General features: G+C 68.6%; 110 protein-coding genes and 6 pseudogenes (2 of these 116 running past the window's edge). 58 read left to right on the top strand and 58 right to left on the bottom strand.

Annotation, left to right across the window (positions count from 1 at the left end; genetic code table 11):
* The 3 genes and pseudogenes from ACQP0P_RS34305 to ACQP0P_RS34295 all read right to left on the bottom strand — a co-directional run.
* Window positions 1-16, bottom strand: a pseudogene (locus tag ACQP0P_RS34305) (hypothetical protein) (its annotated part extends 74 nt beyond the left edge of the window); the annotation flags it as partial.
* 353 nt (window positions 17-369) lie between these two features.
* Complete coding sequence (locus ACQP0P_RS34300; protein ID WP_433363048.1) at window positions 370-924, bottom strand: DUF1349 domain-containing protein; 555 nt, start codon at window positions 922-924, stop codon at window positions 370-372.
* 314 nt (window positions 925-1,238) lie between these two features.
* Window positions 1,239-1,394: pseudogene (locus tag ACQP0P_RS34295) on the bottom strand (IS701 family transposase); the annotation flags it as partial.
* A 183-nt stretch (window positions 1,395-1,577) separates the two neighbouring features.
* Between ACQP0P_RS34295 and tnpA the strand changes: the two are divergent.
* The 4 genes from tnpA to ACQP0P_RS34275 all read left to right on the top strand — a co-directional run bounded on the left by tnpA (window position 1,578) and on the right by ACQP0P_RS34275 (window position 4,744).
* The gene (gene tnpA, locus ACQP0P_RS34290; RefSeq protein WP_433362464.1) at window positions 1,578-2,003 is read left to right on the top strand and encodes an IS200/IS605 family transposase; all 426 of its coding nucleotides are present in this window, start codon (window positions 1,578-1,580) and stop codon (window positions 2,001-2,003) included.
* Window positions 1,996-3,180 carry an RNA-guided endonuclease InsQ/TnpB family protein gene (locus tag ACQP0P_RS34285; protein ID WP_433363045.1) on the top strand — a complete coding sequence of 395 codons (1,185 nt, stop codon included), beginning with the start codon at window positions 1,996-1,998 and terminating at the stop codon, window positions 3,178-3,180. Before tnpA ends, ACQP0P_RS34285 begins: the two co-directional genes overlap by 8 nt.
* A gap of 338 nt (window positions 3,181-3,518) precedes the next feature.
* On the top strand, window positions 3,519-4,145 hold the full coding sequence (locus ACQP0P_RS34280; protein ID WP_355564267.1) for a ClpP family protease: 627 nt from the start codon (window positions 3,519-3,521) through the stop codon (window positions 4,143-4,145).
* The gene (locus tag ACQP0P_RS34275; protein WP_433363041.1) at window positions 4,142-4,744 is read left to right on the top strand and encodes a ClpP family protease; all 603 of its coding nucleotides are present in this window, start codon (window positions 4,142-4,144) and stop codon (window positions 4,742-4,744) included. Before ACQP0P_RS34280 ends, ACQP0P_RS34275 begins: the two co-directional genes overlap by 4 nt.
* A 15-nt stretch (window positions 4,745-4,759) precedes the next feature.
* On the opposite strand, the gene ACQP0P_RS34270 is transcribed toward ACQP0P_RS34275, so the two are convergent.
* Window positions 4,760-4,981 carry a helix-turn-helix domain-containing protein gene (locus tag ACQP0P_RS34270; protein WP_433363038.1) on the bottom strand — a complete coding sequence of 74 codons (222 nt, stop codon included), beginning with the start codon at window positions 4,979-4,981 and terminating at the stop codon, window positions 4,760-4,762.
* Window positions 4,982-5,556: 575 nt separating this feature from the next.
* On the opposite strand from ACQP0P_RS34270, the gene ACQP0P_RS34265 reads away from it, so the two are divergent.
* From ACQP0P_RS34265 to ACQP0P_RS34255, 3 genes are all read left to right on the top strand, one after another.
* Window positions 5,557-6,699 (top strand): hypothetical protein, encoded by a 1,143-nt coding sequence (locus tag ACQP0P_RS34265; RefSeq protein WP_433363035.1) that lies wholly within the window; start codon window positions 5,557-5,559, stop codon window positions 6,697-6,699.
* A 263-nt stretch (window positions 6,700-6,962) separates the two neighbouring features.
* Window positions 6,963-7,247, top strand: coding sequence for a hypothetical protein (locus ACQP0P_RS34260; protein ID WP_355614145.1), 285 nt, complete (start codon window positions 6,963-6,965; stop codon window positions 7,245-7,247).
* A 3-nt stretch (window positions 7,248-7,250) separates the two neighbouring features.
* Window positions 7,251-8,270: a hypothetical protein gene (locus ACQP0P_RS34255; protein WP_433363031.1), complete on the top strand. Its 1,020-nt coding sequence runs from the start codon at window positions 7,251-7,253 to the stop codon at window positions 8,268-8,270.
* A 26-nt stretch (window positions 8,271-8,296) separates the two neighbouring features.
* On the opposite strand, the pseudogene ACQP0P_RS34250 reads toward ACQP0P_RS34255, so the two are convergent.
* Window positions 8,297-8,757 (bottom strand): annotated as a pseudogene (locus ACQP0P_RS34250) (DinB family protein).
* Between the two features lie 42 nt (window positions 8,758-8,799).
* On the opposite strand from ACQP0P_RS34250, the gene ACQP0P_RS34245 reads away from it, so the two are divergent.
* The gene (locus ACQP0P_RS34245; protein ID WP_433382256.1) at window positions 8,800-9,135 is read left to right on the top strand and encodes a methyltransferase domain-containing protein; all 336 of its coding nucleotides are present in this window, start codon (window positions 8,800-8,802) and stop codon (window positions 9,133-9,135) included.
* 53 nt (window positions 9,136-9,188) lie between these two features.
* Here ACQP0P_RS34245 and ACQP0P_RS34240 read toward each other — a convergent pair whose 3' ends face one another.
* Window positions 9,189-9,818 (bottom strand): response regulator, encoded by a 630-nt coding sequence (locus tag ACQP0P_RS34240; RefSeq protein WP_433363028.1) that lies wholly within the window; start codon window positions 9,816-9,818, stop codon window positions 9,189-9,191.
* Complete coding sequence (locus ACQP0P_RS34235) at window positions 9,758-10,867, bottom strand: sensor histidine kinase (protein ID WP_433382253.1); 1,110 nt, start codon at window positions 10,865-10,867, stop codon at window positions 9,758-9,760. Before ACQP0P_RS34235 ends, ACQP0P_RS34240 begins: the two co-directional genes overlap by 61 nt.
* Before the next feature lie 742 nt (window positions 10,868-11,609).
* Between ACQP0P_RS34235 and ACQP0P_RS34230 the strand changes: the two genes are divergently transcribed.
* Window positions 11,610-12,350, top strand: coding sequence for an NPP1 family protein (locus ACQP0P_RS34230; protein WP_433363025.1), 741 nt, complete (start codon window positions 11,610-11,612; stop codon window positions 12,348-12,350).
* 164 nt (window positions 12,351-12,514) lie between these two features.
* Here ACQP0P_RS34230 and ACQP0P_RS34225 read toward each other — a convergent pair whose 3' ends face one another.
* Complete coding sequence (locus tag ACQP0P_RS34225) at window positions 12,515-13,489, bottom strand: quinone oxidoreductase family protein (protein WP_433363022.1); 975 nt, start codon at window positions 13,487-13,489, stop codon at window positions 12,515-12,517.
* Between the two features lie 97 nt (window positions 13,490-13,586).
* Here ACQP0P_RS34225 and ACQP0P_RS34220 point away from each other — a divergent pair, with 97 nt between their 5' ends.
* Window positions 13,587-14,213 (top strand): TetR/AcrR family transcriptional regulator, encoded by a 627-nt coding sequence (locus ACQP0P_RS34220; RefSeq protein WP_433363019.1) that lies wholly within the window; start codon window positions 13,587-13,589, stop codon window positions 14,211-14,213.
* Between the two features lie 330 nt (window positions 14,214-14,543).
* Window positions 14,544-15,149 carry a hypothetical protein gene (locus ACQP0P_RS34215; RefSeq protein ID WP_433363016.1) on the top strand — a complete coding sequence of 202 codons (606 nt, stop codon included), beginning with the start codon at window positions 14,544-14,546 and terminating at the stop codon, window positions 15,147-15,149.
* Between the two features lie 73 nt (window positions 15,150-15,222).
* Here the strand turns inward: ACQP0P_RS34215 and ACQP0P_RS34210 are convergent, their stop codons facing one another.
* Together ACQP0P_RS34210 and ACQP0P_RS34205 are read right to left on the bottom strand one after the other, a co-directional pair.
* Window positions 15,223-15,921, bottom strand: coding sequence for a pyridoxal-phosphate dependent enzyme (locus tag ACQP0P_RS34210; RefSeq protein ID WP_433363013.1), 699 nt, complete (start codon window positions 15,919-15,921; stop codon window positions 15,223-15,225).
* A gap of 67 nt (window positions 15,922-15,988) precedes the next feature.
* Entirely contained in the window at window positions 15,989-16,321 is a 333-nt protein-coding gene (locus ACQP0P_RS34205) for a hypothetical protein (RefSeq protein WP_433363011.1), read from the bottom strand.
* 673 nt (window positions 16,322-16,994) lie between these two features.
* Between ACQP0P_RS34205 and ACQP0P_RS34200 the strand changes: the two genes are divergently transcribed.
* The gene (locus tag ACQP0P_RS34200; RefSeq protein WP_433382248.1) at window positions 16,995-17,531 is read left to right on the top strand and encodes a histidine phosphatase family protein; all 537 of its coding nucleotides are present in this window, start codon (window positions 16,995-16,997) and stop codon (window positions 17,529-17,531) included.
* A gap of 74 nt (window positions 17,532-17,605) precedes the next feature.
* On the opposite strand, the gene ACQP0P_RS34195 is transcribed toward ACQP0P_RS34200, so the two are convergent.
* Window positions 17,606-18,097, bottom strand: a complete 492-nt coding sequence (locus ACQP0P_RS34195) for a MarR family winged helix-turn-helix transcriptional regulator (protein ID WP_433363008.1) — start codon at window positions 18,095-18,097, stop codon at window positions 17,606-17,608.
* Between the two features lie 603 nt (window positions 18,098-18,700).
* Here ACQP0P_RS34195 and ACQP0P_RS34190 point away from each other — a divergent pair.
* Window positions 18,701-19,594 carry a slipin family protein gene (locus ACQP0P_RS34190; protein ID WP_433363005.1) on the top strand — a complete coding sequence of 298 codons (894 nt, stop codon included), beginning with the start codon at window positions 18,701-18,703 and terminating at the stop codon, window positions 19,592-19,594.
* 165 nt (window positions 19,595-19,759) lie between these two features.
* Here the strand turns inward: ACQP0P_RS34190 and ACQP0P_RS34185 are convergent, their stop codons facing one another.
* Complete coding sequence (locus ACQP0P_RS34185; RefSeq protein WP_433363002.1) at window positions 19,760-20,704, bottom strand: RNA ligase family protein; 945 nt, start codon at window positions 20,702-20,704, stop codon at window positions 19,760-19,762.
* Between the two features lie 615 nt (window positions 20,705-21,319).
* On the opposite strand from ACQP0P_RS34185, the gene fusA reads away from it, so the two are divergent.
* Window positions 21,320-23,404 (top strand): elongation factor G, encoded by a 2,085-nt coding sequence (gene fusA, locus ACQP0P_RS34180; protein ID WP_433362999.1) that lies wholly within the window; start codon window positions 21,320-21,322, stop codon window positions 23,402-23,404.
* A gap of 197 nt (window positions 23,405-23,601) precedes the next feature.
* Here the strand turns inward: fusA and ACQP0P_RS34175 are convergent, their stop codons facing one another.
* Complete coding sequence (locus ACQP0P_RS34175; RefSeq protein WP_433362996.1) at window positions 23,602-24,060, bottom strand: hypothetical protein; 459 nt, start codon at window positions 24,058-24,060, stop codon at window positions 23,602-23,604.
* A 120-nt stretch (window positions 24,061-24,180) separates the two neighbouring features.
* On the opposite strand from ACQP0P_RS34175, the pseudogene ACQP0P_RS34170 reads away from it, so the two are divergent.
* A pseudogene (locus ACQP0P_RS34170) lies at window positions 24,181-24,414 on the top strand (SRPBCC domain-containing protein); the annotation flags it as partial.
* 94 nt (window positions 24,415-24,508) lie between these two features.
* On the opposite strand, the gene ACQP0P_RS34165 reads toward ACQP0P_RS34170, so the two are convergent.
* Window positions 24,509-25,081 carry a peroxiredoxin-like family protein gene (locus ACQP0P_RS34165; protein WP_433362993.1) on the bottom strand — a complete coding sequence of 191 codons (573 nt, stop codon included), beginning with the start codon at window positions 25,079-25,081 and terminating at the stop codon, window positions 24,509-24,511.
* 69 nt (window positions 25,082-25,150) lie between these two features.
* Between ACQP0P_RS34165 and ACQP0P_RS34160 the strand changes: the two genes are divergently transcribed.
* A complete protein-coding gene (locus ACQP0P_RS34160; RefSeq protein ID WP_433362990.1) occupies window positions 25,151-25,765 on the top strand; it encodes a TetR/AcrR family transcriptional regulator C-terminal domain-containing protein in 615 nt (204 codons plus the stop codon).
* A gap of 121 nt (window positions 25,766-25,886) precedes the next feature.
* Window positions 25,887-26,231, top strand: coding sequence for an MmcQ/YjbR family DNA-binding protein (locus tag ACQP0P_RS34155; protein ID WP_433362987.1), 345 nt, complete (start codon window positions 25,887-25,889; stop codon window positions 26,229-26,231).
* A gap of 174 nt (window positions 26,232-26,405) precedes the next feature.
* On the opposite strand, the gene ACQP0P_RS34150 is transcribed toward ACQP0P_RS34155, so the two are convergent.
* The gene (locus tag ACQP0P_RS34150; RefSeq protein ID WP_433362984.1) at window positions 26,406-26,750 is read right to left on the bottom strand and encodes a hypothetical protein; all 345 of its coding nucleotides are present in this window, start codon (window positions 26,748-26,750) and stop codon (window positions 26,406-26,408) included.
* 435 nt (window positions 26,751-27,185) lie between these two features.
* Here ACQP0P_RS34150 and ACQP0P_RS34145 point away from each other — a divergent pair, with 435 nt between their 5' ends.
* The gene (locus tag ACQP0P_RS34145; RefSeq protein WP_433362981.1) at window positions 27,186-27,857 is read left to right on the top strand and encodes an enoyl-CoA hydratase-related protein; all 672 of its coding nucleotides are present in this window, start codon (window positions 27,186-27,188) and stop codon (window positions 27,855-27,857) included.
* 173 nt (window positions 27,858-28,030) lie between these two features.
* Here ACQP0P_RS34145 and ACQP0P_RS34140 read toward each other — a convergent pair whose 3' ends face one another.
* From ACQP0P_RS34140 to ACQP0P_RS34130, 3 genes are all read right to left on the bottom strand, one after another.
* The gene (locus ACQP0P_RS34140; RefSeq protein WP_433362978.1) at window positions 28,031-28,273 is read right to left on the bottom strand and encodes a hypothetical protein; all 243 of its coding nucleotides are present in this window, start codon (window positions 28,271-28,273) and stop codon (window positions 28,031-28,033) included.
* On the bottom strand, window positions 28,273-29,523 hold the full coding sequence (locus ACQP0P_RS34135; RefSeq protein WP_433362975.1) for an amidohydrolase family protein: 1,251 nt from the start codon (window positions 29,521-29,523) through the stop codon (window positions 28,273-28,275). Before ACQP0P_RS34135 ends, ACQP0P_RS34140 begins: the two co-directional genes overlap by 1 nt.
* Window positions 29,524-29,708: 185 nt before the next feature.
* The gene (locus tag ACQP0P_RS34130) at window positions 29,709-30,008 is read right to left on the bottom strand and encodes an NIPSNAP family protein (protein WP_433362972.1); all 300 of its coding nucleotides are present in this window, start codon (window positions 30,006-30,008) and stop codon (window positions 29,709-29,711) included.
* Between the two features lie 619 nt (window positions 30,009-30,627).
* Between ACQP0P_RS34130 and ACQP0P_RS34125 the strand changes: the two genes are divergently transcribed.
* Window positions 30,628-31,086: a hypothetical protein gene (locus ACQP0P_RS34125; protein ID WP_433362969.1), complete on the top strand. Its 459-nt coding sequence runs from the start codon at window positions 30,628-30,630 to the stop codon at window positions 31,084-31,086.
* On the opposite strand, the gene ACQP0P_RS34120 is transcribed toward ACQP0P_RS34125, so the two are convergent.
* From ACQP0P_RS34120 to ACQP0P_RS34100, 5 genes are all read right to left on the bottom strand, one after another.
* Complete coding sequence (locus ACQP0P_RS34120; RefSeq protein WP_433362966.1) at window positions 31,025-31,597, bottom strand: dihydrofolate reductase family protein; 573 nt, start codon at window positions 31,595-31,597, stop codon at window positions 31,025-31,027. The two genes, ACQP0P_RS34125 and ACQP0P_RS34120, sit on opposite strands and share 62 nt — an antisense overlap.
* A 92-nt stretch (window positions 31,598-31,689) precedes the next feature.
* On the bottom strand, window positions 31,690-31,914 hold the full coding sequence (locus ACQP0P_RS34115; RefSeq protein ID WP_433362964.1) for a hypothetical protein: 225 nt from the start codon (window positions 31,912-31,914) through the stop codon (window positions 31,690-31,692).
* 142 nt (window positions 31,915-32,056) lie between these two features.
* Complete coding sequence (locus ACQP0P_RS34110; RefSeq protein WP_433362961.1) at window positions 32,057-32,638, bottom strand: DUF6069 family protein; 582 nt, start codon at window positions 32,636-32,638, stop codon at window positions 32,057-32,059.
* Window positions 32,565-33,026 (bottom strand): hypothetical protein, encoded by a 462-nt coding sequence (locus ACQP0P_RS34105; RefSeq protein ID WP_433362959.1) that lies wholly within the window; start codon window positions 33,024-33,026, stop codon window positions 32,565-32,567. Before ACQP0P_RS34105 ends, ACQP0P_RS34110 begins: the two co-directional genes overlap by 74 nt.
* A 168-nt stretch (window positions 33,027-33,194) precedes the next feature.
* Window positions 33,195-33,386 (bottom strand): hypothetical protein, encoded by a 192-nt coding sequence (locus ACQP0P_RS34100; RefSeq protein ID WP_433362956.1) that lies wholly within the window; start codon window positions 33,384-33,386, stop codon window positions 33,195-33,197.
* A gap of 110 nt (window positions 33,387-33,496) precedes the next feature.
* Between ACQP0P_RS34100 and ACQP0P_RS34095 the strand changes: the two genes are divergently transcribed.
* Window positions 33,497-33,907, top strand: a complete 411-nt coding sequence (locus ACQP0P_RS34095; RefSeq protein ID WP_433362953.1) for a RidA family protein — start codon at window positions 33,497-33,499, stop codon at window positions 33,905-33,907.
* Window positions 33,908-34,058: 151 nt separating this feature from the next.
* Here ACQP0P_RS34095 and ACQP0P_RS34090 read toward each other — a convergent pair whose 3' ends face one another.
* Entirely contained in the window at window positions 34,059-34,451 is a 393-nt protein-coding gene (locus ACQP0P_RS34090; RefSeq protein WP_433362951.1) for a hypothetical protein, read from the bottom strand.
* A gap of 27 nt (window positions 34,452-34,478) precedes the next feature.
* Here ACQP0P_RS34090 and ACQP0P_RS34085 point away from each other — a divergent pair, with 27 nt between their 5' ends.
* Complete coding sequence (locus ACQP0P_RS34085) at window positions 34,479-34,955, top strand: anthrone oxygenase family protein (RefSeq protein WP_433362948.1); 477 nt, start codon at window positions 34,479-34,481, stop codon at window positions 34,953-34,955.
* Between the two features lie 132 nt (window positions 34,956-35,087).
* Here ACQP0P_RS34085 and ACQP0P_RS34080 read toward each other — a convergent pair whose 3' ends face one another.
* Window positions 35,088-37,592 carry an ATP-binding protein gene (locus tag ACQP0P_RS34080; protein ID WP_433362945.1) on the bottom strand — a complete coding sequence of 835 codons (2,505 nt, stop codon included), beginning with the start codon at window positions 37,590-37,592 and terminating at the stop codon, window positions 35,088-35,090.
* Between the two features lie 435 nt (window positions 37,593-38,027).
* Between ACQP0P_RS34080 and ACQP0P_RS34075 the strand changes: the two genes are divergently transcribed.
* Window positions 38,028-38,195 carry a hypothetical protein gene (locus ACQP0P_RS34075; protein WP_433362942.1) on the top strand — a complete coding sequence of 56 codons (168 nt, stop codon included), beginning with the start codon at window positions 38,028-38,030 and terminating at the stop codon, window positions 38,193-38,195.
* Window positions 38,196-38,371: 176 nt separating this feature from the next.
* On the opposite strand, the gene ACQP0P_RS34070 is transcribed toward ACQP0P_RS34075, so the two are convergent.
* From ACQP0P_RS34070 to ACQP0P_RS34050, 5 genes are all read right to left on the bottom strand, one after another.
* On the bottom strand, window positions 38,372-38,617 hold the full coding sequence (locus ACQP0P_RS34070) for a hypothetical protein (RefSeq protein ID WP_433362939.1): 246 nt from the start codon (window positions 38,615-38,617) through the stop codon (window positions 38,372-38,374).
* A 178-nt stretch (window positions 38,618-38,795) separates the two neighbouring features.
* Window positions 38,796-38,957 (bottom strand): hypothetical protein, encoded by a 162-nt coding sequence (locus ACQP0P_RS34065; RefSeq protein ID WP_433362936.1) that lies wholly within the window; start codon window positions 38,955-38,957, stop codon window positions 38,796-38,798.
* On the bottom strand, window positions 38,954-40,168 hold the full coding sequence (locus tag ACQP0P_RS34060; RefSeq protein ID WP_433362933.1) for an AAA family ATPase: 1,215 nt from the start codon (window positions 40,166-40,168) through the stop codon (window positions 38,954-38,956). Before ACQP0P_RS34060 ends, ACQP0P_RS34065 begins: the two co-directional genes overlap by 4 nt.
* Window positions 40,169-40,428: 260 nt before the next feature.
* The gene (locus ACQP0P_RS34055; protein WP_433362930.1) at window positions 40,429-40,626 is read right to left on the bottom strand and encodes a DUF397 domain-containing protein; all 198 of its coding nucleotides are present in this window, start codon (window positions 40,624-40,626) and stop codon (window positions 40,429-40,431) included.
* A 90-nt stretch (window positions 40,627-40,716) separates the two neighbouring features.
* Window positions 40,717-41,121 (bottom strand): hypothetical protein, encoded by a 405-nt coding sequence (locus ACQP0P_RS34050; RefSeq protein WP_433362927.1) that lies wholly within the window; start codon window positions 41,119-41,121, stop codon window positions 40,717-40,719.
* Between the two features lie 252 nt (window positions 41,122-41,373).
* Here ACQP0P_RS34050 and ACQP0P_RS34045 point away from each other — a divergent pair, with 252 nt between their 5' ends.
* On the top strand, window positions 41,374-42,546 hold the full coding sequence (locus ACQP0P_RS34045) for a hypothetical protein (RefSeq protein WP_433362924.1): 1,173 nt from the start codon (window positions 41,374-41,376) through the stop codon (window positions 42,544-42,546).
* 67 nt (window positions 42,547-42,613) lie between these two features.
* Here ACQP0P_RS34045 and ACQP0P_RS34040 read toward each other — a convergent pair whose 3' ends face one another.
* The 4 genes from ACQP0P_RS34040 to ACQP0P_RS34025 are packed head-to-tail and all read right to left on the bottom strand — an operon-like array spanning window position 42,614 to window position 46,771.
* Window positions 42,614-43,615: a LacI family DNA-binding transcriptional regulator gene (locus ACQP0P_RS34040; protein ID WP_433362921.1), complete on the bottom strand. Its 1,002-nt coding sequence runs from the start codon at window positions 43,613-43,615 to the stop codon at window positions 42,614-42,616.
* Window positions 43,616-43,662: 47 nt separating this feature from the next.
* On the bottom strand, window positions 43,663-44,544 hold the full coding sequence (locus ACQP0P_RS34035; RefSeq protein WP_433362918.1) for a carbohydrate ABC transporter permease: 882 nt from the start codon (window positions 44,542-44,544) through the stop codon (window positions 43,663-43,665).
* The gene (locus ACQP0P_RS34030) at window positions 44,544-45,455 is read right to left on the bottom strand and encodes a carbohydrate ABC transporter permease (protein ID WP_433362915.1); all 912 of its coding nucleotides are present in this window, start codon (window positions 45,453-45,455) and stop codon (window positions 44,544-44,546) included. Before ACQP0P_RS34030 ends, ACQP0P_RS34035 begins: the two co-directional genes overlap by 1 nt.
* A gap of 5 nt (window positions 45,456-45,460) precedes the next feature.
* On the bottom strand, window positions 45,461-46,771 hold the full coding sequence (locus tag ACQP0P_RS34025) for an ABC transporter substrate-binding protein (protein WP_433362913.1): 1,311 nt from the start codon (window positions 46,769-46,771) through the stop codon (window positions 45,461-45,463).
* 273 nt (window positions 46,772-47,044) lie between these two features.
* Here ACQP0P_RS34025 and ACQP0P_RS34020 point away from each other — a divergent pair, with 273 nt between their 5' ends.
* On the top strand, window positions 47,045-49,057 hold the full coding sequence (locus ACQP0P_RS34020) for a beta-galactosidase (protein WP_433362910.1): 2,013 nt from the start codon (window positions 47,045-47,047) through the stop codon (window positions 49,055-49,057).
* A 93-nt stretch (window positions 49,058-49,150) separates the two neighbouring features.
* A complete protein-coding gene (locus ACQP0P_RS34015; RefSeq protein WP_433362907.1) occupies window positions 49,151-50,686 on the top strand; it encodes a glycoside hydrolase family 53 protein in 1,536 nt (511 codons plus the stop codon).
* Window positions 50,687-50,775: 89 nt separating this feature from the next.
* On the opposite strand, the gene ACQP0P_RS34010 is transcribed toward ACQP0P_RS34015, so the two are convergent.
* Together ACQP0P_RS34010 and ACQP0P_RS34005 are read right to left on the bottom strand one after the other, a co-directional pair.
* A complete protein-coding gene (locus ACQP0P_RS34010) occupies window positions 50,776-52,212 on the bottom strand; it encodes an RICIN domain-containing protein (RefSeq protein WP_433362904.1) in 1,437 nt (478 codons plus the stop codon).
* Between the two features lie 316 nt (window positions 52,213-52,528).
* Entirely contained in the window at window positions 52,529-53,392 is an 864-nt protein-coding gene (locus ACQP0P_RS34005) for an NAD(+)/NADH kinase (protein WP_433362901.1), read from the bottom strand.
* Between the two features lie 148 nt (window positions 53,393-53,540).
* Here ACQP0P_RS34005 and ACQP0P_RS34000 point away from each other — a divergent pair, with 148 nt between their 5' ends.
* From ACQP0P_RS34000 to ACQP0P_RS33985, 4 genes are all read left to right on the top strand, one after another.
* Entirely contained in the window at window positions 53,541-54,422 is an 882-nt protein-coding gene (locus ACQP0P_RS34000; protein WP_433362898.1) for a sulfotransferase family protein, read from the top strand.
* Complete coding sequence (locus ACQP0P_RS33995) at window positions 54,419-55,600, top strand: glycosyltransferase family 4 protein (RefSeq protein WP_433362895.1); 1,182 nt, start codon at window positions 54,419-54,421, stop codon at window positions 55,598-55,600. Before ACQP0P_RS34000 ends, ACQP0P_RS33995 begins: the two co-directional genes overlap by 4 nt.
* Window positions 55,601-56,121: 521 nt before the next feature.
* The gene (locus tag ACQP0P_RS33990) at window positions 56,122-57,507 is read left to right on the top strand and encodes a family 2B encapsulin nanocompartment shell protein (protein WP_433362892.1); all 1,386 of its coding nucleotides are present in this window, start codon (window positions 56,122-56,124) and stop codon (window positions 57,505-57,507) included.
* Window positions 57,508-57,621: 114 nt separating this feature from the next.
* A complete protein-coding gene (locus ACQP0P_RS33985; protein WP_433362889.1) occupies window positions 57,622-58,662 on the top strand; it encodes a family 2 encapsulin nanocompartment cargo protein polyprenyl transferase in 1,041 nt (346 codons plus the stop codon).
* Between the two features lie 168 nt (window positions 58,663-58,830).
* Here the strand turns inward: ACQP0P_RS33985 and ACQP0P_RS33980 are convergent, their stop codons facing one another.
* Entirely contained in the window at window positions 58,831-59,565 is a 735-nt protein-coding gene (locus ACQP0P_RS33980; protein ID WP_433362886.1) for a hypothetical protein, read from the bottom strand.
* Between the two features lie 326 nt (window positions 59,566-59,891).
* On the opposite strand from ACQP0P_RS33980, the gene ACQP0P_RS33975 reads away from it, so the two are divergent.
* From ACQP0P_RS33975 to ACQP0P_RS33960, 4 genes are all read left to right on the top strand, one after another.
* Window positions 59,892-61,529, top strand: a complete 1,638-nt coding sequence (locus ACQP0P_RS33975; protein WP_433362884.1) for an ABC-F family ATP-binding cassette domain-containing protein — start codon at window positions 59,892-59,894, stop codon at window positions 61,527-61,529.
* A gap of 86 nt (window positions 61,530-61,615) precedes the next feature.
* Window positions 61,616-62,596 (top strand): LacI family DNA-binding transcriptional regulator, encoded by a 981-nt coding sequence (locus ACQP0P_RS33970; RefSeq protein WP_433362882.1) that lies wholly within the window; start codon window positions 61,616-61,618, stop codon window positions 62,594-62,596.
* A 348-nt stretch (window positions 62,597-62,944) separates the two neighbouring features.
* On the top strand, window positions 62,945-63,496 hold the full coding sequence (locus ACQP0P_RS33965; protein ID WP_433362879.1) for a hypothetical protein: 552 nt from the start codon (window positions 62,945-62,947) through the stop codon (window positions 63,494-63,496).
* A gap of 265 nt (window positions 63,497-63,761) precedes the next feature.
* A complete protein-coding gene (locus ACQP0P_RS33960; protein ID WP_433362876.1) occupies window positions 63,762-64,487 on the top strand; it encodes a hypothetical protein in 726 nt (241 codons plus the stop codon).
* 32 nt (window positions 64,488-64,519) lie between these two features.
* Here ACQP0P_RS33960 and ACQP0P_RS33955 read toward each other — a convergent pair whose 3' ends face one another.
* Window positions 64,520-65,029, bottom strand: coding sequence for a hypothetical protein (locus tag ACQP0P_RS33955; protein WP_433362874.1), 510 nt, complete (start codon window positions 65,027-65,029; stop codon window positions 64,520-64,522).
* A gap of 129 nt (window positions 65,030-65,158) precedes the next feature.
* Between ACQP0P_RS33955 and ppgK the strand changes: the two genes are divergently transcribed.
* On the top strand, window positions 65,159-65,911 hold the full coding sequence (ppgK, locus tag ACQP0P_RS33950; protein ID WP_433362871.1) for a polyphosphate--glucose phosphotransferase: 753 nt from the start codon (window positions 65,159-65,161) through the stop codon (window positions 65,909-65,911).
* A 93-nt stretch (window positions 65,912-66,004) separates the two neighbouring features.
* On the opposite strand, the gene ACQP0P_RS33945 is transcribed toward ppgK, so the two are convergent.
* Entirely contained in the window at window positions 66,005-66,994 is a 990-nt protein-coding gene (locus ACQP0P_RS33945; protein WP_433362868.1) for an LLM class flavin-dependent oxidoreductase, read from the bottom strand.
* Between the two features lie 266 nt (window positions 66,995-67,260).
* On the opposite strand from ACQP0P_RS33945, the gene ACQP0P_RS33940 reads away from it, so the two are divergent.
* The 12 genes from ACQP0P_RS33940 (at window position 67,261) to hrpA (ending at window position 82,956) form a co-directional block, all read left to right on the top strand.
* Window positions 67,261-67,992 carry a PIG-L deacetylase family protein gene (locus tag ACQP0P_RS33940; protein ID WP_433362865.1) on the top strand — a complete coding sequence of 244 codons (732 nt, stop codon included), beginning with the start codon at window positions 67,261-67,263 and terminating at the stop codon, window positions 67,990-67,992.
* Window positions 67,993-68,002: 10 nt separating this feature from the next.
* Window positions 68,003-68,704: a 4-carboxy-4-hydroxy-2-oxoadipate aldolase/oxaloacetate decarboxylase gene (locus ACQP0P_RS33935; RefSeq protein WP_433362862.1), complete on the top strand. Its 702-nt coding sequence runs from the start codon at window positions 68,003-68,005 to the stop codon at window positions 68,702-68,704.
* Window positions 68,701-69,495, top strand: coding sequence for a DUF1932 domain-containing protein (locus ACQP0P_RS33930; RefSeq protein WP_433362859.1), 795 nt, complete (start codon window positions 68,701-68,703; stop codon window positions 69,493-69,495). The genes ACQP0P_RS33935 and ACQP0P_RS33930 overlap by 4 nt, the downstream gene beginning before the upstream one ends.
* Window positions 69,492-70,583, top strand: coding sequence for a 4-oxalomesaconate tautomerase (locus ACQP0P_RS33925; protein ID WP_433362856.1), 1,092 nt, complete (start codon window positions 69,492-69,494; stop codon window positions 70,581-70,583). Before ACQP0P_RS33930 ends, ACQP0P_RS33925 begins: the two co-directional genes overlap by 4 nt.
* A 60-nt stretch (window positions 70,584-70,643) precedes the next feature.
* Window positions 70,644-71,597, top strand: a complete 954-nt coding sequence (locus ACQP0P_RS33920; RefSeq protein ID WP_433362853.1) for a VOC family protein — start codon at window positions 70,644-70,646, stop codon at window positions 71,595-71,597.
* 115 nt (window positions 71,598-71,712) lie between these two features.
* Window positions 71,713-72,381, top strand: coding sequence for a GntR family transcriptional regulator (locus ACQP0P_RS33915; protein ID WP_386315244.1), 669 nt, complete (start codon window positions 71,713-71,715; stop codon window positions 72,379-72,381).
* Window positions 72,382-72,771: 390 nt separating this feature from the next.
* Complete coding sequence (locus ACQP0P_RS33910; RefSeq protein ID WP_433362849.1) at window positions 72,772-73,722, top strand: ABC transporter substrate-binding protein; 951 nt, start codon at window positions 72,772-72,774, stop codon at window positions 73,720-73,722.
* 11 nt (window positions 73,723-73,733) lie between these two features.
* Window positions 73,734-74,543 (top strand): ABC transporter permease, encoded by an 810-nt coding sequence (locus ACQP0P_RS33905; protein ID WP_433362846.1) that lies wholly within the window; start codon window positions 73,734-73,736, stop codon window positions 74,541-74,543.
* A complete protein-coding gene (locus ACQP0P_RS33900; protein WP_433362843.1) occupies window positions 74,540-75,325 on the top strand; it encodes an ABC transporter permease in 786 nt (261 codons plus the stop codon). The genes ACQP0P_RS33905 and ACQP0P_RS33900 overlap by 4 nt, the downstream gene beginning before the upstream one ends.
* 1 nt (window position 75,326) lies before the next feature.
* Window positions 75,327-76,160: an ABC transporter ATP-binding protein gene (locus ACQP0P_RS33895; RefSeq protein WP_433362840.1), complete on the top strand. Its 834-nt coding sequence runs from the start codon at window positions 75,327-75,329 to the stop codon at window positions 76,158-76,160.
* Between the two features lie 382 nt (window positions 76,161-76,542).
* On the top strand, window positions 76,543-78,843 hold the full coding sequence (locus ACQP0P_RS33890; protein ID WP_433362838.1) for a glycoside hydrolase family 6 protein: 2,301 nt from the start codon (window positions 76,543-76,545) through the stop codon (window positions 78,841-78,843).
* 219 nt (window positions 78,844-79,062) lie between these two features.
* Window positions 79,063-82,956, top strand: a complete 3,894-nt coding sequence (gene hrpA / locus ACQP0P_RS33885; RefSeq protein WP_433362835.1) for an ATP-dependent RNA helicase HrpA — start codon at window positions 79,063-79,065, stop codon at window positions 82,954-82,956.
* A gap of 204 nt (window positions 82,957-83,160) precedes the next feature.
* Here hrpA and ACQP0P_RS33880 read toward each other — a convergent pair whose 3' ends face one another.
* From ACQP0P_RS33880 to ACQP0P_RS33870, 3 genes are read right to left on the bottom strand one after another with little or no spacing between them, the layout of a single operon-like run.
* Window positions 83,161-83,790 (bottom strand): ABC transporter permease, encoded by a 630-nt coding sequence (locus ACQP0P_RS33880; protein WP_433362832.1) that lies wholly within the window; start codon window positions 83,788-83,790, stop codon window positions 83,161-83,163.
* A gap of 5 nt (window positions 83,791-83,795) precedes the next feature.
* Window positions 83,796-84,659 carry an ABC transporter permease gene (locus ACQP0P_RS33875; protein ID WP_433362829.1) on the bottom strand — a complete coding sequence of 288 codons (864 nt, stop codon included), beginning with the start codon at window positions 84,657-84,659 and terminating at the stop codon, window positions 83,796-83,798.
* Window positions 84,659-85,201, bottom strand: a complete 543-nt coding sequence (locus tag ACQP0P_RS33870; protein WP_433362826.1) for an ABC transporter ATP-binding protein — start codon at window positions 85,199-85,201, stop codon at window positions 84,659-84,661. The genes ACQP0P_RS33875 and ACQP0P_RS33870 overlap by 1 nt, the downstream gene beginning before the upstream one ends.
* A 661-nt stretch (window positions 85,202-85,862) precedes the next feature.
* Between ACQP0P_RS33870 and ACQP0P_RS33865 the strand changes: the two genes are divergently transcribed.
* Window positions 85,863-86,996, top strand: a complete 1,134-nt coding sequence (locus ACQP0P_RS33865; protein ID WP_433362823.1) for a leucine-rich repeat domain-containing protein — start codon at window positions 85,863-85,865, stop codon at window positions 86,994-86,996.
* Window positions 86,997-87,916: 920 nt separating this feature from the next.
* Here ACQP0P_RS33865 and ACQP0P_RS33860 read toward each other — a convergent pair.
* Both ACQP0P_RS33860 and ACQP0P_RS33855 read right to left on the bottom strand, forming a co-directional pair.
* Entirely contained in the window at window positions 87,917-88,375 is a 459-nt protein-coding gene (locus ACQP0P_RS33860; protein WP_433362820.1) for an ATP-binding protein, read from the bottom strand.
* Entirely contained in the window at window positions 88,372-88,632 is a 261-nt protein-coding gene (locus tag ACQP0P_RS33855) for a hypothetical protein (RefSeq protein ID WP_433362817.1), read from the bottom strand. Before ACQP0P_RS33855 ends, ACQP0P_RS33860 begins: the two co-directional genes overlap by 4 nt.
* A 382-nt stretch (window positions 88,633-89,014) precedes the next feature.
* On the opposite strand from ACQP0P_RS33855, the pseudogene ACQP0P_RS33850 reads away from it, so the two are divergent.
* From ACQP0P_RS33850 to ACQP0P_RS33840, 3 genes and pseudogenes are all read left to right on the top strand, one after another.
* Window positions 89,015-89,206 (top strand): annotated as a pseudogene (locus ACQP0P_RS33850) (helix-turn-helix domain-containing protein); the annotation flags it as partial.
* Between the two features lie 159 nt (window positions 89,207-89,365).
* Entirely contained in the window at window positions 89,366-90,259 is an 894-nt protein-coding gene (locus ACQP0P_RS33845; RefSeq protein ID WP_433382491.1) for a helix-turn-helix domain-containing protein, read from the top strand.
* A gap of 10 nt (window positions 90,260-90,269) precedes the next feature.
* Entirely contained in the window at window positions 90,270-90,743 is a 474-nt protein-coding gene (locus ACQP0P_RS33840) for a hypothetical protein (RefSeq protein ID WP_433362814.1), read from the top strand.
* Window positions 90,744-91,099: 356 nt separating this feature from the next.
* Here the strand turns inward: ACQP0P_RS33840 and ACQP0P_RS33835 are convergent, their stop codons facing one another.
* The gene (locus tag ACQP0P_RS33835; protein WP_433362807.1) at window positions 91,100-91,306 is read right to left on the bottom strand and encodes a hypothetical protein; all 207 of its coding nucleotides are present in this window, start codon (window positions 91,304-91,306) and stop codon (window positions 91,100-91,102) included.
* Between the two features lie 86 nt (window positions 91,307-91,392).
* Here ACQP0P_RS33835 and ACQP0P_RS33830 point away from each other — a divergent pair.
* Both ACQP0P_RS33830 and ACQP0P_RS33825 read left to right on the top strand, forming a co-directional pair.
* Window positions 91,393-92,031 (top strand): annotated as a pseudogene (locus tag ACQP0P_RS33830) (response regulator transcription factor); the annotation flags it as partial.
* Window positions 92,032-92,077: 46 nt separating this feature from the next.
* Window positions 92,078-92,926, top strand: coding sequence for a sensor histidine kinase (locus ACQP0P_RS33825; protein WP_433362804.1), 849 nt, complete (start codon window positions 92,078-92,080; stop codon window positions 92,924-92,926).
* Between the two features lie 128 nt (window positions 92,927-93,054).
* On the opposite strand, the gene ACQP0P_RS33820 is transcribed toward ACQP0P_RS33825, so the two are convergent.
* The 9 genes from ACQP0P_RS33820 to ACQP0P_RS33780 form a co-directional block, all read right to left on the bottom strand.
* Window positions 93,055-94,761 (bottom strand): nickel/cobalt transporter, encoded by a 1,707-nt coding sequence (locus ACQP0P_RS33820; RefSeq protein ID WP_433362801.1) that lies wholly within the window; start codon window positions 94,759-94,761, stop codon window positions 93,055-93,057.
* Window positions 94,761-96,053 carry a tetratricopeptide repeat protein gene (locus ACQP0P_RS33815; protein WP_433362798.1) on the bottom strand — a complete coding sequence of 431 codons (1,293 nt, stop codon included), beginning with the start codon at window positions 96,051-96,053 and terminating at the stop codon, window positions 94,761-94,763. Before ACQP0P_RS33815 ends, ACQP0P_RS33820 begins: the two co-directional genes overlap by 1 nt.
* A gap of 60 nt (window positions 96,054-96,113) precedes the next feature.
* Window positions 96,114-97,496, bottom strand: a complete 1,383-nt coding sequence (locus ACQP0P_RS33810) for a DUF4331 domain-containing protein (protein WP_433362795.1) — start codon at window positions 97,494-97,496, stop codon at window positions 96,114-96,116.
* Window positions 97,497-97,855: 359 nt separating this feature from the next.
* On the bottom strand, window positions 97,856-99,055 hold the full coding sequence (locus tag ACQP0P_RS33805) for a hypothetical protein (protein WP_433362792.1): 1,200 nt from the start codon (window positions 99,053-99,055) through the stop codon (window positions 97,856-97,858).
* Window positions 99,052-99,567, bottom strand: coding sequence for a SigE family RNA polymerase sigma factor (locus tag ACQP0P_RS33800; RefSeq protein WP_433362789.1), 516 nt, complete (start codon window positions 99,565-99,567; stop codon window positions 99,052-99,054). The genes ACQP0P_RS33805 and ACQP0P_RS33800 overlap by 4 nt, the downstream gene beginning before the upstream one ends.
* 313 nt (window positions 99,568-99,880) lie before the next feature.
* A complete protein-coding gene (locus ACQP0P_RS33795) occupies window positions 99,881-100,636 on the bottom strand; it encodes an anti-sigma factor (RefSeq protein WP_433362786.1) in 756 nt (251 codons plus the stop codon).
* Window positions 100,633-101,226 carry an ECF RNA polymerase sigma factor SigK gene (sigK, locus tag ACQP0P_RS33790; RefSeq protein ID WP_433362783.1) on the bottom strand — a complete coding sequence of 198 codons (594 nt, stop codon included), beginning with the start codon at window positions 101,224-101,226 and terminating at the stop codon, window positions 100,633-100,635. Before sigK ends, ACQP0P_RS33795 begins: the two co-directional genes overlap by 4 nt.
* Before the next feature lie 172 nt (window positions 101,227-101,398).
* Window positions 101,399-102,022, bottom strand: coding sequence for a Uma2 family endonuclease (locus ACQP0P_RS33785; RefSeq protein WP_433362780.1), 624 nt, complete (start codon window positions 102,020-102,022; stop codon window positions 101,399-101,401).
* Between the two features lie 189 nt (window positions 102,023-102,211).
* On the bottom strand, window positions 102,212-102,673 hold the full coding sequence (locus ACQP0P_RS33780) for a Uma2 family endonuclease (RefSeq protein ID WP_433362777.1): 462 nt from the start codon (window positions 102,671-102,673) through the stop codon (window positions 102,212-102,214).
* 363 nt (window positions 102,674-103,036) lie between these two features.
* Between ACQP0P_RS33780 and ACQP0P_RS33775 the strand changes: the two genes are divergently transcribed.
* Window positions 103,037-103,684 (top strand): HAD family hydrolase, encoded by a 648-nt coding sequence (locus ACQP0P_RS33775; protein WP_433362774.1) that lies wholly within the window; start codon window positions 103,037-103,039, stop codon window positions 103,682-103,684.
* A 365-nt stretch (window positions 103,685-104,049) separates the two neighbouring features.
* The gene (locus tag ACQP0P_RS33770; RefSeq protein WP_433362771.1) at window positions 104,050-106,134 is read left to right on the top strand and encodes a DUF4132 domain-containing protein; all 2,085 of its coding nucleotides are present in this window, start codon (window positions 104,050-104,052) and stop codon (window positions 106,132-106,134) included.
* Between the two features lie 46 nt (window positions 106,135-106,180).
* Here ACQP0P_RS33770 and ACQP0P_RS33765 read toward each other — a convergent pair whose 3' ends face one another.
* Complete coding sequence (locus ACQP0P_RS33765; protein ID WP_433362768.1) at window positions 106,181-106,486, bottom strand: DUF5709 domain-containing protein; 306 nt, start codon at window positions 106,484-106,486, stop codon at window positions 106,181-106,183.
* Window positions 106,487-106,597: 111 nt separating this feature from the next.
* Complete coding sequence (locus ACQP0P_RS33760; RefSeq protein ID WP_433362765.1) at window positions 106,598-106,951, bottom strand: hypothetical protein; 354 nt, start codon at window positions 106,949-106,951, stop codon at window positions 106,598-106,600.
* Window positions 106,952-107,217: 266 nt separating this feature from the next.
* Between ACQP0P_RS33760 and ACQP0P_RS33755 the strand changes: the two genes are divergently transcribed.
* Both ACQP0P_RS33755 and ACQP0P_RS33750 read left to right on the top strand, forming a co-directional pair.
* Window positions 107,218-108,075, top strand: a complete 858-nt coding sequence (locus tag ACQP0P_RS33755; protein ID WP_433362762.1) for a helix-turn-helix domain-containing protein — start codon at window positions 107,218-107,220, stop codon at window positions 108,073-108,075.
* Between the two features lie 2 nt (window positions 108,076-108,077).
* Window positions 108,078-108,323, top strand: coding sequence for a DUF397 domain-containing protein (locus ACQP0P_RS33750; RefSeq protein WP_433362759.1), 246 nt, complete (start codon window positions 108,078-108,080; stop codon window positions 108,321-108,323).
* A 74-nt stretch (window positions 108,324-108,397) separates the two neighbouring features.
* On the opposite strand, the gene ACQP0P_RS33745 is transcribed toward ACQP0P_RS33750, so the two are convergent.
* Window positions 108,398-109,624, bottom strand: a complete 1,227-nt coding sequence (locus tag ACQP0P_RS33745) for an FAD-dependent monooxygenase (protein WP_433362756.1) — start codon at window positions 109,622-109,624, stop codon at window positions 108,398-108,400.
* Between the two features lie 117 nt (window positions 109,625-109,741).
* On the opposite strand from ACQP0P_RS33745, the gene ACQP0P_RS33740 reads away from it, so the two are divergent.
* Together ACQP0P_RS33740 and ACQP0P_RS33735 are read left to right on the top strand one after the other, a co-directional pair.
* A complete protein-coding gene (locus ACQP0P_RS33740; RefSeq protein ID WP_433362753.1) occupies window positions 109,742-110,542 on the top strand; it encodes a TetR/AcrR family transcriptional regulator in 801 nt (266 codons plus the stop codon).
* A gap of 175 nt (window positions 110,543-110,717) precedes the next feature.
* Window positions 110,718-111,755, top strand: a complete 1,038-nt coding sequence (locus ACQP0P_RS33735) for a hypothetical protein (RefSeq protein ID WP_433362750.1) — start codon at window positions 110,718-110,720, stop codon at window positions 111,753-111,755.
* A gap of 263 nt (window positions 111,756-112,018) precedes the next feature.
* Here ACQP0P_RS33735 and ACQP0P_RS33730 read toward each other — a convergent pair whose 3' ends face one another.
* Window positions 112,019-112,235: the final stretch of an NUDIX domain-containing protein gene (locus ACQP0P_RS33730; protein WP_433362747.1), read on the bottom strand. It continues 260 nt past the right edge of the window; only the last 217 of its 477 coding nucleotides appear in the window; its start codon lies off the right edge, out of view; its stop codon occupies window positions 112,019-112,021.

Genomic DNA, 112,235 nt, shown 5'->3' with positions numbered 1-112,235 from the left:
CCCGATCCGGTGACATGCCCCGCTCCAGCAACCGGAGGGCGAAGACCTTCTCCTCGAACGTCGCTCTGCGACCTTTCCTGGCCATACTCCCAGCATGCGCCCGCCGGAACTTGATCTCCCACCGCCACCCGATAAGTACCAAAACTTATGATCGGCTCAGTAGCCCCACTTGGTTTGGCCAGTCAAAAGGCCGCTGTCCGGTCTTCGGAGAGCGACCTTCTTGTTGTTTGCGTGTCTGAGCCTTGTATGCCACTGGCAAATTGGCTATAAGCGGACAAGGCGCATGTGGTGGTTCTCGCATGACCTGGGAGGTTCGCGGACGGCCCTTTCCCCCGCCGCGCAACGGCGTCCAGGTCCGCCGCCGTGGTGTCAGGAGACCGTCACCGAAGTGAAGCGGGTCTCGAAACCCTCGCCCCTGGGGGCCGCGCACATGACGCCCGCGAGTGCCGGGACCCCCGGAGGGAAGTAGGCGAAGCGGAGCATGGTGACCGGCGCCGCGCCGTTGAGCCCGTACCTCACGGTCACGGCGTCACCCTTGCGCTCCAGCTCCAATGTCACCGACTCCACCGGCTCGGACACCGTGAGCATCGACCAGTCGGAAAAGTCCCTGGTCACCACGGCGCTTAGGTTGATCTTCCTGTCGACGTACTCGACGCCCGCCTTGATCCAGTTCCTCTCGTCGATCCGGAGCATGGCACCGGCCTGGTCGTACCGGTCGGCGTAGGAGGCCTGGAATGTCGTGGTCACCCGCAGGTCGCCCGGCAGCGTCCTGCCGAAGATGTGGGCGGTGTCGTATATGTACCCGTAGTGGGTGACCCGCCACAGATCGGTGCGCGCCTCGGCGGTGATCCGGAGATCCTCATCCGCCGCCCACTTCGCGGGCTCGTTGATCCACTGCCACTCACTGAAATCCTGGACCGTCACGCGGTCATTTTACCGCTCGCCTCTGAGAGATCCACTGCCACTCACCGAGGTGATTTCAGCGACTTTCACGTCAGGTAGCCATGTTCGAACTGGATCACGGACTTCTACAACACCATCCGGCGGCACAGCGCCAACGATGGCCTGCCGCCCATCACATTCGAACGTCACATGATCGACAAGAGACACGTCTCATCGGCCCTGCTGAGGACCGCTGTGGCATAGAACCGTCTCCACGTTTCCAGGGGATTGACACTTGTCCGCCAGTCGTTGCATGCCATCGGGGTGGCCTCGCCGGCGTATTCGGCCAGCGATCAGCCGGTTTTGCGTTCCATGCCGGATAGCAGTCTCTGGATGCAGGTGCGGGCGCGCAAGCGTACCTCTCGCCGTCTGAACCGGCCCACCACGTGGGCGAACGCGTCATCCGGGCCGGCTTGTAGGCGCGCCGCGCTGAGGTGTTCTAATCTGGCCAATGCGGCCACCACATGATCTTCAGTTCCATCAGATCCTCCCGAGGGGACCGTCGCCTTTAGGCGACGGGGGAATCGGGAGCGGGAGGGCCGCCAAGGCCCGAGCGTGCCCTGACCTGTCTGGTCTGCGCATCAGAGATCTCCGTTCGTCGTGCATTAGATGAGCGGCGCTGTTATAAACATCATGTGACTCGTCGGATACGCACTTCTCCCGGTGCGGCGTATGACCTCGGGTACCACGTGGTGTGGTGCCCGAAGTACCGCCGCCCGGTCCTTGGCGGGCGGGTGAAGGACCGCCTGGAGGAGCTGATCCGCACCAAGGCCGACGAGCACGGGTGGGAGATCGTGGCGCTTGAGGTGATGCCCGACCACGTGCATCTGTTCGTCAAGCCCAACCCGAAGAACTCGCCGTCGTACGTGGCCAACCAGTTCAAGGGCTTCACCTCCCACCACCTGCGCGCCGAGTTCCCGCACCTGCGCTCCCAGCTGCCCACGCTGTGGTCGCGGTCGTACTTCGTGGCCACGGTCGGCGCGGTGTCGGCCGAGACGGTGCGGCGCTACATCAACACTCAGTACGAGCGCACCTCCAAAAGTGGTGGTGCTCGTGCGTAGGTCGTTCAAGTTCCTGCTCCGCCCCACCAGCAGGCAGGCCGCCGCGCTGACCGCCTGCCTGGACGACCACCGCGCCCTCTACAACGCCGCGCTGGAGCACCGCCGCACCGCCTACGCCAAAGCGGGCGTGAGCATCCGCTACGGCGAGCAGTCCGCCGACCTGAAACACATCCGCGCCGATGACACCGGCGGTCAGGGCCGGTGGTCGTTCTCCTCCCAGCAGGCCACCCTGCGCCGCCTGGACAAGGCGTTCGCCGCGTTCTTCGCCCGCGTCAAGGCCGGGCGCACCCCGGGGTTTCCCCGCTTCAAGGGCAAGGGGTGCTTCGACACGGTGACCTGGCCCAAAGACGGCGACGGCTGCCGGTGGGACTCCCAGCCCGAACACCCTACCGCCACCTACGTGCGTCTCCAGGGTGTCGGGCATATCCGCGCCCACCGGCACCGGCCGGTGCGCGGCACCGTCAAGACGATCAGTGTCAAGCGGGAAGGCTCCCGCTGGTACGTCGTGCTGTCGTGCGACGACGTACCTGCCGAACCCTTGCCCGCCACCGGCGCGGTCGTCGGGATCGACCTGGGCGTGGCCTGGCTGGTCACCACCAGCGACGGCGAGCACCTGGACAACCCGCGCCACCTGGCCGCCTCCGCCGAGCGCCTCGCCGTCGCCCAGCGGAACCTCGCCCGCAGGAAACGCGGCTCCACGCGGCGCCGTAAAGCGGTGGCGCGGGTCGCGGCCCTGCACGGCAAGGTCCGCCGTCAACGCCTCGACGGCGCACACAAGGCCGCACTCGCGCTGGTCCGCGACTACGACGTCATCGCCTGCGAGGACCTGCGGATCGCGAACATGACCCGCTCGGCGTCCGGCACCGTCGAGGTGCCCGGCCGCAATGTTGCCCAGAAGTCCGGCCTCAACCGTTCGATTCTCGACGCGGGTTGGGGGGTGTTCTTGACGATCCTGTCGCACAAGGCTGAAAGCGCCGGTCGAGAGCTGATCGCGGTGAACCCCGCCAACACCTCCCGCACGTGCGCCCGCTGCGGGCATGTCGCGAAGGAGAACCGCCTCGCCCAGGCCACGTTCGTCTGTCAGCGGTGCGCTCATGCGGCGCACGCCGACGTCAACGCGGCGATCAACATCCTGCGGGCAGGGCTTGCCCTTCGCGACGTCGCGCAAGCGGCTTAGCGAGAAGCCGCTCCCTTCAGGGAGCGGAGGAGTCACTACACCTGAATGATCACAGCGGTGGCCGTCCGTCGTAGTTGTGGCCCTAGCCCTACGGCTTCACATGCGCACAAGCTTGCCCAATCTCACGATCTGCGACTGGAGTATTAAGCGACGGCTGGCGTCAAACTAAGCAAATCCGCAGGGAAAGGCGTGGGCGGCAGGAGGGCGCGCCCGCCCCAGTAGATTCCCGACCGCAATGCTACGAACCGGGCCGGAAACCGAGTTCTCTCTGCTCAGAGCAGATCTGCCTCAGGCAGATCGTGTCGACGCCGATCCGGATCGCCCCACATGATGGACGCATGGGTGAAGAATCGAAACTTCCACTGTTCAACGCGCGGGTAAGGCATCAGCTTTACGAGCGGCGTGTTCTCGTTCTCGACGGCCCTCTCGATGATGACAATGGGACGTTGCTCGCCACGCAATTGATAGCACTCGCCACGCAGGATGCGTCGACCGATATCGCATTGTGGATTCACTCCCCGGGCGGCTCGGTTCCATCGATGCTTGCGATCCGTGACATCATTCGACTCATTCCCTGTGACGTATCGACCCTCGTTCTGGGCATCGCCTACAGCGCTGGGCAATTCTTGCTGTCATCGGGTACCCGAGGGAAGCGCCGCGCTCTGCCGCACGCACGTGTCCTGATGCACCAAGGCTCGGCGGGAATCGGTGGCACCGCAGTCGACATCGAACTGCAGGCCGGCGACCTTCGGCATACTCGCGACACGGTGCTCGGTCTTATCGCCGAGGACACGGGTCAGCCCGTAGAGCGTATATTCGAGGATTCTCTGCATGATCGCTGGTACACAGCGCAAGAGGCACTGGACTACGGCTTCATAGACGCAATCGTCCAGAGCTTCAACGAAATCGCGCCACACAATCGCCCACGGCCTGGATTCGGCGTCACCGAAGGAGTCGGTCAGTGACCACGTACACGATCCCCAACGTCATCGCCCGGGATTCTCGTGGCGAGCGGATCATGGATGTCTACTCGCACCTGCTCACCGAGCGAATCGTCTATCTGGGAACCGCAATTGATGCGGGCGTCGCGAACGCGCTCGTCGCGCAGCTTATTTTTCTGGAGTCAGACAACCCCGATGCCGACATACAGTTCTATATCAACTGCGAAGGCGGGGACCCGAGCGCAATGCTCGCGATATATGACACCATGCGCTATATCCGCCCGCGGGTTGAGACAACCTGCGTTGGACAGGCCATCGCGGTGGGTGCCGTCCTTCTCGCCGCAGGCGCCGAAGGAAAACGTGCCGCTCTCCCGCACGCACGAGTGATCCTGCACCAACCGGCTGCTCAGGGGCGCGGAACGATCCCCGATCTCATCTTGCAAGCCGACGAGGTCGTCCGTGTCCGAGCAGACATCGAGCGCATACTGTCACGGCACACGGGCCAGACTATCGAGACCCTACGCGCCGACACTGATCACGATCGCGTGTTCACCGCGACCGCGGCCTTGGAGTACGGGCTCCTCGATGAGATCATCGAGGAGCATTCACAGGCTCGTGGATGATCCCGGCAGGCCACGCTACGCGGCCAGAGCATACGCCGCCGAGCAGGTAGCACCTCTCGACGTGCTGCTCTGAGCAGACCGCAAGCTCTCGGCAACGGCAAGGGTCAGATCGACCAGGGTGACATCCAGCGCGCCGGCGACCGCAGCGATCATTTCGCTCGATGGCTCTTTGAGGCCTCGTTCCATCTCGGAGAGATACTGCGGCGAGACGCCGGCGCGACGCGCCGTCTCGCTCAACTTCTCGCCCCGCTCGTGACGAAGACCTCTGAGACACTCACCGAGTGCGTGCCGCCACAGCGGCTCACGAGCCGGAGACGGCTTGGGATCGGTCCGATCGATCGCCGGACGTAGCGGCGGGACAGAGGAGGCCATGCCTCACCATAGGTAGAGGGCGCGTTCGAGTTCTGCTGGCTTCGCGCAGAGCAGAACCGTCCCCGCCTCCTCCGTCCCGGACCTCGGGGCCGGTGAGGATCGCAACTCGAACTCTGATGTGCGAGCCGAACTGACATCGCTGGAGGGCGAGCAGCACGTCGTATGTGCGTCGTTATACGTGGCGGGATGGGCGCTGAGGCCGAACTATTGCAGGTCAGGCCCTATGTGACAACCCATGGACAGGGCTCTGTAAAACCGTCGGCTCAGCCTGTGCGGATCCCTTGGGCCAAGGGTTTGCGGCATCTCAGCCTGAGCAATGTCAGTCGGACGGAGCATCCGGGGGCGTTCGATGCCCAGTTCACCACAGGTCGATGCGCTGACCTGTGATCACTAGCGTCTGATCGTCTGAAGTCATGCACTCCGATGATCAGGAGGCCGGTATGCCGTGCTTGCTCGATGAGCTGGACGACAGCGTTTACATCAGCTACAGGCAGTTCATGCTGCACGGCGTGCGCCGGTTGCACAGCGCGGAGCCGGCGAACGTGATCGTCGAGATGGAAGACCAGGTCTATGTGTATCTCTCGGACGGCAGGTGCCGGATCGAGGCCTGGGATGAGGAACCGCCCGCGCCTGACGGGTCCTGGCAGGCAATGGCGAAGGCACGATGCGTGGCGGACACCGGCGTGGTCGGACTGTCCAGCTTGATGTCCGGCGGGTCGGGGCGGAGAATGCTGATCGGACCGCCCTTTTTCGAGTACGGCCTACGCATCTTCGCCGGGGCTCAGGGGCTTCTGCTGAGATTCTGGCCGATCAAAGATGTCTTTGATCCCACACAGCATGCCCGGCCTGCCGGACTCGCCTCAACACTTATCCCTGCCGACGTCGTTGAGGTGCGGTCGCAGTTCGGAGACTGGCCGTCCTCCAGGCCCTTGCCCGCACCTCCCACGTCCCGGGGCCGGGCCGCGATGGGAAGGGGACTCTCCAACCTGGTACCGCCTGGCCTCCTGCCTGCTGAGCTGACAGCCGATCAGGGCGGCGACTCCCCGGAGACCGAGGGCGTCGATCGGGAGGCTGACATGTCGCCGGAGTGGCGGGAAAATCAGCGGGAGGCAGAGGAGGACCAACGCCAGGTCGACGAGCTGCTCGGTGATCTACGTTGGAAAGTGCTCACTCACGCGCCGTTCGACCTCATGGAATGGCCCGAGGAAAGTCGCGACCGCTACCTGAACGAGCTGCGCTCCGGAGTGCGGATCGCCAAGCGTCTCAATCCGGACGGCATGCGGACCTTCCGGCTTCGTGGCGAGGACATCCAGCTCTCCACCGGTCGCGCACCCGGGTTGTCCTGCCGGGCGTGGTGCTGGGGTGCTGAGGATGAGCCCTGGGGTGACACCCTCATGACCTCACGTGAGGTGCTGGCCCGCGACGTGCTCGGACGCAGACAACTGATCACCGGAATCGTGACGATACTGCGCGGTGAGAACGGTGTGGTGGAGGTGCGCGACGCCATGGGACCCGAGATCGAGCGAGTGATCGCGGCTGAACGCACATGGGCGGAGACCCGGGAGTCAGCTTCTCGGCCGTAAACGACCGAGAAGCTGACCTGTTCGGCAGACACCTCACGCTCCAGCTGGCCCACGAGCCTGCGCACGCAGGTGGACGCGACGCCAATAACAAATCAACCTCTAACCGCAGGACCTGGCTTGCCTGTTGGTGCTCCGGCTTCTTGATGTGTTGATGGGACTTCGGAGAATCTGAAGGTCTATCGTCCTGGTCGTTCGTCTTGCTGTGAGGTGAGGGCGAGGCGGCAGGGGGCGGCGCTGGCGGTGGTGCGAGATCTTCGGGTGGCTTGGTCCAGGTGGCGATGGGCTGCCAGCAGCATCACCTGCATCTGTTCGGCAAAGGCGATACCGAGTACAGCGACAACGCCCGTGATGAGACGGCCCTTGAGCAGCAACTAATCGGTGGCGATAGCTGCGACCACCGGAAGGAAGGCGACAACCCACATCAGGATCACCCCATGACCATATGCGCATCCGGTGATCGACCGGCGAGTGCCGAAGGGCACCTCTGCCGGCCGCAGGGGGTGCCGAACGGCATCTGGTCCACCAGCCGGCCGGGCCGGGAGGCTTGACGCATGAAATCCTTCACTTCTGGCCGGTACGGCTACGCGGCCGCGCTGTGGGCGCTGCTCTACGGTGCGCTCGGCGCCGGATGGGCGCTGGGGATGCCCGGCTTCCCCTGGGGCGCCGAGGACCCCGACCTCGACGGGCAACTGTCGATCCTGGCCTGGACGACCCCGAGCTTCGGATGGTGGATCGTCGCCTTCTCGGTGATCATCGCGGTGACGGCGCTGGCGCTGAACCGCAGGAGCAGCAACCGAGCGCCGTTGTTCCTGGCCTGGCCGAGCGCCGCGCTCCTGATCCTGGTGATCCCCGACTTCCGGGTGATGATGGGTGTCGCCTACACGCCGCTGCTGCTGGTCGCCCCCGTCTTCGGCTGGGACCTGGGCGGCACCACGCTGGCCGACGCCTGGACCTGGCCGGTGCTCAACCAGTTCGTGTGCGCGTTCGGCGGTCTGCTGCTGGCCGCCGCGGCCCTGGCCTACACCCGCGACCAGAAGCGCAAGAGCTGGTTCATCCCGGAGCGCGGGCGCATCGCGGTGTACGTGGCGGTCGCGGTGCCGTTGTTCTACTGCGCCACCCGGTGGGCATGGGTGCTGGGCATCCCCCTCGGCGTGAGCGAGGGCTTCCTGGCCGACGCCCCGCAGAGCCTGTGGCTGGCGGGCGCCTACCTGGCCACCTTCGGCGCGTGCGGCGGCGTGCTCACCCTGGGGCTGACCCAGGGATGGGGAGTGACCTTCCCGCGCTGGATGATCGGAGTGCGCGGCAAGCGAGTGCCGCCGCTGATGGCGGTCATCCCCGCCGGGTTCGTCTCGATCATCGTCACCGTGGCCGGGATCACCTACATCAGGTCGACGATCGCCGGCCGGTTTTCCTGGGCCGACTGGGGGGCCTGGCTGCCGGAATGCTTCTGGCCGGTCTGGGGCGCCGCCCTGGCCATCGCCACCGTCTGCTACTACGAGCGCCGCAAGTCGGACGAGCAGCAGGCGGGGGCCGCCCACGCGGTCCTTGCCGGCGACAGCGCCGGGCGCTGAACCTCACGCGAGCGGTACGGGGCCTCTCACAGGCCCGCCGCTCCGTCGATGCGCTCGCGGAGCAGGTCAGCGTGGCCGTTGTGCCGGGCGTACTCCTCGATCATGTGAATGAGCACCCAGCGCAGCGACACCGTTCCGCGCCAAGCGTCCTCCCGGTGAGGTCGAGGTCGGCCGCGGCGGCGACGTAGCTGTCGGCGAAAGCCACCTCCTCCCGCCACGCCTGCCAGGCGGCGGCGACGGAGGCGGGGTCGGCGACGGCGACGTCGAAGTCGCCGTCGGGGTTCTGGGGAGAGGAGAAGCGGGCAGGCGCGTCATGCCCGGCCATCACCCGCCGGAACCAGCGGCGCTCCACGTCGGCCAGGTGACGGATCAGGCCGAGCAGCGAGAGCGTGGAGGGCTCCACCGACCGCCAGGCCAGTTCGGCCTCCAGGCCCGCGCACTTCAGCTCCAGCGTCGCGCGGTGCGAGTCGAGAACGTTGCGGAGCATGCTCCGCTTGTCGCCGGTGGCGGGATAGCTGAAGCGACGCTCATGCTCGCCGGCGAAGAACTCGGCTCTTCTGCTACGGCCGGAGTTGCTCAAGGTCTATGTCCCTTTCCTTATGCGGACGCGAATGACCTGCCTTTCGGCGACGAGTCCTTCGATGCCGTCACGCACGGCTGTCTCCTGCGGAACGTGGAGAATGTCGAGCGCGTGCTCGAAGAGCAGTGCCGTGTGCTCAAGCGCGGAGGCCGGGCCGTCATTCTGGAGACCTGCCCGCCTCGCGGACTGCTGGCCAGTCGCCCCGAGCGCCTGAGCCGACCCCGGAGGTTGGGGGTGCGGTATTGGGCCAGTGTTCGCCGCTTCCCTGGCGGATCGGCAGTATGACGCCGGCATCGGCCCTATCGGTGCGCGCAGCCGCGTGCGGGCATGGTCCGCGATCAGGGCTCGGCTCTGCCGGTCGCCCATGCCCAGGCCGCGATGGCGACGCGGTTTCTGCTGCCGGTCTTGCGCTGGATGGTCGCGATGTGGTTCTTCACGGTCCCCGGGGAGAGGAAGAGTTCCGCAGCGATCTCGGCGTTGGTCCTGCCGTACGCGAGTAGTGCCACGACCTCGTCCTCCCGCTCGGTGAGGACGACGTTCGGTGTCTGGTGCGGCAGGCCGTGGCGGCGCAGCAGCCGGACGGTGAGCTGCGGGCTGATCAGCATGTCGCCGTTCATCGCGGCCCTGATGGCCTCGATGAGCAGGGTGGGGCCGGAGCGTTTGAGGATGAACCCGGCGGCGCCGTGCTGCAGTGCCGCGTGGACGTACTCGTCCAGACCGAACGTCGTGACGATCACCACGTGGATGTCGGTGCCGGCGAGGGTGCGGGCCACCTCGATGCCGTCGGCTCCGGGCATCCGGATGTCGGCGAGCACGACGTCAGGTTCGATCGCCTTGGCGGTGTCGATTGCGGTGCGGCCGTCGGCGGCCTCGGCCACGACGGCCATGTCCGGCTGGGCGTCGAGAATCATGCGGAAGGCGCTTCGGATGCCTTCCTGGTCGTCGGCGATGAGGATGCGGGTGGACACTCCGGCGATTGTGCCAGCACCAGATACACGGTCAGCGACCACCCACCGCGTACCGCCCTTGTGACCAGTTCGCCGCCCTGCGCCCGGACAAGCTCGGTCAAACCGGGCAGGCCGGACCCGCTACGCCGGCCGTCTCGCGCTCGCGTCACGCCGTCGTTGGTCATCGTGATCTCCAGGCGGCCGGGTACGGCGCTGACGTCCAGGTCGACGCGGCCGGCCCGGGGAGCGTGCCGCCGGACGTTGGTGAGGCCTTCGACCACGATCCGGTAGGCCAGAGCGGCCGTCTCCGGCGGGATCGCCACCTGCCGGTCCAGTTGCGGGTCCATGCGCAGGTGGACCGGCGCGGGTCCGGCGACGGAGAACCGTTCGGCCGCCTCACGGATGCCGCTGAGGCCACCGGTGGAGGTGAGAGGCCGGTCGTGGTGGAGCATGTCCAGGGTACGGTCCAGCATCGACATGGCGCGCTGGCCCGCCACCTCGACGCGTTCGAGCGCCTGCCGCGGATCACCCGCGATCCTGCCCGCCTGGGCGTGCGCCACCATTTCGCTGATGTCGTGAGCAACGAAGTCGTGCAGGTCTCTGGCGAGCTGGAGTCGCAACGCGGTTCGGGTGTCGGCCACAGCGCGGGCCTGCCGTACATCGAGAAAGCGCAGGTAACCCCCCACCGCGGCGGCAAGGACCGCACCCGCCCCCCAGAACGCGCACACGCCCAGCCCTTCCAGCGGTGAGGCCGGCGTGAAGAAGCGCAGCAGCCAGGTGGCCGCGGCCATGCCCGCCACGGGCGCGGCCAGCGCCGCCCGCCGAGCCGACGCGTACCGGGTGATCAGGCCGGCCAGCGTCATGAGCGCCAGGCTCTCGATCATTCCCAGCACGGCGGCACCCGGCTCGGGCCGCACGACGCCAATGACGTGAGCCAGCGTGACGGCCAGCGAGCCGACCGCACCCACACACGTCAGCGTGGGCAAACGCGACCGCGGCGCCGAGCACGACAGCGCCACCACCACCACTGTCACGCAAACCAGCAGCGACAGTGACACGGCGATCCACATCAAGCCCACCGGACCGACGATACGTGCCCATGCCCCCCGGCCACAGGTGCCGTTCGGTACTCTCACCGGCGGCCGAAGGTGCCGAACGGCACCTGGTCCGGCTGGGCCACCCTCCGGCGACGCTCATCACCTGAACATCATGACTTTCCCCTGGCGAGGCTACGCGGCGGCGCTGTGGGCGCTGCCCTACGGCGCGCTCGGCTCTGCGTGGGGACTCGGGCTGCCCGGCTATCCCTGGGGTGCCTCCGATCCCGACCCGGACGCCGCGCTGTCGATCCTGGCCGGGACGACACCGCGCTTTGGATGGTGGATCGCCCCCAGCGCCCCGCGCACCATGTGGACGTCCTCTGTCAGGAGGACCTTCAGGCTGCGATCGCCCTCCCCCCGGACCCCGGCGACCCTGCTCCTCCGGGAGGCGATTCGTGAGCCTTCGCTTGTGGTTCACCTTTCGACCGTCGCCGATACATGTTGGCGTCATTTGATCTAAGGACCTTGATCAAGCGTTGGTTCCGTGGTGCCGTGAAAGTGCGAGGCATGCTCACATCGGCGCGGAGAACGCCGCCGACGCCCCACCACGCCGACGCGCCGTCAGGTCATGGAGCCAGTCCTTCGAGAAAGCGGAAGAATGCGAAAACTGTCGTCATTCACGTCCATCGCGAGGGCATCGAAGTCAGCGACCGTGTCAGAGAGGAGCACATCCTCCCCTACGTTCTTCACGCGCAGGCGTTCCCGGCTCGGGATCGTGCTCGGCGCCACCGCTCTGGGGGTCGTGATCCCCGCGTCGGCGGCCCATGCCGCGCCGCCACAGAACCTGCCCCAGTCGGCCGGAGGGTACGAGGCCTCGTTCTCGCCGGCCTACGACTACGACGGCGACGGCTGCTACGCCACCCCCGCCATCGGGCCGGACGGGACCCTCGCTCCGGGGCTGAACCCGACCGGCGCGGTCAACGGCAACTGCCGTGACCAGTCAGACCTGGACAACTCACAGACCTACGCCCGTTCCACGTGCAACAACGGCTGGTGCGCCATCGTGTACGCCAGCTACTTCGAGAAGGACCAGGCGCTGCCCGGCATCAGCCTCGGCGGCCACCGTCACGACTGGGAACACGTCATCTCCTGGGTCAACCAGGCCTCCAACCAGGTGGAGTACCTTTCGACCACGCAACACAGCAGCGTCGTGACCTATCCGCGCTCGCAGGTGCGCTTCGACGGGTCGCATCCCAAGGTCGTCTATCACAAGGACGGGGTGTCCACGCACTTCTTCCGGCTCGCCAACGGCAATGACGAGCCGCCGGAGAACCACTACCACAACTGGCGCTATCCCCCGCTCGTGGACTGGAACGGCTGGCCCAGCACCTGGCTGCGCGACAGGCTGATGAACGCGAACTTCGGCGCCGCGACCATCAAGATCAACGACGGCAGGTTCGGGGACCTCCTCTCGCGCGCCAAGCCGAGTGGCATCCCCTTCGACCCCTGGGCCTGACGAGCCCTCCTACCAGGGCATCCGCGGCTCGGCCGCCTGATCGGCCGACCCGGTGAGCGCTCGTGGTGACCGTACCGGCTGTTCCCGCCCTGTGACAGATGATCAAAACGAGGTGATAGGTTCCGCCTTTCCAGGCAACGTGATGTGCCCCGAGTTCTGTGGAGTCAGGGTATGAGCAGGACGCGGCCGAGCTGGGAGCGGCTCTCCATGATCCGGTGTGCTTCGGCCGCCTCGTCGAGCGGCAGCCGGGCGTGCAGCGCGGCGCGCAGTCTGCCCTCAACCGCGTGCCGCGCGACCTGGTCCATGTCCTCGCGTGCCTGCTGCGGCGCGGCCGCGCGCCAGGCGAGCAGCGAGAACCCGGCCACCGATCTCATCGCGAACAGGCTGGTCAGCGGGATGTCGGTGGCTTCGCCGCCGGCCGCTCCGTAGACGACGGCTCGGCCGAACGGCGTCAGAAGGTCGAGGCTGCGCAGCAGGACGCGGCCGCCGACGGAGTCCAGGACGACGTCGACTCCTCCTGGCGCGGCCTCGCGCACCCGTTCTGGCCAGTCCTCCGCGGAGTAGTCGACGGCCACGTCGGCGCCGAGTGTGCGGGTGAAGTCCAGCTTGGCGGGGGAGCCGGCCGTGGCGATCACGGTGCCGGCGCCAGCGATCTTGGCGAGTTGCACGGCCAGATGGCCGATGCCTCCCGCGGCGGCGTGGACGAGCACGGTCTCGCCGGGTGACAGCCGGGCGGCGCGCAACGTGCCCAGCGCCACGGGGGCGCCCATCGGCAGCATGCTCGCGGTGGCGTCGTCGATTCCCTCCGGCACGGGCGCGAGCCACCCGGCGTCGGCGAGGACGTGGTCGGCGAAGGCGTCCTCGGCCAGCGTGGCGACCCGCCGGCCGGTGAGGGCGGGGTCGACGCCCGGCCCCACCGCGTCGACCGTGCCGACCACGTCGCCGGTGAGCACGGCGGGCAGTTCGCGCCGGTAGATTCCGCCGGTGTCCGGCCCCTGACGGAACTTCACGTCGACGAAGTTGGCGCCGATCGCCTCGGCGCGGATGCGCACCTGGCCGGGGCCCGGGCTTGGGGTCTCCGCCTCCTCCATGGTGAGCACCTCGGGGCCGCCGTAGGCGTGGTAACGGATTCGGCGCATGTCGTCCTCCCGCATCGAGGGTAAAGTGGACCTGAGGTCAAGTTCGGTGCGAGCGTACTTGACCGGCGGTCCAGTTGTCCATGGGAAAGAGGAGCCGATGATCGAGGAGCGTCGCGAACGCGCTGACGCGGCACGCAACCGTCGCGCCATCCTGCGTGCCACCGAGGACCTTCTCGCCCGGCACCGGCCCGAGCAGATCTCCATGGAACAGGTCGCCGCCGCAGCCGGGGTCGGTAAGGGCACGGTGTTCCACCGTTTCGGCAGCCGGATGGGGCTGATGGTCGCGCTGATGCAGGAGCGGGCCTACGCCCTGGAGGAGGCCGTGGCGAGCGGACCTCCGCCGCTGGGGCCCGGCGCCCCGCCCGAGGAGCGACTGATGGCCTTTCTGGACGCGATCGTCGATGTCGTCGGCCGCAACAAGGGGCTCCTCGCGGCGCTCGGCCACGCCGCTACGGCGGCGCCCCGGCCGGAGTGGAAGGAGCACGGCGAGCACCGGGACGAAGACGGCGACCACCCCGTATACCGGTTCTGGCACGGTCACACCAGTGCGCTGATCGCCGCGCGGCGCCCCGATCTGGACGGGGAGTTGCTGGCCCACATCCTGCTGGGCAGCCTCCAGAGCGAGCCGGTTCTGCGGCTGCTGGAGCGCGGAGAGGCGACGCGGCTGGCCGCGTCGCTGCGCGTCATGGCCTCTGGGATGCTCGCGGCCCCCGCCCTTGCCTGAGGTCGACCCGGTCGAGTCGGCCAGTGGGCCGCCTACGGTCCTGTCATCGCAGGCCGGGGGGGTGGCGAGATGAGAAACGGGTGGTGCGGCTGAAACCGTGGGAGGTCGGTGACGAGCCGCGGGCTGTCGTCGAACAGACCGCTACCGAAGAAGCAGCGCCGGACCCGCCGGCCGGGCCGTAAACGGCCGGGGGACCGCCTCACGTTGCAGGGGCATCTGTGTTCGTGCTGCACACCGATCATCCGGCGGCGAGGACTCGTTGTCTTGTCCAAGGATGGTGTCCAGCGGGATCCAAGCCGGCGACAAGTGATGATCGGTAACTTGCCCGGAATGAGAAAGCGATCTTCTGCCCTCGTCGTGCTGGCCACGGCCGCCCTGCTCGCTGCTCCCACCGCCGCCCTGGCCACGGCGAACTCGCCGGCGGCGGCTCCGGCGGCCGCGTCGGCTTCCGGGACCAAGACCCTCTCCTTCCGGGGGATGAACCTGAAGATTCCCGCTACCTGGAAGGTGTACGACTACACGGACCGGGTCCTGGTGGCGACCGGTAGCTGCAAGGTTCCCGAGCCCTTCGCCCCGAACTGCCGGGGGTTCTGGCTGTACGGCCCGAAGGTGATCGCCTACGGCGCCGAGGGCCGCCGTTACACCGGCGAGAAGCCGTTCGTCCCGGCCAGCGGGGCGCCGGCGGGCTGCCCCTTCGAGTACGGAAGCATCCAGGTGACCGGCAAGGCCACCTCGACGGGGCCGCGCCAGGTCGGGCGCGGGCACAAGGCGAAGTACACCGCCTGGGCCGGCCGGTGCGTGAAGCAGAGTAGCGGCCGGCAGGCGGAGAGTTTCACCCAGCGGGAGTGGTTCCTGCCAGAGTCGAAGATCGTCGTAGTGGACGTATGGGGCGACCAGAAGCTGCCGGGCCTGCTGAAGAACGCCGCTTGGAGCTGACCTGAGAACAGGGAGCGGTCCGGACCTCCTGCTCCCCGCCGAGCCCGCTCTCACTCCCCGTTGAGGGCACGTCTCACCCGGTCCAGTCCCCAGGCCGAGGGTGGCCGTCATGGGAAATCACCAACACCTGCTCTGGATTGCTATAGGTGTTCGCGTACCTCAAGAGTGAATCCAGAGCACCCGAACCGGAGTTTTCGGATGGGATGGGAAGCGGGATTTCCTCCTGGTAACGATGAAAAAGGTCCTGGTAACCCAGATTCTGGAGGGCATGGTTCCTCCAGCCGGGAACGGGATCGTCCGCCCTGGCTTGCAGTCCCATGACTGAATATCCCCGCGGAGTAAAGACGCGGTGCAATCCCGCGACAGTGGCGCCGGTACCGAATCCGCACATCAAATAGCGAATTTCCGGCCAATTCGCACGGACTTCCCGCAAAAGCTGCGACCCCCATAGCTCCACGCACCTCACCAAAGCCGCGTTGGTGAACTGCCTCGGCCAGAACCAACCCTCCTGCTCGCGCTGAAGGCAAAGCTCGTGAGCCTCCTTGAGGCTCATGATCGTCTGCACCTCGCCGCGGAATCCGCGCCTCATGAGATGATCGTGACCGGAGGCATCCGTGATGGCGACGGTCGGCAGTCCTCTTTTTCTCCCGAGCAGATCCAGGGCAAGCGCGGTTGACGAACCGGAGATCTCGGCGAATCCTCGGATATCTTTCGGAACCGCTTCAAGGAAAAGCTCGTACGTCAGGTATTTGAGGCTTCCCGATTCGCACATGCCCCCCAGAGCACGGCCGGGCCGTTCCCGTCAGGTCGGGTGAGGGCGAAAGGTGCATTCATGGCGTTCACGCGGGGACGACCGAGCCTCGGACATAATGGTAGTCAAAGAAATCCACGTACAGGTACTCGGGGTAGGACACCATCTGATCCCGTCCCAGGAGGATGGCACGCATGATCTCGCTCACCATCATCCCGGCCGCGGTGGTGGCTCCGATCACGCACGTGGGAGCGTGCCCGCGCCCGGCGAAGCAGGCATCCCAATGCTTCTGTACGGCATAGCTGCCGAGCCTGGGGATGATCTTGGGTAAATCGATACGCCCATCCGGAAGCATGTAGAGATCCTGGTAAAGAGGCGCTTCGGGCTGGAAAACCGGCTCTTCGATTTTGAGGGTGAACATCCCCCTCAAAATCGAAGAGCCGGTTTCCTTGCCGGGGTCACGTACAACGGCAGGACCGTCATGAACTTCCTGCGGGCTCGGCCTGCTCCATGGCCGAATCCCGCGGCACGCATGTCATCGAATGCCGGGAGACCTGGTGAAGGTGCCTGTCCGGCACCACGTGGTCTTCCGTCATGGAGCTCGCTGAAACACATTCTTGTCCACGCGGCGGATCCCGGGTTTCCCTGATTCGCTTGGTGGTGATCGTTTCCAGGGCCTGTCTGGTTCTTCGTGCAGGAAGGCCGTCATCGTTCTCTTTCTTGCAGTAATTGATTTACCTGCCGCGGCGGCCTGATCTGCATTGGAATTTCGATCGTCTTTGCCGTGGCGTGAAACCGGTCACTTCGCGGCAAGATTGTCCAGCCCTGGTTGAGGAATACTTGGAGTCTTCTTGAGGGAGCTCCGTATGCCCTGGTCATAGGGGGCAGGCGAGGCGGGACCACGGACGGGGTGGGGGTTGTTGGACGTGGCTCCCCCTCATACCGTGATATCCGTATCGGTCGATCTGGCGCGATCCGATCACCTCGGTCCGCAACGAGATCGTGTTCCCCGGATACACCGGCTACCTGCCGGGACTGCGTTCTCCCTGTTCAACGGCCTGTTCGCGAGAGGTTTGGAGCCGGGTGTGGCAACGATGATCGTGTACGAGACGCACTCGATCACGACCGACAACGAGGTCGGAATCGCGACCGGCTGGTTACCGGGAGAGCTGTCGTCGCGAGGCCGTGAGCTGGCTCGGGAGCTTGGTGAACGCCGCCGCCATGATGGCTTGGCCGCGGTGTTCACCTCTGATCTTCGTCGTGCCGTGCAGACCGCGGAGCTCGCTTTCGCGGGCATCGACATTCCGATCTATCAGGATGAACGGCTGCGCGAATGCGACTACGGCGAGTGGAACGGAATGCCCGTGGCGCGGCTGGCCGTCGAAAGATCCCGGCATATCGACGTGCCGTGGCCCGGCGGGCAGAGCTACCGGCAGGTCGTCGAGCACACCCGTGATTTCCTGACGGATCTTGCCGGGCCATGGGACGGCAGGAGGGTGCTGGTGATCGCGCACTCGGCCAACCGGTGGGCGCTGGACCATCTGCTCGGCGGGCGGACACTGGAGGATCTGGTGGACGAGGAGTTCGCCTGGCGGGAGGGCTGGGTCTACGAGTTGCCCGAGAGATGGTGAGGCGGAGCCGCGCCGTGCCTCATTGATGATCTTTCACGTGTTGCCCGGCACCCTCCGGAGACACACTGGGGGGATCACCGGTGTCCTTCCTGCGGTGTGTCATCCCAGGCCGGGATGTTGAGTATCGCGTCCATGCGCCGTAACTCGTCGCGGTGCAGTGCGCTCAGGCGGGTCAGGACCTGTTCTCCCTCCGGTGTCAGTGACACCCGCACGGCCCTGCCGTCACTCGGGTGCGCGCTCCGCTCCACGAGTCCCTGTGCCTGTGCCCGATTGACCAGTTCGACCACGCTGTGGTGGCGTAGCTGGAGAGAGTCGGCGAGCTCTCGCACGGTCGCCCACCCGCGGCCGGGAAACCCCTTCAGCGCCAGCATCAGCTGGTACTGCTGCGGAGTGAGGCCGTTCCTCCGTGCTGTCTCCTCGCTGAAACGTAGATAACGGCGGATCTCAAAACGGAACCGAGCCAACACCTCGAAATCCCGCTTCGTCAGGGGTTCGAGTCCTGCCCCGTCGTCTTCGGCCGCCGCCGCGTCATGACGCGGCGGCTTCTCGGTCCCACGATCCGCCATGTCACAAACGTATCGTGATACGACATGTTTGTGCCGCCCTCCTGGAACATACCTCGTGGCGATCATCGGCCTGTCGCGGGCGGGTCGCCGAGTTCCACGTGCGGGTGATGCAGGTGTGATCCCGGTGAGAGGAAGGCTGGATCTGCTCGGCAGAAAGGTGCATATCGGACACTTTGTATCGCGCTACGATAGAAAGGTCCGAACAGGGAGGCAGTGAGGCCGCGCCTGACGGACAGGCACCTCTGGGAGGTGTGTCGTGCCCAGTGATCGTGAACGCGAGGCGGCGCGCGAGATCCAGCGCCGGTTGCCGGTCGAGGACCCGGGCTTTGCACGGCCCTTCGACGCCGACGCACGGCACCCGCACCGCGCGCCGTCCGGCCTGATCCGGGGGAGTCACCCGATATCGCCGGTACTCGGGATGACGCTCCAGCTGATCCCGCCCGGTGATGAGATCACCGATCGGCGCCGATCCGGGGGCGTGGCACCGGGTGCGGCGGCAGGTGTCACCGTCGGCCCGTCCGCCGCGAGCGGGGCCCGCGAACCGGCCGGCGATCCAAGAGGCCTTGGGAACGGCGGGACCCAGGGGAGACGTAGGAGGATGAAATGATCACTACCGTCATCTACGTGCTGATCGCGATCATGGTGCTGGGTGCGATGTGGCTGAAGGCCGGTGTGCGGATCGTCAAACAGTTCGAGCGGGGCGTCGTCTTTCGGTTCGGACAGGTCCGCCCCGAGCTCCGCGCTCCCGGACTCGCCCTGATAATGCCGGTCGCCGACCGTCTGCAGAAGGTCAACATGCAGGTCATCACCATGCCGGTGCCCGCCCAGGACGCCATCACCCGGGACAACGTGACGGTTCACGTGGACGCCGTCATCTACTTCCGGGTCGTCGACCCGGTGCGCGTGGTGGTCGGCGTCCAGGACTACGAAGCCGCCATTCGCCAGGTCGCGTTGGCCTCGCTGCGGTCGATCATCGGCAAGAGCGAGCTGGACGATCTGCTGTCCAATCGGGAGCGGCTCAACCAGGGCCTGGAGCTGATGATCGACAGCCCGGCCGTGGGCTGGGGCGTGCACATCGACCGCGTCGAGATCAAGGACGTGGTGCTCCCCGAGTCGATGAAGCGGTCCATGTCGCGGCAGGCCGAAGCGGAACGTGAGCGGCGCTCCCGCATCATCACCGCCGAGGGCGAGCTGCAGGCCTCGAAGAAGCTGGCCCAAGCCGCCGAGACGATGGCCCTGCACCCCGCCGCACTGCAGCTCCGCCTACTCCAGACCGTCGTCGAAGTCGCCGCCGAGAAGAACTCCACCCTGGTGTTGCCCTTCCCGGTCGAACTGCTTCGCTTCCTGGAACGGGCGACACCTTCCGAGTCCGGCCAGGCCGCCGCGCACTCCGGCCCGGCGCTGTCCGGGGGCTTGTCGGCGCCGGTCGACCAGCACCTTCCAGGCACCCGCATCCCCAACCAGGTCGCCCCCAACGCTGCGGAAACCGGCCGGTAGGCCGTACCGGACTTCGCCGCCGGGCAGCGCCCCCGAAGCGCCGGGAGATGGCCAGGGCATTCACGGGGAGGTTGATGAACGGCATCGGAGTCCCCCTTCTCGATGTCTGGAGGCATGGAAGGAGGCCCCGGCCGCCTCCACCGGGAGCGTGGCGACGATCCGTGCTCACGCCTGATGGTGATCACTGACCGCGACCTCGCGGATGGATGCCTGCAGTTCGGCCTCCTCCCCGTCGCCGAGCGCCGCCATGGCCGAGGGAAAGGTCGCCGACAGATCCACCATGATGTCGAGGACCACCTCATCCAGGAGCTCGTCGAGGGCCGACGGTCCCACCTTGGATCGTGCGCCGGCCAGTCGCGGCCCGTTGACCATGGTTCGGGCGACCTGGCGTAGTTCCTCGGGAGTAAGGATCACCTGCGGGTCCCAGGGGCGGCTCTGGTCGAAACGTTGCTCGTCGAACTCCTCGATCTTCAGCTTGACGGTCGGCCTGCGGTCGGGAGGCAGGGGGACATCAGGCCGCAGGACGATCCCCTCGGCCAGGTTGTCCGGCACGCCGGGCAGGCCGAGTGCCGCCGGCACCCGGCTGGGGAACCGGACCGGCAGAGCATCGAGCTCCGACCGGGTCCCTCTGCCGAGAATCGGCACAACGTCGAGTTCGGCGTCGGCGGCGATCGAGGCGACGTCCGCGTACGGCAGGAAGACGCCGGGATCTCCGGGACCCTGGTGGCACAGCACGTCGAAAAGGGCAAAGCGGATTTCCGGGCTGTACCAGACTCCCGTTTGAACCGGAGTGATGCCCGGCACCGGCGAGACATCGGGGTGGGGGTAGTGGCCTCCGTACAGCTCGCCGTAGACGCGTACGGCCACGCCGCTTTGAGCCAGGGCGGCCTTCGCGGCCTTTTCGAGGTGACCGCGCAGAAGTTGCCAGCCGAAGAACGGCTCGTCGTCGCGCAGCCACGCCTTGCGCTTGCCCACGAACGTGTCCCGGCCGTCGTGGGCGACCACCATTTGAGCTCCGTGCACCTTCTCGGTCGCCACCCAGGGGCCGCCGACGACCGTCCCGCCGAACCGCTCGGTCGTAGGGATTTTGGGGTAGGTCAGGTGTCGCATTGGAGCAGTATGACCAGGACGAGCGCGGAGGGAACCTGATTTACCGAGCCGAACGGCGGATCGGGATCGCGGCCGACCTTGGTGGCCCGGCCTGGACGAGCAGGTCTCCGCGCTGGACATGTCGGTGCAGGGCCAGGAGCTGATCGCCGTCACGTGACGCTGATGAAACGGTACCCCTGGCAACGCGGCGGCTCAGTGATCCGCACTGACGAACACCGAGGATCAGCGAACGGTTCGTCTGGAGCCTTGTCGGTATCGGCCGCAGACCGCCGGAGGCCGTCCGGGCGCCGGTGAGAAAACCTGTGTCCCGCCCGGGGAGGTCTCAGTACACTCGCCACGAATCACATGCCGCCGCGACATCGCGGTGCGTGCCTTGACGAGTGAGGGGAGCCGGCCGTGCGTCACAGCACCGCTGTTGTCATTCCCCAGTCACGGTATGAGGTGATCCTGGTGTCTTCGTTGGTGCCCGGTGCCGGCCGCGCGGCCGGCACCGGACGTCCGTGACGAACGCCTGACCCCTGTCTGTCCGACGCCGATGCGGTCACGCCGCATCGGGGGTCTTTTCGTCCGGGAAACGCGCTGTCCGCTGTGGAGCGTCCCGAAGGGCCATAGGCCGTGCGTACCAACCTGAACCATCACCTCACCGACCAGCTGACTGGCGTCCGTAATCTGGGCATCCTCGCCCATGTCGATGCGGGCAAGACCACCATCACCGAACGGATCCTGTACGTCACCGGCGCCACCTACAAGCGTGGCGAGGTACATGACGGGACGACCGTCACCGACTTCGACCCCCAGGAACGCGATCGCGGGATCACCATCTTCGCCGCGGCGGTGAGCTGCGCCTGGGACGGCCATCGGATCAACCTGATCGACACGCCGGGCCACGTCGACTTCTCCGACGAGGTGGAGCGCTCGCTGCGGGTGCTCGACGGCGCGATCGCGGTGTTCGACGGTGTCGCCGGAGTCGAACCGCAGAGCGAGTCGGTGTGGCGGCAGGCCGACCGGTACGGAGTGCCGCGGATCGCCTTCGTCAACAAGCTGGATCGCGCCGGTGCCGACCTCGATACGGCGGTCGAGTCGATCCGCGAGCGGCTGCGGGTGGTCCCGCTGGTGGTCCAGCTGCCGATCGGACGCGAGGACGGGTTCACCGGAGTGGTGGATCTGCTGCGCATGCGATCGCTGATCTGGACCGGCGGTCGCGACACGCCCAGGGAGGGTACGGTGCCGGACACCCTGCGACAGGAGGCGTACCGACGCCGTCGGCTGCTGGAGGAGGCGGTGGCCGAACTGCACCCGATCGCGCTGGAGGAGTTCTGCGCGGAGCCGGCGATCTCCGCGCAGACCCTCGCCGTCGCGCTGCGCGACCTGACCCGCAGGGGTGAGGGCGTGCCGGTGCTGTGCGGATCGGCCTACCGCAACCGCGGGATCGAGCCGTTGCTGGACGCCGTCACGGCCTACCTGCCCTCGCCGGCGGACGTGCCGGCGGTACGCGGCACCTGGGACGGCGCGGTGCGGGAGCGGGCCGCCGACCCGGCGGCGCCGTTCGCCGCGCTGGCTTTCAAGGTGAGTGCGACCGCCACCGGGCGGCTGACCTACCTGCGGGTGTACTCAGGGACGATCAGGAGGGGAGACGCGGTGCTGGAGGCCGGCGCGCGGCGCACCGAGCGGGTCGGCCGCATCCTGCGGGTACAGGCCGACCGGCACACGGAGGTGGACCTGGCGGTGGCCGGGGACATCGTCGCGGTGGTCGGATTGAAGGAGGTCCGCACCGGGGCCACCCTGTGCGCCCCCGCGGAGCCGTTGCTCCTCGAACCGCCGAGTGTGGCCGATCCGGTGGTCTCCATGGCGGTCGAGGCCCGAAGGAGCACCGATACCGACCGCTTCGCGTCGGCGCTGGCCCGGCTGGCCGAGGAGGATCCCTCACTGGTGGTCAGAACCGACCCCGAGACCGGCCAGACGGTGCTGTCGGGGATGGGGGAACTGCATCTGGAGGTCGCGGTGGAGAAGATCCGCCGTACCCACGGGCTCGATGTCAGCGCCGGCCGGCCACAGGTGGCCTACCGGGAGACGGTCGTCCGCGGGGTGTCCGGGCTGCTGTACCGGCACGTCAAGCAGGAGGGAGGCGCCGGTCAGTTCGCCCACGTCGTCCTTGACGTGGAGCCGCTGGACGTCACCGGCGGCGCGGCGGGCTTCGTGTTCCACTCGACCGTCGTCGGTGGACGGGTACCGCGGGAGTACGTCCGGGCGGTGGCGGCCGGTTGCCGGGATGCCCTGGTCGAGGGGCCCCTCGGCGGGCATCCGGTGACCGGCCTGCGGGTCACGCTGACCGACGGAGCCACCCATGCCAAGGACTCCTCGGAGATGGCGTTCCGGACGGCAGGCCGGCTCGCGCTGCGGGAGGCGCTGCGGACCGGTGTGATGGCGTTGCTGGAACCGCTGGTCGAGGTCACGGTCACCGTGCCGGACGATGCCATCGGCGGGGTGCTGGGCGATCTGTCGGCACGGCGCGGCCGGGTCTCCGGCTCGGCCGCGCGGGCAGGCACAGTGGTGATCACCGCGACCGTGCCGCTGGCCGAGCTGTTCGGCTACGCGACCCGGCTGCGCAGCCGCACCCAGGGCAGGGGAACCTTCACCACCCGGCCCAGCGGGTACGCCCCGGTGCCGAGCACGGTGTCACCCGGGACGCCGCCCCGGTAGAGGTCGGCCTGGCCCCGCCCGCACACGGGCGGGGCCATGCCGATTCATGCCGATTCATGCCGATCTCGGCGCCACCGACTCGCTGCGCGGGCACTGTCGGCGCCGGGTGAACGGTGACCTCCAGCACCTACTACGCCACCTGGAGCCGTCAGGCCGGGGGCGAGGGACCGGGTGTGGCCCCGGCGCTTGAGGTCTCGCTATCCGCAGTTGCCGAAGGTCTTGCGGCCGCCGGTCGCCTCGGTGTAGTCCAGCCGGGTGTCTCGGGTGCTGCCCCAGTACGAGACGCACTTGCCACGGGCCTTCAGCTTGACCGGCCCGGCGTAGTACTTGAACTTGCCCGCGTCGGTCTTCGGCTTGCCGCCCTGCACCGTCAGGGTGGCGGTGGTGTAGGTGGCGGTCCGGTAGAAGGCGGTCTTGATACTGACCACGCAGTTGTAACCGGTGCTGCGGTTGTACATGAGGTAGACGTAGCCGAAGGTGTCACGTCCGGACTTGAGGGGGCGGGTGCCGTCCTTCACCCGGGTGAACCCCGCCCCGCAGACGCCCTCGGGAGTGTAGGGGGTGGAGGCCGCGTACGCCGTGTATGCCGGGTTGGCCGCGAGAACGCCGGCGGCCAGGGCCGCCACGGCGATGACCTTCGTAACAGACCTGATCACTTGTCTACCCTTCGACGGGGGCTGCGGCCCGTACTACAGCGGATCAACCCGTCGATCTTGGCTTACTCCTCTGCTTTCCGGCAATGGGCACCGGGATGAGGCCTGGCCGACGGGTAAGAAATAACCATCGCCGACCCTGAGCAGGTCGTTCTCGAATCCGACCCCTACCGCCGGCTGGCCTACTCCTGGCACACCTTCACCCCGGAGTTCGCCGAGGTCTGGGAGTTGGGGGCGGAGGTCGCCGCCCAGTGGGCCAAGGAGCGCAGGTCGAAGGTGACCTTCGACATCGAACCGCTCGGCCGGATGGTCAAGCTGACCGTCGTCCACGACGGCTTCGACCCCGGCAGCACCCTGCTGGAGGGCGTCGGCGAGGGCTGGCCGCACATCCTGTCCGGCCTCAAGACGCTGCTGGAGACCGGCGAGCCCCTCCCCGGCGAGGGTGACTGCCTCAGCGGGTCTCCGCCCGGCGTGCGCGGGCCGCCAGGGTCAGCACCTCGTCGAGTGGCCACTGGTCGTAGGCGTGCTCGCCGTACCCGCACGCGACCACCCGGCCGTCGGGGGCGATCAGGAAGTCGGCGGGGAGTCCCAGCCGCCCGCCGCGCGGCCGGATGGACGGTGGGCGCTCCTGCCCGCGGGCGACCGTCCAGAGACCGCGTACGACGGCCAGGACGATCGTCGCCCAGACCCGGGGGTCGAGCAGCGCGCGGGGCGCCTGTTCCACGCCGAACTCCGCGTACAGCCTCTTGTCCGGGTCGGCGACGACGGCGAACGGCAGGCCCGTGGCGTGCTCGGTCAGTTCCCCGGCGGGGGAGTGGAACACCACCACCTCGCGGATTCCGGCGGCCTCGATCTCGGCGTGCCGGGTGACGAAGGAGCGCAGGTGCAGGTTGCAGACCGGACAGCCGGCGAAGCGCCGGAACTGCAGGTGAACGAGACGGTCCGGGTCCGGGACGGGGGCCGCGGGGCCGGTGACGGAGGACAGTTCGCGGGCGGAGACGGTGGAGCCAGGCTGGAGGCGCATCGAAACTCCCTCGTAGGTGTACGGTATATACCTACGATTGTAGGCGTATGCCGTACACTTTCAGCCGCCATGCCACGCCCGCGTTCGCTCACCCAGGACCAGATCGCCGCCGCCGCCCTCGCCGTCATCGACCGCGACGGCCTCGCGGCCCTGTCGATGCGCGCGGTCGCCACGGAGCTCGGCATGAGCGCGATGGCGCTCTACCGCTACGTCGGTGATCGCCAGGAAGTGGAAGGGCTCGTGGTCGAGCTGGTGCTCGGCGGCGTCGACGTCTCACCGCCGCCGGGGACGTCATGGCGCGAACGGGTCACCACGCTGGTCGGCAGGTTGCGCGACCAGGTGGGCGCGCACCCGCACATCGTGCCGCTGACGATGACCCATCGGCACCGTTCGGTGGGCGTGCTGCGCTGGTCGGAGGCGGTGCTCGGCATCCTCGCCGAGGCCGGTCTGGCGGGTGCGGACCGGGTCGTCGCGCTGCGCGGCCTGCTGAGCTACGTGATCGGCGCGGTCCAGCTGGAGCATCTGGGCCCGCTGGCGGGCGCGGGCACGACCGTCATCGCCGGGCTCGCCCCTGCCGACTTCCCGTATATGGCCGAGACGGCGGGTCACGCGCGTCTCGTCGGCGCAGACGAGGAGTTCTACGGTGGCCTCGCCATCGTGCTGCGCGGGATGTGCGAGACCTGATCTGAGCGGGTGGCGGGTGCGCGAGAGGCTGAGGGTGTCCCGGCCCGGGCCGTGCCCGCGACGGCTTTCGGCGGCGGGGCGGTTTCGCGGGATTGTCGGAGCGCTCTGATAGACGTGGCCCATGGGTGTGAGTGTTGGTGAATTCCTGGAGATGCTCGACAGGCTTCCCGAGGTTCAGCAGAACGACTCCGGCAGCTGGACCTCGCTGAAGGTCCGAGGCAAGGGTTTCGGCTACCTGTGGGGGGACACGGAGACCGTGGGTCTCAAGGCGACGATCGATGAGCAGATCGCGCTGGTGGCGGAGCGGCCGGAGGTGTTCGAGGTCCAGTTCACCGCGGGCCGGTTCGGCTGGGTCGTGGTGCACCTCGCGAAGATCGATCCGGATGAGCTGTTCGAGCTGGTCACCGAGGCGTGGTGCCTGACGGCCCCCAGGCGGCTGGTCGACGCGCACGAGGCCGGGCGGTAGTCCCGCGGCTCTGTGCCAGGGGGCCGGTATGCGCCGGCTCCTCGACGGAGGTGCGGATTCACGCCGGCCCGGGACGCCGGGGACCCTCAGGTCCAGCCGCACGTTCGTGGTCCGCGCCGAGGAGGGCGGCGGTACGGAGCGGCTGGGCGGCTGGGCGAGCCGCTCACGGCCCCGTCAGTTGTCGATCCCCGCGCCACCCCTGTTGCCGGGAGTCCTGTGGTCGCTGATACCGCTGCCGATGCCGACCCTGCCAGGACCTATGTCGACGCCGACCCCGTTCCTGTCGATGAGACCGTGACCGTCGCCGCTGTGACCGCGCCGGGCATGGCACCGCTCAGGGTTCCGGTGCTTGCGGCAGGGCTTCTGGGCGGAGGCGACAGTGGCCGAGGCGTTCGAGGCGTACGAGGCGTACGAGGCCATGGTGTCCGCGACGGCGGGCGGAGTCGGCGTCATCATGGGGGCGACGAGGGCGGAGGCCGTCATCGTCACGGCTGCGAGAGCGTTCCTGACCTTGATCATCGCATCTCCTCGCGGGTGGAGATCTCCAGCTCTGGCTCTGGGAGAAAGCGCGGTCGGACATGGTGTCCGGTGGTGTGCCGGGCCGGCGGTCGGCACGGCAGGGAACCTGTTCCCACGGTAAGCAGAGGGACCCTAGGCGGTCGGTCACAGGACCTCAAAACCTCGGGGCGGTCCGATGACCCGCCGGTGGCGGACAGGAACCGGAAGGGGGCTTCCCGCTCGGGGCTGATCCTGCGGACAAGTGAGTCGCTTCCATGTACTATGCGATTCGCCGTAGTTACTCGCTAGTAGCGTCGTTGCTGACGCAAGCTCCTGCCGGTCTTCGACGTCAGGAAGGTGTTCATGTTCGACGGCTCGCTCGTCGCGGGTGCGGCTGCCGGCCCCCGCCGGGCCGGGTCAGGTGCGCATGAGCGACAGCCGCGAAAGGAATCAGGCATGCCCACGCTCGACCGTCAGGACGACGTCTTCATCCTCGACATCGGGGACACCGAGAACCGTTTCCACCCCGACTGGATCGCCTCCGTCAACGCCGCGCTGGACGAGGTGGAGAAGGCGGAGGGGCCCCGTGCCCTGGTGACCGTCGCGACCGGCAAGTTCTTCTCCAACGGCCTGGACCTGGACTGGCTGTTCGCCCATGCCGACCGGCACCAGGACTACGTGGTCAGCGTCCACGAGCTCCTGGCGCGGATGCTGGCCCTGCCGGTGGTCACCGTGGCCGCCCTGCAGGGGCACACCTTCGCGGCCGGCGCCATGTTCTCCCTGGCCCACGACTTCCGGGTGATGCGCGCCGACCGGGGCTACTGGTGCCTGCCGGAAGCCGACATCAACATCCCGTTCACCCCGGGTATGTCCGCGCTGATCCAGGCCCGGCTGGCCCCGCAGACCGCGCACGAGGCGATGACCACCGCACGTCGCTACGGCGGCCATGACGCCCTGGCCGCCGCCATCGTCGACCGTGCGGTGGACGAGGACGCCGTGCGGCGGACCGCCATGGAGATCGCTCGCGCCCAGACGGCCAAGGGCGGCCCCACCCTCGGCACCATCAAGGCCCGTATGTACGGGCCCGCCTTGGAGAGGCTGCGGGAGAAGGACAACCCCCTCGGCTGAGCGGTCGAGGTCCAGCGGGGGTGGCCACACCACCCTGGAGTTGAAGGTCGGCTACATCCGGACCGGCGGCCGGACGCTCGCCACGGAGGGCGGCGTCAGCCACGCCGGCCGTGGCACGGATATCACTGGAAGGCGGGGAACCTCCGGCTGGAGGATCCCCGCCCGAGTGGTTCTCAGCGCTTGTTCACCCGCAGGGACACGATCGTGCCCGGAGGGAGGGCGGCAGTGGAGGTGACCCCCGCGGGCTGCCATGGCCCCACGTTGTAGACATATCCGACGGACGGGTTGGCGTGGAGGACGGTCACGGCGACCTGATGCTCTCCGGTGCCGCTCGCGCAGTAGCTGGAAACCTTCGATCCCGCTACCTGGGTGGTGCAGCTGTCCGGGATCGCATGGGCGGTGGAGGTCGTGCTCATCAGTGCGGGACACCGGCTCCGAAAGCGGTGTGCCGGGTGGACGAGGCCGCGACCCGGCCCGCGACGACGACGTGGCGGGGCGGTGCGTGCCGGGTCAGGGCCTCGCGGAGGGTCCGCCCCTCAAGGACGACAAGGTCGGCGGGAGCCCCGGGTTCCAGGCGGTGGGCGGGCAGGCCGACGACCCGCGCGGCGTCGACGGTCACCATGTCGTACAGCCGTTCCAGGGCGGCGTCGGTGCGGGCGTCGAGCAGGTGCGCGGCCAGGAACGCCACCTCCAGCAGGTTGTGCCGCCCGAACGGGTAGTAGGCGTCCTCGATGTCGTCCTGCCCCAGCGCGACCGGAACCCCGGCGCCGGCCAGCTCGAAGACCGGTAGATGGAGCGGTCCGGTGTGCGGGTCGCTGACGAAACCGAGCCCCGCCGCACGGCACAGTCCGGCCAGGCGCCGCAGGTACGGCTCGGGATAGAGCGCCATCGCCCGCGCGTGCTGGGCGCTGCCGCGCCCGATCATGTTTTGCTCCAGCAGCTCCCGCGCGAGCATCTCGGTCGTCCGCAGCCCCGGGTCTCCGGCGTCGTCGACCAGCATGGCGACGCGCAGCCCGTGCCGCCGCGCGAGATCGACCATGCGTCGTACGTGCTCGGCGGCGTCGGCGTCGGTCCACTCGATCCACGGGATGCCGCCCACCACGTCGGCGCCGAGCCGTACGGCCTCGGTGACCAGTTCCTCGGTGCCGGGCTCGCGGAGCAGGCCGTCCTGCGGGAACGCCACCACCCGCACGTCGACCACGCCGCGGAACTCCTCGCGCAGCGCCAGCAGCGCCTCCACCCCGGTCAGCCCCGCTGCCGGATCGATGTCGGCGAACGCCTGCACGGCCCGGACACCGTGCCGCACGGACTCCACCAGCACCGGCCGGGCCCGCTCCAGGACGGCCTCCCGGGTCTGACCGGCCTTGACGGCGGCGGCCGTCTCGATGGCTCCCATCGCGGCCCCCATGGTGCCGTCGGTGTACTCCGACAGCGCGGCGGGCCCGGCCGCGTCGAGGGTGTGCGCCTTGCACAGGTGCAGGTGGGCGTCCACGAAGGGCTCGGTGACCAGGGCGCCGTCGGCGTCGATGGTCACACCGGTCGCCGGGCCGAGCTCGGGGTCGTCCTCGGCGACGAGGCTGAGCAGCCCGCCTGTCGCCGCCAGCGACCACCTGCCGGGGCGGCCACGGAGGGAGGCGTTGCGGATGAGGAGATCTGGGGTGTCCATAGGACAGCACGGTAGAAGCGCAGCCACGAGATCCGGGACGGCCAGACCTGCCAAGCCACGTACCGCTAAGCGGCTATCCGTATCGCCGGAGCGCCGTGCGCGGATCGGCGGATCCAGCAAAGGGAGGAGGCGCACGATCTCGACGGTTTCCTCCGAGACCTTTGGGCGAGTCCTCGCACGGACCGTCAGTAGACCGGGGTCACCTCGCGGACCACCCGGTTCATCAGGTAGAGCATCGGCTCCACGCCCGATTCGATGCGGTTGAGAGAGTCCCAGTACTGCTGGTTCCGCTCTCGGAAGCCTTCCGGGCCGTCGTACGAGAGGACCACGATGAACTGGTTCCGCTCGTGATCCACCCAGGCGCCATGGATCTCGAACCCGAATTCACGGCGGAGCGGTGCGACCTTCGATCGCCACTTCTCCACCCATTCCGCCATCAGGCCCTCCTGGATCGTGTAGGTGCGATGCTGAAAGGTCCTGGGCATGTCGTCGCCTTCCGCCTCGGGTCGGATACGGGGCCACCTGCGATGAAGATCGTACGACTACCGGGTCGGAGCACGCACGGGACCACTCCGGCCTGCTCCAGGCCCGATGCGGGGTCAGGATGAAAGTTTCATGGTTCGCTGACAGCGGGAAAGCGCTTTCCTGCGGTGTTGCCATCCGCTGACACGGACAAGTCCGCTCAGGTGAGCGGTGCGCACTCGCTGGGGGGAAATCCGGAGCGCAGGTCCTACCGGCCTGCCGGACCAGCAAGGAGTTCGGCTGTGCAGAGCAGATTCGACAGGAGGGCCGCCGTCGTCGCCGGCGCGGTCGTCGCGTCCGGATGGGCGGTCGGCACCTCCGCCGCCGCGGCCGATCCGGCACCCGGCGCCTGCACACTCGGCAACGCGGGTCATGGGTGTGCGCCTGCGGCGCCGTCCACGACCGTGACGTCAACGCGGCCGTCAACATCCTGGCCGAAGGACGACGAATCGTCGCCGCTGGACGGAAACCCGCCGCTGAGAGGCGGCGGGAGGCGGAGACGTTAAACGCCCGTGGAGGCCGGGTAAGACCACCGCTCGCGGTGGCGCAGGCCGATGAAGCAGGAAGCCTCAGAGGTGCCGCGTGACGCGGCACGGGCTGAATCTCCGGCCTTCGGGCCGGAGAACGGGTCAAGCCCACCTGTTCGCCAACTACGTGAGCGTCACCGACTACTTCATCGGCCTGGGCGTGGAGGGCAGGATCTACGCCGAGAGCAACTACGTGAAGGGCGCCAAGACGATCACCCAGGACTTCGGCAACGCCGGCCTCACCTGGGCGAGCGGCAACTTCTACGACAAGGCCACGATCGCGCGGGCGAACAGCGGCGGCAGCACGATGAGCGACTGGCTGCGCGCCGACGGCAGCGTCGCGGCGCCGCCGTACGGCTACTCGGCCGGCTCCGCCTCCGCCGGCCCGCCCTCGGCGGGTGCCGGTGTCGGCGGCGCGGACACGATCCCCTGGCCAGCCGGCCACAGTGCCCTCAGTGGGCGACGTCGAAGACCTGCTTTTGCAGGCCGTTGCTGTAGACCTCGTGCTCGGTGAGCTTCAGCTTCTGGGTGTCCTTGTCGGTGGCGCTGAACAGTCGCTTGCCGGCGCCGAGCAGCAGGGGGAAGACGAGGAGGTGGTAGCGGTCGATGAGCCCTGCGTCCGAGAGGCTGTTGTTCAGCGAGGCGCTGCCGTGGATGATGATCGGGCCACCGTCGGTCTCCTTGAGGGAGGCGACCTCGTCCAGGGAACGCAGGATCGTCGTCTCGCCCCAGTTTGAGACGAGCCTGTCGTCGGTGAGGGTGGTGGAGACGACGTACTTCGGCAGGGGCTTGTAATGGGCGAAATCCGCCATGTTCGGCCACACCGGGCTGAACGCCTCGTAGCTGACCCGGCCCATCAGGATCGCGGCGGATTCCTGCTGCTCCCGTCCCTTGATCTCGAACGCCTCGGGGACGAACTCGATGTCCTTGAAGGTCCAGCCGGAGTTGCGGTAGCCGGGCTCACCGCCCGGCCCCTCCACAACGCCGTCGAGGGAGATGAAAGCGGTGCTGATCAGAGTGCGCATGTCGGTTTCCTTGGGTGTGTCGTGCTCGGTGGGGTTGCCCGCCGCTGCTTCGGGTGTGTTCGAGGCGGCGGGGTCCTGGGGAGAGCTGGGGGTCAGCTGAGGAGGCCGGTGAGCCAGTGCTGCCAGGCGGCCTCGGCTCCGTCCGTGTCCGGCCCGAACAGATGGTGGAACATCAGAGCTCTGCTGGGGCCGTGGCGGAAAGTGTAGATCGCGTCGGTGGAGCGGACTGCGATGTGCTCGTCGTCCGACCAGACCACCTCGCCGTCCAGTGGCGGCAGCCCCGCCGGGTCGGCGTGTGCCCGGTCACCGACGGACACCGAGGAGTCACCCGGGCCGCCCCGCCCGCCTCGCAGGCGATCAGTCCGAGAGGCGCCCTGCCGGGCCGCTCCCCGCGGACACGGCGAACCCGCTGTGGTTCGAAGCGACCGCGGCGGCACCCTTCCGGGGTGTAGGCGGCGGCTATCGCAGACGGGAGCTGAGCCCCGGGATGACGACGACGGCGACCGCGATGTGGGTGAGGATCAGTGTCACCCGCGTGGCCGCGTCGACATCCGGAACCAGCAGGTCAGGCAGAAAAGACAGCGTCACCAGGGCGACCGTCGTCCGGACGAACGCCCGAGCGGGTTGCCCCGACCGCCGCCGGAAGGCGGCTGCCAGCGCGATGCCCACCACCGAGAACACGAACGCGAGCTGCGTGAAGCCCAGCAGCGGAATGGGCTCGCCGGCAATCTCAAGCGGCACGCCGGCGGCGTCCGCCGCCGCGGCAACCAGCGTCGCGGCGACAGCACCTCCCGCGGCGAACGCGAGGCCCGGCAACCAGAGCGGGCGACTGCCGGCCCTGATCGGCTCGGCGTCAGGGGCGATCGAGGTGGATACGGACACGTCGGTCTCCTTGTCGAAGGGGCTCGGCACGTCGTAGGCGACGGCGCCGGGAGCCACTTCAGCGTCCAGCAGAAGTGAAAAATTGTCAAGACAAGAAAAATTGTCGGAATCGGTGAAGGCGGCGATCAGGCCGGGGGGGCAGGGCGCGAAGGCCGGCACGGGCCCGCTCGTGGTCGCCCGTCCTGGCCGGCAGTTCGCCGATCTCTCTGCGGAACTCCAGGGTGAGGGCGTCATGCTCGTTCAGCGAGGTACGGACATCGCCCAGCAGATCGGTCATCCGCTCTCGCGCGATCTCGTTCCACCCCAGGGCGGCCGAGCTGAGCGCCTGGTTGTAACGGCACTCCAGGGCGACCCGGTGTTCAGGGCCGAGCGTCGCGATGAGTGCGGGGATCGGCTCCTCGAAGTCGTCCAGGGCCGCCGGGTGGTCGCGGGCGGTGAACCGGGCGTTCGCCAGGTCCATCTTCAGGGCGATCAGCAGCCGGTGATCCCCGATGGGCGGCGCACAGGCGGCCACAGCCTCGGTGAGGATCTCGTCGGTGGTGTTCAACCCGAGCGCCCGGTCATCCCGTGTGGGGTGGCGACAGCATGGTTATCGAGATTTCCGAGATGATCTGATGCGGCACATCGAGGGGGCTTTCCGGCTCGGTCGCGGATCTGGGCGCTTCCGGCCGAGACCTTTGACCACGTCACCGCCTTGCTCATCCGCGATGGGGCGTCAATAGACGGGGGTCACCTCGCGGATCACCCGGTCCACCAGGTAGAGCGACGGATCCAAGCCCATCTCGGCGCGCTTGGGAGAGTCCCGGTACTGCTGGTTCCGTTCCTGGAAGCTCTCGGGTCCGTCGTACGAGAGGACCCAGATGAACCGGTTCCGTTCGTGATCCAGCCAGGCGCCGTGGATCTCCAACCCGAATTCGCGAGGGGTGGGCCGTTCGCGGTTGGCCGGGAAAAGGAGGTGAGCACCGACAGGATCCTTGGCAGGATGGCCGTGCTCCATACCATTCGAAGGGAACGATTGTGGCCCGTGCCATCACTTTGATCCGCTCCGCCTCCCTGTCCGGCGTCGCCGAGTACGCCTACGCGGCCACGGCGCCCGCCGAATCGCGGCTGATCTTCCTTGCCGGGGCGTGTCCGTTGAACGAGGACGGATCCACGGCGGCGGTCGGGGACTACGCGGGCCAGGCGGCGAAAGCCATCGAGAACATGCGGATCGCTCTTACCGAGTCCGGTGCGTCGCTACAGGACGTCATCAGCACCAGGGTTCTCGTCGCGTCATCGCGGCAGGAGGACCTGGGGGCCGCCTGGAAGGTGGTCCGGGACTCGTTCGGTGACCACGACGTTCCCAGCACCTTGATGGGCGTCACCGTGCTCGGCTACCACGACCAGCTTGTTGAGATCGAAGCCGTCGCCGCTGTGCTCGACTCCTGAAAGCCGAAGACACCTCGAACGCAACCACCCGTCCGGTCCAAGCACATTCCCCCTGAAAACCCGATGCGCGCGGCCGGGGGCTGCGATGCCCAAGGTGGAGCGACCGACGCGGGTGCTCGAACTGTCTGCCGGGCCGGCCCGCAATACTTCCTCAGCGCCATTCACGTCTGGCCGGTTCGAGCAGGGCCTCGGCCAGTATCCGGGCCAGCCAGTCCTGGAAGTCACCCACGCTCCAGCCGCAGATCTCGGTAAACCGCTCGAACAGCTCGAACGAGGTCAAGGCGTAAATCTGATCGGCGGCCCGCTCGACGGTCAGCCCGGTGCGCAGCGCGCCGATCGCGGCCAGATCCTCGGCCGGGCCCCGGCTGCCTACCAATCGCTGCTGTTCGGTGCTCGCCAACAGGTCACTCAATCCGGCATCGGCGGCTGCGGCGGCGCGCAGCACGCGATGCACCGGGCCGACGCGTTGAAAGATCGTCACAGCCATCGCCGCGAACATGGACAGTTTCCGTACCGGATCAGGCTCGGCGATGATCGCCTGCACCTGCGGCCGGGCGCTCTGCGGGATGGGTTGCGCGTCGTCGGGGGTGTCTTCTTCACCGTGCTCGCTCCGTCGCTGCGTGAGCTGCCCGGACCCGCCTACGTGCGGTACTGGCAGGCACTCAACACCGACTACGGCCGTGCCATGCCGGTGCTCCTGCTCACCTGCCTCGCACTGCTCCTGGCGACGTGCGTACTGTCGTACCAGCGTGGTTGGCTCGTCCTCGGACTCAGCATCGCCGCCCTGCTGCTGGTGACGGGCACGATCGTGCTCTCGGTGACCCAGCTGGAGCCGCTCAATCAGCTCGCGAACTCCTGGAATGCCGATCAGCCGCCGACCGGCTGGGCGGATGCCCGCGAACGCTGGTGGAACCTGCACACGGCACGCACTGTGATGGCGGTGCCGGCCTTCGCCGGACTCCTGATCGCCCAGGCGGTCGACCGGGGCGGCAGCAAAACCGTCAATACCGCAGATTCGGCCATACAGCCCGCGCGGGTCTCCAGTTGATCCTGACGGCTACAGCGACCATTTCGAATCGCGATCGTCCCTGCGATCAGCAGGTAGAGCGAACACGCCCATCGAGGAGCAGGACTGGGACCGGTTCGCCGAGCGGCGCGATAGCGGTTCCTGGCGGTCTCCTCACCCCTGATTCGTGAGCGGGAGGCGGAGGATGAAGCGCGCGCCGCGGGTGGGCGGGGCTTCTACGTGCAGGGTCCCGTGGTGGGAGTGGGCGATGTCGCGGGCGATGGCCAGGCCGAGGCCGGTGCCTCCTGTGTCGCGGCTGCGGGCGGTGTCCAGCCGGGCGAAACGCTGGAAGATGTTCTCGCGTTCTGACGCTGGGACTCCCGGGCCGTCGTCGGTGACGGTGAGTTCGGCGCTGTCACCGCTGCGGCGCAGCCCGACCTCGACGTGGCCTACCGCGTGGCGCTGGGCGTTGTCGAGCAGGTTGGTCAGTATCCGGCCGATCTGCCCGGGGACGGCGTCGACTGTCACGCCGGGTTCGAGCCGGAGCCGCACCGGGTGCGGATCGTGCGCGCGGCGGGGCACCTCGGTCTCGATCAGCCGTGCCAGGTCGACGTTCTCCAGCGCGGCGGCCTGGTCGGCCCCTTGCCTGGCCAGTTGGAGGAGGTCGGTGGTGATGGCCTGCAATCGGTCCACATCGCCCAAGGTGTGTTCGAGTAGTTCGCCGAGGTCGGTCTCCTCGGGGTGGAGTTGCGCCTCCTCCAGCTGTGCCCGCAGCCCGGCCAGCGGGGTGCGCAGCTCGTGGGAGGCGTCGGCGGTGAAGCACCGCTGCCGTTCGAGGGACTCCCGCAGCCCCGCCTGTAGGTGTTGCAACTCCTGGACGCGGGTGTGCTCCACCTCGTAGAGGCGGGCTCGTACCAGGGCCTGGGAGATCAGTCCGCTGAGCGCCGTGAGCAGCGTACGCTCCTCGCCGGGGAAGTGGTGGGGCCGGTCGAAGGAGATCACGCAGCACCCCCGGTACTGGCCGGGCACGAGCAGCGGCAGGATCGCCCAGGCGTTCTTCTCCGAGTCGTCGGCGCTCCTGCGGGCCATCCAGCCGGTGAGGTTCGGATAGCGCTTGTGGTGCTCGGCCCTGGAGGTGATGAAGACCGGGGCACGCGATCGCAGGGCGTCGGAGAGGGGGGACGGCTCCATGAGCACCTGGTCCTCCAGCCGGTCAAGGACGTCCGCGGCGTGGTTGAAGGCTCCGGCCACGTGCAGGCGATCGTGGTCGATGGTCAGCACGATCAGTCCCGCCGCGCCGAACGGCGGCAGCACCCGCTCGGCGATGACCCGCACGAGGTCACGGGCGGTCACGGCGTCGCCGAGGGCTCGGGTCAGTTCCTGGACCCAGGCGGTTCGCTCGGCGGCGGCCTGCTCGGCGGCCTTGCGCTCGGCGTCGCGCAGGCGCTTGTCGGTGACGTCGGCGAGATAGAGGGTCAGGCCGTCGGGCACCGGCACCAGTCGCACGTGGTACCAGCGACTGTCGGTCGGCCACTGCACGTCGAGAGTGGCGGGCTCCCGCTCGGCGGCGGCCCGGTGGCACGCCGCCCGCAGGTCGGGCGACTTTCCTGTCGGCAGGTCCCACAGCACCTGACCGTAGGGGTCGGTGACCCCCAGGAGGCGCTCGGCGTCGAGGTTGACGAAGGTGATCCGCCAGTCGCGGTCCACCGCGAGGAAGGCGTCGCTCATGTAGCGCAGCGCGCGGCTGACCGACTCGCGGGCGATACGGCTCTCCGTGGTGTCCCAGACCGTGCCGATCATGTGTGTCGGCTCGCCGGCCTCATCCAGCACCAACCGGCCGCGTTCCTGCACCCAGCCCGTGGTTCCGTCCGGGCGGCGGGCACGATACTCGATCTCGAACAGCCCCCTGGTGCGGACGGCCTCCTCGGTTGCGGTCATCACCCGGGGATAGTCATCTGGGTGGATGAGCTCGACCCAGTAGTCAATGGTGTGGGGGCCGCTGCCCACATCGATCCCCATCACGGTCAGGCCGGCCTCGTCCCAGCGCAGTTCGCCGGTCAGGAGGTTCCAGTCCCAAGATCCGATCCTGGTCGCCTTCAGCGCCTGCCGGAGATGAGAGTCGGTGGAGAGGTCCTGCCGCCGCGGGTATCCGCTGTCTGAGTCGGTGCCGGATCCGGCCAGCCGCTGGGCCAGCCAGTCGGCCAGCGATCGCAGGAACGCCCGCTGGCGGTCGGTGGGCTTGGTGGGCCCGCAGGAGAGTACGGACAGTACGCCGACCGGCGCGTCGCGGACGCGCAGCGGCACGGCCGTCAGGGTCGCGGTGGGCGGTATGGCCGCGGCCGTCTCCTTGGCGCTCTCGCGCCCGGCGCCTGGGGCGACGGACGTGCACACGGGCGCTCCGTCGCGCAGCGCCCGGACGATGACGTCCCGGATCTCCTCCCCCCACGTCTGCAACTGGGCGGGAGGCACCCCGGAGGCCACCAGCAGGCGCGGCCCCCCGCGGATGACCCGCGCTCCAGACCAGTGCACCATCCCGCTCAACCCACGCAGTTCGGCGACCGCCTGGTCCAGCGCGTACTTCAGCACCTCGATCTCGCCGAGGCCGACGGAGGCGAGCGCGAGAGTACGCAGCCGCTGGTTCTCCTCGGAATCGGCGCCCCAGGTTTCGTTCCTCGCCATCCTCTCGCCCCCCAACTGCCACAACAGAGGCACGGCGTCGGGCAGATGTTCTTCGCGCTGCCGACAGCGGACGAACTATTTTCCGAATTTATCATAGTAACGACTGATTTTCGGAAAAAAAGTAAAGCCTCTGGCGAGCGGAGACCCGGCCGGTTCCAACCTTGCCATTTCAAGACGGACTTTTTGCGAATCCATCATCGACACTCCCAGCGGCGAGCTCCCGAGTCGGATCAGACGTCTCATGGAAGCGCAGCGTTTGCTTTATTAAGTGGCTAAGAGATGGTAATCGCCCGATCCATTCGGTAGCCTGCGCACCCGACCTGTACTCTTTGCAGGCGGCTCCCCGGTGAGGAGAATTTCGACTTCTTATTTTTCGACCGGCACACGGCATTGATCCATGATTATGGTGAGATCGGCCTCCAATCCGGTGGATGGATGACGCACGATCCCGTCGTCATCTCCGCACTGGAGAAGAAGGCGATCGGGCTTCGGACGACGGCTTTCCATGCGGCGCGGGCGGCCGAACAGTCGGCGCTGTTCGCGTGTAGTTTCGCGGTGCGGTCGCGGAGCCGGTCGGTCAGGTCCGGGGGCGTCGCACGATGAATGCGAATCATGGGGTGTCGGCGATCCTCGCGGCCACCTCTTTGGCCGTGGCATCGGCCCGAGCGGCGACATGCTTTCCGGGGCCGGGTAGGGCGTCACCCTGCGAGACAGGTCCCCAGGCGGCCATACGGCAAGAGGGCGAGCCAGGTGGCTCGCCCTCACCGGAGCCTTTCTGATCAGTTTTCCAAGCCGGGAGGCGGTGGGTTGGACTGTTTGAACCGTTTCATGTTGATCGCGCGCCACGCTCCCACCCATTGCTCCATGTCCGCCTCGCAGGCCGTCACGATCGCGCGGACGACGCGCAGCGCCGGCATCCGGGTCAACTTGGGATTGAGGGCGTCATGCAAGGTGGTGTACGGAATTTGGCGGTAATACCCCCACCGGCCCTCCACCTCCAACTGGCGGATCTGCTGAAGGCTCACGCCCGCCCATGCGCGTAGGAGACATAGCTGATAGCGGTACTGCCAAGGGCTGTCGGCCAGCCACGGATCCGGTGCGGCGGGACCCTGGGGAGGCTTAGGACCCGGAACGGTGACATGAGGGGTTTCGATTTGGCTTTTGGTTGACCGCGGGCGTTGTGCACGTTGCGGTCTTGAACTCTCACGAGTCCGGATCGCCGATCTCCGCGATCCGTCCGCGCATCTCCGGGCAGAACTCCTCCAGGAGGATCCGGAGACTGAGCCGGTCGTTTCGATCCTCACCGGCGACGACCACGATCGGTTTCCTGGTCGGCCGGATGCGGGTTCCCCCGCGCCTGCTCACAGATCGCCTCCCAGCGCACCGGAGAACCACAGCTCTCCCAGAGGCATCCCCTCGCTGGCTCGCACGATTTTCTCAACCTGGGCGGTCGAAACCGCCGGGATCACGGAGGAACCGTCCTCCGCGCGCTCGCACACGATGAGTTCCTCCGGTTTGAGCCGGTCGGCGAGGGCCGGTGAATGGGTGGCGATGATGAACTGTGTTCTGTCGCTCGCCTCCCGGACTCGCTCGACAAGGATCTCCAACGCCTGCGGGTGCAGGCCATGATCGATCTCTTCGACGCAGGTGAGCGCGGGAGGGCTGGGGTCGTAGAGCATCGCGAGAAGACCCAGCAGGCGGATCGTGCCGTAGGAGGCGTCGAGCAGCGAGGTGGGGTCGCGCAGCCCGCGTTCCCTGAGGACCACGACGACGGAATGAGCGCCCCCGGACCGGTAGTCGAAGTCGAGCGCTTCGAGTTGGGGGAGAACCTCCACCGCGTCGGCCTGGAGCCGCTCCCATGCCTCCTCGTCGGTGTCCCGCAGAGTCAGCAGGAACCTCGCCAGGTTGGAGGCGTCATCCGCGATCGCCTCGTATCCGCTCCGAGGAACGCGCGATGGCAGGCGCGCGCGGTGAACATCGACGTCGAAGACGCGGAAGGTGGTGAGGAAATCGGCCAGGGCCACCACCTCTCGCCCGCCGAAATTCTCCGACAGCCGGGGCAGAGTGGACAGGCCGGTGCTGAACGGCTGGATTCCGACCTCCATCACCGCGGTACGCCGCTCGGACTCGTCATCCGAGATCACCTCGTCGGCCCCGTACTGTGAACTCGCGGCTCGCTCACCCGACACTTCGATCCGGTTCCGCCAGCCGCCGGCCCGGCTGAGGTGAAAGATCTCCTCCCGTGCCGGAGGACTACCGTTGATCTTCAAGCGGTACACATCGAGCGGACACCCGGATGTCTCGGGTACGGACCAGTGGCCCTTCAGGCCGATCTGGATGTGATTCGGCCTCAGCTCGCCGCCCCGGAACACCAGCTCGTCAAAGCCGCCCCGGTCCTCAAGCGCCGGTCCCAGGTCGGTCCGGACGATGTCGGCCAGGAAATCGAACACCCGCAGCACGTTTGTCTTGCCCGCGCCGTTGGGCCCGACCAGCACGTTGACCGGCCCCAGCGGCAGCGCCACCTTCCGCAGGCTGCGGAAGTTTTCCACTTCCAGCTCTACCAACCGCCCAGCCATCAACCCCACCTCTTCCTGCCCGGCGCCGACGAGAGCCGTCCGGCGAGCCGCTTTCCGAGCCTCACGAACCATCTTTCCTGTTCCCACGGCACCGATTCGTCGAGATCGCCGAGAACCCTGCCGGGTGGTCGGTGTCTCGGACCACGACGCGAGCAGTCAATCATCCGGCAGGCGATCATCCATGGACGGCAGGACACGAGGTTGGACAGCACCTACCGGCCGCCCTGGTGCGTGGTCGGGCGGCCGGTAGGGGAGATCGTTCAGCCGAGGTCGAAGTCGTCGGCCTTGAGGGTGTTGATGAAGGTGGTCCATTCGGCGGGGGTGAAGAAGAGGTTGGGGCCGTGCGGGTCCTTGGAATCGCGGACGGCGATCAGGTGGGGGTGTCCGGGCTTGTGGGCGGGGGTTTCGGTGAGGTTTTCCAGCTCCGCGACCTCGACGCAGCCGACCGGGCACGGCAAGTCGGTTCCTGATGAGCTTGTGCTTGTCGCCCAGGGGCTTGCGCATCTTGGCCCAGCGGTCCCGGGCGTCCAGCAGGATCACCTTGTCCTTCAAAGCGGGAGCCTTGCGGTTGGACAGGATCCAGAAATACGTGGAGATGCCGGTGTGCGGTACTTCTCCAGCACCTCGACCGCGTCCGGGGAGAACGCGCCGATGTAGGAGCGCAGGTCGCGGGCGACGTTCTCGGAATCCTTGCCCAGCGTCCCGGAGTCGAGCGGGCCGGTGTTGTGGAAGCTCGCGCCGGAGGCGTTCCCCTGGATCAGATCCTCGCCGAGGGCGGCGACCCGGCGCAGCGAAGCCTCGAATTCCGCCAGCTTCCTGAACGCCTCGCCGTACACCCGCTGCTCCTCGATCGGCAGCAGCGGGATCTCCGCGCGGCGTACGTCCACCTGGGCGCGGCTGCCCACGGTGGGGTAGTTGCGCAGGTTGACCGAGCCGCTCAGGAAGCCCGCCACGAAATGGGGTCGAGCAGGGCCGGGTCGGGGCGGAGCCCCGAGGGCGGGCGGCCCTTACTCGTCCCCACCACAACTGTGTTCTCTTCTGTCACTCGCGTGAGCGCCCGTTTGGCGAACAGCGCGCCGACATTCTGGAATGATCGCGTAGATATCCTGTCGGACATCGAGACTGACGGACAGTGACTGATGCCCCCCATCGATCAAATCACCACCTTCGCATCCGACCAGCCGGTGTTGACGAGCTTTATTGGCGTGTTCGCTCTCGTCCTCCTGGTCGCGGCCTACTTCGCGCTCCGCGCCGTCCAGCGGATGGCGGTCCGCTTCTTCCACTCCCATGTCGCGCCCCGTCCGGTGGAGGACATCCTCACCATCGTCGCCGCCAGCATCGCGACGGGTGTCTCCGCCCAGGGCATGTGGCGCTTCTCCGGTGACGTGCTCGGCTTCGACGGTCCGCTGCGGCTGCTGCTCTTCGCCTTCATCGAGGTCGCCGTCATCACCAGCGCGGTCCGGGCCCGCCGCAACATGCGGGAGAACTTCTCGGCCGGCATCGACGGCATCGCCGTGTGGGCGCTCACCGGCCTGACCGCGGTGCTGTCCAGCATGGACGCCCGCAGCATGGCCGAGGCCATCTTCCGGCTCGCCGCGCCCCTGGTGGCGGCGTGGCTCTGGGAGCGCGGCATGGCGATCGAACGCCACCGGATCAGCGGGCGCTCGCGCATCAACTGGCGGCTCACCCCCGAGCGGGCGCTGGTCCGCATCGGGCTGGCCGAGGTCAGCGACCGTACGGCGAGTGAGGTCGACGCCCACCGCAGGCTGACCCGGGTCGCGCTGGCGGCCAAGCGCGCCCGCGCGCTCCGCGAGTCCGGGGCGTCCGACCGGAAGATGCGCGCGGCCCTCGCCAAGCTGGACCGTGCCATGGACCGGGCGGTGGAGCACACCGGCCTGGCCGTCGACTCGGTACGCCAGGAGGCCCTGCTCTCCCAGATCGGCGCCCTCTACAACACCTCCGCGCTGATCGACCTGACCCCGCCGGTGCCGTGGGACCCGGAGCCCGAGCCGGTGCGTCCCGCGGTGGCCGCGGGGCGACCGGTCATCGACGATGACGATGACGAGGTCCAGGTGCTGGACGGCCCACCGCCGGTCGTCGACACGGCGCAGCGCGCGGCCCTGATGCGTGCCGCGCGGGAGTACTGGGACAAGCAGATCGAGCGGAGGTTCGTGCCCCGGGCGACGGACATCGCCCACGAGACCGGGGTCTCCCTGGCCACCGCCCGCGAGTACCGGGCGCTGTGGAAGCTGGAGCCCAAGGCTCACGCGTTGCTGGAGGCGGCCTTCCACGAGCACGGGATCATCGACACCGGCACCTTCCCCGCCATCGAGACCGAGCAGGTCCTGACCGTGAACGGCTCGTCCGCCGCGCGCTGACCTCGCCGGGAAAGACTCGCCCCCCGTCCGCGGAACGCGGCCGGGGGGTCTGTCGGTTCGGGGTGGTTCAGGTCGACTCGCGGACGATGAGGTCGGTGGGCAGTATCACCGGCTCCACATGCCCGGCGCCGTCGATCAGGGCGAGCAAGAGGCGGACCGTCTCCTCGGCGACCCGTTCCAGGGGCTGGCGGATGGTGGTGAGCGGCGGATGGGTGGTGAGCGCCACCGCCGAGTCGTCGAAGCCGCCCACCGCGACGTCCTCGGGCACCCGCCGCCCGGCGGCGCGCAGCGCGGAGAGCGCGCCCGCGGCCATCAGGTCGGAGGCGACGAACACCGCGTCGATGTCGGGGGCACGTTCCAGCAGCCGGGCCATCGCGCTCTCCCCGCCCAGCTGGGTGTAGTCGCCGTGCTCGATGAGCCTCCTGCTCGCCTTCCGGCCGAGGATGTCGGCGAAGCCCTCCAGCCGCAGCGCGCCGCCGGGGGTGTCGAGCGGGCCGGTGATGGTGGCGATCCGCCTGCGGCCCCGCTCGACCAGGTAGCGCGTCATCTGCCGGGCGCCCTCGCGGTCGTCCGCCGCCGCGTAGGGGATCACGTTCTCCCTGCCGATGACCGCCCCCTGGGCGACGGCGGCCACACCGATGTCCACCAGCGCGTCCGCCAGCCTGTCGCCCGCGTGGGTGGAGACCAGGAAGACCCCGTCGGCGTGGCCGCCGCGCAGGTAGCGGACCACCCGGTCGCGGTCGCCGTCGTTCCCGGCGATCATCATCACCAGCGATATGTCCCGCTCGGCGAGCCGCCGGGTGGCGGTGCGCAGCAGCACGCTGTAGTTGGGGTCCTCGAACAGTCGCTCCTGCGGCTCCGACAGGACCATCACCACCGAACCGGTCCGCTGGGTGACCAGACTGCGGGCGGCCCGATTGAGCACGTAGCCGGTCTCGGCGATGGCCCGCTGGACCGCGGCGTGCGCCGCGGGGCTGACGTACCGGTCGTCGTTGAGCACCCGGGAGACCGTTCCCCGGGAGACCCCCGCCACCGCCGCGACGTCATGGATGGTCGGACGCTTCGCCATGCTCCCATTGTCCCCTCGACCGGGCGAGGTCCGGTCGGGCCCGGCCACTAGCCTTTCACGGCCCCGCCGGCCAGGTCGGTCCGCCAGTAGCGCTGCATGGTGAGGAAGAGCGCGATCAGCGGGATGATCGACAGCAGGGTGCCGGTGAGGATCAGGTTGTACAGGGAGGGCTGGTTGGCGCCGGCCGCTAGCAGCGTGTAGAGCCCGACGGTCAGCGGGAACCTCTGGTCGTCGCCCAGCATGATGAACGGCAGCAGGAAGTTGTTCCAGATCGCGACGAACTGGAACAGGAAGATGGTCACCATGCCCGGGATCATCAGCGGCAGCGCCACCCGGCGCAGCAGCAGCCAGTGCCCGGCGCCGTCGATGCGCCCCGCCTCCAGCAGGGCGTCGGGAACGGCGGCGGTGGCGTAGATGCGCGCCAGATAGATGCTGTACGGGTGCAGGATCTGCGGGAGCAGGACCGACCAGTAGGTGTCGGCGAGCCCGAGCCGGGAGAAGAGCAGGTACTGCGGGATGGCCAGCACCACGGCGGGCACCAGGATGCCGCCGATCAGCAGGTTGAAGATCAGGTTCCGGCCCCGGAAGCGGTACTTGGCCAGCGCGTAGCCGGAGACCGCGGAGACGGCGGTGGAGAGCAGGGCGCCGCCGCCGGCGTACAGCAGCGTGTTGAGCATCCACAGCCAGAACACGCCGTCGCGGTAGGCGGCCAGGTCGGCGAGGTTGGAGAGCAGCCCGGTGCCGGGGGCGAAGGCCGAGGTGGAGAAGAGCTCCGCCTTCGACTTGGTGGCGGCCATCAGCACCCAGCTGACCGGCAGCAGGCAGTAGAGCGCGCCCAGCAGCAGGATCGCGGTCGGTGCGATCCCGTACGGGCGGCGTCGCGCGGCCGCCCTCCGGCGTCCCTTCGCGGTGAGGGTCGTGGCGGCCATCAGCTCTCCCCGAAGGCGCGGTCGCGGACGACGCGCAGGAAACCAAAGGACAGGACGAGGGAGATCGCCGCGATGACGATCGAGGTGGCGGCGGCCGAGTAGAGGTCGCCGGTGACGAAGGCGTCGCGGTAGACCTTCATGAGCGGGCTCCAGGTCGAGCTGATCGTGTTGGTCAGCGGCCGCAGCGTGGCCGGCTCGGTGAACACCTGGATCGTGGCGATGATGGAGAACACGGTGGTCAGGATGATCGCGGGCAGCAGGATCGGGATCTTGATCCGCAGCGCTGTCTGGATCTCGCTCGCCCCGTCGATCCTGGCGGCCTCGTAGTAGGTCCTGGGCACGGCGCGCAGGGCGGTGTAGAGCACCAGCATGTTGAAGCCGACGCCGCCCCAGACCGCGATGTTCGCCATGGAGAGGACCACGGTGCCCGAGCCGAGCAGGTCGACGTCGAGCACCTGGCGGATCGGGCTGAGGCTCGGCAGGTAGAGGAAGCCCCACAGCAGGGTGGCGGCCACGCCGGGCACCGCGTACGGCAGGAAGACGGCGACCCTGGAGAAACGCGCGAGCCGCACGTGCGCCGAGTCCAGCAGCAGCGCGAAGAGCAGGGCGAGCCCGAGCATGACGACGAGCACCAGCAGGCCGTAGCCGAGGACGCGCAGCCAGCCGGCCCACAGCTCGCCGTCGGCGAGCGTCGCGGTGTAGTTGTCGAGGCCGGCGAAGACCTCGCGGCGCGAGCCCTTGCCCAGGCCGAGCCCGGAGACCTTGGTGCGCCGCAGGCTGAGGTAGGCCGTGTAGCCGATGGGGACGGCCATGAAGAGCGTGAACAGCGCCATGGCCGGTGCGAGGAAGAGGTAGGGGACGGCGCTCGCGGTGCGGGCGCCGCCGCCGGGGCGTCGGGTCATCGGGGTCATCGATGTCATTGGGAGAGCTGGAATCCGGACTTCTGCATGTCGGCGACCGTCGCCTCCTGCATCGTGCCGATGGCGTCGGAGAACGCGGACCTGTCCTGTACGGCCTTGTCGAAGGCGTCCTTGAAGGCGTTGTACGTCACGTTGACGTTCGGCCCGAAGGTGAAGCCCCGCGCGGTGGCGGAGATCGCGGCGGCCTGCTGCCAGAAGTCGGGCTGGTTGGAGAAGTAGTCGGGGGTCTCGCCGAGCATGGTGCCGCCCTTGGCGGCGGCCGGGTAGACCGCGCCCTCCTTGACGAGCAGGCCGAGCGCCTCGGGGTCGGTGTTGAGCCAGGTCGCGAACTTCGCGGCGGCGGCCCGGTTGGGGGACTTGGCGGCGACCGCGGTGGAGGAGCCGCCCCAGAAGCCGCTGGCGTTCTCGCCGGCGCTCCACTGCGGCAGCGGGGCGATCGCCCACCTGCCCTTGGCCTTGGGGGCGTTGCTGGACAGCACACCCGGCGCCCAGACGGCCGAGGGCCAGGTCAGCAGCTTGCCGTCGTTGAGCGCCTTGTTCCACTCGGGGGTGAAGTACGGCTGGTCGTCGATGGCGCCCTCCTTCACGAGGCCGCCCCAGTAGTCGGCGACCTTCCTGGTGGCGTCGTCGTTGACCGTGACCTTCCAGGACTCGCCGCTGATCGACCACCACTGGGCGCCGGCCTGCTGGGCGAGGCCGACGAAGGCGCCGGGGTCCTTGCTGGAGAAGGTGCCCAGGAAGACCTTGGGGTCCTTCTTGCGTACGGTGCGGGCGGCCTCGGCGTACTCGTCCCACGTCTTGGGGACCTCGATGCCGTACTTGTCGAACAGGTCCTGGCGGTAGTAGAGCATCATCGGGCCGCTGTCCTGGGGGAGCGCGTAGACGGCGTCGGTGCCGAGCGTGACCAGCCCCCAGATGCCCTCGCCGAACTCGCCCTTCGCCTGCGCCACGTCGCCGGAAAGGTCGGCCACCGCGTCGGCGGCGACGAAGGAGGGCAGCATCTGGTACTCGGCCTGGACCAGGTCAGGGGGGTTTCCCGCCTTGGCCGCGGTCAGGAACTTGGCGGCCGCGTCGTCGCCGCCGGCCTGCTTGCTGACCGTGACCTGGATGTCGGGGTTGGCGCTGTTCCAGGCTGCCGCGATCTTGTCCATGTTGGGAACCCATGTCCAGTAGGTGAGCTTGACCGGCCCTGCGGGGGCCGAGCTCTGCGCGGCCGGGGCGGCCGGCTCCTGGGCGGCGCCGGAACATCCGGCGGCCAGGGTGGCGGCGAGAGCCGCGGCCGCCACTGCGAGCCGGTTTCTCTGCATGCGTTCCTCCGTGTCAGGGATGCCGTGTCGGGGGGTGCTGTATCGGGGGCTGTGCCGGGGGTGCTGTATCGGGATGTCGCGCCGGGGCTCGGGGCCCGCCATGCGGACATGTCTGTGAACGTTCACAGACTGAAATCCGAGATGTCGCCCTGTCAATGCTCGTTACGCTCTTGTTAATCGCCTGACCGTGCTGGTGTTCCCGTGGCGACTCTTCCCCGGGTGTCGGGTTTCGATTACTGTGCACGTTCACAGAGATGAGCCAAGGGGGAGCAGTTGCCTGGATATCCCGTCCTGCCGGAGGGCATCGCGTACGGAGGGGACTACAACCCCGAGCAGTGGCCGGAGGAGGTCTGGCACGAGGACGTCCGGTTGATGCGCGAGGCCGGGGTGAACCTGGTCAGCCTCGGCATTTTCGGCTGGAGCCTGCTGGAGCCGGAAGAGGGGGTCTACGACTTCGACCGGCTGGATCGGATCATCGACCTGCTCGGCTCCGCGGGCATCAGGGTCGACCTCGCGACACCGACCTCCTCCCCGCCCACCTGGTTTCGGACCGCCCACCCGGGCAGCCACCTGGTCGACCGCGCGGGCCATGTCATCGCCGGAGGCTCCCGGCACAGCTTCTGCCCCAGCTCCCCGGAGTACGCCGTCGCCTCGGAACGGATCGCCGGCCGGCTCGCCGCCCGCTACGCCGGGCACCGGGCGGTCGTCATGTGGCACGTCCACAACGAGTACGGCTGGGCGAACGCGCGCTGCTACTGCGAGACCTCCGCGGAGGCGTTCCGCGACTGGCTGCGCGAGCGGCACGGGGACGTGGCGGCGCTCAACGCGGCGTGGGGGACCACGTTCTGGGGGCTGACCTACGGCTCGTTCGACGAGGTGGAACCCCCGAGGCTCGCGCCGGCCGGCCAGCTGACGGCCCTGCAGCTCGACTACGCGCGCTTCTCCGTCGACGCGCACATCGCCAACTTCCGCCGCGAGCGCGACGCCATCCGTCGCTTCAGCGACCTGCCGGTCACCACCAACTTCATGATCCCCAACTGCGAGCCGATGGACTACTGGCGGTGGGCGGGGGAGGTGGACGTCGTCTCCAACGACCACTACCTCGACGCCGGGCGGGCCGAGGGCCACATCGAGCTCGCCATGGCGGCGGATCTCACCCGCTCGGTGGCGGGCGGCCGGCCGTGGATGCTCATGGAGCACTCCACCGGCGCGGTCAACTGGCAGCCGCGCAACCTCGCCAAGCGGCCGGGGGAGATGCGGCGCAACAGCCTCGCCCACGTCGCCAGGGGATCGGACTCGGTGCTCTTCTTCCAGTGGCGCGCCTCCCGCTACGGCGCGGAGAAGTTCCACTCGGCGATGCTGCCGCACGCCGGGACCGACTCCGAGCTCTGGCGCGACGTGGTCGCCCTCGGCGCCGAGCTGCGCGAGCTGGCGCCGGTGCGCGGCTCCCGCGTCAAGGCCGAGGTCGCGCTGGTGTGGGACTGGGAGTCGTACTGGGCGCTCGAACTGGAGTGGCGGCCCTCGGTGGACCTGAGGTTCCGCGAGCGGGTGGAGGCGTACTACGAGGCGCTCTGGCGCGAGCACGTCACCGTCGACTTCGTCCACCCCGCGGCCGACCTCTCGGCGTACCGGATGGTCGTCGTGCCGAGCTCCTACCTGCTCACCGAGGCCGCGGGCAAGAACCTGCACCGCCACGTGGAGGCCGGGGGCCACCTGGTCGTCTCCTGCTTCTCCGGGATCGTCGACGAGAACGACACGATCCACCCCGGCGCCTACCCCGGCGTGCTGCGCGACGTGCTCGGCCTGTCGGTGGAGGAGTTCCACCCGCTGCCGGAGAACGGCACGGTCGCCGTCGGCGACGACGGGCTGACCGGCCGGATCTGGTCCGAGCGGGTCCGCCTCGCCGGAGCGCGTACCGTGCGCGCCTTCACCGGCGGACCGGACGCGGGCCACCCCGCGCTGACCCGCCACGAGCTGGGAGCGGGCACCGCCTGGTACGTCGCCACGGCCCTCGACCCCCGCGTGGGCCAGGACACGGACGGAGACCTGCGCGCGATCCTGCGCGCGGTCCTCGACGCCGCGGGCGTGTCCCGCCCGCGCGGCCTGCCCGACACCCTCGAACTCCTGCGGCGGGGCCGCCACCTCTTCCTGGTCAACCACGGCGACGAGCCGGTCACCGTCCCGGGTGTGAGCGGGACCGGGGTTCTCGACGGCGCCGAGCACGCGGGGTCGGCGACGGTACCGGCCGGCGGCGTCACCGTCGTCGAGCTGACGGGGGACGCATGAGCTCCCCCGGTGCCGCGCCGGCCACCTGACCGCGGCACGTCACCGGGGGTCTTCGGGGGTTGTCCGCACCACTCCATCCCAGAGCGAGGACAGATGAAGAAGATCCTGGTGGCGCTGCTGCTCTGCGCCGCCGCAACGCTCACCCCCCTGGCGGCCCTGGCCGCCTCGACGGTCACCAACGGCGGCTTCGAGACGGGAAGCCCGACCTCCACGCCGACCGGCTGGAGCACCACCGTCGGCAGCGGTTCCGCCGCCGCCGACTTCACCGAGGCGGGCGGCCACGCCGGCTCCTACCGCCTGTCCCACTGGGCCTCCGGCGCGTACACCGTCGAGACCCACCAGACACTGACCGGCCTGACCTCCGGCACCTACACGCTCCGGGCCTGGGTCAGGTCGGGAGCCGCGAGCCAGAGCTGGATCGCGCTGCGGAACTGCGGTCCCGCCGAGAGGAGGACCTACCTGCCGGTCAGCTCGTCCGAATGGATCCAGATCGCGGTCACCCAGACCGTGACGGGCGGCCAGTGCACGGTGAGCCTCGGCTCCGCCGCCGCGGCGGGCGGCTGGGCCAACTTCGACGACGTCACCTTCGCCGCGGGGTCGGCGACGCTGGCGATCAAGGGCGCCGACACCTCCAGCCTGCCCAAGTCCGAGGCCCTCGGCGGGAAGTACTACAGCGCCACCGGCGCGCAGGGTGACGCGCTGGCCATCATGCGCTCGGCCGGGCTCAACTACGTCCGGCTGAAGGTCTGGGTCAACGCGGCCGACGGCTACAACGACAAGGCGCACGTGCTGGCCCTGGCGCGGCGGATCAAGGCCCAGGGCATGGGGCTGCTGATCGACTTCCACTACTCGGACACCTGGGCCGACCCCGGCAAGCAGTACAAGCCCGCCGCGTGGGCGGGGTACACGCTCGCCCAGCTCAAGACCACTGTCTACAACCACACCTATGACGTGCTGAACGCGCTGAAGGCGCAGGGCACGACCGCCGACATGGTCCAGGTCGGAAACGAGATCAACGACGGCATGCTCTGGGAGGAGGGCCGCAGCTCCAACTTCGGCAACCTCGCCCAGCTCCTCAACTCCGGCCACAGCGCGGTCAAGGCGGTCTCCGGCTCGACCAGGGTCGTGCTGCACGTGGCCGAGGGCGGCAACAACTCGCTCTTCCGCTGGTGGTTCGACAGCGCCGCCGCCCACGGCGTGAACTACGACGTGATCGGCGTCTCCTACTACTCCTACTGGCACGGCACGCTCGGCGCGCTGCAGACCAACCTCAACGACATCGCCTCCAGGTACGGCAAGCCGGTCCTGGTCGTCGAGACCGCCTACCCCTTCACCACGGGCAACGACGACGGCCTCACCAACATCATCACCGCGGCGACGCCGTACCCCGGCTACCCGGCCTCCGCCGCGGGCCAGTCGGCGATGCTGCGCGACGTGATGAGCGTGGTGCAGGCCGTGCCGAACGGCCGAGGGCTGGGCGTCGTCTACTGGGAACCCAGCTGGACCGCGGTGCGCGGCAACGGCTGGGACCCGGCCGACGCGTCCTCGGGCAACGGGTGGGAGAACCAGGCACTGTTCGACTTCTCCGACCGGGCGCTGCCCGCGCTCACCCAGTTCAGCCACCAGTGACACGTGCGGCTCCCGCGGGCATCGCCCACGGGAGCCGTTGGAGCCGTTCCGCCCCAGGTCCGGGTCAGGACGGACCTGGGGCGGACGGATCAGACCGAGATCCGGCCGGCGCCGGCGCCGCCGGTCACGATCGACTTGACGCTGGAGGCGGTGTCGAGCGAGTAGGAGTAGGGGACGGAGGCGACGCTGCCGCCCGCGTCCCCGGCACCGGAGTTGACGAAGTGGTTGTTGCGGGCGACCAGGTTGGCGGCCGGCGAGGAGCCCTCACCGCGGTGGTAGGGGTCGGGGGTGTTCTCGAAGTAGTTGCCCTCGACCAGGACACCGGCGTTCTTCGTGGACGCCACGCCGTATCCGCCGCCGCTGCCGACGTTGCCGTAGTAGTTGTTGTAGACGTGCACCGGGTTGCCGAAGCGGACCCGCGGGTGGCGCTGGTTGGTGCCGTCGAACCAGTTGTGGTGGTAGGTGACGCGCAGCTTGCCGGTGTCCTCGCCGGCGTTGCCGTCGTCGTGGCCGAGCAGCATGGTCTTGTCGTGGCTGGAGACCCGGTTCCAGGAGATCGTGACGTAGTCGCTGGCGCGCTTGACGTCCACGGCTCCGTCGTAGCCGTTGCTGAAGGAGTTGTGGTCGATCCAGACCCGGGTGGAGTACTGGACCTGGATGCCGTCGTCGTCCCAGTTACGGAAGGTCAGGTTGCGGACGATGACGTTGGACGCCTCGGAGATGTTGAACCCGCAGCCCGAGATGACGGCGCCGGAGTTGCCGAGGACCGTCTTGTTGGAGGCGACCTTGAGCATCCCGGAGCAGGAGATCGTGCCCGACACCCGGATGACCGCCGCGCCGCTCGCCGAGAGCGCGCTGGTCAGCGCGGAGGCGCTGCTGACCGTGGTCGCCGGGGTGTTGCCGCCGCCGGTGGTGCCGCCGCCCTGGGTCGCCCAGCCGACCAGGCCGGTCTGGTTACCCGGGGGGTTCGTGGGAGTGACCGTCGGGGTCGGGGTCGGCTGCGTGCCGCCGGCGGGGACGAGCCGCCACTGCTTGGTCGCCACCGAGTCGCAGGAGTTCTGCTGCACGAGGGCGCCGGAGGAGGTGGAGTTGTCCAGGGTGTTGAGGCACTTGCCGCCGTTGGCGTTGACCACCCGGTAGTTCGACCCGGACTCGGTCAGGTTCCAGGTCTGGGAGGACGCGCCCGAGCAGCTCTCCTGCTGGACGGCCTTGCCCGCGGAGGTGCTGGCGTCCTTGACGCCCGCGCACTTGCCGCTGTGCGTGGCCTTGAGCTGGGTGCTGCCCCCGGACACGGTCCAGGTCTGCCCGGCGCCGCCGCAGCCGCTCTGGGTGAGCTGGACGCCGTCGGACGAGCTGCCACCTGGAACGGTCAGGCAGAGGCCACTGCCGTCGTTCACCAGGGTGTAGTTTCCCGCGGCGGGAGCGGCGGCCGCGGCGGCGGAGACGCCCGCCACCGTTCCCGACAGGGCGAGGGCCGTGGCGGCGATGACCGCACCGGCCGTTTTCCCGTTGAATCTGTACAGCACAGTCGAGCTCCTTGCTGGTCCGGCAGGCCGGTGCGGCCTGCGTTTCGGATTCCCCCCAGCGAGCACTCGCCGTTCACATATGCGATCCGCGGACATGTGAGCGAACAATCCACAAGCTAGGTAAGCGCTTTCCCGCTGTCAACCCGCCGGTGAAACTTTCATGACGGATGCTGTTGCCACATCCTCCACCGGTCACGGAACGTGACCGGTGGAGGAGATGACGGCGCCTGGATGCTCCCCACGTCTTCCGCCTGCCGCGGTCGGCCGGGCCGCGCCTCGGCGGCGTCGCCGGTCACAGCGGCCTCGGGGGCAGGGCCTAATCGACCTCGGCGCTGCCGTTGACGCGGAGCTTGCGGCGGGCACGCTCGTAGAAGCTCGTGGTGCCGAGCCGGACCACCCACGCGGCGGCGCGCACCGAGGTGACGGTGAGCTCGTCCCCCGGAGACAGGTGTGCGCCCACCGCGCCGTCCACCTCCAGGGCCAGCCGGCCGCTCGCCGGCAGCAGGCCGAGCACGACCCGCTCGTCCGCGGACAGCACGAGGGCCCGGTTGAACGACGAGTGCGCCGCGGCCGGGACCACGAGGAACGCCTCCACCGTCGGTGACACGATGGGACCGCCCGCGGAGAAGCTGTAGGCGGTCGACCCGGTGGGGGTCGCGACGATCACCGCGTCGGCCGCGTAGCGCACGAAGGGGTGCCCCTCTACGGTGATCGACATCGCGGACAGCCCGTGGCCCGGTATCCGCACCAGGGCGATGTCGTTGAACGCGGTCACCGAGGTGCCGTCGGGCAGGGTGGCCCGCACCGCCATCCGGGGTTCGACCGTGTAGGCGTTGTCGTCGATGGCCGACAGCGCGAAGGGCAGTTCGTCGACGTCGATCTCGGCGAGGAACCCCAGCTTGCCGAGGTTGACGCCGAGGATCGGAGTCCGCCGCCCCGAGATGAGCCGCATGGTGCGCAGCATCGTGCCGTCACCGCCGAGGCTGACGAGCAGGTCGGCGCGGTCGACCAGGGTGGCGCCGTCGACGGACACCGCGCTGCAGTCGATGCGCCCGACCTCGTCGGGCAGCCCGAGCACCGTGACGCTGCGGGCGCGGGCCCACTCCACGATCGTGTCGATGGCCACCTTCGAATCGCGCTGCGGGTGCAGAACCAGTCCCACGGTCTTGACCATCCCCATGGCTCACACTGTACGGCGATTCGCCGTCGGTCCCGCGCGGTGAAACCCCGGTGCGCTGCCCCCTCCGCCCGGGGCCCGGCGGGAACGGATGGTGCTCCAAACTGAACACACAGTGAAATGCCAGGAAAGATGGGTAGCCTGCCTGGGCATGAAGTGGCAGCGTAAGGCCAACGACGCCCTGGTCAGGCTCACCGGATTCCAGCTCAACCGGGTAGGGAGAATCGGTTCGTCGGCGGACGTGGGGGCCCCGGCCGCGGAGGAGCCGTTCGGTCCGCCCGCCGACCCGGAAGTCGACCGGCTGCTGGTGGCGCCGGTCTTCGTCCTCTCGCCGGTGAGGTCCGGCTCCACGCTCCTGCGGGCGATGCTCAACGCCCACTCCATGCTGCACGCCCCGCACGAACCGCACGTGCGGAGGCTGAGGGTGGAGTTCGGCACCTCGCTGGCGGAGCGGGCGATGAAGGCGCTCGGCCACAACCGGGCCGACCTGGAACACCTGCTGTGGGATCGGGTGCTCCACCGCGAGCTGGTCAGGAGCGGCAAGACGTTCTTCGTGGACAAGACACCGGCCAATGCCTTCGCCTACCGGCGCGTCGCCGCGTGCTGGCCGGACGCCAGATTCGTCTTCCTGCTGCGCCACCCGGCGTCCATCGCCAGGTCGTGGTACGAGGCGGGGGCGGGCAGGCGGACGCCGGAGGAGGCGGCGCTCGACGCCCTGCGTTACATGAAGGCGGTGCAGCGGGCACGGGGGGCACTCAGCGGGTGCACCGTGCGTTACGAGGACCTGACCGCCGACCCCGAGGCCGAGGCGCGCCGCGTCTGCGACTTCCTGGGAGTTCCCTGGGAGCCGGAGATGCTGGCCTACGGCGAGCAGACCGTGCTGGAGAAGGGGCTCGGCGACTGGAAGGACAAGATCCGGTCGGGGCGGGTGCAGCCCGGACGCGACCTACCGGGGCCGGAGGAGATACCCGACTCGCTCCGGCCGATGTGCGAGAGCTGGGGATATCTGCCGCGTGTCACGGAGTCCGCATGACGGCGCCGGAGACCACGAGGATCCGCTACCTGCTGCTGCACGCGTACGGCATGGGCGGGACGATCCGCACGGTGATCAACCAGGCGAACGCGATGGCCGCGGCCGGCCACGAGGTCGAGATCGTCAGCGTGGTACGGCGGAAGGAGCGACCCCAGTTCGAGATCGACCCGCGCATCCGTCTCCTGACGCTGTCGGACCAGCGTGCGGGCAGGCCCGTCGATTCCATGGGGCGGCGGGCGTGGCGGTGGATCCGGGGCAGGATCGTGCCCGCCGGCGAGTTCGCGGCCTCCTACTTCACCGAACGCGTGGAGCGGGCCGTCATCGACTACGTCTCCGCGCTCACCGACGGCGTCCTGGTGACCACCCGCCCCGCCCTGAACCTCATCTCGGCCCGCCGTGCTCCCGCGAGCGTCGTCAAGGTCGGGCAGGAGCACATGAACCTGGCCACCCACTCCGAGGCGGTCCGCTCGGAGATCGGCCGCCATTACGGCAAGCTGGACGCGGTGGTCGTGCTCACCGAGACCGACAGGAGGGAGTACCAGGCGCTCCTGCCCGCCACGCGCGTCGAGCGCGTCCCCAACGCGGTCGGCTCCGTGCGCCGGACCCCCTCCCGGAAAGACGACAGGCTCGTGGTCGCGGCCGGGCGGCTGGTCGGGCAGAAGGGCTTCGACCTGCTGATTCCCGCGTTTCGGCAGGTTGTGGACCGTCACCCGGACTGGCGGCTGCGCATCTACGGCACCGGCAAGAAGAAGGGTCAGTTGCGCGCGCTCCTGAAGGAGTACGGGCTGGGTGACAACGTCACCCTGATGGGACGGACCGACCGTCTCGACGAGGAACTGGCCAGGGCCTCCCTCTACGTCCTCAGCTCGCGGTTCGAGGGGTTGCCGATGGTGATGATCGAGGCGATGACCCACGGGCTGCCCGTTGTGGCCTTCGACTGCCCGACCGGCCCGGCCGACGTGCTCACCCCCGAGGTCGACGGGCTGCTCGTCCCTCCCCGCGACATCGACGCGTTGGCGGCGGCGATGGTCCGGCTCATCGAGGACAGGGAGCTGCGGCGGCGGATGGGAACGGCCGCGGCCGTCGCCGCGCACGACTACACCCCCGAAGCGGTCATGCCGCTCTGGGAGAAACTGTTCGCCGAACTGCTGGACCGAGGACCGAAACAGTCAGGCTGACCTGATCCTCCGGTTTCCCTCGCTTCTCCTGAATTAGGGAAAAATCCATTCTTTAGTGCCTGCCGGCGCCCTGCTGTGGGATGAAGGCGACTTCCATGCCGTGGGCCCTGCCAGTCGTGGGTGCTTCCTGGCGTTTTCCCTGTTCTGTTGGTGGATGACGGGTGCGTGCCTGAGATGAGAAATGTCGGCAGGCCCGGCAGGCAGGGGGAATCGAGTCGGATCCGCGACCTGCCGGGACCTCGGTTCGGGCCTGGACGGCGTCGAGAACAAGACATTCAATATTTTTCGGGCATTTGACGATGGAGCCTTTGTTTATTGTTGGCCCGATCGTATTCAATGCTTGACAATATATTTAAGGGCAACCCAAAATTGAGGCGTCCATGATGGCGGGTCGAATTCGGATCCGCGCATCGGGAGGTCAGTATTTTGCCGTTTCTGTCGCGGTTGACTGACGTTTCCTCCTGGTTGATTCATGTCTTCGCTTTCCCTGTTGGTACGAGCACGGATCGGTGGTGTGTGTTGTGACGGAGTTCGAGGCTGGCCGGTCGCAGCTGAGTCTGAGTACGGACGCCGCGCGTAACCTGGCGACGACGACCAAGTCGACTCCCCAGATGCAGGAGATCACCTCGCGGTGGCTGCTGCGGATGCTTCCCTGGACGCAGGTGTCGGGCGGCACCTACCGCGTCAACCGGAGGCTGACCTACACGATCGGCGACGGGCGGGTGAGCTTCACCAATGCCGGATCGCAGGTGGCGGTCATCCCCGCCGAGCTGTGCGAGCTGCCCCTGCTGCGCGGGTTCGACGACTCCGACACCCTCGACGCGCTGGCGGGCCGGTTCGTCCAGCGGGAGTTCCGGGCCGGCGACGTGCTCGCGGAGTCGGGGCAGCCGGCCGACGAGGTGGTGCTCATCGCGCACGGCAAGGTCAACAAGGTCGGCACCGGGCCGTACGGCGACGAGATCGTGCTGACGGTGCTGGCCGCGGGTGACCACTTCGGCGACGAGACGCTGGCCGGCACGGACGGCGAGTGGTCGTTCACCGCGAGGGCGGTCACCAGCGGCACGGCGATGGTCCTGCCCCGGCACGCGTTCCTGGAGCTGGCCGAGCGTTCCGAGGAGCTCCAGGCCCATCTGCGGCGGCGGGAGACCGCCACCAGCGGGCCGCAGAACAAGTACGGCGAGGCCGCCGTCGAGGTGGCCGCCGGGCATGCGGGAGAGGCCGACCTGCCGGGCACGTTCGTCGACTACGAGCTCAGCCCGCGCGAGTACCAGCTGAGCGTCGCGCAGACGGTCCTGCGGGTGCACAGCCGGGTGGCCGACCTCTACAACGACCCGATGGACCAGGTCGAGCAGCAGCTCCGGCTGACGATCGAGGTGCTGCGCGAGCGGCAGGAGCACGAGCTGATCAACAACCGCGAGTTCGGGCTGCTGCACAACGCCGACCTCAAGCAGCGGATTCACACCCGCAGCGGGCCGCCCACCCCCGACGACCTCGACGAGTTGCTCAGCCGCCGCCGGAGCACGAGCTTCTTCCTGGCACACCCGCACGCCATCGCCGCCTTCGGCCGCGAGTGCAACGCGCGCGGGCTCTACCCGCAGGGCGTCGACGTCGGTGGTAGCGGGGTGCCCGCCTGGCGTGGTGTCCCCATCTTCTCCTGCAGCAAGATTCCCATCACCGGCACCCGCACCACGTCGATCCTGGCCCTGCGCGTCGGCGAGGACAACCAGGGCGTCATCGGCCTGCACCAGACCGGCATCCCCGACGAGTACCAGCCCAGCCTGTCGGTCCGGTTCATGGGCATCAGCGAGAAGGCGATCATCTCCTACCTGGTCAGCGCCTACTACTCCGCGGCAGTCCTGGTGCCCGACGCGCTCGGCATCCTGGAAGACGTAGAGATCGGCCACTGAGGCCGGAGTCTCCGGTCCTGACGGACGCGTTTCCCCCGGGCCCGCCCGGGTCCGGCACCTCGGCCGTTCTGGCCGCATCGCTTCTTGGAACGGCCGAGTGAGGAAGAGCCAAGCATGACGACCACTGAGATGAGGACAGGCGGGCGGTCCGCGGACGAGGTGCTGATCTGGAGCCGGAACATGGTCGAGGCGACCCTGCGTCCGGCGATCGACACGCTGTCGGCCCCGATGAGGCGCATCGCCGGTTATCACTTCGGCTGGTGGGACGAGCAGGGCCGGCCGTCCGCGCTCGGCGGGGGCAAGGCGCTCCGTCCCGCGCTGGCCCTGCTGGCGGCCGAGGCGGTCGGAGGTGCCGCGGCCCTGGCGCTTCGACCGGCGGCGGCGGTCGAGCTGGTGCACGACTTCTCCCTGCTGCACGACGACGTGATGGACGGTGACCGGACCCGCCGCCACCGTCCCACGGCCTGGGCAGTCTTCGGTGTCAGCCCGGCCATCCTGGCCGGTGACGCGTTGCTGACGCTGGCCTTCGACGTGCTCGCGACCGGCGGGCACGCGATCACCGCCGAGGCGACCCGGGTCTTCGGCACCGCGATCCAGGAACTGCTCGAGGGCCAGAGCGCGGACGTCGCGTTCGAGGGACGTCACGACGTCGGGCCGGCCGAGTGCCTGGGCATGGCGGCCGGCAAGACCGGCGCCCTGCTGGGGTGTGCCTGCGGGCTCGGCGCCCTGTTCGGGGGCGGCGACCCAGAGCAGGTCGAGCACCTCACCGCCTTCGGCAGGGACCTGGGGCTGGCGTTCCAGCTCGTCGACGACCTGCTGGGCATCTGGGGAGATCCCGAGGTGACAGGCAAGCCGGCCCACTCGGATCTGCGTAGCCGGAAGAAGTCCATCCCGGTCGTCGCCGCCCTGACCTCGGGCACCCCTGCCGGACATGAGCTGGCCGGTCTCTACCACCGGGAGCGGCCGCTCTCCGACACCGACCTGGTCCGCGCGGCCGAGCTCGTCGAGGTCGCGGGTGGGCGGGCCTGGACCCAGCTGGAGGCCGATGAGCTGCTCGCGCGGGCCCTGCGTCACCTGGGATCCGCGGGCGCGCTGCCCCGGCCCGCCGCCGAGCTGGCCGCACTCGCCCGTCTCGTCGCCCGCCGCGACCGCTGACCGGAACCGTTGCAGCGCTCTCGCACCTGGCCACCGAACAGTTGTCAGCCCCGCGTTCGCCACCGACTCACGCACCCGGAGGGTGTCTTTACCGGGCCGTCACCGTCAGGAGGCGACGGCGGAGGCCCGGGTCGCCCCGGGCCTCCGCGTCGACTGCCTCAGGTGGGACTACCGGTGGTAGCTGTACACGCGCACCCAGTCGGACCGGCTCCTGCTCTCGGAGAGGTCGTCGGTCCCGTTGAAGATCGCGCGGTACTCACCGCTCTTGGTGGCGCGGGCCCTGGCGTCGAACCTGCCCTTCCAGTCGGTGTTGTCGGAGGTCACGAACTTCCAGGCGCTGGAGCCGCGCTTGCGGAAGTAGATCTCCACCTCCTCGCCCCGCACGTTCTTCCAGTAGTGGTCGTCGACCTGGAGACGACCGGTGAAGTAGACCCAGCGGCCCTTGCGGACGGACTCGGGACTGGCGGAGAACCGGTAGACGCGGGTCTCGGCCTTCTCCTTCTTCTCGTGCTTGACGGAGAAGTTGACCTCGTCGGTGACCTTCTTGCCGTCCTTGTCGTACGCATCGGCGATCGCGACCCAGCGGCCCTCGAAGTCGGAGGCGTCGAAGCTGGTCGTGAAACGCCACAGGTCGCCCTGGTGGAAGATCTGGGGCTCGCGCGTGTCCTGGGTGCGCAACTGGTCGGAGACCGGCTTGAGGCGCAGTTCGACGCGCTCGGCCTCGGTGGTGCGGACCTCGATGGTGACCCTCGTGTCGTCGTCACCCTGCACGACGACCGGATTGGGGTTGACGCTGTCGATGCGCACACTGAGAGCGACTCGCTCCGCGGAGGCCGTTCCGGCGGACATGAGCAGCGAGCCGCTCACGGCTGCGGACAGCAGGCCGATGGCGATTCGTTTCATCAAGATGATTTCCTTTTCTCCCCGTTGGCGTAGGCGGTCGGGAGTGACCACCTCCTCCCTATAAGACGGCCTAGAAGTAAGCGATGTTGCCCAAAGTCCCAAAAAAGGGAGCGTTAAGTCTCTGCAGAGTAACGCTTCTCTGCGGGAATGGGCAGGTCAATAGCCGATTGCCGCCGCCAGAAAAGTTTTTTCCACTAAAAGAGATATGTCTGATTTGCCGGGAATAAGGGCTGGGGTGGCGTGCGGCCTCTCCCGGGGTGACCTGACCTCGAATCGGACATATCGGACATGGCGTTGTGGTCGCCGAGGGCGGATAACGTTTACGCATGAGTGCCACCATCGTCGCCAAGGATCTGGCCGCCGGACACGGCGACCGAGCGCTTTTCACCGGGCTCGACCTGGTGGTCGCCCCGGGCGACGTCGTCGGCCTGGTCGGGGTGAACGGCGCGGGGAAGTCCACTCTGATGCGGATCCTCGCCGGGCTGCTGCCTCCCGAGCACGGCTCCGTACGGCTCAGCCCGCCCTCGGCGTCGGTCGGCTACCTGCCGCAGGAGCGCGAGCGCCGGGCGGACGAGACGGTCGCGGACTTCCTGGCCCGCCGTACCGGGGTGGCCGCCGCGCAGCGCGCGCTGGACGCCGCGACCCAGGGGCTGGTCGAGGGCCGTCCGGGTGCCGACGACGAGTACGCCGCGGGTCTGGAGCGCTGGCTCGCCCTGGGTGGTGCCGACCTGGAGGACCGCGCGGGGGAGGTGGTCGCCGAACTCGGCCTCGCCGTGGAGCTCGACCGGCCGATGACGGCGCTCTCCGGGGGGCAGGCGGCGCGGGCGGGCATGGCCTCCCTGCTGCTCAGCCGCTACGACGTCTTCCTGCTGGACGAGCCCACCAACGATCTCGATCTGGAGGGGCTGGAGCGGCTCGAACGCTTCGTCACCGGTCTGCGCGCCGGGACCGTCCTGGTCAGCCACGACCGCGAGTTCCTGGCCAGGACGGTGAACCGGGTCGTCGAACTCGACCTCGCCCAGCAGTTGATCCGCCTGCACGGCGGTGGTTACGAGGCGTACCTCGCCGAGCGTGAGGTCGCCCGTCGGCACGCTCGTGACGAGTACGAGGAGTACGCCGGCACCGTCGCGGCCCTCAAGCAGCGCGCCGGGATCCAGCGTGCCTGGATGGAGAAGGGCGTCAAGAACGCGCGGCGCAAGGCGACGGACAATGACAAGATCGGCCGTAACCTCCGTGCCGAGACGACCGAGAAGCAGGCCGCGAAGGCCCGCCAGACCGAGCGGATGATCGAGCGGCTGGAGGAGGTCGAGGAGCCCCGCAAGGAGTGGGAGCTCCGGATGGAGATCGCGGTCGCCCCCCGCTCCGGAGCCGTCGTCGCGACGCTGCGCGAGGCCGTGGTCCGGCGCGGCGCGTTCACTCTCGGCCCGGTGAACCTGCAGATCGGCTGGGCCGACCGGGTGGCGGTCACCGGTGCCAACGGCTCGGGCAAGTCCACGCTGCTCGCCGCGCTCCTGGGCCGGATCCCGCTTCAGGAGGGAGGTGCCTCACTCGGTCCCGGCGTGGTCGTCGGCGAGGTGGACCAGGCGCGCGGGCTGTTCCTCGGTGACGAGCCCCTGGTGGACGCCTTCGGGGCCGCCGTGCCCGACATGACCCCCGCCGACGTCCGTACGCTGCTGGCCAAGTTCGGGCTGCGCGCCGCGCATGTGCCTCGCCCGGCCGTCACCCTGTCGCCGGGGGAGCGGACCAGGGCGGCGCTGGCGTTGCTCCAGGCGCGCGGGGTGAACCTGCTCGTGCTCGACGAGCCGACCAACCACCTGGATCTGGCCGCGATCGAACAGCTGGAGTCCGCGCTCGCCTCCTATCCCGGTACGCTGCTGCTGGTCACCCATGACCGCCGGATGCTGGAGGCGGTGCACACCACCCGGCGCATCCAGGTCGACACCGGTCGGATCACCGAGAGCTGAACGGGACGGCTGCGGGCTCCTTGACTCTTGACGTAACTTTCGCAAGTTTACGCAAGTAATTGCTTTCCTTGCCTTATAGTTTCATCATGACGCGACGGCTTGCAGAAGTGGCCAAGAAGGTCGGGATGAGCGAGGCGACGGTCAGCCGCGTGCTCAACGGGAAGCCCGGGGTGTCCGAGGCGACCCGCGAGGCCGTTCTCACCGCGCTCGACGTGCTCGGCTACGAGCGGCCGACCCAGCTGCGGGGTGACAGGGCGAGGCTGGTCGGGCTCGTCCTGCCCGAGCTGCAGAATCCCATCTTCCCCGCTTTCGCCGAGGTGGTCGGCGGGGCGCTGGCCCAGCAGGGGTTCACCTCCGTGTTGTGCACCCGCACGCTGGGCGGCGTCTCCGAGGCGGAGTACGTCGATCTGCTGCTCCAGCAGCAGGTGTCGGGTGTGGTGTTCGCCGGAGGCCTGTTCGCCCAGGCGGACGCCTCGCACGAGCACTACGAGCTGCTGCGGGAGCGGCGCCTGCCGACCGTGCTGGTGAACGCCGCGGTCGCGCATCTCGCCTTCCCGCAGGTCTCCTGCGACGACGTGGCCGCCGCCGAGATGGCGCTGGGCCACCTGCGGTCGCTGGGCCACGAGCGGATCGGCATGGTGCTCGGCCCCCCCGATCACGTGCCCTCGCGGCGCAAGCTGGACGCGGCGGGGCTCGGCCCGGAGTTCGTGGAGCACACCATGTTCTCCCTGGAAGGCGGGCACGCGGCGACCGCGCGGCTGATCCGCAAGGGCGTGACCGGCGTCATCTGCGCCAGCGACGTGATGGCCCTGGGGGCGATCAGGGCGGCACGCAGAGCGGGGCTCTCCGTGCCCGGAGACGTCTCGGTGATCGGCTATGACGACTCCGCGCTGATGAACTGCACGGACCCGCCGCTGACGACGCTGCGCCAGCCGATCGACGCGATGGGGCGCGCGGTCGTCGACCTCCTCGCGGCTCAGATCGACAAGGCGCTGGTCCCGGCCGACGAGCTGCTGTTCGAGCCCGAACTGGTGGTCAGGGCCTCGACCGGCCCGGTGAAACGCTGAGGGAGCTCACTGTTTCCACAATCGTTTGTCGCTGATTTTCTTATTTGCATTAGCATGTTGCGGAAACATGCTTTAAAGCAGGGATTTAGTGTTCAAGAATTCCTGAAATTTGCAGCTCAGGTGGTGGTCTCCACTGCCGGTCGGCCCATCGGAGGGCGATGCACTCACTCTGGGACGTCGTGGGGCTTGTCCGGCACTTTGGTCGTTACTGAGCCATCTGCGGGCCGCCCTTTTACCGTTTTGGTCACGCTGCGTAGTTGTTGATCTCTTAAGGTGATCGCAGCGGGTGTGGAAGATCCATTACTTGCTCATCCCCCCGAAGACTCCGTCATTCGGAAGGAAGAGACCTTGCGTAAGAGATTCGCCGCACTCACCTCGGCGGGGGCGGGCGCCTTGCTGTTCATCCTGGCGGCGCCGGCGGTGGCGGCCCCCAGCGCCGACACCATCGTCACGTTCACCGTGACGGCGGGAAGCCTGGACATCACCGCGCCGGCCGGTCCGACCAACATCGGTTCCACCGCTCCCGCCGGTTCGGTCACCGGGCAGATCGGCCCGGTGTCGGTCTCCGACACCCGCGGTGGGGCCACCTCGGTCTGGACCGCGTCGGTGTTCGCGACGGACTTCACCGTCGACGACCTGACCGTTCCCTTCGCCGCGGTGCAGTACTGGTCCGGCCCGGCGACCGACACCACCGGCGGCGGCACCTTCACCCCCGGTCAGCTCACGGCAGGCGACGCCGTCGCGCTGACCGGTACGACGGAGACCGCCGTGACGGTCTTCGGCCACACGGGGGGCACCGGTGGTAGCACGGCCACCTGGAACCCCATGTTGATCGTCAACGTCCCCATCACGGCCGAGCTGGGCGCCTACAGCGGGACGGTGACACATCAGGTGGCGTAACCGGCTCGCTGGAGCGTTCATACCGACGCTGCTGGCCGCGCTGTTCTCCGGCGCGGCCGGCGCGAGCCCGGTCACCACCGACCCCCGGGGCACGATCGGCATCCGCCTCCTTGAGGCGCCGGTCAGCCACCGCAACGACCCGCGCGCGCTCTCCTACATCGTCGACCATCTCCATCCGGGCACCACCATCCGGCGAAAGCTGGAGGTTTCCAACACCTCCAGGAGGACCCAGCGCATCCGCCTGTATCCGGCCAGTGCCGACATCGTGCGGAACACTTTCAGCGCGCCGCCGGGCCAGGTCCAGAACGAGCTGGCGACCTGGATATCACTCGACCGCCCCTCGATCGACGTGGCACCGGGCGGCAAGGAGGTCGCGCAGGTAAAGATCACAGTGCCGCCCGCCGCCTCGCGTGGCGAGCGGTACGGCGTCGTCTGGGCGGAGACCGTGGCCGAACCCGACGTCACCAACCCCGTGCGCGTCATCAATCGTGTCGGGATCCGCGTCTACCTCGACGTCGGGAACGGCGGTGACCCGCCCTCGGACTTCCGGGTCGAGAGCCTGACTCCCAAGCGCGGCACGGACGGCAGCCCGCAGGTGGCGGCCCTGATCCGTAACACCGGTGAGCGGACGCTGGACATGAGCGGGACGCTGTCGCTGTCGGACGGACCGAGTGGCCTGCAGACCGGGCCCTTCCCCGCCGACCTGGGAGTCACGCTGCTTCCGGGGGCCACCGCTCCGGTGGTCGTGACCCTGGACCCGCAGGTGCCGGCAGGGCCCTGGAAGGCGAAGCTGACCCTGATGAGCGGCATGGTGAAACGGGCGGTCACCGCCACCATCACCTTCCCCGCGACGGGCACCGGCCCGCCTGTCACGCCCGACCAGGACTACCTGCCCATGGCGGGGCTGATCGCGGGACTGGTCGTGCTGCCCGCGACGGCACTCGGATTCATGGTGCGCCGCAGGCGCCGGGCCGCCTCCCCGGTGAGCTGACGCTCTCACCGGGGAAGGCGGCCGGCCGCCGGTCACTTCGAGACGTAGAGGATCTTCCAGGTGCCCGCGTACAGGCAGTTCAGCGAGGGCTTGGCGGCCTTGGCCTCCGAGCAGACCTTCAGTTCGAGCTGGTAGAGGTCGTTCTGGGAGAACGCGAACGACTTCGGGGTGCCGTACGAGCAGTCGACGATGCTGCGGTGCTTGAACGGCAGATTCTTCCCGTCCGCGGTCCGGTAGGTGAGGCGGAAGACCGCCCAGCCGCAGGAGGGCCCCTTGGTCAGGTCGTAGATCTTGCCGGAGATCCGGCCCGTCGCGGCGGCCGGGATGTCGGCGTGGTCCTCGCCGGAGACCGTCAGCGAGCCGTGCGTCTTGGCCTTCCGGCCGGGAGCGTACCGGACGCCCCACTGGATGGTGCCCTGGGTGGCGCTCCGCGCGGCCGTGGTGTCCTCGGTGGGGCCGGTCGCGGCCTGGGCGGCCACCGGGGCGATCGATATGAGAGCGGCGGCGAGGGCGAGTGCTGTCAGGGAACGGGTGATCGTCATGGGAGGGGTTCCTTTCCGGCTGCGATGCCCACAGTCTGAGATGGGCTGCTTTCAACCGGGTTGATCGCCATCTGCAAGCGAGTATCAGCCGCCTGTCAGGGGGAAGGGGAACCGGCAGGAGGTAAGCACATGGAAGCGCTGGGAATCGACATCGGCGGGTCGGGGATCAAAGGCGCGCCGGTGGACGTCACCACGGGGCGGCTGACGCGAGAGCGGTTGCGCATTCCCACACCGAAGCCCGCCAAGCCCAGAGCGGTGGCCGAGGTGGTGGTGCGGATCGTCCGGCACTTCGACTGGGACGGGCCGGTGGGCGTGACCTTTCCTGGAGTCGTGGTCGACGGGGTCGCCGGCTCGGCCGCCAACGTGGACAAGGACTGGATCGGCACGAACGTGCGAGAGCTGTTCTCCGTGGAGACCGGCCTGCCGACGACGGTGCTCAACGACGCCGACGCGGCAGGCCTGGCCGAGGCGGAGGCAGGGGCGGCCAAGGGCAGATCGGGGGTGGTCATGCTGCTGACCTTCGGCACCGGGATCGGCAGTGCCCTGCTCATGGACGGCCGTCTGGTGCCCAACACCGAGCTCGGCCACCTGGAGATCAGGGGCAAGGAGGCGGAGAGGCGTGCCTCCGACCACGCGCGGGAGGCACACGACCTCGGCTGGGACGAGTGGGCCGACCGGGTGGCCGAGTATCTCGAACACCTTGAGGTGCTTTTCTCTCCCTCGCTGTTCGTCATCGGCGGAGGGGTCAGCAAGAAGGCCGACAGGTTCCTGCCCCGGATCAGGATACGTACCCCGATCGTCCCCGCGGCTCTCCAGAACGAGGCGGGAATCGTGGGCGCGGCCATGGCGGCCTTGCGAAAGCAGCAGAACCGGCTCGCCTAGTGCGATGACCGCCCACGTCCGCCGGGTTTCGGTGATCCGGGGACTTCGGCGGCCCGGCGGTCGACACCGCGCCGCCGCCGAACGTGCCCGATGTCAGGTGGCGAGGAGGCCGCGGGCTTCCGCGAGGAGTTCGAAGGAGCGCAGCCAGGCCTTCCGGTCGGGGGAGGCGGAAACGGTGATCAGCTCGTCGGCCTGGAAGTTCTCGGCGAAGCGGTGGAGATAGTCCGTCACCTCGGCCGGGGTCCCGACGGCGGAGTAGACGGCCATCTGGAGGATCTGCTGCCCCGCGGGGGAGGCGAGGATGCCGTCCGCCTCCTCCGGCGTGAACTTCCGGCCCCGGCCGAGCAGCAGGCTGACCCGGCTGCGCTTCATGGCCAGGAAGTGCTCCTGCGCCTCGGCCGTGGTGTCGGCCGCCAGGACGTTGACGCCGGCGATGACGTACGGGCGATCCAGCTGTCGGGACGGCTTGAACTCGCGCCGGTAGAGCGAGACGGCGTCCTGGAGCGCGTTCGGCGCGAAGTGGGAGGCGAAGGCGTACGGCAGCCCGAGTGCGGCGGCGAGCCTGGCTCCGAACAGGGAGGAACCGAGGATGTACAGCGGCACGTCGGTGCCCTTGCCCGGCGTCGCGTCGACGCCCGGGATCCGGGACTCGCCGGTCAGGTATCCCTGCAGTTCCACGACGTCCTGCGGGAAGTCGTCCGCGGCCGTCGGGGTGCGGCGCAGGGCCCGTGCGGTCTGCTGGTCACTGCCCGGCGCCCGGCCGAGACCCAGGTCGATACGCCCCGGATGCAGCGTTTCGAGGGTTCCGTACTGCTCGGCGATGGTCAGCGGGGAGTGGTTGGGGAGCATGACACCGCCGGCTCCGAGGCGGATCGTCCGGGTGTGCGCGGCCACGTGGGCGATCAGGACGCTGGTCGCCGAGGACGCGATGCTGGGCATGTTGTGGTGCTCCGCGTACCAGATCCGCCGGTAGCCCCACTCCTCCGCGCGCTGGGCCAGGGTCACGCTGGCCCGCAGGCTGTCGGCGGCCGTCTCTCCCTCGCCGATGTACGCCAGATCAAGGATGGAGAGTGGAGGAGCCATGGGGAGCAAGCCTTTCGTCGCGGGGAGGGGGGAGCGTGCCCCCCTTCGAGTGCTGTTCAACGGCACCGGCGCCGCGGTTATTTCAGCGCCGCTCGCCGGGCGGTCACCGGGATCCACCGGCCAGGTTGTCTGGAAGGATAGTTAGGGATATTGTTGACAATCTCGTAACTAATTACGTTGGCGGCTCGGGCGCCATTCCGGCGGACTGTTGACGATCAAGCGGACGGCCGGGCCGTGTCGCCGTCTCGGGTATGAGGAGGACGGGTATGCCGACCAAGGGCCCTCTGCTGGTCATCACCGCTCATCCAGGTGATTTCGTCTGGCGCGCGGGTGGGGCCATAGCCCTGGCCACTCGAAGCGGGCAGCGCGCGGTGATCGCCTGTCTCAGTTTCGGCGAGCGTGGTGAGTCCGCCAGCCTGTGGCGCCAGGGACGCGGGCTGGAGGAGGTCAAGGCGGTCCGGCGCGAGGAGGGCGAGAAGGCCGCCGGCGCGCTGGGCGCCGAAGTGCTCTTCTTCGACGCCGGTGACTACCCGTTGATCGAGACGCCGGAGCTGACCCGTTCGCTGATCGACCTGTACCGGGACCTGCAACCGACCGTCGTGTTGACGCACGCGCCGAGCGACCCGTACAACATCGACCACCCGGTCGCGGGAGAGATCGCCAGGAAGACGCGGATCCTCGCCCAGGCGCCCGGCGTGCCGGGCGACGGCGAGGTGATCGGCGCTCCTCCGGTGTTCTGTTTCGAGCCGCATCAGCCGGAGGTGTGCGACTTCCGGCCCGATGTCCTGCTGGACATCACGCCGGTGTGGGAGCAGAAGCTCGCGGCGATGCGGAGCCTCGGCGCGCAGGGCCACCTGGTGGAGTACTACAGCGATCTGGCACGCCGGCGCGGGGTGCAGGCCAAGCGCAACAGCGGGCCGAACCTGGGGCTGCCCGTGGAGACGTTCGCCGAGGCCTACCAGCGGGTCTACCCGCAGGTCACCGCAGAGCTGGACTAGGAGGACTCGCGTGGCAGGGCACTATGTCGTACGGAATGTGACGCGTCCCGACCCGGACGTCGTCAAGGAGTTGCGTGAAGCCGGGGTGGCCACGGTGCACGAGGCGGCGGGACGTACCGGGCTGGTGTCTCCGGAGGTCGGCCCCCGCCAGGACGGCGCGGTGATCGCGGGTCCCGCGGTGACGGTGTCGAGCCATCCGGGCGACAACCTGATGATTCACGCGGCCGTGGAGATGTGCCAGGAGGGCGACGTCCTGGTGGTGACGACGACGTCCCCGTCCACCGACGGCATGTTCGGCGATCTGCTCGCCGCGTCCCTGCTCTCCCGCGGAGTGGTGGGGCTCGTGACGGACGCCGGTGTGCGCGACATCGCCGCCCTGCGAGAGATGGGGTTCCCCGTCTGGGCACGCGCCGTCTCGGCGCGGGGCACCGTCAAGGCCACCCCCGGCTCCGTCAACGTGCCAGTCGTCTGCGGTGGACAGGTGGTGCGGCCCGGCGACGTCGTGGTCGCCGACGATGACGGGGTCATGTGCGTGCCCGCCCGGTCGGCGGCGGAGGTGCTGGCCAGGTCACGGGCCCGGATCGCGGCCGAACGGGACAAGCGCGCGGCCCTGCGGTCCGGCGTGCTCGGCGTCGACATGTACGGCCTGCGCGAGGTGCTGGCCCGGCTGGGCGTGGAGTACGTCGACGAACACCCCGAGGGTGCCCTGTGAGACCGCGTGTCGCCTTTCTCGGACTCGGCGAGGCCGGCTACGCCGTCGCCTCGGGTCTCAGCGCCCGGGCGCACGTCACCGGCTTCGACCCCGCCTGGACGGGCCGCCCGGCCGAGTTCACCGTCTCGGCCTCCGCGGCCGAGGCGGTGGCCGGCGCGGACGTGGTCATCGCGCTCACGGCGGCCGTCGACGCACCCGGCGCGCTGGAGTCCGTTCTCACCAGGACCGCGGACACCGCGATCTACCTCGACCTGTCGACGGCGAGTCCGGATCTCAAACGCGACCTCGCGGCCACCGCGACCGCGCACGGGCTGACCTTCGCCGAGGGGGTCCTGATGGCGCCGGTGCTCCGGCTGCTGGTGAGGACCCCCGTCCTGGCCGCGGGCCCCGGCGCCGGGCGGGCCGCCGAGCTGCTTTCCGCCTGCGGGATGGACATCACCCCGCTCGGTGGGGAGGTCGGCGAGGCGGCGGCGCGCAAGCTGCTGCGCAGCATCGTGGTCAAGGGCCTGACCGCCCTGATGGTCGAGTCATTGCGGGTGGCGGAGTCGCAGGGGCTGGGGCAGTGGTGCTACGACCATCTGGTCGACACCCTGACCGAGCTCGACGGTGACGTGGTCCGCAGGCTTCTCGACGGCACCGTGGCGCACAGCGTACGCCGCGTGGCCGAGATGGAGGCGGCGGCCTCGATGGCCAGGGCGGCGGGGGAGCCCGCGGCGATGACCCTGGCCACCGCCGAGGTCCTGAAGTCGGTGCCCGGCCAGGGGGTTCCGCGGTTCGGGACGGCGCCGTGAACACCGTGCGGGAGATCGAGGACGAGGGGATCCGGTGCATGCTGATGCGCGGTGGAACCTCGAAGGGGGCCTACTTCCTCGCGGAGGATCTGCCCGCCGACCAGGCCCGCCGCGATGACCTGCTGCTCCGGCTGATGGGCTCGCCCGACGCCAGGCAGGTCGACGGGATCGGCGGCGGTCACCCGCTGACGAGCAAGGTCGCGGTGGTGTCGCGCTCGGCCGATCCGCAGGCCGATGTCGACTACCTGTTCCTGCAGGTGCAGGTCACCGAGGCCCGGGTCTCGGCACAGCAGACGTGCGGCAACCTCCTGGCCGGCGTCGCACCGTTCGCCATCGAGCGCGGACTGATCCCGGTGGACGGCGACACCACCCGGGTGCGCGTCCGGATCGTCAACGGCGGCGGTATGGCCACCGCCACCGTGGACACCCGTGACGGCCGGGTGAGGTACGCGGGCAGCACGCTCATCTCGGGCGTGCCCTTCGGTTCGGCGCCGGTGACCCTCGATTTCGAGGGCACGGAAGGCTCCGTGTGCGGCAGCCTGCTGCCCACCGGGTCGGTGCGGAACCGGATCGCCGGCGTGGAGGTGACCTGCGTCGACAACGGCATGCCCGTCGTGCTGATGGCCGCCGAGGCGCTCGGGGTGACGGGATACGAGTCGCCCGCCGAACTGGAGGGCGACGCGGCGCTGAGGGCGAAGGTCGAGGAGATTCGCCTCCAGGCGGGCCCGCTCATGGGACTGGGCGACGTGCGCGCGACCACGGTGCCCAAGATGTCGCTGGTGGCCGCCCCCCGCGACGGGGGCGCCATCTCGACCCGGACCTTCATCCCGCACCGGGTCCACACCTCCATCGGAGTGCTGGGAGCGGTCTCGGTCGCCACCGCCGTACTCCTTGAGGGCTCGGTCGCCGCCGAGATCGCGGTGAGCGGGCCACCGGGAGACATCCTGCGGATCGAGCATCCGACCGGCTTCTTCGACACCTCGATCGAGGTGTCGGGCAGCGGAGCGCGGCTGCGCGTGCACCGGTCGGGAGTGCTGCGCACCGCGCGCAAACTCTTCGACGGCCTCACCTGGCCGCGCCAGACCTGACCACCGGCGTGATTTCGAGAACGAGCCCGCCGTGGGCCCCACCGACCCTGAGGAGATCCGATGCAGTCAGAAGCGTTCCGCGACATCGCCCATGTGGGATCCGTCGAGCTTTTCACCTCGGTGCCGGAGGAGACCCGTGACTTCTTCGTCGACCTGATGGCGATGAAGGAGGTCCACCGGGAGGGCGACTCGATCTACCTGCACTCCTGGGACGACTACGAGCGGTACACGGTGAAGGTCACCGGCGCCGGCCAGGCCGGCGTCGGCTGTACGTTCCTGCGGGCGGCGAGCCCGCAGGCCCTGCGGCGCCGGGTCGAGGCCATCGAGGCGGCCGGCTTCGGCACCGGGTGGAGCGAGTCGGAGTTCGGGCTCGGGCCCGTCTACCTCTTCACCGACCCGGACGGTCACCGGATGGGGCTGTACTACGAGACGGAGCGGTATGTCGCGAGCCCGGAGCATCGGCCGTCGTTGAAGAACCAGGCCTCGGCGTTTCCCGGAAGAGGGGCGAACGTCCGGCGCCTGGACCATGTGAACTACCTGGCCGCCGATGTGCCGGCGGCCTCCGGCTTCATGTCCGGCGTGCTCGGGGCGCGGCCCACCGAGCAGATCGTCACCGACGACGGTGAGGTCGCCGCCATCTGGTACTCGGTCTGCAACAAGTCCTACGACCTCGTCTACACCTCCGACTGGCGCGGTGCGCGGGGACGCCTGCACCATGTGGCGTTCGCGACCGACACCCGGGAGGACATCCTGCGGGCCGCCGACGTCTTCCTTGAGGCCGGCATCCACATCGAGACCGGCCCGCACAAGCACGCCATCCAGCAGACGTTCTTCCTCTATGTCTGGGAGCCCGGCGGCAACCGCATCGAGCTGTGCAACGCCGGTGCCCGGTTGATCCTGGCCCCGGACTGGGAGGTCATCACCTGGACCCAGGCCGAGCGCGCCAAGGGGCAGGCCTGGGGGCTGAAGACCATCGACTCGTTCCACACCCACGGCACCCCCGTGATCGAGTGATGCGCCCGGCACCCCCGGAGGGCCGAGGGCGGACAGATCATTTCGCCGGCTTCGGAACCTATAATGTTGACGCCTTCAGTCGCCGCCCTACGGTGACCGAAACGGGAGGAAGGTCATGGGAGCGGACGATCTCCAAGATCTAGTCGCGAAGATCCGCCGCTCGGTGCTGACCGGGCAGTTCGCCGCAGGGCAGCGCCTCATCGAATCCGAGCTGTGCGACTTCTACCAGGTCAGCCGGTCCACCGTGCGGCAGGCACTGCGTGAACTCGTCGCCGACGGCCTGGTCGAGGTGCAGCGCAACAAGGGAGCGCGCGTCCGCACGATCTCCACCGCCGAGGCGGTGGAGATCACCGAAGTACGGATGGTGCTGGAGGGCCTGCTGGCGGCGAAGGCGGCGGAGCAGGTGACGCCCGAACAGGCCGAAAGACTGCTCGGGATCAAAGAGGCGATGCGCGAAAGGGTGGCGGCACACGACCCGCTGGCCTACTCGGATCTCAACGCCGCACTGCACGCGCTCATCCAGGAGATCGCGGGGCAGTCGACCGTCCGCAACATCCTCGTCCGGCTGCAGGGCCAGCTCGTCCGTCACCAGTTCCGGCTGTCGCTTCAGCCCGGGCGGTCCGCCGTCTCCCTCGGCCAGCACGAGAAGATCGTCGATGCCATCGTCGCCGGTGACCCGGCCGGCGCCGAGGCCGCGATGCGAGCACACCTGCGTGACGTGATCACGCAGATCTCGCGATTCCAGACCCCCGACGTCGACGTGGCGGTGCTCGCCGAGGCCTGATCCGGCACGCACACCCCAGGCCTGTTCCCGGTGTCCAGGCCCGCTTCGGCATGCCCGCGCACAGGTCCGTCCAAACTGCTCACAAGCTTGGTTCGTCATTTGGTGAAAAAATCGTTGACAATCGCGTACATGATTTATAGCGTCGTCCTCATAAAGCAGCCTTATGGTCGGGGAGAGCAGCCGCCGGTCGGTTGTCGTCCCTCAGTGCGGTAGCACCGCTACCGGAACCCGTACGGGTCCGGAGGTTTCCGCGTCGTCGCCCGCCGGTGGACGGCGAGGGAAGACTCGCCCAGCCGACGTGCCTCCTGCGACCACGACGAGCGCCGACGTCAATTCCCCCCAACTTCACCGACGTCCTGGAGAAGTACCGTGATCAGATTCCGCGTAGCCATGGCAGCCGCCTCAGTCCTGTTCCTCGCGGCATGCGGGGGAGGGCAGGCAGGGCCGTCGGTCGCACCCGCCGCCGGTACTCCGTCCGGCCCCACCTCGGTGAAGGTCAGCGTCATCCCCATCGTCGACGTGGCCCCCATCTACCTCGGCGTGGAGCAGGGCTTCTTCGAGGAGGAAGGCCTGAAGCTGGAGCTCGTGCCCGCCCAGGGCGGCGCCGCCATCGTGCCGGCCGTCGTCAGCGGTCAGGTGGAGTTCGGGTTCAGCAACCTCACCTCGCTGGTCATCGCCCGGTCCAAGGGGCTGCCGCTCAAGGTCGTCGCGCCCGGCGCGGGTTCGACGGGGGAGCAGGGCAAGGACTTCGGCGGGGTGGTGGTCAAGGCCGACAGCCCGCTGAAGTCGGCCGCCGACCTGGTCGGCAAGCGCGTCGCGGTCAACACGCTGGGCAACATCAACGACACCACGGTCCGGGCCTCGATCCGGGCCGCCGGCGGAGACCCGAAGAACGTGAACTTCGTCGAGCTGGCCTTCCCGGACATGCTCGCGGCCCTGGAGGCGGGAAACGTCGACGCGGTCCAGATCGTCGAGCCGTTCCTGGCGACCGCGCTGAAGAACGGCGATCGCGTGATCGCGTCGAACTACGTGGACGCCGCTCCCGGGCTGACCATCGCCGGGTACTTCACCTCCGAGCAGACCGCCACCGCCAAGCCCGACCTGGTGAAGCGCTTCACCGCCGCGATGCAGAAGTCGCTGAAGTACGCCACCGACAACCCTGACGCCGCGCGCAAGGTGCTGCTCACGTACACGAAGATCGACTCGGCGCTGACCGGATCGCTCACGCTCCCGACCTTCCCCGCGGAGATCAACACCAAGTCGCTGGAGACGTTGATCCAGCTCGCTCTGCAGGACGGCCTCATCCAGGCCGCGCCGAACGTCAACGAGCTGCTGCCTTGACAACGGTGACGATGGCGGACAGGCAGGGGCGGGGCGGGAGACGTCACCGTCCGTCGCCCGTCTGGCTGCTGGGCCTGATCGGTCTGACAGGGTTCGTGGCGATCCTGGAGCTGGTACCCAGGGCCGGGCTGGTGGATGAGCGGTTCCTGCCGCCGTTCAGTGACATGCTCTCGGCGCTGGTGGAGCAGGCCGGAACGGCAGAGTTCTGGCAGGCCCTGCTGGAGACGTTGCGCGGCTGGGCGATCGGCCTCTCGATCGCGATGGCGGCGGGCGTGCTGCTCGGGATCCTGATCGGCGGCGTCCCGCTGCTGCGGGCGGCGATGACCTCGACGATCGAGTTCCTGCGCCCGATCCCCTCGGTGGCGTTGATCCCGCTGGCGGTGCTCCTGTTCGGCACGGACATGCGCTCGACGCTGCTGCTGGTGGTGTACGCCGCCTTCTGGCAGGTGCTGGTGCAGGTGCTGTACGGGGTGCGGGACGTGGACCCGGTCGCACGGGAGACCGCGCGCTCGTACCGGTTCGGTCCGCTGACCCAGGTGCGCACGGTGATCTGGCCGACCGCGCTGCCGTACGTGATGACCGGGTTCCGGCTGGGGGCGGCGGTGGCGTTGATCCTGGAGATCACCGGTGAGCTGATCATCGGATCCCCCGGGCTCGGCAGGCAGATCGCGGTGGCACAGACCTCGGGTGCGGTGGCGTCGATGTACGCCCTGGTCATCGTGGTCGGCCTGGTAGGTGTGGTGGTCAACGTGATCGCACGCGCCGGTGAACGCCGGTCGCTGCGTTGGCACCCCTCGATCCGTACGGAGGTGCCGCAGTGAGGGAGCCCGGTACGGTCCTGAGAATCCTGCTGCTACCGGCCCTGCCGGTGCTGCTGGTCGCGACCTGGTGGCTGACGACGGCGGACAGCACGAACTTCTTCTGGCCGCCGCTGGAGCGGATACTCGGCACGTTCGGTGAGACCTGGTTCACCGGCAGATTCACCGCCGACGTGCTGCCCAGCCTGGCGCGGCTGCTGGTGGGCTATCTGGTGGCCGTGGCACTGGGGGTGGCGCTGGGCACCGCGATCGGGTCCTCACGGACGCTGCGGGCCCTGGTGGAGCCGGTCCTGGAGTTCTTCCGTGCGGTCCCCTCGCCGGTGCTCGTGCCGATCCTGATGCTGTTCGCCGGCATCGGTAACGAGATGAAGGTTCTGGTCATCGTCTCCGGATGTGTCTGGCCGGTGCTGCTGAACACGGTGGAGGGAGTGCGCGCCCTGGACGAGGTACTGCGCGACACCGCCCGCTGCTACCGGCTGCGCCCCCGGTCGGTGCTCGTCCATCTGGTGCTGCGGGGAGCCAGCCCGCAGATCGCCGCCGGAGCGCGACAGGCGCTCTCCATCGGCATCATCCTGATGGTGATCAGCGAGATGTTCGCCGCGAACAACGGCGTGGGGTTCACCATCATCCAGTTTCAGCGCGGCTTCGCGATCCCGCAGATGTGGACCGGGATCATCATGCTCGGACTGATCGGCGTCGTCCTTTCGGTGATCTTCCGGGTGGTGGAGAGCCGGGCACTGAGCTGGTACACCGGTCTGCGCATGTCGCAACGGACAAAGGGTTGACATGACCACCACACCCATCGGCGCCACCGCGCGTCCCGAGGCCCCGACCGCGCTGCTCGACGTACGTGACCTGCGAAAGGTGTACGGCGGCGGGAGCCGCAGTGTCGAGGCGGTCCGTAACCTGACCTTCAGCATCGCGCCCGGCGAGCTGGTCTGCATCGTCGGCCCCTCCGGGGCGGGCAAGACCACCCTGCTGAGATGCGTCGCCGGGCTGCTGGACACCACCGCGGGCGAGGTGGTGCTCGAAGGCGAGAAGGTGACCGGCCCGCCCCGCGGCATGGCCGTCGTGTTCCAGGAGTACGGCCGAAGCCTGTTCCCCTGGATGACCGTGCGGCAGAACGTCGAACTCCCGCTGAAGGAGAAGAAGGTCCCCAAGGCCGAACGCCGGCGGCTCGTCGAGCAGGCGCTGGAGGCCGTCGGCCTGGCCGACGTCCACAACGCCCACCCCTGGCAGCTGTCGGGCGGCATGCAGCAGCGGGTGGCCATCGCCCGCGCGGTCGCCTACGAGCCGCACATCCTGCTGATGGACGAACCCTTCGCCGCCGTCGACGCGCAGACCCGCGCCGACCTCGAAGATCTCGTCCGCACCCTGTGGCGGCGCCTCGGGGTCACCGTGCTGTTCGTCACCCACGACATCGACGAGTCCGTCTATCTCGGCCAGCGCGTCATCGTGCTGTCCAACTCGCCGACGGTCGTGCTCGAAGAGGTCGCCGTCGACCTGCCGGACGATCGCGACCAGCTCACCACCCGCTCCCTGCCCCGCTTCGCCGAGCTCCGGGCCCACGTCTACGAGCTCATCCAGCGCGCCAAGCGCGGCGACCGGCCGGCGGGCTGAGCGGGCCTTTCCGGCCACGGTGACCGTGGACGCCGCGGGCGCCCTCTGGGCGGCCGCGGCGGCGAGGAGATCCAGGCGGCGGAACCACCGAGGGCGTGCTCGGGTCCGGTGACCCTCACGCGCGGACGAGTGCTTCCCGGAAGCGAGGATCCGGAAGAGATTCGCGATGTCTCGCAGACCGTTCACCGGTGGCCGCCGCGCACCGTTTTGGACCGGTCGTGGACGGGACTCTGAAACTTTCATCGGGTTCGAAACCCGTTCGGTGAGGTCAGGGGCCGGGAGGGGGCTAATTCAGGGGCTCCGACGTGCAACAAGCTGTACACACGGGTGAAACATCCGGACTATGGGAGCGCTCCCACCATCGTCCTGGAGATGATCACGCATGAGAGTCAATTCGCGTCGCCACGCCTGGCGTAATCGGGCGGCGACCACGGCGGCACTGCTGGTGGCCGCCGCCGGCCTTGCCACCGGGCAAGCTGCCACCGCGCACGCCGCAGTCGCCTGCGACGTCGCCTACACGACCAACGACTGGCAGGGCGGCTTCACCGCAAGCGTGACCGTCAAGAACCTCGGTGACCCGCTGACCGGCTGGACCCTCGGGTTCAGCTTCCCGACGACCACCCAGCAGCTCACCCAGGGCTGGAGCGCCACCTGGGCGCAGAGCGGCCAGGCCGTCACCGCCAAGAACCTGGACTGGAACGGCAACCTGGCCACCGGCGCCTCGACCAGCATCGGCTTCAACGGCAGCTGGTCCGGTACCAACCCCAAGCCGACCTCCTTCACGGTCAACGGCGTGGCCTGTGGCGGGACCACCCCCGGCAACCAGCCGCCCACGGTCAGCCTGACCAGCCCCGCCTCGGGTGCCTCCTACCAGGCCGGTGCCGCCGTGCCGCTCACGGCGACCGCGAGTGACGACGGTGCGGTCAGCAAGGTCGAGTTCTACGTCGACGGCACGCTGGTCAACACCGACACCACCGCCCCCTACTCCTACTCCGCCACGGGCCTGGCGGCCGGCTCCCACACCGCCAAGGCCAAGGCGTACGACAACGCCACCCCGGCGCTCTCCACTGAGACCGCCGCGGTCCCCTTCACCGTGGCCGGCACCTCGACCCCGTCGATCGTCGCCTCCCCGACCTCCGTCAGCGTCCCCGAGGGTGGCTCCGCGACCGTCGGTTTCAAGCTCAGCCAGGCGCCGAGCGGCAACGTCACGGTCAACCTGAGCAAGACCGGTGACAGCGACATCACCATCTCGCCCGCCACGCTGAGCTTCACCACCGCCAACTGGAACACGGCGCAGAACGTGACGGTCTCGGCGGCCCAGGACGCCGACCAGACCAACGGCACCGCCACCATCACGGCCGCCGCCAGTGGCCACACCGGCGCCACGGTCACCGCCACCGAGGCCGACGACGACGGCGCCCCGCCGGTCGGCCACGTCGACAACCCGTACACCGACGCCACCGGTTACGTGAACCCCGACTGGTCGGCCAAGGCCGCCGCCGAGCCGGGCGGCAACGCGGTCGCCAACATCTCCACCGGTGTGTGGATGGACCGCATCGCCGCCATCGCCGGTTCCTCCTCGGCCATGGGCCTCCGCGCCCACCTGGACGAGGCGCTCCGCCAGGACGCGGCCAACGGCAGCAAGCCGTTGACGATCCAGTTCGTCATCTACAACCTGCCCAACCGGGACTGCTCGGCGCTGGCCTCCAACGGTGAGCTGCTCATCTCCGAGAACGGCATGAACCGCTACAAGACCGAGTACATCGACCCGATCGCCGCGATCATGGCCGAGCCCAAGTACGCGGCCCTGCGGATCGTGTCGATCATCGAGATCGACTCGCTGCCCAACCTGATCACCAACCTCAACGTGGCCAAGTGCCAGGAGGCCAAGGACACCGGCGCCTACGTCAACGGCGTCCGCTACGCCCTGGACAAGCTGCACGCGATCAACAACGTCTACACCTACATCGACGCCGGTCACCACGGCTGGCTCGGCTGGGACACCAACTTCGGCCCGTCCGCCGACCTGTTCGCGACCACCGTCTCCGGCACCGTCAAGGGCTTCGACAGCGTGGACGGCTTCATCACCAACACCGCCAACTACTCGGCGCTGAAGGAGCCCCACTTCACCATCGGCACCACGGTCAACGGGCAGACCGTCCGCCAGTCCAGCTGGGTCGACTGGAACTTCTACGTCGACGAGCTGTCCTTCGCCCAGGCCTTCCGGAACACGCTCATCCAGAAGGGCTTCAAGTCGAACATCGGCATGCTGATCGACACCTCCCGCAACGGCTGGGGAGGCTCGGCCCGTCCCGGCGCTCCCAGCACCTCCACCGACCTGAACACCTTCGTCAACCAGTCCCGGGTGGACCGCCGGATCCACGCCGGCAACTGGTGCAACCAGAGCGGTGCCGGTCTGGGCGAGCGCCCGCAGGCCAGCCCCGCCGCCGGTCTGGACGCCTACGTCTGGATCAAGCCCCCGGGTGAGTCCGACGGCTCCAGCAAGGAGATCCCGAACAACGAGGGCAAGGGCTTCGACCGGATGTGCGACCCGACCTACGGCGGCAACGGGCGCAACGGCAACAACATGAGCGGCGCACTGGCCGACGCGCCGGTCTCCGGCCACTGGTTCTCCGCCCAGTTCCGTCAGCTGCTGCAGAACGCCTACCCGGCGCTCCCGTAGTCCGCTGATCCCGGGTCCCGCCCCCCGCGGGACCCGACCTGCGAAGCTCCGCCGCCCCCGCCGGGGGCGGCGGAGCCGTTCTCTTTTTCGGCGGGGCGGATATTGGGATGCGGGGAAGCGGCGGGTCGGGCAGCATGAACGGTTGGGGCTTCACGTGGAGGCCTTCGAAGGGCACGCGTGAGCCGTCAGGCGCGGGCCGAAAGTATCCTGGGTTTCAGTATGGGAACGCCTCCTTTGACATCTCCGCTCTCCGAACTGCACGCGCGCCTGCCCGAGCTCACGCTCCGTGACCAGCGGCGGCTACGACGCAGGCTCGACGGGGCTCGCAAGGTCAGAAACCGGGCCGCGCAGCAGAAGATCACCGTCGAGATCACCGCCGACATCGAACGGGCCGAGCGCCGGGTCGCCCGGCGCCGCGCCGGCGTCCCCACGGTCAGCTATCCGGAGGCGTTACCGGTCAGCCAGCGCAAGGACGACATCCTGGAGGCGATCCGCGACAACCAGGTCGTGATCGTCGCCGGTGAGACCGGATCGGGCAAGACCACCCAGCTACCGAAGATCTGCCTGGAGCTCGGCCGGGGCGTCAGGGGGCTGATCGGGCACACCCAGCCCCGCCGGATCGCCGCCCGTACCGTGGCCGAGCGCGTCGCCGAAGAGCTCGACACCCCGCTCGGCGACGCCGTGGGCTACAAGGTGCGCTTCACCGACCAGGTGAGCGACGGCACGCTCGTCAAGGTCATGACGGACGGCATCCTGCTGGCCGAGCTGCAGAACGACCGCGACCTCGACCAGTACGACACGCTGATCGTCGACGAGGCGCACGAGCGCAGCCTCAACATCGACTTCATCCTGGGCTACCTCAAGCAACTCCTGCCGCGTCGCCCCGACCTGAAGGTGATCATCACCTCGGCGACCATCGACCCCGAGCGCTTCTCCAAGCACTTCGGTGAGGCGCCGATCGTGGAGGTCTCCGGCCGGACCTACCCCGTCGAGGTGCGCTACCGGCCGATCGCCGAGGACGACGACCAGATCCAGGCGATCGGCAACGCCGTCGACGAGCTGTGCGCCGAGGGACCCGGCGACATCCTGGTCTTCCTCAGCGGCGAGCGGGAGATCCGCGACACCGCCGAGGCGCTCGCCAAGCGCAAGGACGCCGAGATCCTGCCGCTGTACGCCAGGCTGTCCGCCGCCGAGCAGCACAAGGTCTTCCAGCGGCACACCAGGCGCAGGGTCGTGCTGGCCACCAACGTGGCCGAGACCTCGCTGACCGTGCCCGGCATCAAGTACGTGGTCGACCCCGGATTCGCCCGCATCTCCCGCTACAGCCACCGCACCAAGGTCCAGCGCCTGCCCATCGAGGCGATCTCCCAGGCCTCGGCCAACCAGCGCAAGGGCCGCTGCGGCCGGGTCTCCGACGGTATCTGCATCCGGCTGTACGAGGAGGACGACTTCGTCACCCGGCCGGAGTTCACCGACCCGGAGATCCTCCGCACCAACCTCGCCTCGGTCATCCTGCAGATGACCTCGATCGGCCTGGGCGACATCGGGGCCTTCCCGTTCGTCGAGCCGCCCGACCAGCGCCAGGTCAGGGACGGCTACGACCTGCTCCAGGAGCTGGGCGCCTTCGATCAGGGGCGGCAGATGACCCCGCTCGGCCGCAAGCTGGCCGGGCTCCCCGTCGATCCGCGACTGGCCCGCATGGTGCTGGAGGCCGACCACAACGGCTGCGTCCGCGAGGTCATGGTCATCGCCTCCGCCCTGTCGATCCAGGACCCGCGTGAGCGCCCGGCCGACAAGCAGCAGGCCGCCGACGACAAGCACCGCCGGTTCGCCGACAAGGAGTCCGACTTCGTCTCGTACCTGAACCTGTGGAACTACCTGCAGGAGCAGCAGAAGGAGCTCTCCTCCAGCGCGTTCCGGCGCCTGTGCAAGGCGGAGTTCCTCAACTACCTGCGGGTCCGCGAGTGGCAGGACGTCTACGGCCAGCTACGCCAGATGTCGAAGACCCTCGGCGTCGCCCTCAACAGCACCCCCGGCGACGAGCAGAAGATCCACATCTCCCTGCTCTCCGGACTGCTCTCCCACGTCGGCGTCAAGGACATCGACAAGAAGACCGCGGAGCCGGGCGCCCGCCGCGGCACGAACGAGCCGCGCAGGCCGATGACCGAGTACGTAGGCGCGCGCAACGCCAGGTTCGCGATCTTCCCGGGTTCCGCGCTCGCCAAGAAGCAGCCGCTCTGGGTGATGTCCGCCGAGCTGGTGGAGACCTCCCGGCTCTGGGCCCGGGTCAACGCCAAGATCGAACCCGAGTGGGTCGAGCCGCTCGCCGCGCACCTGATCAAACGCACCTACTCCGAGCCGCACTGGGAGAAGAAGCAGGGCTCGGTGATGGCGTACGAGAAGGTCACCCTGTACGGGGTGCCGATCGTGGCCCAGCGCAAGGTCAACTACGGCCGCATCGACCCCGAGCTGAGCCGGGAGCTGTTCATCCGGCACGCCCTGGTCGAGGGCGACTGGGAGACCCACCACGCCTTCTTCGCCGAGAACCGCAAGCTCCTCGAAGAGGTCGAGGAACTGGAGGAGCGGGCCAGGCGCCGCGACATCCTCGTCGACGACGAGACCCTGTTCGACTTCTACGACCAGCGCGTTCCCGCCGACGTCGTCTCCGGGAGACACTTCGACTCCTGGTGGAAGAAGGTCCGCGCCGACCAGCCCGACCTGCTCAGCTTCGAGAAGTCGATGCTGATCAGCGAGTCGGCCGGCGACGTCAGCCGGCGCGACTACCCCGACGTGTGGCGCCAGGGCGGTCTGCGCTTCCCGCTGACGTACCAGTTCGAGCCCGGCACCGACGCCGACGGCGTCACCGCGCACATCCCGCTCGCGCTGCTCAACCAGGTCAACGTCGAGGGGTTCGACTGGCAGATCCCCGGGCTGCGCGAGGAGTTGCTCACCGCGCTGATCCGCAGTCTGCCCAAGAACATCCGGCGCAACTTCGTCCCCGCCCCCAACTACGCCAAGAAGATTCTGGAGCGGGCCAGGCCCACCCAGGAGCCGCTGCTCGCGGTGCTGGAGCGCGAGCTGCTCAACCTGACCGGCTTCCAGGTGACGCGCGAGGACTGGCAGCCCGGCCTGGTCCCCGACCACCTCAAGATCACCTTCCGGGTTACCGACGGCCGCAGGCAGAAGCTGGCCGAGAGCAAGGACCTGGCCGATCTCAAGCGACGCCTCGCTCCCAAACTCCGCCAGACCCTCTCCAAGGCCGCCGACGGCCTGGAGAAAACCGGCCTGACGGGGTGGAGCGTGGGCGCGCTGCCCAAGACGTTCGAGCAGCGCAGGATGAAGGCCTATCCGGCACTCGCCGACGAGGGCGCCACCGTGGCGGTACGGATGTTCGAGACCGAGGCCGAGCAGCGCCGGGCCATGTGGGAGGGCACCCGCAGGCTGCTGCTGCTCAACACCCCGTCCCCGGCCAAATGGGTGCTCGGCCGCCTCGGCAACCAGTCCAAGCTCGCCCTGAGCCGGAGCCCGCACGCCGGTGCCGTCGCCCTCTTCGACGACTGCATCGCCTGCGCCGCCGACCATCTCATGAACGAGTACGGCGGGCCGGTCTGGGACGAGTCCGCCTTCACCGCCCTGCACGAGGCGGTCCGCGCCGAGCTCTTCGACACCACGGCCGAGGTGGTCGCTCGCGTCGAGAGCATCCTCAAGGTCTGGCACACCGTCTCGACGCTGCTGCCCGAGTCCCGCTCGACGCCCGCGATCGAGGACATCCGCGACCAGGTGGCCAACCTGGTCTACCCGGGCTTCGTCACCGAGACCGGCCACAAGCGCCTGCCCGACCTGCTCCGCTATCTCAAGGGGGCCGAGCGGCGGCTGGAGAAGGTGCACGAGGACGCGTTCCGCGACGGGGAGCGGATGGGCAAGGTGCACGACATCGAGGACGACTATCACGAGCTGGTGGAGAAGCTCCCCCCGGCCCGCCGCTCCGACGACGACGTCCGGCAGATCCGCTGGATGATCGAGGAGCTCAGGGTCAGCTACTTCGCGCAGACCCTCGGCACCCCGTACTCGATCTCCGACAAGCGCATCCGCAAGGCGATGGAGAAACTCTGAGCCGGTTCGCCCGCCGGGGCTGTGCCGTCGTGCCACAGTGCTGTGCCCGGAGATCCGACTGACGCGCTCCCCGGCCTGAAGGGCCGGGGAGTCAGCCCGCGCCGCATCACGCGGCACCTCCTGATCAAGAAGGGACTCGTCGCGTACACAGTGCCGCGCACGGCGGACCTTCTCAGCCGCCGGCCAAGCGGTTGACGAGGGGTTTCAGTCAAGGGACAGCCCTGCGGCCGGAGTCACCCGGGCGGCCCGGCGTGCCGGGAGAACAGCGGCGAGTAGTCCGGCCAGGACGGCGACGAGGACGACGACGCCGAGTGATGGCCAGGGGACTCGCATGGTGGCGTCGCGGAGAGCCCGCGTCACGAACGTCTCGTAGCCGACCCAGGCGAATCCGACGCCGATCACGGTGCCGAGCAGGGTGGCCACCACCGACAGCAGCACTGCCTCGGCCGCCAGCATCCGCCGCAGCTGCCTGCGGGTGAGCCCGAGCGCGCGCAGCATCGCGTGTTCGCGGGCGCGTTCGAGTACGGAGAGCCCCAGGGTGTTCGCGATCCCGATCAGGGCGATCACCACGGCGATGCCGAGCAGGCCGAGCACCGACCAGGTGAGGATTCTCAACTGCTGGTCCTCCGTCTCCCGGGCCTGCAACCCGTTGTCGATCGTCGCGCCAACCGGATCCGCCAGCTTGTCCAGGTCACCGACAAGTTGAATCGGGTCGGCGCCGGAGGAGGCGCGGATCCAGATGGCATGCGGCTCGGGGGAGTCGGTGAGGGTGGCCAGCGTCTCGGGCGCGACCACGCCCGCCGGGCCCCAGCCGGTGCCGGCGGCGACCTGCAACCGGGCTAGCCGGTGGCCGCCTCGCGGCGTACCGAACGCGCCACCTGCCGCCGGGTCGCGCCGACGCAGCGCAGCAGCGCGAAGTCGCGGAGTCGTTGCGCGAACAGGATGGAGAACGTGTTCGCGATGACCAGGACCGAGACGAAGAGCGCGATGCCGGCGAACACCAGCAGCATCACCGACAAGGTGTTCACGTTGTTGTTGAGTTCGGTCTGCTTCTCCGTGACGAATGCCTCCGGCGCCTGCACCTTGGCGCCTTCCGGGAGCCGGCCTACCTCCCCGCGCACCGCCATCCGGCCCAGCGAGAGCGAGGGGTGGTCGCGCCACTGCAGCAACTGCGGCCAGGTGACGTACACCGAGGCCTGGGCCGAGGTGGAGGGCGACTCCACGAGGCCGACCACTCGTACGTCGGTCGCGGTGGCGCCCTCGCCGATCCGAATCCGGTCGCCGACCGCGACCTCCCTGGCCTGGGCGACCCACACGTCCACCACCGCCCCGCCCTCGCGTGCTGGGAAGCGGCCCGAGCCGAGCTCCTGCCAGCGCATCTCCTCCGAGGGGGCGATCGGCCCCACGGCCGTTTCGGGGAACAGACGGTCGCCCGCGCGCATCGGCAGCATGGCCCGGCCGATCGCGGATGCGTTCTGGCCGTGTCGCTCGGCGAGTGCGATCGCGGCCTTCGTGCCCAGCTCGGAGACCACGTGGTCGGCATTGCGGTACGGCGCCCCGAAGCCGTCCATGAGTCCGCTCCGTGCCCCGGACGTGAGCACGCCGACCACGACGACGAAGGCGACTCCGACGATGACCGCGATCGCCGCTGCGACGTACCTGCGGAGGTGGGTGCGCAGCGACGCGAGGAAGACGGTACGCATCAGGCGATCCGCCCGTCCTGCATGGTGACCACGTCGTCGGCGTACGTCGCCGCGTCCCGCTCGTGGGTGACCATCGCGACGGTCTGGCCGAGCTCGCGCGCCGACCGGCGCAGGTGGTCCAGTACCTCCGCCGACGTGGTGCTGTCCAGGTTTCCGGTGGGCTCGTCGGCGAACAGCAGGTCCGGCTGGGTGATCAGGGCCCGGGCGATCGCGACCCGCTGCTGCTGGCCGCCGGACAACTCCGCGGGCCGGTGGCCGAGCCTGTCGGCCACGCCGAGGGTATCGGCGAGCGTGCGCGCGCGCTCCCGTGCCGCGTCGTCGATCCGGCGACCGCCCAGCTCAAGCGGGAGCACGATGTTCTGGAGCGCGGTGAGCATCGGCAGCAGGTTGAACGACTGGAACACGAAGCCGACGTGCTCGCGGCGGAAGACCGTGAGCGCGTCGTCGCCGAGTGATCCGAGGTCGGTGCCGGCCACGGTGACGGTGCCGCCGCCGGCCTGGTCGAGTCCGGCCAGGCAGTACATCAGCGTGGACTTGCCCAACCTCGGGTTATTACACTTCTTTTCCGTTGATCAGCCGGGTTGCCATCTGGTTCCCCACCGGTGCCCGTGCCGCCTTATGGCGATCTTCGTGAACCCTGACCCGGCTCTCCGCAACCCATCCACCCGCCCGAGGAGCCGTCATGGCTCGCGTCGAGTAGATCGCTGACCCGCTCACCAAGATCACAAGAGCACGCCTGATTGGCTCAAATCTTCCTTACTGGTTCAAGGCGCCAGCGCTCCGCGCCGCCGCACCTCAGCCCACCAGACCCGAGCCACCGGACCAGTTGCCGAATTAATTGGCGACTCTCACGACGCCCCGCCTCAGACTGTCCCAGCCTGTCGCGACTCTCTTGATGCTTGACGCAATGGCATCGGATGATGCTTGACACGGCCTTGGACGGTCTTTCTCCGCTGAGTGGTCCTCCACCCGGGGCGGCGCGACGAGCCCTGAGCGGTCATGCGAGACGGCCGTAACGGCAGACGGTTCTCCTCAATGACGGCTGTCTGCGGCCGGGGCGCCCTATGACTTACAAGTCGTTCTCCAGTGCCGGTCTCTAGCGTCATCGTCGACCCTCGTGCCCGAAGCGGCCGAGGAGGGGACGGATACCGGTACGGCGCAGGGGCGAGCTCAGGCGCGTGAACGACAAGGAGAAGAGAGATCATGGTGGACTCCGAGGCAGGCCAGGCGATCGCCGTCACACGGATCACCGAGTGCTTGGATGACGGGTCGATCAGCCTCGACCTGTCCGGTCTCCGGCTGAGCACGGTGCCCGAGTCACTCGCCCAGCTCACCGCCCTCAAACGGCTCGACCTGCGCGACAACCGGTTGACCGTTCTACCCGAGTGCCTAGGGAACCTCACCGCCCTCGAATCGCTCGACCTGTACGGCAACCAGTTGACCGCTCTACCCGAGTCGCTGGGGAACCTCACCGCCCTCACCTGGCTCGACCTGTATAACAACCGGCTGACCGCTCTGCCCGAGTGCCTAGAGAACCTCACCGCCCTCGAATCGCTCAACCTGAGCAACAACCAGTTGACCGCTCTACCCGAGTCGCTGGGGAACCTCACCGCCCTCAAACAGCTCTTCTTGGGCGGCAACCAGTTGACCGCTCTGCCCGAGTGGCTGGGGAGCCTCACCGCCCTCGAATGGCTCCTCCTGGGCAATAACCAGTTGACCGCTCTGCCCGAGTGGCTGGGGAGCCTCACCGCCCTCGAATCGCTCAACCTGAGCAACAACCAGTTGACCGCTCTACCCGAGTCGCTGGGGAACCTCACCGCCCTCACCTGGCTCGACCTGAGCGGCAACCAGCTGACCGCTCTACCCGAGTGCCTAGGGAACCTCACCGCCCTCGAACGGCGGCTCGACCTGGGCGGCAATCGGCTGACCGCTCTGCCCGAGTCGCTGGGGAACCTCACCGCTCTCACCTGGCTCGGCTTGGACGGCAACCAGTTGACCGCTCTACCCGAGTGCCTGGGGAACCTCACCGCTCTCACCTGGCTCGGCTTGGACGGCAACCAGTTGACCGCTCTACCCGAGTGCCTAGGGAACCTCACCGCACTCGAATCGCTCTACCTGGGTGACAACCAGTTGACCGGTCTACCCGAGTGGCTGGGGAGCCTCACCGCCCTCGAATCGCTCAACCTGGGCAACAACCAGTTGACCGGTCTACCCGAGTGCCTGGGGAGCCTCACCGCCCTCACCTGGCTCTACCTGGGCGGCAACCAGTTGACCGCTCTACCCGAGTCTTTGGGGCACCTCACCGATGCCGCCTGGTTCGGCCCCGACGGTCGCTAACCGATTGTGGTCCCGCGCTTCCTGCGCGTCTTAGCCAGGACATCGCCGCGTGATAGCGCTGTTCCACGACACTCAACTCCACCAATGCCATTCCGGCCCCCGAAGCGCAGATAACGCCACGAGCAGGCACAGAAGACGATCAAGGTGTCAAGCATTAAGCGAGGCCAGAGTGTCAACCATCAAGCGAGACAGGACAACGCGAAGCCGCGCCAAGTTGCCGAATTAATCTTATTGAGGTCAAGCAGGCGGCAGCGCTCCGCACCGCCGCCCGGCGCGGCACGCCCGCCCCCGCCGCGCGGACATCGGGACCGGGCATGCGGCCTGACGGCCGGTCCCGCCCCGCGCCCGCCCAGCACGAACGCGCGGACCACGCCGCCCGCCGCACCAGCCACCCGCCGCACCGAACGCACCCGCCGACCGCCAACGCGCAGCCGCCCAGACCCAGGATTCCGCGATGACGTACACCCGCGCGGTACGTCATCCAGAAGACGTACCGATCCCGCGATGTTCAACACCCGGCGCTAGGCCGCTCCGACTGGCAGGCCCCAACCGCAAGCGGACCCTTCGGGTTCCTTCGGATTGGCGCCGGCCCGCTCCGCTCCGTGATCTTGAAAAGGCGCCGCGGACTCATGGAAATGATCTTTATCGCCTGCCGACACAAAAATAGGAGGGGCGACCGCTGTTCGATCGCCCCTCCCCATACTCCATCCGGCACCCCGTCCCTGGGGAAGCGCCATTTGCGATGGGAGATACGGGCGAATCACGTCTTCCCCCGTACCCCACACCACCCATGGGGCTCACAACTTCGGCGGGCAACGGGGAGGTCTCCACGAGCGCCCTCAAAACTCAGGAGACCTCCCCGGCCAGGTGCGACGGCGTATTCACGTGGGGATGACGCACCGCCGCACCAGCTCAAAGGGTCAGCAGGCCAGCCGGAACCAGACCGCGCGACCTATCTCCGGATCATGATCAGAACCCCAGCCGCTGGATAGGTGATGGACCCAGTCCAGGCCCCGCCCGCTGAGAGTGTCCTCATCCGCCGGTCGCATCGCGGGCACGTTGACCGACGATCCCTCATCGATCACCTCGATGTGGATCACGCCCTCACCCAGCCCCACAGCGACCGTGACCAGCCCCTCAGGGGCAGTACCGGAGTCACTGTGAAGAATGCTGTTCGTCACGACCTCGCTGACCAACAGCCTCACCGTCTCCAGGACCTCACCCGAGAAGCAATGCGCACTCAGCAGATCCACCACCCACTTACGAGCCTGCCCCGCCGACTGCACCTCACCACGGAAATTGCGAGTGCCCAGGACACACAGCCCGTCCCAGCGCTGGAACATCGCCTCTACCGCGCTGTAGACGCCTTCCCGGCTCACCGCGCCGCCGCCTTGAGAATGCGCCGCGCCGCGTCCTCGTTGAACGCATCGACTCGCTGAGTACGACCGCGCCCCCAGGTGAAGACCCACACTCCGTGCTGGACCAGGATGGTCACCCGCACCGCCCCCGCCTCACCCACCACCACACACGGCTCCGAGGTCACGGGGAGTTCCACCCTCGTCGCCACACCCAGATAACGGAGATCCCAGGCCAGCCGGACAAGATGGATGAACCGGTCCTCCAGCGGATCTTTCACGACTGGTTGCCGTACGACAGCGGATGCTTTGCCCCGGTTCCCCGTCGTCGCGTTACTAGAGCGCCTGGCTCTAGGATGATCCATGGATCGCACCTCCAGCGTGCGGTCAAGGACCCGTCCAGTGCGCAATCACTGAGGCGGGTCCGCTCTTTTATGAGCTTGGATGAGAGCGAGAGCTACGCCATGCCTCTAGTGCAGACAGGAGGAGCGTCGCGACTCTTGAGCGCAAGCCGTAGCCCCTGCCGTACGGAGCGGAGAAGCACTCATAGGGCGATCATCGCTGCGGGCATTGGCCCTAGTTAATGCCGTAGCACTGGCAGCACTGGGATTATTCTTCTCACGAATATCTGTGCGGTAGCACTTCCGCACCTAACCTAATGTTATGAGACAGGACCAAGGCCGTCCCTCGCTTCAGTTCTGGTCCACGCCCGCCGTAGCAGCCGCTCTCGCGGAGTGCGACATCCCCGCCGTCCTCGCTGAGGTGCAGCGGGTCAACGGATGGACGCAGGGCCAACTAGCCGAGGCGGTCGGCTACTCCCAGAGCTGGGTTTCTAAAGTGCTGCGGAATCGTCAGCCGCTCACAGTGGACCAGGTCCGGGAAATATCAGTCCGAATCGGACTTCCACTTCATTTGCTCCGATTCGGTGCCCGAGGGGATGACGATCCAACGAAACGCAGAGACTTCGGCAAGGCGGTAGCTCTCGCAGCTCTACCCCTGCCCAAACGTGCGGAGGTGAACGAAACCACCGCACCCACTTTGACCAACATCACCGGCGCTCAACGACGTCTAGAGGCAACGACGCCCGCCAATGAGCTAGCCCGAGGAGCCGTAGCCCATGTGAATCTGGCGAACCGTGTCCTCGGACGCGCTGCCCAGTCCGACTTCGCCAGTGACATCCGTGCAGTGATGAGCGAAGCCGCCGGTTTCGCCGCATGGGTTCATGCCGACATGCACGACATCGGCACCTCGCGCACCTACTACCGTTTGGCGATCGACAGCGCCCGTCAGGCCGAACACTTCCTGTTAGCGGCTTACATGATCGGCAGTCTGGCCGCCTTCGAGATCGACGCCGATGATCCCAGGTTGGCGCTAGACCTACTCGCCCAAGCGCGGAGGGAACTAGGTGAACAGCCACCGGCAACCGCACGAGCATGGCTGTGCAGCATTGAGGCACTCGGCCACGCGACCGCCCATGACGCCCCCGCCGCTGTAGCCGCGTTACGAGAGGCCGAATCCGCAGTGATTGCCAGCGAACGGGCAGCAGCACCGCCGTGGCCTTGGGTCTTCCCGTTCGATGATGCGAAGCTCGCGGGCTATCGCGCACTGGTCATGGTACGACTCGGCCGCGCAGACGAAGCCGTGGCCGCGTTCGCCGAGTCGTTGTCATCGGTCCAACCAGCCATCAAGCAACGTGGAGTGCTCATGACTGAGATCGCCACTGCCAAGGCCATGTCCGGTGACTATGACGAGGCTTTTCACCTGGTATCAAACGCCCTGACGGTAGGGATCACCTACGGTTCAGAGCGGATCATCCAACGCACTAAGCGGTTCCGCCGAACCTATGGCGGTCCAATGACAGGCAGCGCCCGCGCGTTCGACGAGCGTCTTCGCGCGACTCTCCTATAGAAAGAAGGCCATGATCCGTATCGCCGTCTCCGGACACCGAGGCCTTTCCGCCGCGATCACTACTCTGATCGACGATGCCATTCGCTTGCTGCTTGCCGAACATGCCCCTACGCTCACGGGCTTGTCATGTCTCGCGGACGGTGCTGATCAGATTTTCGCCCGAGCCGTCATCGACCTAGGCGGAGTGCTGGAGGTCGTGACCCCCGCCAGACAGTACCGGGAAGGGCTACCCGCCGAGGCGCACCAGGAGTACGACGCGTTACTCGCCAGAGCCGAGCAGGTTCACGCGATGGATTTCATCGAGTCCACATCTGAGTCACACATGGTGGCCAGCCGTTTCATGCTTGATCACGCTGATGAGCTAATCGCCGTCTGGGACAGTAAGCCTGCCAGGGCATACGGCGGAACGGCAGATGTCGTAGCTGAAGCCAGAGAGCGAGGGCTGAAGATCCATGTCATCTGGCCTGAAGGTGCTCAGCGCTAACGACTACGTCTGTTCGGTCTACACGGCCCGCTCCGCGCGCCGATTCGCGTGGCGCGTACAGGTAGGTGCCCCCGCCGCCCAATTGTCCGGGGCTCTCGGAACCCGTCAAGCACGGCTGTACCGGCAGGGCAACCAGCTTGGCCGGAAGGTCACCGGGCAGGGTACACACGAAGCCGAACTTGACGGAACCCGGTCGCAGTCCCGGTGTCGGCAGCTACGGGGGACGGGGAGATGTGGGGCGTCCGCGTATGGCACACGGTCAGGCACGGCCCCCTCCCCGGAGAGCGGAGCAATGCAGAGGGAATGATCAGGCTAGGCGGAGTATGTGCGGCATCCTGCCAGGTAGACAGTCATCCCTAGGCCGAGAAGAAGTGTAACAATCCTAGAACGGGCTTACCCGATCCGCTCGGCCCCATGATCGCGGTGAACCTGCCTCGTGGGAGATCGAGGTCGATGCCGCGCAGGGCATGCACCTGGGTATCGCCCCGGCCGTAGGTCTTGGTCAGGTCCCGCGCGCTTGCGGCCAGGGTTTCCTGAGCGGCCTGCGGAGTGGTGGTCGTCATGCCGCCAGTCAAGGCAGCGTGGTGTTGCCGGCACGTATGTGGTTTTCGATATGCCGACGATACGCTCCGGCTCGTAGCCTCGGAGCATGCGTGTGTTGATCGTTGAGGACGAACGCTTTATGGCGGAAGCCATCCGCGACGGCCTGCGCCTGGAAGCGATCGCGGCGGACATCGCCGGTGACGGCGACACCGCTCTGGAACTGCTGAGCGTCAACGCCTACGACATCGCCGTCCTCGACCGAGACATTCCCGGACCGACCGGTGACGAGATCGCCAAACGCATCGTCGCCTCCGGCAGCGGCATGCCGATCCTCATGCTCACCGCTGCCGACCGTCTCGACGACAAGGCCACCGGGTTCGAGCTCGGCGCCGACGACTACCTCACGAAGCCGTTCGAACTCCAGGAACTCGTGCTCAGGCTCAGAGCACTCGACCGCAGGCGTGCGCACAACAGGCCGCCTGTGCGAGAGATCGCAGGTCTGCGGCTGGATCCGTTCCGCCGAGAGGTCTACCGCGACGGCCGCTACGTCGCGCTGACCAGGAAGCAGTTCGCCGTGCTCGAAGTCCTCGTCGCCGCCGAAGGCGGTGTCGTCAGCGCCGAAGAACTCTTGGCGCGAGCGTGGGACGAGAACGCGGATCCGTTCACCAACGCCGTGCGCATCACGGTCTCGGCACTGCGCAAACGGCTCGGCGAACCCTGGATCATAACCACGGTACCTGGTCTTCCTGCTGGTGTTCGGTCTCCTGGGAGGGTGGATTCTCGCCGGCCGCATGCTCGCCCCGCTGACCCACATCGCGGACGCCACCCGCATGGCCGCGAACGGGTCACTCTCCCACCGGATCCGGTTGGAGGGCCGCAAAGACGAGTTCCGCGAACTCGCCGACGCCTTCGACACGATGCTCGCACGGCTCGAAGCACACGTCGCCGAACAGCGGAGATTCGCAGCCAACGCCTCGCACGAACTGCGCACCCCGCTGGCGATCTCGCAGACGCTTCTCGACGTGGCCCGCAACGATCCGAACCAGGACACCGGCGAACTCGTCGACCGCCTTCACGCCGTCAACGCCCGAGCGATCGACCTCACTGAGGCGTTACTCGTGCTCAGCCGCGCCGACCAACGGTCCTTCACCCGAGAACCCGTCGACCTGTCCCTCCTCGTAGAAGAGGCCGTCGAAACACTGCTCCCGCTCGCCGAGAAACGCGGTGTCAGCATCGAGACCTCCGGTGACATCACCTCGGCTATCGGGTCGCAGGCGCTCCTGCTGCAGATGACGACGAACCTTGTGCACAACGCCATCGTGCACAACCTGCCCGAACAGGGCACCGTGTGGGTCACGACCGGCGTCCGCCCCGAGACCGTGGTGCTCACTGTCGAAAACAGCGGCGAGAAGCTGTCCTCACAGCTGGTCTCGACACTCACCGAACCGTTTCAGCGCGGCACCGAACGAATACGCAACGAGCACGCAGGCGTCGGCCTCGGCCTGGCCATCGTCAAGAGCATCACCCGGGTACACGGCGGATCCCTCACCATCGTCCCGCGTCCTGCGGGCGGACTCCGTATCGTCGTTCAACTGCCTACCCCACCACCACATACCGCCAAAAAGTCAGGTACCGCATAACGTGGTTCGGTCGAGGTGGCGTCCCGCACCAGGGTGATCTTCCCCAGATCACGGATACGGGGCGTGGGGGCCTTGCCGATGACCCCGGTTTGCGGAACCGCCGGACGCGGGGCGAGGGCCGGTTCCGCTCAGGCGGCTCCGGTCAGGCCCCGGATGGCCAGGCCCAGGCCGAGTACGATGACGACGGCGGCGGTGCCGATCGGGGCGAGAGACGACAGGCGGGCAGCCATGCCGTGTCCTCTCGTCGCCATCCGGTCGAGTCGTCCCGCCAGCCTGACCAGGAGCAGGCCGGTGGCGGTCAGGGTGCTCGCCATGCCGATGCCGTAGGCGAACACCAGCGCGATCCCGAACCAGGTGCGGCCGAGCCCGATGGCGCCGAGCAGGACGACGAGCGCGGAAGGGCTGGGCACCAGGCCTCCCGCTACCCCCATCCCCACCAGCCCGCGTCGTGAGCGGGTGGCCTCGGTCCGTGCGGGCCGCTCCCGTTCCAGCACCGCCGTCCGGACGACTCCACGGCCCGGATCAGCGTGCCCGTGGCCGGATCTCTGGTCGTGCCCTTCGACGGAGGGCCCGTGCCCGTGCCCGTGCCCGTGTCCGTGCCCGTGTCCGTGTCCGTGCCCGTGTCCGTGTCCGTGTCCGTGTCCGTGTCCGTGTCCGTGTCCGTGCCCGTGCCCGTGTCCGTGCCCGTGTCCGTGTCCGTGTCCGTGCCCGTGTCTGTGGCCGGAGGGCTCGCCGCTGCGGTGGGCGCGCCAGGCCGATCGCAGCAGACCGGCGCCGATGACAGTGATCAGCAGGCCGCTGGCCAGGCCGAGCCAGCCGAGCACGGCCTCCCCGGTGAGGGCGGAGAAGGCGCTCAGCAGCAGGCCGACGACGAGAACACCCAGCGTGTGGGTGGCCGTCACGGTGGCGCCGACGACCAGCGCGTCACGTGGGCGGCCGCTGCGGCCGGCGAGGTAGGCGGCCATGATGGTCTTGCCGTGACCGGGGATGAGCGCGTGGCCGGCGCCGAGGACCGCGGCCAGCGCCACGGAGAGCAGGCCCAGCGGAACGGTCAGCGACGCGGCGCCGATCAGGTTGGTGAACAGGCGGTCCAGCGCGGCCAGTGCGTCTGCGACGGGTCCGCCGGACACCAGCGGTATCGCGGTCGCCGCCGAGCCGGTTCCCGGCGTCACTCCCAGCCTCACCGTCCGCTGGTCCAGTGGGTCGGCCAGCAGGTCGCCGGGGTAGGACCGCAGTTCCCGGCTCACACTCGTGCCGGGCACCGAAGGACGCACCAGCCGTAGCCCCGCGGCGGACACCGCGGTGATCTCCCGCCAGCCCAGTCGGTCGGCCAGGAAGCCGTCGCTGAACTCGACCGTCCCGCTCCCCTCCGAGGTCCCGGAGCCGGAGGCCGCGACGGCGGTGGGGGCCTGGAGCGGTTTCGCGGCGGCGTGCAGGCGGCATGTCAGGCGGCTGGTCTGCAGGCCGCCCTGACCGGGCTCGTAGGCGAAGACGGCCTCGGAGATCTGCCACACCGTCGCGGCCCCGTTCACCGTCAGGCGCTGCGCGGTGGCGAGCTCGCCGCACCGGGCGGTGCCGTACGCCGACCGTTCGGCGTCCGAGACCGTTCCTGAGCGGTCGGCGTCCACCGCGGGGCGGGCCTGCAGGGTGGGCAGCTCGGCGCTGTCCACGACCGCCAGGTTCTCCACCCGGTCCGGGGTGATCCGCAGGCCGTTGTAGTGGTTGACGGTGAAGTTGCCCAGTGGGTGCGCCACCTCCGCGTTGGAGGGCGCGGCGCCCGCGGCGAGCGTCGCGCACATCGCCAGGCCGCAGGCGGCGGTAGTGACCGCAATCATCAGGAGAACCTCGCTAGGGCAGGGAGATCGGCGGAGAAGGTGGGGTCGGCGTCGCGGGCCCGGGCGGCGGAGCGCCTGGACTCCTCGGTGCGGCCGAGCGAGCGTTCGATCTCGGCGCGGTGGTGATGGAACAGGGCGTTGCGCCAGCCGGTGGCGGTGGCCTTACGCGCGTACGGCAGGGCCTCCCGGTCACGGCCGTCGCGGTGCAGGGCCCAGGCCAGGGCGTCGGCGGCGACCACGTTGGGGTTGCGGGCGTATTCGGCCTCGGCGTGTTCGACGGCCCGCGCGGGAGAGCCGTGGTCGGCCTCGAACTCGGCCCAGGTCAGGTCGTCCTTGACCCCGGCGGCTTCCATCAGGGTCCGCTGCGCGCGCAGCAGCGCCCACTGCTCGGCGGGATCCCTGCCCGCCGCGACCAGCACCTCGGCGTACTCGATCACGTACTGGGCCAGGGGCAGGCGCCCGACAACGGTGGCGTAGAGGTCGGCGGCCTCGGCCGGCCGTCCGTCCAGCGCGGCTGCTCTGGCGGTTCCGGCCAGAGCGGCGGTGAAGTCGGGGGCAGCCTTCAGCGCGAGGCGGTACTGCTCGGTGGCGCCGCGCGGATCACCGGAGCGCAGGGCCAGCTCGCCCAGGTAGTGACGGCAGTAGGCGATGTCGTCGGGGGAGAAGGCGTCGTCAAGGGCGTGCTCCAGCATGCGGCGTGCCGTCGTACGATCCCCGCGGAGTTCGGCGTCGTAGGAGGCCCGGGTGAAGGCCGCGACACCGGGGCGCAACTCCATCATCCTGCTGATCGCCCGGGTGGCCTCGTCGTAGCGGCCGAGCTGGGTGTAGGCGTCGGCCAGCACCGCCTGGGCGCCTTGGCCGTAGGGATTGGCGGTCTGTGACAGCTTGGCCAGCCGTACGGCCTCGGCGAAGTCGTGCCGACCGGCGGCGAGCGATGCCTGGCCGGTCAGCGCGGCGAAATTGCCGGGGCTCAGCGCGGCGGAGCGGGCCAGCGCCTGCTCGGCCTTCGGGTAGAAGGACGGGTCGGCGCTCAGGCGTGCCTGCTGGACGTAGGCGGAGCCGAGCCGAGCCCAGGCCTGGTGGTCACCGGGCAGCCGCCGCAGCCGGGCGGTCAGCGCCTGGATCGCGCTCTTGAGGGAACCGGCCGAGACCGGGATCTCGGCCGGCTGCCGGGACGGGGCGGTGGCGGACGACGGCGTTCGATCGCCGGGGATCAGGGCCGCCCCCGCGGTCAGCGCCGTCGCCAGGCCCAGCACGCTCACGGCGATCCGTGCTTTTACGGATGTCTTCACGGTGGTTACTCCCAGGAACCGGGGGCGGGACCCGGGCAGGCCGGGTCCCGCGTCGTCGGATCAGCCCGCGTTGACCGACGTGTTGCCGGGCAGCGGGATGTAGGGGAACCGGGTGCCGAACGGCTTGTCGTTCCGGTCCACCTTGTCGCCGGCGGCCAGCGCGTCGACGAGCCTGCCGCTCTGGGCGGCACCGGCCATCGCCTGCAGGGCGATGTCGATCACGTCGTCCCCGAGGCGGCGGCCGTTCGGGAAGCCCTGCAGGTCGCCGGCGAGCACGCCGAGCCGGTGCGGGTTCGTGGCAGGCGCGACGGCCATGTTCAGCCGCAGCATCTCCGCCGGGCGCAGCCTGCCCGCGTCCTTGTTGAGACTCTGCGAGTTGAGATCGGCCTTGATCGGGCCGTTGGCCTTGGCGATGCCGGTCAGGAAGATCTCGACCAGGTCGGCCCGGGGGGCCTTCGGCTCCTTGAGGCCGTAGACGGCCTCAAGGAGCTTGGGCACCTCTGGGTCGGTGACGCGCTTGACGACGGCCGGGACGTCGGCGTCCTTGTGCGGGGGCAGCGAGTTGAAGGCGTCCTTCAGCCCGGCCGGGACCACGACCTCGTTGACCAGTGGCTGGCCCAGTCGAGAGACCTGGACGTAGCCCTGCGGGCTCCACTTGTCCACGGTGGACCAGACGCCGATGACCGGGTTACGGCCGGCGTCGCCCTGCAGGGCGACCTCGTTCTTGGGCACCTGCAGGGCCAGGCTGTGCACGTTGTAGCCCCTGAGGGTGTCCTGGCCGACCTCGGACAGGTCGCCGCCGTAGAGCAGGTCGAAGACCCGCAGGTCGGCGAAGAACGCCTCGTCGGCCTGGCCGGCGAACACCTTCCCGCCGCCGGGCAGGCTCCTGATCGACTGGGTGCGCAGCGAGGCGTAGTCGGGCATCGAGGCCGGACCGGTGTTGCTCGGGGCCACCACGCCGTCCTTGACCAGGGTCCGCGTCCCTCGGTGGGTGATCTTCTTGACCGTGTAGCGCTGCCTGAACAGCAGGTTCTTGTCGTTCAGCGAGGTGACGGGGCCGTTGTCGTACAGGAAGGTGGCCGTGCCGCGCCTGTCCTCGTCACGGAACGTCCACTGGTAGACGGTGTCGGGCTGTGCGTCACCATCACTGTCGATCTTGATGTTGTAGCGTGACCTGGCGTCGAACTGGTAGAAGTTCGGCCCGCCGTTCGGCTCCTCGAACGGGATGAAGTTCGCCATCAAGGTGACGGTGTCGGGTCTGTCCGGGCTGACGAACGCGTACACGTCGGTGTTGTCGTTGCGCGGGTCACCCGCGATCATGGGCGCCTCGCGGTGCGAGGACGCCGCGCCGGTCTCTGCTCTGAGCAGGGCGAACGAGGAGGCGGTGAGTGCTCCCGCGACGCCGATGCCGATCAGGGCGCGCCGACTGATTCGGAGCTCCATGTTTCGTTGGTCCTTTCGGCCGCCGGTCACGTCTGTGACCGGCCCATGAGGGCTGGGGAGGTATCCGGTCGGGTTCTTCTCCCCTGCGCCGTATTCGTCGCCGGACCGCCCTCGGATTGGTCGATTTTTTCGGGCCGTGGACCATCCCTGATTTCGCTGGTTGAGGCACTTGTATGCCACTGGGGCCTGTACGGGGTTGAGATCATGAGGTCTGAGGGATTCGCCGTGCGACCCTGATAGACCATCGCCATGGCGCGTGGAGACCTCACCAACGAGGAATGGCCCTTGATCGGGCCTCATACGGCCTGGAGGGCTGCTCGGGCACCCTTCCGAGCAGCCCTCCAGGGCCGGGCCTCTGGTCAGGGAATCCTGGACAGGTCGATGACGTACCTACCGCTCGCGGTCAGGTATGTCATCATCCGCCCGGCCCGGTCGGCGACCGGGACCTCACCCTGCGCGGCCTCGTTCCCGATGCCCAGGTCCGCCAGCGTTCCGGTCTTCAGGTCGTAGAGTCCAAGACCCGGGGCGTCACTCCCGAGGGTGCGCACGTAGAAGCGACTCTGGCTTGGCGGCTCCGGGATCTGGAAGCCGGTCGGCACCTCCTGCTGTTTTGAGCCGTCACGCAGCCGGGTGAACGCCCTGGCGCCGCCGGACGTCGTCGCGATGCAGGACTGGACGCCGCAGGCGAGCAACTGCTCTCCCCGGCGGGCAGGGGTCGCGTCGCTGGTCTGCCCGGTCTCCAGGTTGACCAGGTGCGTGAACGGCGCCCCGTCCTCGGGGCTCCACGTGCCAGGCGAGCCCGCCCACGGCCAGGACAACAGGTGCAGCCCGGTCCCGCGGTCGACCGGGGTCACCTGGCCCCCGTTCACGGGAACGCTGAACACCCCGCCCTTCAGCACGGAGAACACAATCGCGCCTTTCGCCACGGTGAGGCTGTCGATCATGTCGCCTCCGGTCTTGTGCTCGGCCACCTGCCTGGCCTCGCCACCGGTCAGCGGCACGGCCCAGAGGTGTACGGAGGTCTTCGTCGAAGTCCACCACGCCACCACGCCCTCACCCATACCGAAGTTCGCGGCGCCCCCCTCTGCCTTCTTCGACTGGCGCACGTCCGTGATCTTCCGCAGATCCCCTCCGGCCAGGTTGTAGAGGTAGAGAACCTCGGGCTGCTCGACCTTGCGCCACGCCTTGACCAGCAGCGTCCCGTCGTCGATCAGTGCGACGGGGCGAAGTTCCCTGCCCTGGGAGTCCTTGACGGGCATCTTCCACACAGCCTGCGGCCACATCTTCTCGATGGGTTCCGCGGTGGCGCTGATCATCGCGGACGGCACTTCCGACGGGCCGGCCGCGGGCAGCACCCTCCCGTCGCCGCCCCCCTGCAGGCCCACGGCCACCCCGCCGGCGACCACCATCACGGCCGCCGCCGCGAGCAGCGCCTGGGACCTGTTCCTGCGCCGCCGGTAGCCGGTCTCCAACCGTTCCGCCGCCGAGGCGGCCAGCCGCGGCGCTCGTTCGGCCATGTGTCCCAAGGTCCTGCTCAACCGCTCTTCGATACCGTTCATCGCCGCTCCCCGCGATCCGACATGACGCCTTCCTCGATGTGCTCACCCACCGCGGAACGGAGCTTTCCGAGCGCCCGCGACGCCTGGCTCCGCACGGTTCCACGAGAGATCTTCAGGGCCACCGCGATCTCCTCGTCGCTCAACCCTTCGTAGTAGCGCAACACCAGCACCACCCGCTGCTTGCGGGGCAACCCGGCCAGTGCCTCCCCCATCGCCTGCTCGTCTTCGCTGGGCAGCGCGTCGTGGTATCCGTGCTCGGGTAGGTCCCAGGCGAGCAGTTCGCGCCGCCGCAACCGCCAGGCCGCCGTGTGCAGCCTGGCCATGGTGGTACGCACATAACTTTCCGGATTGTCCTTGGCGCGAAGTCTCGGCCAGGAGGCGCGTAGCTTCAGCAGCGCCTCCTGCACCAAATCGGCCGCGTCGTGCGGGTTCCCGGCCAGGACATAGCCGTAACGCAACAACGCATCGCCGCGCTCGGCGACGAACCCGGCGAACCGGGGATCTGCTTCCAACTGCCTTCGCCTTTCGTCGTCCATGTCACTTCTCAGATGGACTTGCCTGGCGAACTGTTGCATCGCCCTGCGGAAAGGTGCGGAAGTCCTCCCACGGCCGGAACCGGTCGTGGGAGGACTTATCAGGGCCGGATGGCGCGGCGAGGGGGAGTCCCAATCGCATGATCGGAACACTGAGCAGGCCCTGGTTCGGCGTACTGACCCACGCCACGCTGTCGACGATGTGAACGGTGGCGTTGTGGGCTGAGCCGACGACACGACCACCCCGCCAGGGCGGTCGGCGGGGTGGTCGTCGTACGGGGCGCTGCCGTGCTCAGGTGGCGGGCAGGTCGACCAGGAGCAGGGGCCGGGTGGTGGGCTGGGCCGAGCCGCCTTCGGGCTCGATGGTGACGCCGAGCTGGGTGGTGGCGGCGAAGGGGGTGGTGACGACGAGCGGAGTACGGCCGGAGTCATCGGGGCGGATCAGGCCGGCCGAGCGGATGCCCGTGGGGCCGATCTGCCAGAGCTGGTAGGTACGGCTGTCGGGCAGGGTGGCCAACCCGCTGGCCAGGAACACCATTTCTCCCTCGGCGCGGGAGAACACCACGGTGGCGGTGCCGCCCCGCTGCGCGGTCACGGTGAGGGTACGGGCATCGGGTGCGGCCAGGACGGCGGAGATCCGCCGGTCGCGCTGCTGGATCTGCTCCAGCTGATCCTGGGCGCGGACGGCGAACAGACCCAGCGAAACGGCGGCGGCCAGTCCGGCGGCGGCCAGTCCGACGGCCAGGCGGGGCCACCACGGGGCCTTCCTCCTCGCGTCGGGTGCGTACGCGATGAGGGAGGGCGGCAGCTGACGGACCTGATCTATCTGGGTCATCACCCGCTCGCGCAGTCCCGGCGGCGGGTTGGTGGCCGTGGCATGGCCGAGCCTGGCGGCGGTCTCGGTCATGCCACGCACCTCTTGCGCGCACTCGGCGCAGCGGCCAAGGTGCTCCTCGAAGCGCAGCCGGTCGGCAGGGTCGTCGATGGCGTCCAGGACGTAGGCGCCGGCCAGGGTGTGCGGGTCGTGACCGCTCTCGACGCTGTTCATCGTTCCACCCCCAGGCAGTCGCGTATGCGGATCAGCCCGTCACGCATCCGGGTCTTCACCGTGGCCAGCGGCACCTTCAGCAGCTCGGCGACTTCACGATAGGAATATCCACCGTAATAGGCGAAAGTGACGGATTGACGTTGCAGCTCGGTGAGCCCGTCAAGGCAGCGGCGCAGCCGTTCGCGTTCCAGGCGGGCCCCCACCGACTCGGCGACCTCGTCGAAAGGACGATGCACCTCCAGCCTGGCCACCCGGTCCTCGCGGTCGACGGCGCTCTGGACGGCGCGGACGCGATCGACGGCGCGGCGGTGGGCGATCGTCATGACCCAGGCCATCGCCGAGCCACGGGCGCGTTCGTAGCGAGCGGCACTGCGCCACACCTCGACGAGAACCTCCTGGGCGACCTCCTCGCTCTGCGCGGGGTCGCGCAGCACGCGCAGGACCAGCCCGTAGACGGGGCCGGCGACCAGGTCGTAGACCCGTTCAAAGGCGGCGCGATCTCCTCGCGCCACGTGTTCGAGCAGGTCTTCCAGCCCGCTCTGGAGGGAGTGGCGACCCTCCGCCGGCCTCAGTGCCCGTCTAGGCCTCATGCACCCTCCCCGCCATGAGCAAAACACGTTTCGCCGCTTCTTTGAAGCGGAACGGCAGGTGGATCGGTCGGCCTCCCATCCGGTGCCACCGGCACATCGGGGCGGACGGGATGAGCGTGCCGTATCCCAGGGGCAGCGCCTCGCTGGGACGGGGCAGGTCGAGTCGGTGTCGTTACAGGAAGATCGAGGTGTCCAGGTCGAAGTCGACGGGGGAGGGGATCCGGAGCGGCTTGCCCATCTCGGTGTGCGTCATGGTCCGGTAGCTGCCGTCCTCGGGATCGCTGAGGACGGTCACCGCGGGCGGCGAGGCGACGGGGTCGACGATCAGCATGATCGGGATGCCGCAACCCGCGTAGATCCTGGGCTTCGTGGCACGGTCCATCTCCATGCTCCCGGGCGAGACGATCTCCGCCACCAGGATCAGCCCCGAGGAGAGGATCTCCCGATCTCCCCAGAGTGGAGCCTTCACGGGAAGCAGACAGTAATCGGGAACGACGGTGTCCCGCGGACCTTCGACGCAGATGTCGACATCACCGGAGAAGCTCTCCCAGCCGTTCTTGTCCTCCACCGGAATCAGGGCTCTGCTGAGGCATCTTGCTATACGTGCGTGCCGGGGGGTCGCGGAAGGACTCACGATCAGGTTCCCGTCGATGACTTCGGCCCGTAGGCCACGGATAGGGGGAAGGGACTCGAAGATCTCCCTCGGGGTGCGAGGTAGTGGACGGTCCTCAGGTGCGGCGGGCTGAGCGGGCGGCTGGGGCGCGGTGCGCGGTGCGGATCGCTGAGACGCTGTCATCACCATCGACCTGTATCCCTTCGTGTTCGAACATGTACTCTAAGTGTTCCATGGGATGTCGTCGGTCGTGAGAGAAATACGCGGCGATTATGGAACGGCTGCGGGGCGTGGCGGGATCGAGAGCAATCCCGGTATCGCGGGGCCACGCCGACCGTCCGCCACCGACCGGCCTTCGGATGGGGAAGGACATCAAAGGAAGATCGAGGTGTCCAGGTCGAAGTCGACGGGGGAGGGGATCTGGAGCGGTTTGCCCAGCTGGACGCGTGTGACGGTCCGGTAGGCGCCGTCCTCGGGATCGCTGAGAATCGTTGCCGTCCCAGGGGTGGCGATCGGGTCGACGAGCAGCATGATCGGCACCCCGCCCGTGGCGTAGATGCGGGGTTTGTCGTCGCGGTCGGTTCGGGCGCTCCCCGGGGAGACGACCTCGGTGACCATGATCAAACCGGAGGAGCGCAGCTCCAAGGCACCCCAGCGCGGGCAGTCCGCGGGGGCGATGACGAAGTCGGGAATCAGGCTGTCTCGGGGGCCGTCGATGCAGATGTTCACTCCGCCCACGTGTGCGCGCCAGTCGCGCTCCATGACGACCGGCTGCAGCGCGTAGGAGAGGAGCGTCGCGCTCCAGCTGTGCTCGGGGGTGCCCACGGGGCTCACGATCAGACTCCCGTCGATGACTTCGGCGCGGAATCCGGGGGTGGGGGGCAGCGTTTCGAGGAGATCTCGCGCCGTGCGAGCGGGCGGCGGATCCTTCGGGGAAACATGGTGTGAGGGACGTCCCCGTGTCGTTGTCACCATTGACCTATCCCCCTCCGTGTTCGAGTAAGCACCCTAAGTGTTGCATGGACTCTCTTTGGATCCGGGACACATGCCCTCCGGTTATGGATCAGCTTGGTGAGAGGGGCAGGTGGTGCCGGTGTCCGGGCGCGTTCGTGCGAGGGGGCTTGCTCTGAAACGGTCCCTGGGTGTCCGTTTTGCCGGGGCGGGCTACGATCGGATGGGCTTGGGAAGGGGGGCGGCGTGGTCAGGGCGCTGGTGTTCGACGTGGGTGAGACGCTGATCGACGAGACGCGGATCTGGTCGCGCTGGGCCGACCGGCTCGGCGTCACCCCCTTCACCATGCTCGGCGTGCTGGGCGGCATGGCCGCGCTCGACCGGTCGTTCGAGGACGCGTTCCGGCTGCTGCGGCCCGGGTTCGACGTCGAGGCAGAGCAGGAGGCCTGGAAGCGTGACGACCCCGCCGGGCTCCGGGTGAACTTCGACGCCGACGACCTCTATCCGGACGTACGGCCCGGCCTGGCCGCGTTGCGCGGCCTCGGGTACGAGCTGATCATCGCGGGCAACCAGCCGCCGCAGGCCTATGACGCGCTGGCCGCGATGGATCTGCCCGTCGACGCGATCCACACCTCCGACGGCTGGGGCGTGGCCAAGCCCGCCCCGGAGTTCTTCGCCAAGGTCGTCGCGGTGTCGGGACGTGCGCCCGAGGAGATCCTCTACGTGGGCGACCGGCTGGACAACGACGTCCTTCCCGCTCGGGCGGCCGGCATGCGGACCGCTCTGATCCGCAGGGGCCCGTGGGGGTATCTCCACGCGGAGCGTCCCCAGGCGGCCGGGGCGGACCACATCGTCGACGACCTGCACACCCTGGTCGCCGTCCTCACCCGCTGACCGTCGTACCGGGAAGGTCGGGGAGCTCCCCACCGCGCCGGCTTCTGAGCGCACCGCCGGCGGGCCGTCGAACCGGTTCAGGCGATCCGGCGCGGCAGGACGTGGACCGGAACCGCTCAGCCGTCATGCCGGTCACCGACGGTATCGATCATGTCTGGCGGTATGCCCGCAGCCATCGACGTTTTGTCGTTCGCCGCTGCTATAAATTGCGCTGCCACCTGATATTTCACGGAAAACAGCGCTCGATGGCATTAGGGCGACATGTTGCCGATCGTGCTGTCCAGGGTGTTCCTCCTGGCCGCCGGCGCCACCATCACCGGCCCGTCCATCACCCGCCAGATCCACCTCTGACAGGAACCGTCGACATGAGCCTCTCCCCCCTCGCGCACCGCCTGCTCCGTCTGATCAACGGGACCGCGAACGACCCCACGTACTGGCCCGACGCCTCCCAGCTGAGCACCGGACTGGGCGCGGTCCAGGCCGGCGACGGCAGCTCGACACCGGCACGGTACGTGGTCGACGAGCAGCGGCTGGCCGTGGCGGCCCGCGAGCTGGTCGGATTCCTGATGCCGGACGGAAAGCAACCGTACGAACCCTTCTCCGTGCTGGTGGCGGCGGGGCTGGCGGGCATGGGCGCCGAAGTGAGCGCCCGGCTCACCGAGGGGCGCGGGCCGATCGCGGTCGCCGAGATGGACGTGCTACTCGGCTGGGACGTGGAGCGGCGGGCGCTGCTCGCCGAGGCGATGCGGGAACGGTCAGACCATGACGCCCCGCTGCCCGGCGTGATCGAATGGCTCGGTGGCCAGCCCGGTTACCCGGACTTCGCCCGGACGGCTCTGGAGGCGGCCGAGGCCCGCGTCGCGGCGATCCACACCGGCGAGATTCCCTACCGGGCGGAGAAGGCGTTCGAGGACGGAGAGAAGGCGATCATCGGCCGGGCCGTCCGGCTGGCGCTCTTCCGGGACGAGCCCTGGCTGCCCGAGCTGCTGGACAGGCTGCTGCGCGGGATCGCGGTGGCGCCCACCCAGGCCAAGACCCTGCCCTCCCAGGGGCTGCTGTTCGAGATCGCCCGCGCGGTGCGGGACTACCCGACGCCCGAGGCGATCTCCGCGCTGCGCGCCGCCCGCCAGGCCACCCGGCACGCCGGGGTGCCCAAGCAACTGGACCGCATGTTCAAGCGGATCGAGGCCGCCCTGGCCAACCGGCTGGAGGTGGCGTTCCGGATACCCGACGGGCGGGTACGGCAGGCCGTCGGCGAGCACACGGCGGTGATCTCAACCGACGGCAAGGTCGAGCTGTCGTGGTGGCACGGGGACAAGAAGCTGAAGGCGGTCCCGGCGGCGGTCAGGCGGGAGCACCCCGAGGAGGTCAAGCGGCTGCGCGCGCTGGCCAAGCAGACCCTGCAGCAGCAGGCCACCCTGAGCAGGGCGCTGGAAGCCGGATGCGCCGGCGAGACGGCTCCGCCGTATCGGCAGTTGGAGGGTCACCCGGTCACCGATCGGCTGATCTGGGAGTTCGAGGTCTCGCCCGGCGTGTGGCGCAGCGAGCTGGGGTTGACCATGCCGGACGTGCCGGTGCGGCTGTGGCATCCGGCCCGCGCGTCCGTGGAGGAGGTGCGCGCCTGGCGGGAGGTGGTGCAGGACAAGGAGCTGCGCCAGCCGTACAAGCAGGCCTTCCGCGAGGTCTACCTGCTCACCCCCGCCGAAGAGGAGACGCGCGACCACTCGCGCCGGTTCTCCAACCACCTGCTCCGGTACGGCCAGGCCAAGGCACTGCTCACCGATCGCGGCTGGAGTGGCATGTCGCTGGGTCACTGGGACCCGGCCGGAGGGTCCGACGAGTGCACCGCCGCCAAAAAGCTGCCCGGCGGCCTGACCGTCACCTGGGACTTCCACCTGGACGAGCACTCCTACGAACGCGACGGCTACGGCACCACCGTCTCGATCTGCGTCAGCGGTGACATCCGTTTCCTCGCCGGTACCTCGCCGGTCCCGCTGGCCGAGGTTCCTCCGCTCGTCCTGTCGGAGGCGCTGCGAGACGCCGACCTGGCCGTCGGAGTCACCTCCACCGGTCTGGACCCCACCGGCCACGGGGACTACTGGCAGTCCTACAGCTTCGGCGACCTGGCCGAGAGCGCCCGGGTCCGGCGCGACGCGCTGTCCCGGTTGATCGGGCGTACGACCATCGCCGGCCGGTGCACCCTGACCGACCGCTTCCTGGTGGTCCGGGGCGATCTACGCACCTACAAGATCCACCTGGGGTCGGCGAACATCCTGATGGAACCCAACGACGCCTACCTGTGCATCGTCTCCGCACGCGACCCCCACGCCGGACTGTTCCTGCCGTTCGAGGAGGACGGCCGGTTGGCGCTCATCCTCAGCAAGGCCTTCCTGCTGGCCAACGACACCGCCATCACCGACCCGTCCATCACCCGCCAGCTCCGGGCTTGAGCCACGCGGGAGGGGAACCTCCGCGATCACGTGCTCAAGGCCCGGATCAGTCGGGTTCGATGTGGATGGCGCGTTCCTCGGCTGACAGGTCTCCGCTGTCGGGGCCGACATCCCGGGCGTACTCCTCAGCCGTCTCGTCCGGGCCGAGGCCCTCATCCGGTGCCACCAGGCGGTCCTCCTCGCGTGGGGGCCGCCGCTCGTGGTTCGGGGCCTCACGCCAGAGACGTTCGTCAAGCGTGTCCTGATGTCCGGGATCGTTCGGAAGGATCTCGTGGTGAAGGCCGAGGTCATCGGTCCACTCCTCGACTTCGACCGCCTGCTCGTCACTTAGACCTTTACGGTCCGGGGGCATTTGACTCATATTCCGGCCCTACCCGTTTTGCGCCCGAAAACCCACAGGTCAGAGCATGGCTCGGCGGCCGTCCCTTCGGCCGCCAAGCCGTCCGCTGCCAGGCGGGTACGGTCACCCGTCGCCGTCGCCGAGCCAGACGAGGTCGGAGCCGAGCCGGTACGCCGCGCTCCGCGCGCTCGTCCACCGGCCGAATCCTCTGACAGCGCCGACGGTGGCCGCGTCGCCGCCCGGCAGGGCCAGCCCGTAGGCCACCAACCGCGCCATGATCTCCTCACCCTCTCCCTCGGCCTCCTGGACCAGCGCGAACACGCGGGGCAGTCCCCCGGCCAGCGCCCGAACCTCCTCCCTGCCGAGAGTCGAATCGGACTGCCAGGACAAACCGCCTCCGCCTCCTCCGGTCTCGCCGCGCCACGAGACCATGCCGTGGTAAACAGTCGGGTAGTCGGAACCGTTGAAGTGCTCCATCTCGGGTGCTTCCTTCCGGCATCGGGACCGGGGCGAGCGTGGCCTATCAGCGAAGCCCGCCCCGGTCTCCTGCTCTTCCTTGGTGTTCGTACGACCACGGGCTCTCCGGTTGACCGGTAGCTGTCGAACCGTGCACTTATTGTGATCGTCTCCTCACTCTGGGTATAGTTGCATGCACGACACGTGCTCCACAAGTTGTCCAACTTGATTGTTTGAGCTGGCATCCGGTTTGCGTGGATCTGCTCAGAAAGTCAGAAAGGGGGAGCATGGCTGCTCCAAAGTGGGTCACGTTGCGTTCTCAGTGGCTTGGTCAGCAACTCCGAGAGCTGCGCGAGGCCAACGATCTGCTCCTCAAGGACGTGGCCGAGTATCTGCAGCGCGATCCGGGCACCGTCAGCCGCTTCGAGTCCGGCGGCTATCCCATCCGGCGCCCGGACCTGCTGGCCCTCCTCGATCTGTACGGCGTGGCCGACGGCAGGCGACGCGAGAGCCTGATGAAACTTAGCCAGGAGGTCTGGCAGAAGGGCTGGTGGGACGGGTACGCCAACGAGGTCGTTGGCTGGCTTATCGACTATGTGTGGTTGGAGTCGCGGGCCCAGGAGATTCGTACGTTCGACAACACTTTGCTGCCAGGTCTGTTCCAGACCGAGGATTATGCGCGTGCGGTGATCGCAGCCGCCGATTTTGATGTTGAGGCCGGGCAGAGATCGCGCTGGCTCGAACTTCGCATGGCTCGCCAGGGGATTCTCCAGGGTGATGCTCCGCCGCGACTGTCGGCGATCATCGACGAGGCGGTACTACGCAGAGAGGTCGGCGGTTCGCAATGCCTGGCCGCTCAGCTCCATCACCTGGCTGAGTACGCCGCTCGGCCGAACATCGAGATTCGAGTGTTGCCGTTCAGCGCCGGAGCACATGCCAGTCCGACCGGCGCGTTTCGGATCCTGACGATAGAGAAGCCATTTCCCGAGGTTGCTTATGCGGATACCCCGAAGGGCGCAATTTACGTGGAATCGCCTGATACCGAGCGCTTGGTGCAGGCGTACGATGAGTTGCAAAAGCTCTCGCTCGGGCCTGAGGAGTCCGTAAAGGTCATTTCCAAACTGTCAGAGGAGCGGTCGCGGTGAACATGATGGAAAGACATGGGATGCCCAGCTCGGAGGAGTTGGACCAGGTGGCCTGGCGCATCAGCACGAAGAGCGAGAACGGCGGCGGAAACTGCGTGGAGGCCGGGCCGTTGGCCGATGGTAGTGGGCGGGTGGCGGTGCGGCACAGTCATCGGCCTGATGGTGAGGTGATCGTCTATACCCGCGCGGAGTGGGAGGCGTTCGTCGGCGGCGTCAAGGACGGGGAGTTCGACTTCCCCGGAACCTGATCTCCGGCGTGAACCGTACAGATTCTCCGACGGTGGAGAAGGTGCGGTGAAGGCGCCTCAGATCCAGCGGTGGGTCAGGCCGCGGCCAGGTCCTCGTTGCGCAGGCGCATCTGCTTGCTCCTCGCGATGAGCCGGTACAGTGCCGGGCTGCCGAAGACCACCCGCCGAAACCGCATCAGCAGGGCGCGGCGAACCCGCTCGGCACGGGTGGTGGGAGTGAAGCCGACGCGGTTGCTGACGCCGCTCTTCTGGTGGGCGTCGACATAGGGGCGCAGCTTCTGCTCCCAGGACGTCAAAGCCTGCTCCAGGTCGCCGGGGTGGCGCCGCAGCATGGCGCCGAGGAGATCGGCGCCGGCGATGCCGCTGGTGGCGCCCATGCCGGAATAGAGGGTGGGGCACCAGGCCGCGTCGCCGACCAGGACGACCCGCCCGCGGTGCCACCGGTCGAGACGGGCCTGCTCGACGGAGTCGAACAGGTACTCATCGCTGGACTCCAGCACCCGCACGGCGGCCTCCATCATCTCCCCGAGCGGCTCGGGGCCGTAGACCTCGCGGATGCGCCGGGCGGCCGGCGTGGCGAACTCGGCGTCGACGTCGTCGGTGCGGTAGGAGAACAGCACCGTGGAGGGGCGGTCGGCGAAGGGGAAGACCCAGAACGACCGGCCGGGTTCGACCAGGATCGCCCCCTCACCGCGGGTGAGACCGGGCAGGTCTTCGGGCAGCGCGAATGCCGCGATCATGTAGTTGAGCCGGTGCAGGTACTTCTCCGGCGCGCCGAAGGCCAGCCTGCGCACCGTTGAGCGCAGTCCGTCGGCCCCGACGACCAGGTCGAAGCGTTCGCTGTGGGTCGAGTGGTCCGCGGTGTTGCGCAGGGTCACCGTCACGCCCTCGCCGTCCTGCTCGATCGCCTCGGGCACGGTGGCGTAGCGAACCTCGACATCCTCGGGCAGCGCGTCGAAGGCCGCCCGTTCGACATCGCCGCGCATCATCATCCACGGACCGTTGGGCAGGTCGGCGAACCCCATGCCCGGCCTGCGGCGCCCTGAACGGTCGACCTCGTAGTTCACGCTCGGGGACGGAATGCGGTTGTGCAGCCCCTTCAGGATGCCGAGCCGGTCGGCCGCGATCCGGCCGGAGCCGAACATGCCGATGAAGTAGCCGCCGCCGCGTCGAGTGGCCGCCTTCTCGATGATGACCGGGGTCCAGCCGGCCTTTCGCAGAGCGATGGCGGTGGAGATGCCACTGATGCCAAGCCCGACGATCAAGGCCCTGGGCGAGGATTTCGGGGAGGTGGTGGTCATGATCCGGGCTTCTCCCTTTTGAGGCGTCGCAGCACTCTTCGGATATCCGGTGAATAGTGATACATCACTACATGCTAAATTAGCTCATATGTCAATGCGTGACGAAGGAGCCGTGACGTGCAGGACACCAGCCGCCGCATTCCCGCCGAGATGGTGCAGGCCGCTCTGCGGGCCGCCGAGCGCTTGGGCAAGGACGTGGCCGACGTGCCCGTCCAGGCGATCGCGCGGGAGGCCGGCGTCTCCCGGAGCACCCTGCTGCGCCGTCTGGGCGGATCCCGTCAGGCGCTGGACGAGGCGGTACGCGCCGCCGGTGTGGACCCGGGCGGGCAGCGTCCGGTGCGCGAACGGGCGATCGAGGCCGGCGCGCAGCTGATCGGTGAGCACGGCCTGGCCGTCTTCACGCTGGAGACGGTCGCCGCCTCCGCCCAGTGCTCGGTGTACAGCCTGTATGCCGCCTTCGGCGGCCGGGATGAGCTGTTGCGCGCGATCTTCGAGACCTACAGCCCGATCCTGGACGTGGAGAAGACGATCTCCGGCCCGCGTGCCGACCTACGCGAAACGGTCGCCACGATCTACCGGCTGTTGGTCGAGGCGCTCGACCGCGAGCCGCGCGTGCTGCCGGCCATGCTCGCCGAGACGCTGGCCCGCCCCCACGAACCCGTCCTGCAGAGCCTGCGGCGGCACTTCGTCCCCCGCATGCTCGCCGGGCTGGGTCAGTGGTTCGCCGACGAGATGGCCGCAGGACGCATCCGCACCCTGCCGGTGCCCCTGCTGATGCATCAGCTGGTCGGCCCGGTCCTGCTGCACTTCATGACCCGCCCGGCCACCGGGCAGGTCCCCGGCCTCGACCTGCCCGATACGGAGGAGACCTGCGCGATCTTCGCCGAGGCGTTCCTGCGCGCCGTCGCCTTGCCGTAGCCGCGGTGTGGCACGGGGCGCGTGTCCGAAGCCCATTCCCGGCCGGTCACCACACCCGCGCGCCTGATCGGCGTCGGCATCCACCCCGAGTACGCCCCTCCCGGGCACCGGGCGAGCCCTGCCGAACCTGAAGACCGATTCCATCACCGACCACCTGAAAGACAGGAACCCCCTGATGCCCCCAACCGCCATGGCCCACTCCGCGGCCGGTCCCGGCACCTCCACCGATCAGCCCCCCGCGGGTGCCGCCCGCATGTTGATCGGCGTCGTCATCGGGGCGACCGCGCTGCTCGTCGTGATGCTGTGCGCCTTCGCGCTGCCCGCTGTCAAGGGTGGCCCCCACCACGTGCCCCTCGGCCTGGCCGGACCGTCACCGGCCACCCAAGCCGTCCAAGGAGGCCTGGACGGCGACGCCTGGGACGTCAGGCTCTACCCCGATGCGCAGGCCCTCCAGACCGCCATCAAGCAGCGCGAGGTCGTCGGCGGCCTCGCCCTCGGCGCCGACGGCATCACCGTCTACACCGCCAGCGCGGCCGGCCAGCAGGCCAGCGCGGCGATCACCGCCCTGGGCACCGGCATGGCCGCCCGGCAGCAGAGCAAGGCCACCGTCTCCGACGTGGTGCCCTTCCCGGCCGACGACCCCCGTGGCGCCGGATTCACCGCCAGTGCCCTGCCCATGATCGTCGGCGGTATCCTGCCCGCCGTCCTGCTGCTGCGCCTGTTCTCCGGCCACGCCAACCTGCGCCGCCGCCTGGCCGGAGTGATCCTGTTCGCCCTGGTCGCCGGGGCCGCCGTCGCCGCCGTCCTGCAGTACGGGTTCGGCTCCCTGCACGGCGACTACTGGCTCACCGCGCTCGGGCTGTCCCTGGGCATGGCCGCGCTGTCGATCCCCTTCCTCGCGCTGGAATCCCTGCTCGGCTTCGCCGGCCTGGGCGTCGGCGCCACCGTGATGATGCTCCTGGGCAACCCCCTGTCCGGCATGGCCGGCCCTCACTGGCTGCCCACCGGCTGGGCCACGCTGGGCCAGTTCCTTCCCCCCGGTGCCTCCGGCAGCCTCATGCGGGCCCTCAGTTTCTTCGACGGCACCGGGGCCGGCGCCCCTGCCCTGACCCTGGCCGCCTGGGCACTGGCCGGTCTGCTGCTCATCCTCATCGCCGACCGCCGCACCACCCGCCGCCCCCGTCCCGAGGCATCCGCGCCGGCCGTGGCCTGACCTCCCGGCTCAAGTCCCTCGCGGGTGTGGCACCAGGTCTCGTGCCACGCCCGCGAGTGCCTGGCGACACGGAGCCGCGACCACGGATGCGGACGGCCGACGGCACCCCCGTACTACCGATCAACCGGACGGCGGCCGTAGGAGTTCCGGGCCCGTACCCGTGCGGAGTGGACGGCGTTGAGGACGGGGAGTTCGACTTCCCCGGCACCTCGTGCTGAGGCGAGAGGGCTGAACACGACGACGGCCCGTCAGGCCCGGTCCGGTCATTCGTCCGACAGGTAGATGGGACGTCCTTCGTGCCGGGCGAGGCGGGCGGTGAGCAGGCGGGTGGTGATGTTCCCCGAAAGGAGGGTGACGGCGGTGTGCCACGGGAGGAACGCCACCTCGTCGAGCTCCTCGGCCTCCGGGGTGATCTGGTCGACATCGCTCAGCACGCCGCCGTCGAACACGAAGTGGATCAGTGAGCGGGGGCGTTCCCCC

The organism is Streptosporangium sp. CA-115845 (assembly GCF_050943795.1).
Lineage (GTDB): Bacteria > Actinomycetota > Actinomycetes > Streptosporangiales > Streptosporangiaceae > Streptosporangium.
The sequence above is the reverse complement of the archived record's forward strand: the minus strand, read 5'-3'. Positions and strand labels throughout refer to the sequence as shown.

Coding starts and splice junctions, on each gene's coding strand:
- ACQP0P_RS34280 (WP_355564267.1), top strand. CDS start 3,519: ATGGGTGAAGAATCGAAACTTCCACTGTTCAACGCGCGGGTAAGGCAT.
- ACQP0P_RS34265 (WP_433363035.1), top strand. CDS start 5,557: ATGCCGTGCTTGCTCGATGAGCTGGACGACAGCGTTTACATCAGCTAC.
- ACQP0P_RS34255 (WP_433363031.1), top strand. CDS start 7,251: ATGAAATCCTTCACTTCTGGCCGGTACGGCTACGCGGCCGCGCTGTGG.
- ACQP0P_RS34245 (WP_433382256.1), top strand. CDS start 8,800: ATGCTCGCCGGCGAAGAACTCGGCTCTTCTGCTACGGCCGGAGTTGCT.
- ACQP0P_RS34235 (WP_433382253.1), bottom strand. CDS start 10,867: ATGTGGATCGCCGTGTCACTGTCGCTGCTGGTTTGCGTGACAGTGGTG.
- ACQP0P_RS34225 (WP_433363022.1), bottom strand. CDS start 13,489: ATGCGCCGAATCCGTTACCACGCCTACGGCGGCCCCGAGGTGCTCACC.
- ACQP0P_RS34220 (WP_433363019.1), top strand. CDS start 13,587: ATGATCGAGGAGCGTCGCGAACGCGCTGACGCGGCACGCAACCGTCGC.
- ACQP0P_RS34215 (WP_433363016.1), top strand. CDS start 14,544: ATGAGAAAGCGATCTTCTGCCCTCGTCGTGCTGGCCACGGCCGCCCTG.
- ACQP0P_RS34210 (WP_433363013.1), bottom strand. CDS start 15,921: ATGTGCGAATCGGGAAGCCTCAAATACCTGACGTACGAGCTTTTCCTT.
- ACQP0P_RS34205 (WP_433363011.1), bottom strand. CDS start 16,321: ATGTTCACCCTCAAAATCGAAGAGCCGGTTTTCCAGCCCGAAGCGCCT.
- ACQP0P_RS34200 (WP_433382248.1), top strand. CDS start 16,995: ATGATCGTGTACGAGACGCACTCGATCACGACCGACAACGAGGTCGGA.
- ACQP0P_RS34195 (WP_433363008.1), bottom strand. CDS start 18,097: ATGGCGGATCGTGGGACCGAGAAGCCGCCGCGTCATGACGCGGCGGCG.
- ACQP0P_RS34190 (WP_433363005.1), top strand. CDS start 18,701: ATGATCACTACCGTCATCTACGTGCTGATCGCGATCATGGTGCTGGGT.
- ACQP0P_RS34185 (WP_433363002.1), bottom strand. CDS start 20,704: ATGCGACACCTGACCTACCCCAAAATCCCTACGACCGAGCGGTTCGGC.
- ACQP0P_RS34165 (WP_433362993.1), bottom strand. CDS start 25,081: ATGCGCCTCCAGCCTGGCTCCACCGTCTCCGCCCGCGAACTGTCCTCC.
- ACQP0P_RS34160 (WP_433362990.1), top strand. CDS start 25,151: ATGCCACGCCCGCGTTCGCTCACCCAGGACCAGATCGCCGCCGCCGCC.
- ACQP0P_RS34155 (WP_433362987.1), top strand. CDS start 25,887: ATGGGTGTGAGTGTTGGTGAATTCCTGGAGATGCTCGACAGGCTTCCC.
- ACQP0P_RS34150 (WP_433362984.1), bottom strand. CDS start 26,750: ATGATCAAGGTCAGGAACGCTCTCGCAGCCGTGACGATGACGGCCTCC.
- ACQP0P_RS34145 (WP_433362981.1), top strand. CDS start 27,186: ATGCCCACGCTCGACCGTCAGGACGACGTCTTCATCCTCGACATCGGG.
- ACQP0P_RS34140 (WP_433362978.1), bottom strand. CDS start 28,273: ATGAGCACGACCTCCACCGCCCATGCGATCCCGGACAGCTGCACCACC.
- ACQP0P_RS34135 (WP_433362975.1), bottom strand. CDS start 29,523: ATGGACACCCCAGATCTCCTCATCCGCAACGCCTCCCTCCGTGGCCGC.
- ACQP0P_RS34130 (WP_433362972.1), bottom strand. CDS start 30,008: ATGCCCAGGACCTTTCAGCATCGCACCTACACGATCCAGGAGGGCCTG.
- ACQP0P_RS34120 (WP_433362966.1), bottom strand. CDS start 31,597: ATGCGCACTCTGATCAGCACCGCTTTCATCTCCCTCGACGGCGTTGTG.
- ACQP0P_RS34080 (WP_433362945.1), bottom strand. CDS start 37,592: ATGGCGAGGAACGAAACCTGGGGCGCCGATTCCGAGGAGAACCAGCGG.
- ACQP0P_RS34075 (WP_433362942.1), top strand. CDS start 38,028: ATGACGCACGATCCCGTCGTCATCTCCGCACTGGAGAAGAAGGCGATC.
- ACQP0P_RS34060 (WP_433362933.1), bottom strand. CDS start 40,168: ATGGCTGGGCGGTTGGTAGAGCTGGAAGTGGAAAACTTCCGCAGCCTG.
- ACQP0P_RS34040 (WP_433362921.1), bottom strand. CDS start 43,615: ATGGCGAAGCGTCCGACCATCCATGACGTCGCGGCGGTGGCGGGGGTC.
- ACQP0P_RS34035 (WP_433362918.1), bottom strand. CDS start 44,544: ATGGCCGCCACGACCCTCACCGCGAAGGGACGCCGGAGGGCGGCCGCG.
- ACQP0P_RS34030 (WP_433362915.1), bottom strand. CDS start 45,455: ATGACCCCGATGACCCGACGCCCCGGCGGCGGCGCCCGCACCGCGAGC.
- ACQP0P_RS34025 (WP_433362913.1), bottom strand. CDS start 46,771: ATGCAGAGAAACCGGCTCGCAGTGGCGGCCGCGGCTCTCGCCGCCACC.
- ACQP0P_RS34015 (WP_433362907.1), top strand. CDS start 49,151: ATGAAGAAGATCCTGGTGGCGCTGCTGCTCTGCGCCGCCGCAACGCTC.
- ACQP0P_RS34005 (WP_433362901.1), bottom strand. CDS start 53,392: ATGGGGATGGTCAAGACCGTGGGACTGGTTCTGCACCCGCAGCGCGAT.
- ACQP0P_RS34000 (WP_433362898.1), top strand. CDS start 53,541: ATGAAGTGGCAGCGTAAGGCCAACGACGCCCTGGTCAGGCTCACCGGA.
- ACQP0P_RS33995 (WP_433362895.1), top strand. CDS start 54,419: ATGACGGCGCCGGAGACCACGAGGATCCGCTACCTGCTGCTGCACGCG.
- ACQP0P_RS33985 (WP_433362889.1), top strand. CDS start 57,622: ATGACGACCACTGAGATGAGGACAGGCGGGCGGTCCGCGGACGAGGTG.
- ACQP0P_RS33980 (WP_433362886.1), bottom strand. CDS start 59,565: ATGAAACGAATCGCCATCGGCCTGCTGTCCGCAGCCGTGAGCGGCTCG.
- ACQP0P_RS33975 (WP_433362884.1), top strand. CDS start 59,892: ATGAGTGCCACCATCGTCGCCAAGGATCTGGCCGCCGGACACGGCGAC.
- ACQP0P_RS33970 (WP_433362882.1), top strand. CDS start 61,616: ATGACGCGACGGCTTGCAGAAGTGGCCAAGAAGGTCGGGATGAGCGAG.
- ACQP0P_RS33955 (WP_433362874.1), bottom strand. CDS start 65,029: ATGACGATCACCCGTTCCCTGACAGCACTCGCCCTCGCCGCCGCTCTC.
- ppgK (WP_433362871.1), top strand. CDS start 65,159: ATGGAAGCGCTGGGAATCGACATCGGCGGGTCGGGGATCAAAGGCGCG.
- ACQP0P_RS33945 (WP_433362868.1), bottom strand. CDS start 66,994: ATGGCTCCTCCACTCTCCATCCTTGATCTGGCGTACATCGGCGAGGGA.
- ACQP0P_RS33940 (WP_433362865.1), top strand. CDS start 67,261: ATGCCGACCAAGGGCCCTCTGCTGGTCATCACCGCTCATCCAGGTGAT.
- ACQP0P_RS33920 (WP_433362853.1), top strand. CDS start 70,644: ATGCAGTCAGAAGCGTTCCGCGACATCGCCCATGTGGGATCCGTCGAG.
- ACQP0P_RS33915 (WP_386315244.1), top strand. CDS start 71,713: ATGGGAGCGGACGATCTCCAAGATCTAGTCGCGAAGATCCGCCGCTCG.
- ACQP0P_RS33910 (WP_433362849.1), top strand. CDS start 72,772: ATGGCAGCCGCCTCAGTCCTGTTCCTCGCGGCATGCGGGGGAGGGCAG.
- ACQP0P_RS33905 (WP_433362846.1), top strand. CDS start 73,734: ATGGCGGACAGGCAGGGGCGGGGCGGGAGACGTCACCGTCCGTCGCCC.
- ACQP0P_RS33895 (WP_433362840.1), top strand. CDS start 75,327: ATGACCACCACACCCATCGGCGCCACCGCGCGTCCCGAGGCCCCGACC.
- ACQP0P_RS33890 (WP_433362838.1), top strand. CDS start 76,543: ATGAGAGTCAATTCGCGTCGCCACGCCTGGCGTAATCGGGCGGCGACC.
- hrpA (WP_433362835.1), top strand. CDS start 79,063: ATGGGAACGCCTCCTTTGACATCTCCGCTCTCCGAACTGCACGCGCGC.
- ACQP0P_RS33875 (WP_433362829.1), bottom strand. CDS start 84,659: ATGCGTACCGTCTTCCTCGCGTCGCTGCGCACCCACCTCCGCAGGTAC.
- ACQP0P_RS33865 (WP_433362823.1), top strand. CDS start 85,863: ATGGTGGACTCCGAGGCAGGCCAGGCGATCGCCGTCACACGGATCACC.
- ACQP0P_RS33840 (WP_433362814.1), top strand. CDS start 90,270: ATGATCCGTATCGCCGTCTCCGGACACCGAGGCCTTTCCGCCGCGATC.
- ACQP0P_RS33835 (WP_433362807.1), bottom strand. CDS start 91,306: ATGACGACCACCACTCCGCAGGCCGCTCAGGAAACCCTGGCCGCAAGC.
- ACQP0P_RS33825 (WP_433362804.1), top strand. CDS start 92,078: ATGCTCGCCCCGCTGACCCACATCGCGGACGCCACCCGCATGGCCGCG.
- ACQP0P_RS33820 (WP_433362801.1), bottom strand. CDS start 94,761: ATGATTGCGGTCACTACCGCCGCCTGCGGCCTGGCGATGTGCGCGACG.
- ACQP0P_RS33810 (WP_433362795.1), bottom strand. CDS start 97,496: ATGGAGCTCCGAATCAGTCGGCGCGCCCTGATCGGCATCGGCGTCGCG.
- ACQP0P_RS33805 (WP_433362792.1), bottom strand. CDS start 99,055: ATGAACGGTATCGAAGAGCGGTTGAGCAGGACCTTGGGACACATGGCC.
- ACQP0P_RS33795 (WP_433362786.1), bottom strand. CDS start 100,636: ATGAACAGCGTCGAGAGCGGTCACGACCCGCACACCCTGGCCGGCGCC.
- sigK (WP_433362783.1), bottom strand. CDS start 101,226: ATGAGGCCTAGACGGGCACTGAGGCCGGCGGAGGGTCGCCACTCCCTC.
- ACQP0P_RS33785 (WP_433362780.1), bottom strand. CDS start 102,022: ATGACAGCGTCTCAGCGATCCGCACCGCGCACCGCGCCCCAGCCGCCC.
- ACQP0P_RS33770 (WP_433362771.1), top strand. CDS start 104,050: ATGAGCCTCTCCCCCCTCGCGCACCGCCTGCTCCGTCTGATCAACGGG.
- ACQP0P_RS33765 (WP_433362768.1), bottom strand. CDS start 106,486: ATGCCCCCGGACCGTAAAGGTCTAAGTGACGAGCAGGCGGTCGAAGTC.
- ACQP0P_RS33760 (WP_433362765.1), bottom strand. CDS start 106,951: ATGGAGCACTTCAACGGTTCCGACTACCCGACTGTTTACCACGGCATG.
- ACQP0P_RS33755 (WP_433362762.1), top strand. CDS start 107,218: ATGGCTGCTCCAAAGTGGGTCACGTTGCGTTCTCAGTGGCTTGGTCAG.
- ACQP0P_RS33750 (WP_433362759.1), top strand. CDS start 108,078: ATGATGGAAAGACATGGGATGCCCAGCTCGGAGGAGTTGGACCAGGTG.
- ACQP0P_RS33745 (WP_433362756.1), bottom strand. CDS start 109,624: ATGACCACCACCTCCCCGAAATCCTCGCCCAGGGCCTTGATCGTCGGG.
- ACQP0P_RS33735 (WP_433362750.1), top strand. CDS start 110,718: ATGCCCCCAACCGCCATGGCCCACTCCGCGGCCGGTCCCGGCACCTCC.